At 47.3% G+C, this 105,295-nt stretch carries 72 protein-coding genes, 1 tRNA gene and 1 pseudogene; 38 read left to right on the top strand and 36 right to left on the bottom strand.

What is annotated here, in order from left to right; genetic code table 11:
* Positions 1 to 28 precede the first annotated feature (28 nt).
* The 6 genes from rseP to tsaB all read right to left on the bottom strand — a co-directional run bounded on the left by rseP (position 29) and on the right by tsaB (position 5,886).
* Positions 29 to 1,408 (bottom strand): RIP metalloprotease RseP, encoded by a 1,380-nt coding sequence (gene rseP, locus HPS54_RS06380; protein WP_172344636.1) that lies wholly within the window; start codon positions 1,406 to 1,408, stop codon positions 29 to 31.
* 39 nt (positions 1,409 to 1,447) lie between these two features.
* Positions 1,448 to 2,599 (bottom strand): 1-deoxy-D-xylulose-5-phosphate reductoisomerase, encoded by a 1,152-nt coding sequence (locus HPS54_RS06385; RefSeq protein WP_172344637.1) that lies wholly within the window; start codon positions 2,597 to 2,599, stop codon positions 1,448 to 1,450.
* A gap of 11 nt (positions 2,600 to 2,610) precedes the next feature.
* Positions 2,611 to 3,141, bottom strand: coding sequence for a ribosome maturation factor RimM (gene rimM / locus HPS54_RS06390; RefSeq protein ID WP_172344638.1), 531 nt, complete (start codon positions 3,139 to 3,141; stop codon positions 2,611 to 2,613).
* A gap of 49 nt (positions 3,142 to 3,190) precedes the next feature.
* On the bottom strand, positions 3,191 to 4,501 hold the full coding sequence (murA, locus tag HPS54_RS06395) for a UDP-N-acetylglucosamine 1-carboxyvinyltransferase (RefSeq protein WP_172344639.1): 1,311 nt from the start codon (positions 4,499 to 4,501) through the stop codon (positions 3,191 to 3,193).
* A gap of 19 nt (positions 4,502 to 4,520) precedes the next feature.
* Positions 4,521 to 5,117, bottom strand: coding sequence for a DUF4290 domain-containing protein (locus HPS54_RS06400; protein ID WP_172344640.1), 597 nt, complete (start codon positions 5,115 to 5,117; stop codon positions 4,521 to 4,523).
* A gap of 79 nt (positions 5,118 to 5,196) precedes the next feature.
* Positions 5,197 to 5,886, bottom strand: a complete 690-nt coding sequence (gene tsaB, locus HPS54_RS06405; protein WP_172344641.1) for a tRNA (adenosine(37)-N6)-threonylcarbamoyltransferase complex dimerization subunit type 1 TsaB — start codon at positions 5,884 to 5,886, stop codon at positions 5,197 to 5,199.
* Positions 5,887 to 5,977: 91 nt separating this feature from the next.
* On the opposite strand from tsaB, the gene HPS54_RS06410 reads away from it, so the two are divergent.
* From HPS54_RS06410 to nadD, 3 genes are all read left to right on the top strand, one after another.
* The gene (locus HPS54_RS06410) at positions 5,978 to 6,853 is read left to right on the top strand and encodes a YicC/YloC family endoribonuclease (protein ID WP_172344642.1); all 876 of its coding nucleotides are present in this window, start codon (positions 5,978 to 5,980) and stop codon (positions 6,851 to 6,853) included.
* Between the two features lie 91 nt (positions 6,854 to 6,944).
* Entirely contained in the window at positions 6,945 to 7,517 is a 573-nt protein-coding gene (gene gmk / locus HPS54_RS06415; protein WP_172344643.1) for a guanylate kinase, read from the top strand.
* 100 nt (positions 7,518 to 7,617) lie between these two features.
* On the top strand, positions 7,618 to 8,214 hold the full coding sequence (gene nadD, locus HPS54_RS06420; protein ID WP_172344644.1) for a nicotinate (nicotinamide) nucleotide adenylyltransferase: 597 nt from the start codon (positions 7,618 to 7,620) through the stop codon (positions 8,212 to 8,214).
* Positions 8,215 to 8,445: 231 nt separating this feature from the next.
* Here the strand turns inward: nadD and HPS54_RS06425 are convergent, their stop codons facing one another.
* The 12 genes from HPS54_RS06425 to HPS54_RS12910 all read right to left on the bottom strand — a co-directional run bounded on the left by HPS54_RS06425 (position 8,446) and on the right by HPS54_RS12910 (position 21,226).
* On the bottom strand, positions 8,446 to 8,853 hold the full coding sequence (locus tag HPS54_RS06425; protein ID WP_172344645.1) for a DUF4878 domain-containing protein: 408 nt from the start codon (positions 8,851 to 8,853) through the stop codon (positions 8,446 to 8,448).
* A gap of 55 nt (positions 8,854 to 8,908) precedes the next feature.
* Positions 8,909 to 9,535 carry a YiiX/YebB-like N1pC/P60 family cysteine hydrolase gene (locus HPS54_RS06430; protein ID WP_172344646.1) on the bottom strand — a complete coding sequence of 209 codons (627 nt, stop codon included), beginning with the start codon at positions 9,533 to 9,535 and terminating at the stop codon, positions 8,909 to 8,911.
* A gap of 119 nt (positions 9,536 to 9,654) precedes the next feature.
* Positions 9,655 to 10,986, bottom strand: coding sequence for a TolC family protein (locus tag HPS54_RS06435; protein WP_172344647.1), 1,332 nt, complete (start codon positions 10,984 to 10,986; stop codon positions 9,655 to 9,657).
* Positions 10,983 to 12,098 carry an efflux RND transporter periplasmic adaptor subunit gene (locus HPS54_RS06440; protein ID WP_172344648.1) on the bottom strand — a complete coding sequence of 372 codons (1,116 nt, stop codon included), beginning with the start codon at positions 12,096 to 12,098 and terminating at the stop codon, positions 10,983 to 10,985. Before HPS54_RS06440 ends, HPS54_RS06435 begins: the two co-directional genes overlap by 4 nt.
* 104 nt (positions 12,099 to 12,202) lie before the next feature.
* Positions 12,203 to 13,450: an ABC transporter permease gene (locus tag HPS54_RS06445; protein ID WP_172344649.1), complete on the bottom strand. Its 1,248-nt coding sequence runs from the start codon at positions 13,448 to 13,450 to the stop codon at positions 12,203 to 12,205.
* A gap of 20 nt (positions 13,451 to 13,470) precedes the next feature.
* Positions 13,471 to 14,730, bottom strand: coding sequence for an ABC transporter permease (locus HPS54_RS06450; protein WP_172344650.1), 1,260 nt, complete (start codon positions 14,728 to 14,730; stop codon positions 13,471 to 13,473).
* 7 nt (positions 14,731 to 14,737) lie between these two features.
* Positions 14,738 to 15,457, bottom strand: coding sequence for an ABC transporter ATP-binding protein (locus HPS54_RS06455; protein ID WP_172344651.1), 720 nt, complete (start codon positions 15,455 to 15,457; stop codon positions 14,738 to 14,740).
* Positions 15,458 to 15,468: 11 nt separating this feature from the next.
* Positions 15,469 to 15,852: a GntR family transcriptional regulator gene (locus HPS54_RS06460; protein WP_172344652.1), complete on the bottom strand. Its 384-nt coding sequence runs from the start codon at positions 15,850 to 15,852 to the stop codon at positions 15,469 to 15,471.
* Positions 15,849 to 16,649, bottom strand: a complete 801-nt coding sequence (locus tag HPS54_RS06465) for a hypothetical protein (RefSeq protein WP_172344653.1) — start codon at positions 16,647 to 16,649, stop codon at positions 15,849 to 15,851. The genes HPS54_RS06460 and HPS54_RS06465 overlap by 4 nt, the downstream gene beginning before the upstream one ends.
* A gap of 49 nt (positions 16,650 to 16,698) precedes the next feature.
* On the bottom strand, positions 16,699 to 17,520 hold the full coding sequence (locus HPS54_RS06470) for an ABC transporter ATP-binding protein (RefSeq protein WP_172344654.1): 822 nt from the start codon (positions 17,518 to 17,520) through the stop codon (positions 16,699 to 16,701).
* 453 nt (positions 17,521 to 17,973) lie between these two features.
* On the bottom strand, positions 17,974 to 20,853 hold the full coding sequence (locus HPS54_RS06475) for a pectate lyase family protein (protein WP_172344655.1): 2,880 nt from the start codon (positions 20,851 to 20,853) through the stop codon (positions 17,974 to 17,976).
* 10 nt (positions 20,854 to 20,863) lie between these two features.
* On the bottom strand, positions 20,864 to 21,226 hold the full coding sequence (locus HPS54_RS12910) for a subtilase (RefSeq protein ID WP_253951956.1): 363 nt from the start codon (positions 21,224 to 21,226) through the stop codon (positions 20,864 to 20,866).
* 1,119 nt (positions 21,227 to 22,345) lie between these two features.
* Between HPS54_RS12910 and HPS54_RS06485 the strand changes: the two genes are divergently transcribed.
* Entirely contained in the window at positions 22,346 to 24,361 is a 2,016-nt protein-coding gene (locus HPS54_RS06485) for an autotransporter outer membrane beta-barrel domain-containing protein (RefSeq protein WP_172344656.1), read from the top strand.
* A gap of 15 nt (positions 24,362 to 24,376) precedes the next feature.
* Positions 24,377 to 24,580: a hypothetical protein gene (locus HPS54_RS06490; protein WP_172344657.1), complete on the top strand. Its 204-nt coding sequence runs from the start codon at positions 24,377 to 24,379 to the stop codon at positions 24,578 to 24,580.
* 1,005 nt (positions 24,581 to 25,585) lie between these two features.
* On the opposite strand, the gene HPS54_RS06495 is transcribed toward HPS54_RS06490, so the two are convergent.
* Complete coding sequence (locus HPS54_RS06495) at positions 25,586 to 26,911, bottom strand: retropepsin-like aspartic protease (RefSeq protein WP_172344658.1); 1,326 nt, start codon at positions 26,909 to 26,911, stop codon at positions 25,586 to 25,588.
* Positions 26,912 to 27,210: 299 nt separating this feature from the next.
* Between HPS54_RS06495 and cysS the strand changes: the two genes are divergently transcribed.
* Together cysS and HPS54_RS06505 are read left to right on the top strand one after the other, a co-directional pair.
* The gene (gene cysS / locus HPS54_RS06500; protein WP_172344659.1) at positions 27,211 to 28,701 is read left to right on the top strand and encodes a cysteine--tRNA ligase; all 1,491 of its coding nucleotides are present in this window, start codon (positions 27,211 to 27,213) and stop codon (positions 28,699 to 28,701) included.
* Between the two features lie 81 nt (positions 28,702 to 28,782).
* Positions 28,783 to 29,409 (top strand): NanQ anomerase/TabA/YiaL family protein, encoded by a 627-nt coding sequence (locus tag HPS54_RS06505; protein ID WP_172344660.1) that lies wholly within the window; start codon positions 28,783 to 28,785, stop codon positions 29,407 to 29,409.
* Between the two features lie 12 nt (positions 29,410 to 29,421).
* Here HPS54_RS06505 and trhA read toward each other — a convergent pair whose 3' ends face one another.
* Both trhA and rnr read right to left on the bottom strand, forming a co-directional pair.
* The gene (gene trhA / locus HPS54_RS06510) at positions 29,422 to 30,072 is read right to left on the bottom strand and encodes a PAQR family membrane homeostasis protein TrhA (RefSeq protein WP_172344661.1); all 651 of its coding nucleotides are present in this window, start codon (positions 30,070 to 30,072) and stop codon (positions 29,422 to 29,424) included.
* Between the two features lie 23 nt (positions 30,073 to 30,095).
* Positions 30,096 to 32,297 (bottom strand): ribonuclease R, encoded by a 2,202-nt coding sequence (gene rnr, locus HPS54_RS06515; RefSeq protein ID WP_172344662.1) that lies wholly within the window; start codon positions 32,295 to 32,297, stop codon positions 30,096 to 30,098.
* A gap of 171 nt (positions 32,298 to 32,468) precedes the next feature.
* Between rnr and HPS54_RS06520 the strand changes: the two genes are divergently transcribed.
* From HPS54_RS06520 to HPS54_RS06560, 9 genes are all read left to right on the top strand, one after another.
* Positions 32,469 to 33,488, top strand: coding sequence for an NAD-dependent epimerase/dehydratase family protein (locus HPS54_RS06520; protein ID WP_172344663.1), 1,020 nt, complete (start codon positions 32,469 to 32,471; stop codon positions 33,486 to 33,488).
* A gap of 69 nt (positions 33,489 to 33,557) precedes the next feature.
* Positions 33,558 to 34,517, top strand: coding sequence for a phosphatase PAP2 family protein (locus HPS54_RS06525; RefSeq protein ID WP_172344664.1), 960 nt, complete (start codon positions 33,558 to 33,560; stop codon positions 34,515 to 34,517).
* A gap of 126 nt (positions 34,518 to 34,643) precedes the next feature.
* Entirely contained in the window at positions 34,644 to 36,509 is a 1,866-nt protein-coding gene (locus HPS54_RS06530; RefSeq protein ID WP_172344665.1) for a phosphoethanolamine transferase family protein, read from the top strand.
* Positions 36,506 to 37,567, top strand: a complete 1,062-nt coding sequence (locus tag HPS54_RS06535) for an acyltransferase family protein (RefSeq protein ID WP_172344666.1) — start codon at positions 36,506 to 36,508, stop codon at positions 37,565 to 37,567. Before HPS54_RS06530 ends, HPS54_RS06535 begins: the two co-directional genes overlap by 4 nt.
* Before the next feature lie 61 nt (positions 37,568 to 37,628).
* Entirely contained in the window at positions 37,629 to 38,669 is a 1,041-nt protein-coding gene (locus HPS54_RS06540) for an acyltransferase family protein (protein ID WP_172344667.1), read from the top strand.
* 40 nt (positions 38,670 to 38,709) lie between these two features.
* Positions 38,710 to 39,591: a decaprenyl-phosphate phosphoribosyltransferase gene (locus tag HPS54_RS06545; protein ID WP_172344668.1), complete on the top strand. Its 882-nt coding sequence runs from the start codon at positions 38,710 to 38,712 to the stop codon at positions 39,589 to 39,591.
* Positions 39,588 to 40,268, top strand: coding sequence for an HAD family hydrolase (locus HPS54_RS06550; protein ID WP_172344669.1), 681 nt, complete (start codon positions 39,588 to 39,590; stop codon positions 40,266 to 40,268). The genes HPS54_RS06545 and HPS54_RS06550 overlap by 4 nt, the downstream gene beginning before the upstream one ends.
* A 5-nt stretch (positions 40,269 to 40,273) precedes the next feature.
* Positions 40,274 to 41,710 carry a DUF6080 domain-containing protein gene (locus HPS54_RS06555; RefSeq protein ID WP_172344670.1) on the top strand — a complete coding sequence of 479 codons (1,437 nt, stop codon included), beginning with the start codon at positions 40,274 to 40,276 and terminating at the stop codon, positions 41,708 to 41,710.
* 227 nt (positions 41,711 to 41,937) lie between these two features.
* On the top strand, positions 41,938 to 42,942 hold the full coding sequence (locus tag HPS54_RS06560; RefSeq protein WP_172344671.1) for a glycosyltransferase family 2 protein: 1,005 nt from the start codon (positions 41,938 to 41,940) through the stop codon (positions 42,940 to 42,942).
* Here the strand turns inward: HPS54_RS06560 and HPS54_RS06565 are convergent.
* The gene (locus tag HPS54_RS06565) at positions 42,884 to 44,320 is read right to left on the bottom strand and encodes a lipopolysaccharide biosynthesis protein (protein WP_172344672.1); all 1,437 of its coding nucleotides are present in this window, start codon (positions 44,318 to 44,320) and stop codon (positions 42,884 to 42,886) included. The genes HPS54_RS06560 and HPS54_RS06565 overlap by 59 nt on opposite strands.
* A 105-nt stretch (positions 44,321 to 44,425) precedes the next feature.
* Between HPS54_RS06565 and HPS54_RS06570 the strand changes: the two genes are divergently transcribed.
* A complete protein-coding gene (locus HPS54_RS06570) occupies positions 44,426 to 45,520 on the top strand; it encodes a glycosyltransferase family 4 protein (RefSeq protein ID WP_172344673.1) in 1,095 nt (364 codons plus the stop codon).
* 346 nt (positions 45,521 to 45,866) lie between these two features.
* Here the strand turns inward: HPS54_RS06570 and xyl3A are convergent, their stop codons facing one another.
* The 6 genes from xyl3A to HPS54_RS06600 form a co-directional block, all read right to left on the bottom strand.
* Positions 45,867 to 48,458, bottom strand: coding sequence for a xylan 1,4-beta-xylosidase (gene xyl3A / locus HPS54_RS06575; protein ID WP_172344674.1), 2,592 nt, complete (start codon positions 48,456 to 48,458; stop codon positions 45,867 to 45,869).
* Positions 48,459 to 48,659: 201 nt separating this feature from the next.
* Positions 48,660 to 50,483: a pectate lyase family protein gene (locus HPS54_RS12915; protein WP_420907316.1), complete on the bottom strand. Its 1,824-nt coding sequence runs from the start codon at positions 50,481 to 50,483 to the stop codon at positions 48,660 to 48,662.
* A 211-nt stretch (positions 50,484 to 50,694) separates the two neighbouring features.
* Complete coding sequence (locus HPS54_RS06585; RefSeq protein ID WP_172344675.1) at positions 50,695 to 51,099, bottom strand: hypothetical protein; 405 nt, start codon at positions 51,097 to 51,099, stop codon at positions 50,695 to 50,697.
* Between the two features lie 330 nt (positions 51,100 to 51,429).
* On the bottom strand, positions 51,430 to 53,106 hold the full coding sequence (locus HPS54_RS06590; protein ID WP_172344676.1) for a DUF5123 domain-containing protein: 1,677 nt from the start codon (positions 53,104 to 53,106) through the stop codon (positions 51,430 to 51,432).
* An 18-nt stretch (positions 53,107 to 53,124) separates the two neighbouring features.
* The gene (locus HPS54_RS06595) at positions 53,125 to 55,353 is read right to left on the bottom strand and encodes a RagB/SusD family nutrient uptake outer membrane protein (RefSeq protein WP_172344677.1); all 2,229 of its coding nucleotides are present in this window, start codon (positions 55,351 to 55,353) and stop codon (positions 53,125 to 53,127) included.
* Between the two features lie 23 nt (positions 55,354 to 55,376).
* Positions 55,377 to 58,637, bottom strand: coding sequence for a SusC/RagA family TonB-linked outer membrane protein (locus HPS54_RS06600; RefSeq protein WP_216653051.1), 3,261 nt, complete (start codon positions 58,635 to 58,637; stop codon positions 55,377 to 55,379).
* 1,881 nt (positions 58,638 to 60,518) lie between these two features.
* On the opposite strand from HPS54_RS06600, the gene HPS54_RS06605 reads away from it, so the two are divergent.
* From HPS54_RS06605 to HPS54_RS06630, 6 genes are all read left to right on the top strand, one after another.
* Positions 60,519 to 63,746 (top strand): SusC/RagA family TonB-linked outer membrane protein, encoded by a 3,228-nt coding sequence (locus tag HPS54_RS06605; RefSeq protein WP_172344678.1) that lies wholly within the window; start codon positions 60,519 to 60,521, stop codon positions 63,744 to 63,746.
* A gap of 19 nt (positions 63,747 to 63,765) precedes the next feature.
* Positions 63,766 to 65,649 (top strand): RagB/SusD family nutrient uptake outer membrane protein, encoded by a 1,884-nt coding sequence (locus HPS54_RS06610; RefSeq protein WP_172344679.1) that lies wholly within the window; start codon positions 63,766 to 63,768, stop codon positions 65,647 to 65,649.
* Between the two features lie 25 nt (positions 65,650 to 65,674).
* A complete protein-coding gene (locus HPS54_RS06615; RefSeq protein WP_172344680.1) occupies positions 65,675 to 67,258 on the top strand; it encodes a fibronectin type III domain-containing protein in 1,584 nt (527 codons plus the stop codon).
* 120 nt (positions 67,259 to 67,378) lie between these two features.
* Positions 67,379 to 70,612 carry a SusC/RagA family TonB-linked outer membrane protein gene (locus tag HPS54_RS06620; protein ID WP_172344681.1) on the top strand — a complete coding sequence of 1,078 codons (3,234 nt, stop codon included), beginning with the start codon at positions 67,379 to 67,381 and terminating at the stop codon, positions 70,610 to 70,612.
* 23 nt (positions 70,613 to 70,635) lie between these two features.
* Positions 70,636 to 72,585, top strand: coding sequence for a RagB/SusD family nutrient uptake outer membrane protein (locus HPS54_RS06625; protein WP_172344682.1), 1,950 nt, complete (start codon positions 70,636 to 70,638; stop codon positions 72,583 to 72,585).
* Between the two features lie 18 nt (positions 72,586 to 72,603).
* Entirely contained in the window at positions 72,604 to 74,205 is a 1,602-nt protein-coding gene (locus HPS54_RS06630) for a DUF5123 domain-containing protein (protein WP_172344683.1), read from the top strand.
* 227 nt (positions 74,206 to 74,432) lie between these two features.
* On the opposite strand, the gene HPS54_RS06635 is transcribed toward HPS54_RS06630, so the two are convergent.
* Complete coding sequence (locus HPS54_RS06635; RefSeq protein WP_172344684.1) at positions 74,433 to 75,275, bottom strand: LicD family protein; 843 nt, start codon at positions 75,273 to 75,275, stop codon at positions 74,433 to 74,435.
* 649 nt (positions 75,276 to 75,924) lie between these two features.
* On the opposite strand from HPS54_RS06635, the gene rplM reads away from it, so the two are divergent.
* From rplM to tsf, 4 genes are all read left to right on the top strand, one after another.
* Positions 75,925 to 76,386: a 50S ribosomal protein L13 gene (gene rplM, locus HPS54_RS06640; RefSeq protein ID WP_172344685.1), complete on the top strand. Its 462-nt coding sequence runs from the start codon at positions 75,925 to 75,927 to the stop codon at positions 76,384 to 76,386.
* Between the two features lie 10 nt (positions 76,387 to 76,396).
* Positions 76,397 to 76,783: a 30S ribosomal protein S9 gene (rpsI, locus tag HPS54_RS06645; protein WP_172344686.1), complete on the top strand. Its 387-nt coding sequence runs from the start codon at positions 76,397 to 76,399 to the stop codon at positions 76,781 to 76,783.
* Between the two features lie 182 nt (positions 76,784 to 76,965).
* Positions 76,966 to 77,805, top strand: a complete 840-nt coding sequence (rpsB, locus tag HPS54_RS06650) for a 30S ribosomal protein S2 (RefSeq protein WP_172344687.1) — start codon at positions 76,966 to 76,968, stop codon at positions 77,803 to 77,805.
* Between the two features lie 37 nt (positions 77,806 to 77,842).
* On the top strand, positions 77,843 to 78,832 hold the full coding sequence (gene tsf, locus HPS54_RS06655) for a translation elongation factor Ts (RefSeq protein WP_172344688.1): 990 nt from the start codon (positions 77,843 to 77,845) through the stop codon (positions 78,830 to 78,832).
* 6 nt (positions 78,833 to 78,838) lie between these two features.
* On the opposite strand, the gene HPS54_RS06660 is transcribed toward tsf, so the two are convergent.
* Positions 78,839 to 79,096, bottom strand: coding sequence for a hypothetical protein (locus tag HPS54_RS06660; protein ID WP_172344689.1), 258 nt, complete (start codon positions 79,094 to 79,096; stop codon positions 78,839 to 78,841).
* A 998-nt stretch (positions 79,097 to 80,094) separates the two neighbouring features.
* Positions 80,095 to 80,169 (bottom strand) — tRNA-Pro (locus HPS54_RS06665).
* A gap of 268 nt (positions 80,170 to 80,437) precedes the next feature.
* Here HPS54_RS06665 and alaS point away from each other — a divergent pair.
* Together alaS and HPS54_RS06675 are read left to right on the top strand one after the other, a co-directional pair.
* On the top strand, positions 80,438 to 83,056 hold the full coding sequence (alaS, locus tag HPS54_RS06670; RefSeq protein ID WP_172344690.1) for an alanine--tRNA ligase: 2,619 nt from the start codon (positions 80,438 to 80,440) through the stop codon (positions 83,054 to 83,056).
* 264 nt (positions 83,057 to 83,320) lie between these two features.
* On the top strand, positions 83,321 to 84,403 hold the full coding sequence (locus HPS54_RS06675) for a linear amide C-N hydrolase (protein ID WP_172344691.1): 1,083 nt from the start codon (positions 83,321 to 83,323) through the stop codon (positions 84,401 to 84,403).
* A gap of 49 nt (positions 84,404 to 84,452) precedes the next feature.
* On the opposite strand, the gene HPS54_RS06680 is transcribed toward HPS54_RS06675, so the two are convergent.
* Both HPS54_RS06680 and HPS54_RS06685 read right to left on the bottom strand, forming a co-directional pair.
* On the bottom strand, positions 84,453 to 85,064 hold the full coding sequence (locus tag HPS54_RS06680) for a SprT-like domain-containing protein (RefSeq protein WP_172344692.1): 612 nt from the start codon (positions 85,062 to 85,064) through the stop codon (positions 84,453 to 84,455).
* Between the two features lie 326 nt (positions 85,065 to 85,390).
* Positions 85,391 to 86,029, bottom strand: coding sequence for a hypothetical protein (locus HPS54_RS06685; protein ID WP_172344693.1), 639 nt, complete (start codon positions 86,027 to 86,029; stop codon positions 85,391 to 85,393).
* 317 nt (positions 86,030 to 86,346) lie between these two features.
* On the opposite strand from HPS54_RS06685, the gene HPS54_RS06690 reads away from it, so the two are divergent.
* The 9 genes from HPS54_RS06690 to ispF all read left to right on the top strand — a co-directional run bounded on the left by HPS54_RS06690 (position 86,347) and on the right by ispF (position 102,858).
* The gene (locus tag HPS54_RS06690; protein ID WP_172344694.1) at positions 86,347 to 88,755 is read left to right on the top strand and encodes a two-component regulator propeller domain-containing protein; all 2,409 of its coding nucleotides are present in this window, start codon (positions 86,347 to 86,349) and stop codon (positions 88,753 to 88,755) included.
* Between the two features lie 422 nt (positions 88,756 to 89,177).
* Positions 89,178 to 91,064 (top strand): GDSL-type esterase/lipase family protein, encoded by a 1,887-nt coding sequence (locus HPS54_RS06695; protein ID WP_172344695.1) that lies wholly within the window; start codon positions 89,178 to 89,180, stop codon positions 91,062 to 91,064.
* A gap of 24 nt (positions 91,065 to 91,088) precedes the next feature.
* Entirely contained in the window at positions 91,089 to 94,913 is a 3,825-nt protein-coding gene (locus tag HPS54_RS06700; RefSeq protein ID WP_172344696.1) for a pectinesterase family protein, read from the top strand.
* Between the two features lie 357 nt (positions 94,914 to 95,270).
* Complete coding sequence (locus HPS54_RS06705; protein WP_172344697.1) at positions 95,271 to 95,555, top strand: LysO family transporter; 285 nt, start codon at positions 95,271 to 95,273, stop codon at positions 95,553 to 95,555.
* Positions 95,552 to 96,178 carry a LysO family transporter gene (locus HPS54_RS06710; RefSeq protein WP_172344698.1) on the top strand — a complete coding sequence of 209 codons (627 nt, stop codon included), beginning with the start codon at positions 95,552 to 95,554 and terminating at the stop codon, positions 96,176 to 96,178. The genes HPS54_RS06705 and HPS54_RS06710 overlap by 4 nt, the downstream gene beginning before the upstream one ends.
* A gap of 658 nt (positions 96,179 to 96,836) precedes the next feature.
* On the top strand, positions 96,837 to 97,454 hold the full coding sequence (locus HPS54_RS06715) for a fumarylacetoacetate hydrolase family protein (RefSeq protein ID WP_172344699.1): 618 nt from the start codon (positions 96,837 to 96,839) through the stop codon (positions 97,452 to 97,454).
* Entirely contained in the window at positions 97,454 to 101,023 is a 3,570-nt protein-coding gene (porU, locus tag HPS54_RS06720; protein WP_172344700.1) for a type IX secretion system sortase PorU, read from the top strand. Before HPS54_RS06715 ends, porU begins: the two co-directional genes overlap by 1 nt.
* Positions 101,024 to 101,095: 72 nt before the next feature.
* Positions 101,096 to 102,265: a type IX secretion system outer membrane channel protein PorV gene (gene porV / locus HPS54_RS06725; protein ID WP_172344701.1), complete on the top strand. Its 1,170-nt coding sequence runs from the start codon at positions 101,096 to 101,098 to the stop codon at positions 102,263 to 102,265.
* A gap of 113 nt (positions 102,266 to 102,378) precedes the next feature.
* A complete protein-coding gene (gene ispF, locus HPS54_RS06730; RefSeq protein ID WP_172344702.1) occupies positions 102,379 to 102,858 on the top strand; it encodes a 2-C-methyl-D-erythritol 2,4-cyclodiphosphate synthase in 480 nt (159 codons plus the stop codon).
* Between the two features lie 152 nt (positions 102,859 to 103,010).
* On the opposite strand, the gene buk is transcribed toward ispF, so the two are convergent.
* The 3 genes and pseudogenes from buk to HPS54_RS13080 form a co-directional block, all read right to left on the bottom strand.
* Positions 103,011 to 104,072 carry a butyrate kinase gene (gene buk, locus HPS54_RS06735; RefSeq protein ID WP_172344703.1) on the bottom strand — a complete coding sequence of 354 codons (1,062 nt, stop codon included), beginning with the start codon at positions 104,070 to 104,072 and terminating at the stop codon, positions 103,011 to 103,013.
* A gap of 18 nt (positions 104,073 to 104,090) precedes the next feature.
* On the bottom strand, positions 104,091 to 105,008 hold the full coding sequence (locus HPS54_RS06740) for a phosphate acyltransferase (RefSeq protein ID WP_172344704.1): 918 nt from the start codon (positions 105,006 to 105,008) through the stop codon (positions 104,091 to 104,093).
* A 167-nt stretch (positions 105,009 to 105,175) separates the two neighbouring features.
* Positions 105,176 to 105,295 (bottom strand): annotated as a pseudogene (locus HPS54_RS13080) (IS30 family transposase); the annotation flags it as partial.

Here is a 105,295-nt window from a genome sequence, read left to right on the forward strand (position 1 = left end):
GATACCTGCCACCTAAAAACCTGAAACCTTACATATATCCGAGCCACCTCAGAACATCGTTGAGGTTTGCCACCACGAGGAGAAGTATGAGGATTGCAAATCCTATATACTCTGCACGGAGCAGGAAGTTCTCGCTCGGCTTGCGTCCGGTGATTATCTCATAGAACAGGAACAGTATGTGTCCGCCGTCAAGGGCGGGTATCGGCAGGATGTTCATGAAGGCAAGCATGATGCTTATGAACGCCGTCATCTGCCAGAACAGCATCCAGTCCCAAGTCGGAGGAAACAGGTTGCCTATCGCACCGAAGCCTCCCAATGACTTCGCACCGTCGGCAGTGAACACATATTTCAAGTCGTCCACATATCCGCGGAGCACGCCAATACCATACTTGGCGCCTGCCGGAACGCTTTCAAGAAAACCGTATTCTATGGTCACCGGCTTGTAGAAATCGGCAAGCGAGGCTTTTCCCACATCGAGTGTAAGCTCCGGTGTAAGCGTAACCTTTACTGTGTCTATGTGTCCCGTGCCGCCGTGTCTGAAGGCGAATGTCGCCATTCTAACCTTCATGCTGTCCTTTGTCGTAGGTTTGGCGGCGGCGAGTCTGTCTTTCAATATGCCTATTTGCATGTCAAACTCGTTCCAGCTGCTAATCTCCGTGCCGTTTATTGCCACGATGTGGTCTCCTTTCGACATTCCGACCTGTGCTGCCGGCGTGTCCGGCATTACGCTGTCTATCTTTGACGGGATGTAGGGTCGTGCAAAGGCAGGCGTTTCCTTGACCATTGTAAGCAGGCTTATTTCTTCGGGCATGACTATTGTTTTCTTTTTGCCGTCGCGCATCACGTCTACCGTCTTGGCGTTGGACATCATGCGGTACATGTCTATGTCGAAGCGTTTCATCGGCTTTCCGTCTGCCGATAGGAGTATGTCGCCGTTCCTGAAGCCTGCCTGTTGTGCCGTTTCATTGAACACCATACCCATTTTCATGTCCTTGAGAGGGATGTACGACTGTCCCCATGTGAACAGAACCATTGAATAGATAAACAGTGCGAGGATGAAGTTGAACAGCACACCGCCTGCCATAATAAGAAGTCTTTGCCACGCCGGCTTGCTCCGGAACTCCCATGACTGCACCGGTTGCTTCATTTGTTCGGTGTCGAACGACTCGTCTATCATCCCTGAAATCTTGCAATAGCCTCCTAATGGTATCCATCCCATGCCGTAGGTGGTGTCACTGTTCTTCGGTTTGAACTGGAAAAGATGAAACCAGGGGTCGAAGAATATGAAGAATTTCTCCACCCTTACGCCGAAGAGCTTTGAGAAGAGGAAGTGTCCCCCCTCATGTACGAAAACCAGAATGGAGAGTGCAAGCGCCACTTGCAGTAACTTGATTAAAAATATTTCCATGTGTTTCTTATTCTTGTTTTATATGTTCCGTTTCTATTTTCATCCCATCAACTCTGCCGCAACCCGGCGTGCCTCGCTGTCGGTTGCCACATATGTGTCGTAGTCTGGCTTGCTGTCAAATGTCACGTGTTGCATTGTCGCTTCTATGATGTCGCTCATTTGCAGGAAGCCACACCGCCCGTCGAGAAATCCTTTGTTGACAATCTCGTTCGCGGCGTTTACAATGCAGGGCATGTTTCCGCCCTTCCTGATAGCCTCGAAAGCAAGTGCAAGGCACCGGAATTTGTCCATGTCCGGCTCGAAGAACTCTAATGGGTGTTTGAAAAGGTCAAGACGGTCGCCTCGGAGATGAATTCTGTCGGGGTAGGAAAATGCGTATTGTATCGGCAAACGCATGTCGGGGACTCCCAACTGTGCCTTTACGGCTCCGTCGCAGAACTGCACGGCGCTGTGTATAATCGACTGCGGATGTACGAGAACCTGTATCTTGTCAGGCTCGACGCCGAAGAGCCACTTGGCTTCGATAACCTCAAAGCCCTTGTTCATCATCGTTGCGCTGTCTATGGTGATTTTTGTCCCCATGTCCCAAGTGGGATGTTGCAGGGCGTCGGCTTGCGTCACGGTGGCAAGCCTGTCTTTGGTGAAGTTGCGGAACGGTCCTCCCGAAGCCGTGAGGAGTATCTTTTCAATGGCGTTGTCGCCTTCGCCTGCGATGCTTTGGAATATCGCCGAGTGTTCGCTGTCTACCGGAATGATCGGTGAGCGATATTCTGCAGCAAGTCTGCATATAAGTTCTCCGGCAACGACAAGCGTCTCCTTGTTTGCCAGGCAAATCTTTTTATGTGCCTTGATTGCATGTATCGTGGGGCTGAGACCTGCAAAGCCGACCATTGCGGTGAGCACCATGTCTATCGGTTCCGCCTCCACTATCTCGTCGATAGCTCGCATTCCGGCGTATACTTTCACGTCCGGCATGTCGTCAAGCATGTCTTTCAGCTCTTCATAATGGCTTTCGTTGGCAATCACCACGGCGGCAGGACGAAACTTACGTGCCTGCATTGCAAGTTCCTTGACGCGGTTGTTTGCAGTGAGACAATATACCTCGTATAAATCAGAATGTTCCTCTATTACCTCTAATGCCTGTGTTCCTATCGACCCGGTAGAGCCGAGTATGGCTATTTGCTTTTTCATATAAGTCGCTGTCAGTCGTCTAAGTCGAGCAGCCCTTCAGGCAGGCTGACCGTTATTATTTTCTTTTCGGTGTCCATGTTCTGTATGAACTCCTCTGCGGCGGGTATCAGTATGTTGTCGCCCAGAGGTGTTTTTACTTCAAACAAAACGTTTGCCGTCGAGTCATCGACAGACGTTATGGTACCTATTTCCTTGTTGTATATGTTGTTGTCGATGAGCATGAAACCTTTTATTTCATCCCATGTAATCTCGTTTTCGTCCCTGTTCGAAAGGCTTTTCGGGAAAAATACGGAGCAGCCCGTCAGTGCGGCGGCTTGTTCCTTGGTGTCTATGTCGCAGAATTTCACCAGTGCCGTGCTTCTGCCCTTGAACCTGTACTCTTCCATGAAGAAAGGTACCAGTATGCCGTCGATTGCCAATACAAGATAAGGAGCGTCCACTCTGTCAAATACATCATCGTCGAACATGAAGCTCAATTCGCCCTTCACGCCGTGCGGTTTGCCTGTTTCGCCTATCTTGTAAACATCTTCCTGTCGTATCATCGTCGGTATTCCATGCTTTTGTTTATGTCTTCCGTCATGCCGCCGGGCGTCAACTGTTTGTACGCTCTATCTTTGCTCCAAGACTGTTGAGACGTTTTTCAATGTCCTCATAGCCACGGTCTATCTGCGCAATGTTGTCTATGCGGCTTGTGCCGTTGGCGCTGAGCGCCGCTATGAGCAGTGCTATTCCGGCGCGGATGTCGGGACTTGTCATCCTGCCTGCACGCAGACGTATGTTGTGGTCGTGACCTATCACCACCGCGCGGTGCGGGTCGCACAGTATGATGTTTGCCCCCATGTCTATCAGTTTGTCCACAAAGAACAGACGGCTCTCGAACATCTTCTGGTGGAAAAGTACGCTTCCGCGTGCCTGGGTGGCTACAACCAGCAGCACGGACAGCAGATCAGGCGTAAGTCCGGGCCACGGGGCGTCAGCCAAAGTCATCATGGAATTGTCTATAAACGACTTTACCTCATAGTGTTCGAGCCGCGGAATGAACAGATCTTCGCCGTCGGTTATGACGTCAACGCCCAACTGTCGGAATGCGTCGGGTATTATTCCGAGGTTCTTCGGCAACACATTCTTTATCCTTATGCCGTCGCCTACCATTGCCGCCATGCCTATAAACGAGCCTACCTCAATCATGTCGGGCTGTATGGTGTGGCTTGTGCCGTGCAGACATTTCACTCCCACAATAGTAAGAAGATTGGATGCTATGCCGCTGATGTTTGCCCCCATTCTGTTGAGCATGTGGCATAATTGCTGTATATATGGTTCGCATGCCGCGTTGTATATGGTTGTGGTGCCATTTGCAAGCACCGATGCCATTATTATGTTTGCCGTTCCTGTCACCGATGCTTCGTCGAGCAGCATGTAACAGCCGTCAAGTCTGTCTGCGTGAATATTGAAAGTGCCACGTTCCTCATCGTGTTTGAAACTTGCGCCGAGGTTCTTGAAACCCATGAAATGCGTGTCGAGACGCCTGCGCCCTATCTTGTCGCCTCCCGGTTTGGCAACTGTCGCTTTGCCGTATCGCGCCAATAGCGGTCCTATCATCAGTACACTGCCGCGAAGTGATGAGCACTTTTGCACAAACTCCGGGCTTTCGAGATAGTCGAGGTTCAGTTCTGCCGCGCGAAACACATACTCGTTGCGGCTTGTCTGTCTTACTTCCACTCCTATATCCATGAGGAGGCGGATAAGGTTTTTCACGTCGAGAATGTCCGGAATGTTACCTATTCTCACCTCGTCTGCCGTGAGCAGCGATGCGCAAATAACCTCCAAGGCCTCGTTCTTGGCTCCTTGCGGAATGATTGTCCCGCTCAGCAGGTGCCCGCCTTCTATGATAAAAGATTCCATTTCAGGATATGGTTAAAGGTTATTTCTTCTTTCTTCTCTTGTCATTCAATGTCCTTTCGGAAAAAGGCTGGAACTTAAAACTGTTCAGATCCAGTTGTATAGCCCCGTCGGTGTAGTATGCAAGGTCATCGGCAATTTTCTTGTCGTTGTTAGAGCCATGTCCCCACTGCATAAGGTTTCGCTTCATCTGGTTCGCCGTTATGCGTGTAAGTTCGTCTCTGCCGGCACCCGGTGGCATGGACTTAAGTTTTTCGAAGATGTCGAAAATCATGCTTCCATAGTGTTTTACGGGTATTTTCTTCATGGGATATTCCATGGGTTGCGGCTTTGCCGTTATTTTGGCAGCATCGCTTATATCGCACGGATAGTCTATATCCAGTGCAAAACGGCTCATGATGGCAAGGTGATCCCACAGCTTCCGCTTGTAGTCTATATTCTCTCGGTTCTGCGGAAACATGCGTTCCATGATTTTTACGATTGTCTCGGCGCACCGGCGGCGTTCCGTCCTGTCCTTTATAGTCAGGGCATGATCCACCATTTTCTGTATCTCGCGCCCGTATTCGGGCAGTATGAGCTGCTCTCTACGGGTGTTATAGTCCAATCCTTCAATATTCATATTCTTTCCTTTTGTACATGTACGGACACGGAAGTCCTTGCCGCCGGCGGCTAAACCGCCCTCCTATACATATATTATATTATAACAGCTTTTTGGGTGTCTTGGCTACAAAGTCCTTAAGATAGAACGGTACGAAGTATGCCACGTCCTCGTACCTCTTTTCCGCCATTCTCTTTTCGGCGAGCGGAAACATGTTCTTTGCAAGCGGTTCTATTCCTTCGATGAAATGTGCGGCAGGGTGTGTTATGGTTCCCATGCACTTTCCCGCTCCGTTTCCGAAGAAGTATACCGGATGTCTGTCAAGATAATCCTTGTACGTATCGGCATCGACAATGTCCGCCCCTACGTTGCGAACTTTGTTGAGCGCGCGGTCGTATATGCCTGCATAAACTTCCATACGGCGTGCGTCGAGCATAGGGCATATCAAAGCATTGTCTTCCAGCTCATGACCGAGCAGCACCGGCACGGTAAGTAACTTAAGCGTGGGCACCGCTATCAGATGCAGATTGCGACCGTAGCAGATGCCTTTTGCCATTGATACGCCGATGCGCAGACCCGTATAAGAACCCGGTCCGCAGCTCACGGCAACGGCATCGAGGCTTATTCCGTTGCCGTCGGCAAACTTCACCGCTTCGTCCACATACACTCCAAGCTGCACGGCATGGTTGGAACCGCCGTGGTCTTCTCTGTTAAATATGCACTCTCCGTCTTTGCTCACGGCGACGGAGCACACGTTGGTGCTCGTCTCGATATTTAAGATGCACGACATAGCTATGTGTCTTAGTGTAAATAAAGTGCAAAAATACTCTTTTTTCCTAAGAATTGTGTACTTTTGCATAAATTTAACTACAATAAGAGGTATGATACAATCAATGACGGGCTACGGTAAATCTGTCGTAACCTACGGAGACAAGAAGATCAACGTTGAGGTGAAATCGCTCAACAGCAAGGCTCTCGACCTGTCCGCACGTATCGCTCCGCTTTACAGGGAGAAGGAAATGGAAATAAGGCAGATGGTTGCCGGTGCCCTGATAAGGGGCAAGGTGGACTTCTCCATTTGGGTAGAGAGAGAGGCACATGCCGACGCCACGCCGGTGAACAAGGTTCTTGTGGAGAACTACTACAGGCAGATAAAGGATATTTCTGCCGCCACCGGGATACCTGAGCCGCAAGACTGGTTCTCCACACTGATGCGCATGCCCGACGTACTGCTTAAGACGGATGTGGAGGAACTGTGCGACGAGGAGTGGAAAGTTGCCTCAAAAGCTGTGCAGAGCGCCCTTGAAAACCTTGTGGACTTCCGTCGTCAGGAAGGAGAGGCGCTGCAGAAGAAGTTTGAGGAGAAACTGGACAACATCGCATCGCTGCTTGCCGCCATCGAACCTTACGAGACATCGCGCGTGGAGAAGATACGCATGCGCCTTGTGGAGGGATTGAAAAAGATACCCGAAGCAGAGTACGACAAGAACCGTCTGGAGCAGGAACTGATTTATTATATAGAAAAACTCGACATAAACGAAGAGAAACAGCGTCTTGCCAATCATCTTAAATACTTCCGCGAGACCATGGCAGAGGGTGCCGGAGTGGGCAAGAAACTCGGTTTCATAGCACAGGAAATGGGGCGTGAGATAAATACCACGGGCAGCAAGAGCAATCAGGCAGAGATGCAGAACATTGTGGTGAAGATGAAAGACGAGCTGGAACAGATAAAGGAACAGGTGCTGAATGTTCTTTAAACATAAGATATAACAGGGTGTGTCACTGCGGACAGTCGTGCAGAAAGCATGGAACGAGCGCATGGCACACTCTTTTTTATACCATAAGATTATGAAAAAGGGAAAGGTTATAATATTTTCGGCTCCAAGCGGAAGCGGAAAGAGCACGATTATCGGTCGCCTGATGCAGCACGAGGATCTGCACATGGCATTCTCGGTGAGCTGTACCAGTCGTCCGCCGCGCGGTGCGGAGCGCCACGGAGTGGAGTATTTCTTCCTCACGCCGGAAGAGTTTCGCAGGCGTATCGACAACAATGAGTTTCTTGAATACGAAGAGGTGTATGCCGACCGCTATTACGGAACACTGAAAGAGCAGGTGGATCGCCAGCTTGAAAACGGTGAAAATGTTGTCCTTGACGTGGATGTCAAGGGTGGATGTAACATTAAGAACCATTATGGCGACAGGGCGTTGAGCGTCTTCATACAGCCTCCGTCGGTGGATGAACTGCGTAACCGCCTTGTGGGGCGCGGCACCGACGCCCCCGAAGTGATTGAAGACCGTATTGCCCGGGCGGAATATGAATTGACGTTTGCCGGACGTTTTGACCGCGTGGTGGTAAACAGCAATCTGGACAAGGCTGTAGACGAGGCTCTTGCCGTGGTAAGGGAGTTTATCGGGAGATAGCCTTTGGCGCTTTTAAGAGCGCCAAAGGCTATCCGAGGACTCGGAGATCTCGGAGGGCTCTGAGCTCTCGGAGAACTCCGAGAATTTAAAAATCACAACAATGAAAAAAACAATCACAGGCATATACGGCGGCTCTTTCAACCCCATACACAACGGTCACATAAGCCTCGCGCGCCGCTTTCTTGATGCGGCAGGGCTTGACGAGGTGTGGTTCATGGTGTCTCCGCAAAATCCGTTGAAGCGCCACAACAGTCTTCTCGACGACGATACACGCCTGCGTATGGTGTGTGCGGCGCTTGAAGACATGCCCGGGCTGACGGCGTGCGACTATGAGTTCCGACTGTCGCGCCCCTCATATACGTGGAACACATTGCAGGCAATGGGCAGTGAATATGCATGCCGCGAGTTTGTGTTGCTCATCGGTGGCGACAACTGGCAGCATTTTGACCGTTGGTATCGTCATGACGACATCCTCAGAAACTATCGCATCGTGATATATCCGCGTCCGGGCAGCAGTATAGACACGTCGTCTCTGCCGGAGAACGTGAGTGTTCTCGACACCGAACTGATAGACATCAGCAGCACGCAGGTGCGCGATATGATAGAAAGAGGGGAGGATATATCACATCTTGTACCTCCTCAGACGGCTGAAATGATATATCGCGAGGGACTTTATAAATTAAGAATTAAGGGTTGAAAATTAAGAATTAGGAGCGGGGTAATTAAGAGTTAAGGGGTAAGAATTAAGAGTTTACGCCCCTGTTTATAACAGATAAAAACTGCGTCTGTAACACGTTGAGTACCAAGATGATATCTCTTGATTTCTAAAAGGTGGCATTTTAGAGCCAGAAAGGTGCCCTTTTAGAACGCAATACGCCACCTTTTGGAGTGCAAAAGGTGGCGTATTGCATTTTTTTCGGTTGTATGTCTACTTTCCGGAAGATATTTTCCAGTCTCCCCTGTCGTCTTTTATCAGTTTTATCTTGTGGTCTTTGTCTTCATCGCCGTTGCCATATTTGATGCTTGCCTTTACGGTTGCGGTGGCTCCGTCTTCGGATATTTCTTCGGAGATGATGCCATACGATTTTATTCCGCTTTTCTTGTCGAGAGTTTCTCCGCCTTTTGCCTTGAGCAGTGCGGCAACCTGTTCTTTCTCCCGTTCGATGTCCTTGCCCTCTTTCTTCTCAAAATACATAAGCTTGACATACCCTTCCCAGTCTTCTTTTTGCATGCAGCTTAGACCTTTTTCTGCCACGCCTTGAGGTGAATTGTCACTGCAGCCGCACATTATGAATGCAGCGATGAACATTGTGATAAATACTGTCAGATTTTTCATGGTTTTCGTTTTTTTGTTTGTAATGATTTATTTAATACTCTCGTTTCTTTCTGTTTCATTGCTTCTTACCGTCTGTAAACACCATGTAACGGGACAGTTTGGGTGAGTTAAGTATGTCCGACGGCAGCATGCAGCGGTATGTTCCCATGCCCGGAAAGCTCAGACAGTGTTTCCGTCCGTCGGTCAGCGGCATGCCGGCATGTGTGTATGCCGCCTCCACAAGCTCGCAGCAGTACATCTTTGTGGTGTCGGTGTCGTCGTAGTCGTGGTCGAACAGTGTTCCGCGCCTATATACCTGTATTGCGTACATGGCTGCCCGCCGTGCCACTTCGGGGCTGCCTCTGAACCTGCACACTTCTCCGGCAGAGGCGTTTACGGAAGAAAAGAACTTCCGGGGAGTGTCCATCTTCACCCTGTCGGGATCGCCGTCGAAATCGGGTTCGCCGGGAACGGCATGTATAATCATGGGTATTCCTGCCGAGTCGGCTACTATCCCGACATGAGAGTACACACCTCCCTTGTCTGCAAAGACCACCGCACGACTAGTCATTCCTTCTCCTTTGCGGAACACCACATCGCCCGCCGACAGCCGGCAGTTGTCGGGAATGATTGCCGTTTCAGTGTTGTTGCGGCACCCGAAAAAGCCGGTAAGGATAATGAATGTGCATGCCAAGTGTCTCAATGCCAATCTGTTTGTCAACAAATATACACTAATAAAGGATAATTGACAAGTTTTCAGACAATTAATTGACATTCTGCCTACCGATTTAACATATTCCGGTCATTTCAGACAATGGCGCTTTAGAAATCCAGTTCATCGCCTTTGTAGAAACCGAGGAGGGCTTTTTGGTACATATATTCATATCTGGCTCGCGACAGGTCGCTTTCCGCCTTCATGTAATTGTTCTTCGCTTCGTTGAATTCTGTTATGTTAGCCTTTCCGTATTCGTATTTTGCCGACATCAACCTGAATGCCGCTTCGCTGCTTGTAAGAGCCTCGCTGCTGCTGCGATATCCCGTTTCTGCCGCCACGGCGTTGTAGTATGCCTGCTGTATCTCCTTGTACAGCGCTTTCTTTGTGTTGTCGAGCACGAGCTGCTGCTCCTGCCTGTTGAGGCGTGCGGTGCGTATGCTGTTGCGCGTGCTGAACCTGTTAAAGAGCGGGATGGACAGGTTGAGACCTATGTTCTGACTGAAGTTGTTTCTCATCTGACTGCCAAATCCGTCGGTGTCGAAGCCGCTTGCAGTATAGTAGTTTGTGCCTATTCCCGCGGTGAGAGACAGCTTGGGGTAGAGCGCGCTGCGTGCTATGAGTATGCTCTTTTCCATGCCCTTCACCCGGAGTTGTCCTGCCTGTATTTCCGGTTTTATGAGCATTGCCTCGCTGAATATCTCGTCGGGAAGCGGCAGTGGCGCCGACTGGGCGCGTGACATGCCGGCAGAGTCGGGACGGGCAATACTGAAACCTTCGGGTGACGGCAGTTCAAGAAGCTGCGACAGCGTAAGCAGCGACAGTCTGACGTCGTTGTTTGCCTGTGTTGCCGTGAGACGGCTTGCCGCCAGTGTGGCGTCCTGCTGTGCCACGTCCACGCCGCTCACCTTTCCGTTGGAATACATCTCGCGCAGTCTTGACGACTGCATAGAGTCGATTGCGGTCTGTCGTTGTGCCACGTCGAGCAGTTCCATGGCATACAACGCCTGTACGTATGCGGCGGCAACCTGCATGCGTATGTCGTTGCGCGCTTTCTCAAGGTCGGCAAGGGCAGCCTTAAGGTTCAGCCTGTTAAGCTCTATTGTGTTCGGAATGTTGAAGCCGGTGAACAGCGGAACGCTCGTGGCAAGGGTGAAGGAGGTGTTGCTCGTGTTGTTGTCCGAATAAGTGTTCTGGGCAGTGAGACCACGTCCGAACGAGAAATTCTGCCCTGCCGAGGCGTTGAGGTCGGGCAGACGACTGTTTCTTGCCGTGCTCAGTTCGGTCTCGCGCTTTTGTGTCTCGATGTCCATGCGCTTTATCTCTATGTTGTTTTCGAGTGCATGTGCCATACACTCGCGCAGTGTCCAGCGGTGCGGTGTCTGTGCCTGTGCCGCAACGGATATGACTGTTGCGGCTGCTATCAATATGTTTTTTATCATTTTCCCTCCGTTTCGTCTTTAATGATCTGCGGTCCTCTCACTTTGTCGCGTGTCGTTATGCCGCTCTTTATCTCGATGTTTATGCCGTCGCTCAGTCCGGTTGTGACTTTCCTCCGTTCGTATGTCTTGTCACCGTCTTTGTTCTTTATCACATAGACAAAGGCGTCGCTGCCGCTGAACTCTATTGCACTCTCGGGCACGGCAAGCACTTTTTTCACTCCTGCAAGCTCTATTTCGGCGTTGGCACTGTAGCCGGAGCGTATGCGGTTGCCGTCGGGCACGGTCACGGATGCCTTTATCTCGAACTGGTTGGCGCCGTTGTTCTCCACCGCTTTGGGCGATATGTACTCCAAAGAGGCGTCGAAGTGGAGGTTGTGCAGTGCCCCTATGGTTATTTTCATAGGCATTCCGGCATGCAGACTGCCCACTTCGGTCTCGTCGATGTTGCCTTTGAAGATCAGATTACCCATGTCGGCGACACTCGCGATGGTCGTTCCGTCGTTGAAAGTGTTGGCAAGTATCACCGAGTTTCCCACCTTTACGGGGATGTCGAGGATTATTCCGCTTATGGTGGAGCGTATCAGCGTGCTGCTTGCGCTGGCATTGCTCTTCGACACACCGTCGCGTACAACCTCGAGAGCGTCGGTTGCCGCCGCCTTCTCTTCCCTTGCACGGCTGAGCTCCTGACGTATCTTGTCGTATTCGTCAGCGCTTACAAGCTGCTTGTCGTACAGTTTCTTTTCTCTCTCGAAATCCACTTGCGCCTGTCTGAGGTTGATTTCGGCAAGGCGCACACGGCTCTCGGCGGAGCTTAGTTGCCCCATGTCGGGAATTACCTTGACGCGGGCTATCACCTCACCTGCCTGCACCACGTCGCCCGCCTGTTTCATTATCTCCGTGATGATGCCGCTTATCTGCGGCTTAACGTTGACCTCGTCTCGCGGCTCGATTTTGCCTGTGATTACCGTTGTCTTGCTTATGTCCGTCAGTGCCGGCGTGAACTCTTCATAGACTATGGGCTTTGGACGCGACTTCTGATAAAGGAATACGAATGTTCCGATGAAGACCAGAACCGCCATTCCCGCGATTATAAACTTAAAATACTTTTTCATTGTCATGTATTTGTTTTGTTATTGTTTGTTGTCTGTTGGGGCTATAGAATCTATAGAAACTATAGGCTCTATAGATTTTATAGTATCTATAATGATTATAGCCCTCATTCGTCTCTCATTGCATCCACCGGTTTTATGCCCATGGCACGCATGGCGGGCGCCAGTCCGGCAACGATACCGAGCATGCAGAGCATTGCCACGGCACCGGCAGCGGTGGATATGTCTATCTGGAAGTGTGCTGCGGTGATGCCGTCGGAAGTGCTTCCCAACTCAAGTATTTCGAGAATGAGCACGGCAAAGAGTATTCCGCTCATGCCGGCGACGGCTGTAAGGATGACACTTTCCGATATAATCTGCGACAGAATGTTCAGCGGCGTTGCGCCGATGGCGCGCCTTATGCCTATTTCCGTTGTCCTTTCGCGCACGGTAACCATCATAATGTTGCTTACTCCGACAGCTCCGGCGAGCAGAGTGCCCAGTCCTACGAGCCACACAAGAAAGTTTACGCCGCTGAAGAGATTGTCCACAAGTCCGAACATGACCTCCGTGTTGAACACGGTGATGCCTTTCTCGTCCGTAGGGTCTATCCTGTGCGCTTCCGCCACCACGGTTCTCATCTTTTCGGTGATGCTGCTCATCGTTATTCCCGGCTTGGCGGTGACACATATTATGTGTACGCTGTCGCCGAGATTATATGCCTGCTGCATCAGCGTGAGCGGAATGAGCACCGATGTTTCGGAGCGTCCGTTGAGGTTGATGTTGCCCGACGCATAGTCCACACCCACTATATTATAGTATATGTTGTCGATACAGATCTTGCTTCCGCACGGGTTGCCTCCGCCGGGAAAAAGCTCCTTGTACACTTTCTTGCCCAATACGCACACCTTGCGCCCCTGCTGTATGTCCATGTCGTTGAGGTAACGACCGTAGAACATCTTTGGTGTTTCTACCTTGATGTAGTCGGGCAGCAGACCTTTGACGGTGCATCCTGTCTTCTTGTCGTCGTGTATGGCGCTTCCGCCCCAGTGAGACAGCACCGGTGTTACGGTTTGTAGCTCTGGTATATGGCTCTTGAGGCGTTCCACATCTTTGTATACCATGCTCCATGTGCGCCCCTTGCGAAAACCGGAATAGGGCTTGGTGGTGGGTTGTGGGAAGATAAAGGCGGAGTTGGTGGCAAAGCCTTCGAAGTTGGTTTGCAGCAGTTCTTTAAGTCCGTTGCCGCCGCCGACAAGCGCTACGAGCATGAACACGCCCCAGAACACGCCGAAACCGGTGAGGAACGTCCTGCTTTTGTTACGTGAAAGTGTGTCGAGTATTTCGTGAAACCTGTCTATGTCAAATCTTGTCATACGCTTTTTTGCTGTTATTGTCATTCTGCTCTCAAAGCCTCTATCGGTCTTATACGTGCCGCCTTGCGTGCCGGTATCAGTCCGGCGAGTGTTCCGGCAAGAACGATCACCGCCATTGCCTCTATGCAGATGTCAAGTCCCACGGTGGGATTATAGAACATCGTAGCCTCGAACAGTCCGCTGTTGACCTTCGTATGTCCTATCGTGGCGTCCATATACATGTTTGACGCTATGCCCAGGACCATGCCTGTAAATCCGAATATTGTGGTGATGATGATGCTCTCGGCGATGATCAGCCTGAGTATCGACAACGGGCGGGCACCGATGGCCTTGCGTATGCCGAACTCTCGGGTGCGCTCTTTCACGGTGATAAGCATGATGTTGCTTACTCCCACTATGCCGCTGAGTAGTGTAAAAAGTCCTATTATCCACAACGCAGTCTGTATGATGCTTATGCCCTTGTTCATCTGCATGTTGCTGGTGAACCTGTTCCATATCCAGATGGCGCTTTCGTCGTCGGGCGCGGCACGGTGATTGTTATTTATGCGTGCACGGTACTGCGTCTCGAAGTCTTCGTTCTCTTTCTCGGTATTCAACCCGTGGAATGAGAACACAATGTTTTCGACCTTGTTGCCCTTGTTGTATATGGTGCTGAAGGTGGTGAACGGCATGTAAGAATACGACCACATGGAACTCTTGTCCTGCTTGTAGATACCCACTACGCGGAATGCAATGTTGTTGACGGCTACGTATCGTCCCACAAGAGCGGTTGTGTTGTGCGGCATAAGCTCGCGGGCGTTCTCGTCGGAGATGACAAGTGACTTTCGCTGTTGGCGTATGTCAGTGTCGTTGATAAACCTTCCGTGCAGCAGTTCCTTCTTGTTTATCTGTATGTCGTTGGGATAAACACCGGCAAGACTGCCGCTGAAGTAATTGTTTTCGAGGCTTACGGTCTGCCCTTCCTTGTCCGCCTGCGCGCCGACGTTGTCTATATGCTTGTTGAACGAGCGCGACGTTATTTCCATGTCTGTCGTGTTCAGACTAATATTACGTCCCTCTTTCAGTCCGTCGTAAGCCTTCGATGTCTGTCCGGAGCCTATTATCATGGAGTTGTCGAGAAATCTTTCGCTCGACAGTTTTTGGGCGTTTATAAGTCCGTTGCCGGCCCCGAGCAGAAAAATAATCATGAAGATGCCCCATGCCACGGCAAATCCCGTAAGCGCGGTGCGCAGCTTGTTCTTCCGTGTCGTTGCCCATATTTCTTTCAGTATGTCACGCATATCCTTGTTATTTAAATACTCCGCCGGTGCCGAACGGACTTGCGTGGTGGTCAAGGTTCTCCTCGATGCTTTCGATAAGCCCGTCTTTGATGTGTATTATCTTGTTTGTCTCGTTTGCCACGCCGCTCTCATGCGTCACGACGACAATGGTGATGCCTTCGTTGCGGTTGAGGTCTTTGAGTAGTTGCATTACCTCTACGCTTGTCTTTGAGTCGAGCGCGCCGGTCGGTTCGTCGGCAAGTATTATCTGAGGATGCGTTATCAGCGCCCTCGCTATTGCCACACGCTGCTTCTGTCCTCCCGACATCTCGTTGGGATAGTGGTTCGCCCAGCGTTCCAACCCCAATCTTTCAAGATACTCCATGGCGAGTCTTTTGCGTCTTTTGCGTGCCACGCCCTGATAGAAAAGCGGCAATTCGACGTTTTCCGCGGCGGTCTTGAAGCCGATGAGATTGAACGACTGGAAGATAAAGCCTATCATGCGGTTGCGGTATTCGGCGGCGCGGGTTTCCGAAAGATCTTTTATCAGTGTCCCGTTCAGCATGTATTCGCCTGTATCGTAGTTGTCGAGAATGCCCAATATGTTAAGGAGTGTGGACTTGCCCGAGCCGGATGCTCCCATAATAGAAACGAATTCGCCTTTGCCTATGTCGAGACTTATGCCTTTGAGAACGTGCAATGGCTGTCCGTTGTCGTATGTCTTGTGTATGTTTCTTAGAGTTATCATGATGCTGTCGTTTACTCCGTAGGATTTTCTTTCGTCATTTCCTGCTCCCGTCTGAACTTCTCGCTTACCTCGTCGATGTTTATTCCGAGCAGTCGCATATTGCGGAACAGTTCGGGAAGCTGATGTTCCATGAAGTCTTTCTTGCGTGTTTCGAGGATTGTCTCTCTTGCACCCGGTGTGACGAAGTATCCAAGTCCGCGCCTGTTGTATATTATTCCCTCTGTTGCGAGCAGGTCGTATGACTTCACGGCAGTGTTTATGTTCACTTCCAATAGCACTGCATATTCGCGTACACTCGGTATTCGGCAGTCTTCGGGATACTTTCCCGCCAGTATCTCGTCGCACAGCCTGTCGGCTATCTGCACATATATTGCCTTGCTGTTGTCGAAAATCATAGGTTAATCCATTTATTGTTTACAACCTGCATGCGCTTGAATATTCTGTACGACAGCCAGTATGCGGCTGCAGTGAGCACGGGCAGCAGGCACATTATGAAATATACGAAGCCTTTCAGCGACTCTGTACTTATGTTGAAGCTGTATGAACCGACAAACCACGATGCCACCCATGCCAGTAATATTGTGCCGAGTATCATCGTCATCGACGTGAGTACGAACTGGCGGCGGCGGAACAGCGTGCCTCCGAGAAGATACAGCGAATGTGTGAACATCAGCATTTCGACGGAAAATATGGCATCGGCGGTGTCGTTGACGTTGTTGAATGTCACGGTATTTGTCAGTGCGGTGAAGAAATAGGGGATGGTCGTGGTCTGCATACCGTGCCCTGTTATTAGAGAGAGCGACAGACGCAGGACATCGGCAATGCAGTATGCCACGATACAACCGACAATCCAGAATACTGTAACGTAGAGATATCTTGCCAGAAACTTCTCGGCGTCGGATGCCGGGAGCAGTTTGAACATCAGTCTTTGCTGCTTTGTCTTCATGTTGTTCAGCAGGTAGCAGCCTGAGATTGAGAATATAAACATGAGCAGACCTACGGCGGTATGGCTGAATGTTTCCATTCCGTCCATTATCACATCGTTGAGTCCCATAAGATTAAACCTCATGAAAAGTATTATGAAGAATATTACGGTGGCCATCGTCACGGTTGTGATGTATTCTTTTTTATATGTGTATACGGACCATTTGCTCAATTGCATGAAACGGTTTATGTCGAATGTTTTTGCCATAATATGTTGTTTTTACGGTTGTTGTTATGTTCTTTCTTTATAATGCCTTTTATTTCAGCAGGTTCTTTGTTGCGGCATTAAACAGCAGTTCGAGGTTTATCATCGTGTCTTCCTTTTCGCTGTTGCGGCGCGCAATGACGTTGTTGCCCTGCAGGGAAGGTTCCGCATATATCACATCGTCGCTATTCTCGCCCGGCATTCTGCACTCGAAAGAATATCTTTCACATATATCCTGTACCGAGGCGTTGAGCAGAATGCGTGAGCGGTCGAGCATTATTATATGGTCGAGAAGCTGCTCCACATCGTGCACCTGATGAGTTGATATTATCACGGTGCGGTTCTCACTCATGTTGCTTGCCACCACTTTGCGGAACTGACTCTTAGACGGTATGTCCATTCCGTTGGTAGGTTCGTCCATCAGAAGCATGCGGGTGTTTGCTGCCAAAGCAAAGCTCATGTACACTTTTTTCTTCTGTCCCATGGAAAGTTCTTTCAGATTAAGGTTGAGAGGAAGTTCGAAGTCGAGCAGACAGCGGTTGAGCACCTTGCGGTCGAAGTGCGGATAGAATGGACTGTTCAGGCGGACGTATGCGTCGAGTGTCATCGACGGAAGATCAAATTCTTCCGGAACGAAGAACAATTCGCGCAGAATGTCGGGGTTTCTCCTGCCTGCGTCTTCGCCGTCGATTTCAATCTTGCCGTATTTTAGGCGCAACATACCGCTTATGAGGTAAAGAAGTGTCGACTTTCCCGTTCCGTTCTTCCCAAGAAGTCCGTATATGGAGTTGCCCTTTATGTTGAGGCTGAAGTTGGTGAAAACCTCCTTCCTGCTACCGGGATAGCTGTAACCGATGTTTCTGATGTCTATCATTTTCTTGTGTTTTATAAGTTTATTTTATGTAATTTATAGTGTAATAGAATAATAGTACACCGCAAATGTATGATAAAGTATGATTGTTTGCAAGTTTTTCCGGTATTTTCTTTGTTTAAGCCTGTGCTTTTAACGTTTGTTATATGTTGGGAATAAGGAGATAAAGAAAGATAGGAGAAGATAAGAGGAGATAAAAGACGTATGTCTTGTTGATTGTTTCAAGGCTATTGTCCTTTATCTTCCGTGGCGCAAGCTACATATCTTCTCCTATCTTCCTCTATCTCCTTATTATGAAAGACCTTTCCGGATGTGTGGCAATGAGTGTGTTGTGTTGTTTGTAATAAACAGAACAAGCCCGCTTATTTGCATACCGTTGTGCACGGTTTCAAATAAGCGGGCTTTTGGTTTTAAAAATTATCCTGTTTCTTTTTCCTTATTATACCTTACCCTGTGTTACTCAGCAATGATTGCATATACGTTTATGGAGTCACCTTTTGTTATTGTATGGCTTCCGGCTGCAAGTTTCTGAGATACTATACCGTTTGCGTCTACCGTATAGTTAGTACCGTCAAACTTTATTCTCTTTCCTGAAGTACCGTCTGTGATAACTGTTATGGTAAGCTCTTCCGTTGTTGTGAAAGAGATGTTTGTCGCACTTTCCATCTTGAGAGCGGTTGTATATGTCACCCCGTTGTATGTTTTTGGTGATATACCACTCTTCAGGTTGCCTGTGATAGTGAAACCGTTGATGTTGCTTCCTGATGTGAAACCGTTGAATGTAACAGTGGCACCGGCAATAACTGTTTCAGAGGGTGTCGGGTCTGGATCCTCGCTACCTGTTCCACCGCCTGTACCACCACCGGTAGTTCCACCGCCTGTAACTTCACCAAGGTTGCCATATACTTTTACCAGCGAACTCTTGTAGTTGTCGATAAGTGCATCGAGCTGGGCATTGATATCATAGTTTGTATCTTCCGTGCTGTTGTTGAAAGTGAAAGTAACATCACCGTGCTGCATACGTCCTGCACCGAAGAAACCCTGTACCTGTGCCGGAACATTTGCCGGGTCGTCAACTGTGTACTGGTACATGTCCGAAGCCGTGTCAAAGTTACTGTATGTAGCTCCGCCTCCAAGTGCGCTTACACTTGATGGAACTTTCTCGTCACGGCTTGTTGCCATGTATGCGTCGAAGTGCTGCTTGGTGTCCATTACAGCTGCAACTTCCTTGCCCTTTTGTATGTATTTTGTTGCACCGTAAGGTATAAATGTGTATGTACCCTGCATGATATTGTTGTATACCTTTATTACGCCTCCTTCCTCGCCAGAGAATGTTCCCTTGCTGCCAAGTGTATTGCTGCCTCCATAGAGGTCGCTGCCTTGCAGTGACATAAGCACCGGGTACTTACAGTTACGGTAGTTGTTTGCCTCTACAAAAAGCGATGACCCCATTGTTGCACCCGAACCGTATTTTGAAACGCCGTCAAAATAGTTGTTGTAGACGTGTATGTGCTGTGACTTGCGCACACGCGGATGGCGTGAGTCCGAGTGGTCATACCAATTGTGGCGGTATGTAACGAAATCAACTTCGTCTCCGTTTGAGTTAAGGTGTGTCTTGCCTGTATCCCAGAAGTGGTTGTTTGATATCGTAGCGTGCATGGTGCCCTTTATGTCAAGTGAACCGTCGCCTTTTTTCTGGTCGCCGCCTTTGTTGGCTCCATAGAATATATCAAGATTATGCGCCCATACATTGTGATTGTTTGTGTCAAAGCTCAGACCGTCGTCCAGGCAGCGCATGATAGCCAGGTTACGTATCTCCACACTCTTGCTGTTTCTTATCAGCATTCCGAAACCATGTATAGTCGCGTCACGTCCCACACCTTCGATGGTAAGATTCATTTCCTGACTTTTTCCTTTTATCTGAAGACCTTCTGCCGAACTTCCCAGTGTAGGCATATCTCCGATTTTCAGAAGTCCTATTATGCGTACAGCTAAAGGTCGTGTCTCTGTTCCCTTCTCGTATGCCTGTAGAATATCCTGTATTCCGGTGCGTGTTTCCGTCTTGCCGCCGGCATCCATATCCATCTTTATTGTCTTGGCGTTACCGGCTGTAACATAAATCACACGTGCATTTGCCTTCAGCGTACCGTCGTTATTATACGCACCCACGCCCGATGTGATATTACTGTGTGCATATCCGTCACGGTTGAAGTTTATCACTTTCAATCCTGAAGCAGTGCTTGCCTTTGTAGCGTCCTCGTTTCCTCCGACAACCGGAGCAACTTTTACAATATAGTTGTCACCTGCTTTCAATCCAAGAGCATCGGCGCGCAGATATGAGCCGTAACCACGTACCAGTTGGTCGTCTATTTTTGTGAAGTCCGGATATTGCCCGCCCTTTACATATACATTATAAGAGTCTGCACCCGTGAACGGTTTCCATTCAACGAACAATGCCTCGTGCCATCCCTTTGCTTCGGTTATTTCTATGCCATTGTTTTCAATGTCACCGCTTGTTCCTTGGTCTATGGCTTTTGCGAAAGATATGTTGCTTACATTTTTTGTAAATACGTCTTCCCATTCACCCGAAGCCGGTCTTACGGTTATAGTTCCGGCAACATCATCTATGGTGATGTCGTTGAGTTCTTTTGTGTTGTAGTATTTGACATCATTACCTGTTGCCGTCAGCAGAGCCTGATTCATGTTTACGTTCATCGGAACCGAATGGTATGTAGTCGGGTCACTACCAGGCTCATCACCTCCTCCTTGTGTAGCGGATACGGAAATGCTGTATACATTAACACCTCCTACTTCTGTAGTAAGAGTTACATCTCCGTCAGCCACAACTGTTCCTTCGCATGTCTGTGCACCCGTTGCAGGAGTGAAGCCGCTTTTCACGTTGAGGTTGGTCTGTGCCAGTCCGCGTGCCTCTGCAGCCTTGGCTGTCTCGCATGATACAGTAACCACGTTGCCTGCTTTCAGTCCGGGAATTGTAATGACAATACCCTTACCGTTAAGTTCCAGACGGCTTTTGCCGTAGTTGAGGCGTATTTTACCGTTTGTGTTTGAAGAACCGGCTGCTGCTTTGAATTTAAGTCCTTTGGCATATTCCAGTTCCACGTTGTTTGCTGTTAGCGGACCGTCGATTGCCGTAAACATGTTGTAGCGTGTCTGTGCCGCGTCTTCATACCAGTTGGTGGCATCGGCTGTTATATTGGCTTTGTCAGTATCGCTTACGGTGCCGAATGTCCAACTTGTCTGTGCTCCTGCTTCTGTGGCAAAGAGCATTATCAAGCCTGCAATGAGGCTATATATAAAATGTGTATGTTTCTTCATGACCGTAGTTTTATCTGATTACCATTTTCTTGCCGTTCACGATATACAGTCCCTTTCGCAGACCTTCAGTGCTGTTGCCCATGTACTGTCCGTTAAGGTTGTAAACTCTCTTCACTGCGTCAACCTTGTCTGTTTCAGGTCCGCTGATGGCTGTTGACGGAGAATAAGAGAAGCTGATTGATACAAGCGACATGTCTGTTGTCTGCGATGTATTGTCCGCAAAAGTCATGACAACATCATCGCCGCTGAATGTCAGGCGTGTGACATTCTTGTTGACGGTAGTTCCGTCAACAACCACCGTCTGAGTGTTGTCGGCACCGGCAGACAAGCACATGGCAGCCATACCGATGATTAAAGCAATGGATTTGTTCATAAATTGTTTTAGATTAGTATTTATATTTGATGTCGCGAATTTAGTTGTTTTTTGTTATCATTCAAGTAAAAGGTAATGATAAATATAACGTAAACGTTTACGGAAATATGTTGTAAATCACACATTTATTAAATATACGTTAACATTAAGTGCTCTTGATTTTAACATCTGGTATCGTTGTTTCGCCGTATTCTTAAAAAATATTTGTCTTTGGGTTGAGAAATCGAGAATACAGGTATGTTTAAACCGGTTGGCGCCATGTATGACTTTATGGAAGGCATTTACTGTTTGTTGTGCGTAAATATCGTATATTAGTGCGTTGTGTTGTATTCTTTTGATGTAAAACAGTATTAATTGTCTTGTAACGGAATATTAATTATATTGTAAAACAATATCCGTTGCGAAGTAAGGAGGTATCTTATTCTAAAACGAATGGAAATATTGTTGAGAATAAAGTTTGTTGTATTAACAGATGAAATATATTTTAACGTATCATGGATTAAAACGCTAAGTGCAAAAATTAAAGTTGGTATAATACAGGATTATGTGTCGGCTATTAGGTGCTAAAAACATATTATGTTGTGCCGGATATTGAAAAGGCAAAGATTAAATATAAGCAGTTGCTGTTGATTCTGTGCACTTTATGGATAATTTGTTTGTAGAATTCGGAAAACTTTGTAACTTTGCCGCGATTTCCACACCGCGAACCGTCCTTTTAGGATTGGGGGAAGGTGGTGGGAGTTCTTTAATATACAAGAAAGGCGTTTACATGCGCTTTGTCTTTGGCTATCTGAAACTTCGCAAATTTCAATCACTGCCAAAATCAAAGCAACGGTAGATGTTCGCGGGATGTGACTAATAGTCACTCCATACCTTGTCGTAGCCACTCCTATAATACTTTTTAAGGAGTGTGTTGCGGCATTGTACGGGATTGGAGTGTACTGTTTATAGCACGGTGTGGGACTTCTGTGTTGCTCGTTCAGGCAGTGATGGGCAATGCGAAGGCCTCAGATAGCGGGACGGGTAACGGTAGGACTCCCCGCCTTTTTGTTTTTAAAGTCATCATCTATATATAATATTTAATGATTCGTTCGGGGGTGACGGATGTAATCTGAAAAAATGAAAAAGTTTTATTTTAAACGCATTGTGATGTGCCTTATTGTAGGTGCAAGTACTGTCGTGAATTCTTTTGCCGACAATGTGGCAAAGATTGGTGATGTGGAGTATGCCACATTGGGTGAGGCTATGGTAGCGGCAGCAGACGGTCAGACCGTTATACTGATGAGTGATGTGGAAGTGAGGGAAATGGTACCTGTGACAAAATCCATCACCCTTGATGTGAATGGAAAGACGGTGACTAATAATGTTACGAAAAGCCGCTTGTTCAGACTTTCGGATATTACATTTACCATAGATGGTAATGGCGGAAAAATAATAACACCGGTAGCAAATACTGAATCTTATGGTTTTGTGGATTTTCGTGATGTAAATAACATTGCCGGTGCAAATACAAGGTTAATTGCAAAGAATTTGTCTTTTGAAGGGGGGACAAATGACGGTAGCCTTTTTGCATTCCGTACTCATGGTCAGTCTTTAGAATTCAATAATGTAAATGCAACTCTAACAGAAAGCAATACTTGGAGCATTATTAACGGGTATGGACTAAAAGTTAACATATCAGTTACCGGTGGAAATTATATTTGCAGAAGTACTAAAACGGAGGTAGGAGTCTTTCAAGCAGGTTCAGGCAGTACTATTGAATTTACGGGCGTGAATGTTAATACAACCGTAGGTCCGATTTTTGAAGTAGTACAGTCTAATGCGACATTCACTAATTGCACGATGAAAAATACATCGACAAATGGGTTTTATGCTTCGTGCATAGCTTCGTCTTATGGCGGAAATGTTACCATAGACGGTGGCTCGTACAGTGCGGAGTATGCAGTGTATGTATATAATAGTGGTGGCTCGCTTACGATAAAAGGTGACGGAACGTTTGCAGGTAATACGGCTGCCGTTCAGGTAGATAGGGAAGAAAATGCTTCTTATTCTGCTGTTGCAACCCTAACGAGCGGAACATTTAACGGCAACGTTATAAGCAACGGATTTGGTTCGGACGTGCGTATCGACGGAGGTGAAATCACCGGAAAGACGATAGCACATGGTAAAAACTCGAGTGTTACTATTTCAGATGGAACATTGGCGGATGTGGTTGCAACAGGAGAAAATGCCAGTATAAATGTTTCCGGAGGAACGGTTAAGGGTGATGTTAATATAGGCAACAACTCAACTCTTGCCGTAACGGGCGGAACCTTTGACAAAGAAATTCCGGAAGGAACGTTTAATGTGGTTATGCAGAAGAAAAGCGGTGAAACATTAAATGTAAAATTGGGCGAAGGAGCCAATGTAAGCATTGCAGACGGTGATATAAATGGCATTGATGTAAAGGCTGATGTGAATAACGTCGGTATAGCCTACACCAGAAACTTCTCGGACAAATGGCAGGCAATGTTTGTACCGTTCCGAATGACTCTTGATGCTGAAATACTCGCAGATTTCGACTTTGCGGAGATATGGGATACCGAGCTTGTGGATAATGCACCTACAATAGAATATATAAAATTGTCGGAAGGGGATGTTATAGAGCCCAACGTGCCTTGCCTTGTCAGGGCGAAGGTTGCCGGCGAACAGACTTTGTCTGTTAAAAACACATTGCTGGCGCAGACAATGGTGCCGGATGTAAACTGTTCTACAATAAAGCAGAATTTCAACTTTGTCGGTGTTTACGGGAAAACAACACTGCTTGACAAGTATGGATATTATCTGAATGCAGAAGAGCAGGCATTCCGTCCGGTTGCCAATGAAACACAGACATTGCCTTCATGCAGGTTCTATATGACAGTGCAGAACAAAGCTGACGGCAGTTACGACTATTATACGCAAGGAGTGGCTAAGGCAGTGAAGATACGTGTGATAGGAGATGACATGCAGGGTACAACCGGTATGGACGGTATTAAGTATGATACAGATAACAGCAGGGTTTATACCATACAGGGTACTTATGTGGGAAACTCTGTTAATGGGTTGAAAGCAGGTGTTTATATCGTAGACAAAAGGAAAGTAGTTGTCAAATAATGGAGTATTTATATCATGATTAAGAAAAAGTATATATCTCCTTCTTGCGAGGTTATAGGGGTTTGCGGACTGTCCATACTGAGTGGAAGTGACAGCGGCAACATAACGATAAATAAAGAACCTTATGAAGGTGAACTTAATTCGAAGCAAGACAATTTCAACATTTGGGATGATGAGGAGAACAAAGGTGACAACGGGTCGCTTTGGGACGAGTATTGATGTAAAATGCCTGATGCAGGATTCTGCATTGGTATAACATGTCAATAGAATTTTTATGTATTTTGCAATATAAAAGTGCCGGTAATGACTTTAAGGCTCATTACCAATACTATAAAAGGGGAAAAGAGGGTGTGTCATAATAAAGAATCATCCGTATAGAGTTGGGACAAAAATTGAATTTTGACACACCCTCCTGTTTGCAATCTGTCGGCGATATTATGTTTTTACGTGACAAAATGTCAATAGAAAAAAGTCACTCTAAAGTCTCGTTCTATTAGAATTGAACGGGCTAAAAGAACCTTTAAGTCCCCGAAATGTTGCCTTTTTGTGACGAAATGGCGTACTTTGAGGTACAAAACATGTACCTTTAGGCTCCGAATATGCCTGCTTTGGGCTCCAAAGATGCCTGTTTCGGACCGTAATATGCCTACTTTCGTATAGAAATCAGGCAACTTTCCCTTTTCCTTCTGTGCACACTTTTGTTTTTTTTATGCGTAACACTTTGATACAAAAGGTGCTATCCTTGCACACGATTTTTGACGATATTCAGCCCCGTCGGTGTTTTTGTTCCAGAAAATCGCCGTATTTTGGGGTTATGAAAAATCAAATAGTAAGCGGGAGCGGCGTTTTGCTATAAATGTGTAAGACGCAGTTTGTCGGGCGTCAAGCTGCGATGATTTGTTGCCATGTAGGCATTTTCCGGTAAATGTCTGTTACTGACATCTTTTAAACCAACAACTTGTATCCCGGACATTTACAAGGACGTGTTGTTGAACTAAGTGAAAAAAATTATAACACGGATGATGCTTATTTTGACACACCCTTTTTTATATATGATTATCAGAAAAAAGAGTTGCCACGGAGGGTGACAAGTGGTTGTAATGGGTATACAATCCGCCATCCAGAATAAATCTGTTGACACCGCGATATTTTATTAACACTCATATTGAACAAATATGAGGGGGAGAAAAGGTGCGGATACAAACAGAATTTGCCGACGGCTGTTTATGGGCAGGCCGTCAGAGTAAAGTCAACCATGTTGAAACGCACTTTGCCGAATAGCATAAGCGATTTCAAACCAAAATTACATTCATGCTCCATTCCCGACGGATTGTCTTCGCAGCGCACATCAATCTGAGGAATAATGACGGTTCGGTTTCCTAATTGAGCCTTTAAATCAGGTACGCGGTAACACTTCGAGATATGAACGCCTCCGACTCCAGCCATTCTTATAGAATCCGGTTGAGAGTGTGCGATGATATATTCCTTGTTCTTTTCAAAAAATGTTTTATCTAAAGACCCGAATGAAGCATCTCCTGAGTCAATACACATAAGCATGGGATTGTTATGTATTTTTCCGCGTGCCAATAGATTCATGCTCGATGAGAAGCACATGTTTGACGTGGCGTTGCTCCTGGTCGGCGCGGTTGCAGGGATTGTAATTTGATGATTGACAAAGTCAATGGTCAAATCTTTTAATTGTAGCATCAATTCACTACCTACAACGATATCAAAGCAATTTATATATTTGTCGGCTTCTTCAGTATTTGTTGTCATGGAAATGACTGTAAACGGCACATCCGTGATGGTTATAGAACCGAGTTTCAATTCTTTTGCAATGACATGACGACCCGTCTGCACTCCTGTCAAATCGCCGACGTTTCCGGTGGCATCCAATGAAATCAGTCCTAATTTTTGCGCCAAAGAATCGGAAATAACATTAATGCCGGCACCGGTGTCAAAGGTTATATCGGCAGGAATGCCGTTTATGGCGCAATCATCAAGATGTATCAACAAAGAATTATGCTTTGTCGGATCGACAGGTACAAACCGAAATGGTACGGTTGCTTGGGGACTGTTTCCGAAAGTTATGGCATAGGGCTTGTATGCGGATAAGGCTTTATATTGGTTTATATGCTTCTGCATTCCGGAAATTGCTGTCGAATCCAGATGTTGTCTTGTCGCGTCCAATACGGAAGAAACGATGGTTGCCGCTTTCTCATTATCTCCGATACGGCTTAAATCCATTGCAAACATTAGCGATGAATTTAGTATATTGCCGAGGTCGAGATATTCTGACTGCGTGTTGAATAATTCTGTAAAAGCCGGAATGGATACGTCGGGACGATTGAAGCGGTTGCCAATGAGACAACGGGAATATACTTCAAGAAATTTGTGAATGGAGTCTTTTGGCGCTGATTGGTAGATTGAATCAAGAGCAAACCAATCTCCTTTATTCATGGCATTGCCGATTTTCTCGTCATAAGTCTGTGCAAATCCAAAAGAACAGGAGCAGATAAGGACAATAAAAGTATAAAGCAGTTTCTTCATAACAGAAAGCGTTTGATGTTTGATCTATGCAAAGTTATGAATTATCAGCGAGATAGAGTCATAATCATAGGAAATCTTCATGACCGTAGATATGGAAAATGCAGACGGTTTCGTGACGTTTTGCTTCTCTTTTGTGGTGGTGCAGGCACGTAGTCCTGTCTGTTAGGAGTGTCAGGCATACAGGCAAACAACTTGTCGGTTGAAACTACCGTTGATAAATGAGCAGTTAAAGTTTTTGTTTTTCCGATGAATTAATGTAATTTTGCAGACTATAATTATATACATTATTATATATGGCAATGGAACAGAAACTATTTATCTATAATACGCTGAGCCGCCGTAAGGAACTTTTTGAGCCGCTTCATGCTCCCAACGTCGGCATGTATGTGTGCGGTCCTACGGTATATGGCGACCCACATTTGGGTCATGCCCGTCCGGCGATAACGTTTGACATACTTTTCCGCTATTTGAAACATCTTGGATATAAGGTTCGCTATGTGCGTAACATCACCGATGTGGGGCATCTTGAGCACGATGCCGACGAGGGCGATGACAAGATTGCAAAGAAGGCAAGGCTTGAACAGCTTGAGCCGATGGAGATAGCGCAACACTATACCAACCGATATCATCAGGCAATGGAGGCTCTTAATGTACTTCCACCGAGCATAGAGCCGCATGCCACGGGGCATATCATAGAGCAGGAACAACTTGTACAGGAAATCATCGACAACGGATTTGCATACGAGAGTAACGGTTCGGTATATTTTGACATAGAGAAATATAACAAGGTTCACCGCTATGGAATACTTTCCGGACGCAATCTCGACGATGTGATAAATGCCAGTCGTGAGTTGGACGGAGTGGGAGAGAAGCGCAATCAGGTGGACTTCGCTATATGGAAGAAGGCACAGCCCGAGCATATCATGCGCTGGCTCAGTCCGTGGAGCGAAGGTTTCCCGGGTTGGCACTGCGAGTGCACGGCAATGGGACGTAAGTATCTCGGCAATCATTTCGATATACATGGCGGTGGAATGGATCTGGTTTTCCCGCATCACGAATGTGAGATAGCGCAGGCAGTGGCAAGTCAGGGCGACCAAATGGTGCGCTATTGGATGCACAACAACATGATAACAATCAACGGACAGAAGATGGGCAAGTCGCTCGGCAACTTCATTACGCTGGAACAGTTCTTCACCGGCGCGCATCCTTCGCTTGAAAAGGCGTACACTCCGATGACCATACGCTTCTTCATCCTGTCGGCACATTACCGCGGAACGGTAGACTTCTCGAACGAGGCTCTTGCCGCAAGCGAGAAAGGACTGGACAGACTGATGACCGGAATAAGCGGTATCGGGCGGATAGTGCCGTCGGCAGAAAGCGATGCCGACACGGCAAAGACCGTTGCCGAGTTGCGTGGCAAGTGCTATGACGCGATGAACGACGACATGCAGACACCTGTTGTTATAAGTCATCTGTTCGAAGCGTGCCGCTTGGTGAACATTCTTCTTGACCACAAGGCTGCAATAAACGAGGCAGACCTGAAAGAACTGTCGGACACAATGCACCTCTTTGCATTCGACATTCTCGGACTGCGTGAGGAAAAGGGCGGCGGAAGCGACGAGCGCGAAGAGGCTTACGGCAAGGTGATGGACATGATTCTTGACCTGCGTGCCAAGGCGCGTGCAAATAAAGACTGGGCTACGTGCGACCAGATACGCGATGCGCTTAAGGATGCCGGCTTTGAGGTTAAGGATACCAAAGACGGTTGTGTGTGGAGATTGAACAGATGACATTTTAGGAGTAAAGGAGTTAAGAAAATATATTTATTGCATTTGTCTTAACTCCTTTACTTTTTTACTACTAAGAAATTCATGAAAAAGACAGTATTCTTATTGGTATCGCTGATGTTCTCTGTGCTGATATATGCGCAGGGCACTTATACAAAGGTCTGTAATGATAAGTCGCTTGTCAGGAAATCGGCAAAGTGGGCAAGGAAAGGAGAGTGGCGAAACGGTTTCAAGGCGGCATCGCCTGATGCGAGCGTGAACCTTACGGAGTTTTATACACAGTATTCCAAAAACCGAGAGCAGTGGGATGCCATGTTCCGCTGGCTGGCAACAGCCGACCTTACGGGCATGCCTAAAGGTAAGTATCCCATAGAAGGAACAACGCTCGTGGCAAGTGTTGAGGACAGCCGCAACAGCGAACTGACAAAACGCCGCAGCGAGAGCCATTTTCATCATATAGACTTTCAGTATGTAGTTAAGGGTACGGAGCGTTTCGGTATAATAGAACATGAGACGAGCAAGCCCAACTGTGAGTACAAGCCTGATGTCATACATTATGACTATGATGTAGATAAGGTGCGTTTCTATGACTCGTCAAAGGATAAATTCTTTATTTTCTTTCCCTCCGACTGGCATATTGCAAAGGTCAAGACCGACCTTGAAGACCAGGAGATACGCGTCATTGTGGTAAAACTCGACTACGTGGAATAACTGCCTCAGACATTATTGCAGATAATCCATAAGCACATCCCACACGGCAATGATGTGACATACGGAACCGGCGAGTACGAAAAAATGGAAAACGCTGTGCATGAACCGCTTTTTATTAAGACTGTAAAAGGCGGCGCCGGTGATATAGCATATTCCCTCGGCTATTATCCATGCCACAGCTGTGGCACTGACATTGTCTATAAGAGGTTTGAAAGCAACAAGAACGGTAAGTCCCATTCCTACAAAGCAGAGCGTCTCGATGTTGCTGTGCTCTTTGAGTTTGGCGAAACTTATTGCCGTTCCTGCCAGCGCACATGTCCATATAAAGACGAACAGTCCCCAACCCCAGTATCCCTCGTTTCGTAGTGCAATGAGCGTAAGTGGCGAGTAGCTGCCTGCTATGTGCCAGTATATTGCGGCGTGATCCCATTTCCTTAGTCTTTCTTTCCACTTGCTTCGTCGCGGCAGGGCATGATATATCGTTGATGCGATGTATGAGCAAAGCATGCCGGCAAGATAAAGAACCACGCCGAGCGATGCCCATGGGTTGTCTGCGCCATGACATATTAGGGTGAACACCACGGCTGTTGCCACACCGAGAAATATCCCTCCGGCATGTGACCATGAGTTCCACAGCTCTTCTTTCCTTGTATATCGTATCATTGGATAATGTGTGGTGTAATCTGTCAGATATCTGATGACAGTACGAAATCAAGCTGTTTCTTATCTATGTTCGCCTTTGCCACCTTTATGCGGACACTGTCTCCAAGCTGGTAGCGGTGTCTGCGACGCCGTCCCACAAGACAGTAGTTGCGTTCGTCAAAGTCGTAATAGTCATCGTTAAGGTCGTGTATTGACACCATTCCCTCACAGTGGTTCTCGTCGATTTCGCAATATATTCCGTATGACGTTATACCGCTGATGTGCGCATCGTATTCGTTTCCGATCTTGTCTGCCATGAACTCCACCATTTTATACTTTATAGAGTCGCGCTCCGCGTTCTGTGCTATCTGCTCCATGTCGCTCGAGTGTTTGCAGAGTTCTTCGTAACGCTCCTTGTTGGCGCTGCGTCCTCCTGCCTGATAGCGTGTCAGCAGACGATGCACGAGTGTGTCGGGATAGCGGCGTATAGGACTGGTGAAATGTGTATAGTAGTCGAAAGCCAACCCGTAGTGCCCGATGTTGTGCACACTGTATTTGGCTTTCATCATCGCCCGTAGTGCCACACTTTCTATCAGTTTCTGCTCGTTGCTTCCGTTACAGTCGTCCATCAGTCGGTTAAGACTGCGTGAAACCTCGCCTTTGGTACCTCCGGTCTTCAGCTTATAGCCGAACCTTACGATAAATTCGCGCAACGTTTCCAGCTTCGTGGGATCCGGCATGTCGTGTATACGATATGGCAGTGTCTTTGCCTTCTCGCCCTTTTTCACCTTTCCGATGCTCTCCGCAACGGTTCTGTTGGCAAGCAACATGAACTCTTCAATCAACTTGTTGGCATCTTTTGCTTTCTTGAAATAACATCGTATGGGCTTTCCTTTCTCATCGGTTTCAAACCGCATCTCTTCACGGTCGAACTTCACGGCGCCGTTTTTGAACCTTGCCTTGCGTAGTTTCTTTGCCAGACGATCCAGCGTTATCAGTTCCAAAGCATATTCGCCCGTGTATCCGTCTTTTCCTGCATCGGGTGCAGGCTCTCCTGTTCCATCCTTTACTCCGTTCCGTTCAAGAATATCCTGTACCTCTTCGTATGCAAAGCGCCTGTCGCTCTTTATCACCGTGTGTACCAATCGCCAGCGTTTCACCTGCCCCTCGTTGTCCATGTCGAAGACAACGCTGTATGCCAGTTTCTCTTCATCGGGGCGTAGCGAGCAGATGAAGTTACACAGACGTTCTGGTAACATGGGTATTGTGCGATCTACGAGATACACGCTTGTGGCGCGTTTCACCGCTTCCTTGTCGATGACGGAGCCTTCGGTGACATAGTGCGACACGTCGGCGATGTGCACGCCTACCTCCCACAGTCCCTTGCCGAGTGGCTTAATGGACAGTGCGTCGTCAAAATCCTTGGCGTCTTTGGGGTCTATCGTGAATGTAGTCACGCTGCGGAAATCCTCCCTTTCCTTATAGTCCTGCTCCGTTATTTCACCACTTATCTTGTTGGCCGCCTCTTCCACGTTCTTGGGATATTTGTATGGCAGCCCGTACTGAGCCAGTATGGCATGCATCTCCACATCGTTGTCACCCATTTTTCCGAGCACGTCCACCACCTCTCCAATGATGCTTTTGTTCTCTGCCGACGGCCATTGCACTATTTTTACCACAGCCTTTTCTCCGGTTTTTCCGCCTTTCAGCTTCTTCTTTTGTATGATTATGTCCTGCATGAATGTACGGCTGTCCGGAACAAGCAGCGCGAAATCTCTCTCCACAATCAGTTTGCCCACAAACGAGTCGTGTGCCCGCTCGATAATCTTTGTCACCATAGCTTCTTTGATATGGTTCCTTCGCCTTGCCATCATGGCTACCTGTACACGGTCGCCGTTGAACGCGAACATCGAGTTGCGCTCTGCCACGAACACAGGTTTGCCGTTCTCGTCGGGTATAACGCTGTTCTTGCCGTTGGGTTTCCGCAAGAAGCGTCCCGTCAGCACCTGTCCTTTTGTATTAAGACGGAACGAGTTTTCGCTCACTTTGCTCAGATAGTCATCCCATGCCATGTCTTCCATAATATCCACAGCGAGCATCTTTGCCGGATGAGTATCCAGTCTGAGAGTCTTGAAAATCTGTTTTAAACTATATGTTTCTTCGGGATGATGCATGAAAAACTGCTGCAACATTTCCGACAATTGTTTCTTGCCTACACGTGTATGGCTGCCTTTGTTTTTTGCCATAATACAGAATTTTAATGATTAAAGCACATGTGCGAAGATACGAAATAAATCGTACAAATGTGCTGTTGTAATGAAAAAAACGGTTAATTCGGACTTTTCTTCTTATCTTTGCACGTGTTTGCCCGTGCCTGTTTCGGGCGTATATATATTAATAAGGTATATAAATAGTAGATGAGCAGTAGGATATTGATAACCGGAGCCACCGGCTTTATTGGAGGCTTTATTGTCGAAGAGGCTTTGCGCCGTGGCATGGAGGTATGGGTGGCAGTGCGTAAATCCAGTTCACGCCGGTTTCTAACCGATACGCGGATAAACTTCATAGAACTTAATCTCGGCAGTTCTGCCGACATAGAACGCAGCCTTGCCGGACTGTCGTTCGACTATGTGGTCCATGCCGCCGGCGTTACTAAATGTGTGGACAGTGCCGACTTCTACCGTGTCAACACTCTTGGCACTATCAATCTGGTGAAAGCCCTGCTGCATCTTGGCGGCAATATCAGGCGTTTTGTGTATATAAGCAGTCTGAGCAGCTATGGTCCGGTGCATGAGGACGAGCCGCTTCGTGAAATAAAACCGTCGGATCCGCAATGTCCCGACACTGCCTATGGACGCAGTAAGATGGAGAGCGAGCGCTGTCTCAACACTATTCTTGGAGACGACGGAAAAGGAAATACATTCCCATACGTGATATTGTGCCCCACGGGAGTGTACGGTCCGCGCGAGCGCGACTATTTCATGATGGCAAAGAGCATACGCAGTCATGTCGACTTTGCCGTTGGCTACAGGCCTCAACACCTTACATTTGTCTATGTCCTCGATGTTGTGCAGGCTGTGTTTCTTGCTCTTGAGAGAGGCAGAAACGGTGGGAGATACTTTCTCAGCGACGGCAATGTCTATTCGTCGCGCACGTTCAGCGACCTGCTGCACCGTGAATTGGGCGTTGGCTTGCTCCTGCGGATAAAGGCCCCGATATGTTTTCTGCGTGTCGTGACGTTTGTGGGTGAGCATGTCGGCAGGCTCACGGGCAAGGCTTCTGCATTGAACAACGACAAGTTTCATATAATGAAGCAGCGTAATTGGCGCTGCGACATTTCCGACACCATAAACGATTTGGGTTATGTGCCGCATTACGACCTCGGGCGCGGTGTGCCCCTTACCGTGAGTTGGTATAAGGAGCACGGCTGGTTGTAAAGGCATTTCTTCTTGCCGCCATATCAAATAAGATAAACAACAACGATTATCAGATAAAAAACAGAAACCATGATAAAGTTCTTGATAAATCTTTTTTCAATAGAAAAGAAACCTCGCAAGGGGCTTTTCGCCTTCGAGTGGGTGATGCTGGCATATCTCGTCTTCACCCTTCTGCTTATAATCCTCACCTATACAAAGGCGACCAATCCCGACGATATGATATGGGGACGCGTGCGCGTGGCAGCCATTACCCTCGCGTTATGGGGCGTCTACCGTATGCTTCCGTGCCGTTTCACGCGCTTTGTACGCATTGTTGTGCAGTTGGCGCTGCTCGGTTGGTGGTATCCCGACACTTACGAAATAAACCGTATGTTCCCTAACCTCGACCATGTCTTCGCATCTCTTGAACAGTCGGTGTTCGGATGTCAGCCCGCCCTGCTGTTCTCGCAGTATGTGCCGTGGCATTTTTTCAGCGAGATGATGGACATGGGCTATGCCTCTTACTATCCGATGATAGTCCTCGTCACGCTGTTCTACTTTTTCCGGCGCCCCAAAGAGTTTGAGCGTGCGGCATTTGTGATACTAACGTCGTTCTTCATCTACTATGTGATATTTGTCCTTGTTCCCGTCACCGGACCTACGTTCTATTATAAAGCCGTGGGCATTGAGAATATAGCCAATGGCGTTTTCCCGGCAGTGGGCGACTATTTCAACACCCATACCGACTGTCTTCCAAGTCCCGGAAAAGCCGACGGCTTTTTCTACGGGCTTGTCGAGAGTGCCAAAGAAGCCGGCGAGCGACCCACGGCGGCGTTCCCCAGCAGTCATGTCGGTATTACCACCGTGTTGGTTCTCCTTGCGTGGCATACTCGCAACCGTCGGCTGTTCTTTATTCTTCTGCCGTTTTATGCTCTTATGTGCTTTGCCACGGTATACATACAGGCTCATTATGCTATCGACTCCATTGCCGGACTGCTGAGCGGCACACTGCTCTATGCAATGCTCATGAGATGTTATAAGGTGAGATGACGGATGTTGCGCAGACGGTTGCATTATCTGCCCGTCGCGCAATTATCCTTTCGCAATAAATAAAACAATGCCCAAAACATCGCTGTTAAAGGAAAAAGATGTACATTTGCAGCAAATTGCAGTTTTATGAAGATATTACGCCATGCGGGACGGGTGCTCGGTACCCTCTTTACCCCCATAAAATGTAATGCATTCTTTTTCATTTTCATGTACATTCTCGGTCTGGTGTGTACATATACTGTCGTACCCGATAAGAAAGGGTACCACGCCTACAGCCTTGCTTGGGAAGAGCTTTTTCTCGACCTTTATATATTATGCCTGTTTCTCACCGTGCTGCCTGCTGTTGTGCGGCAGTGGGTGCGACGCTTGTTCTATTTCATTGCATACGGTATAGCCCTCGTCGATGTCTACTGCTATGTGGAGTTCGGCTCCACCATAACGCCCACCATGCTTCTTCTCGTAGGTGAGACCAACACCGATGAGGCAACCGAGTTCCTCTCTTCATACCTTGGTTTTGATGTTATCTTCAGCAAGGTGGGCTGGGTTGTGCTTGTCGGATTGATACATATTGCCTGTACCTACGTGGCGTCGCGTTTCCTTTATCGCCGCCGAAGGCTTATGCGCCGTCACCCGTGGATGATTGTTGTCGGAAGAGCGGCACGTGCCGTCGTTCCTGTCATGGGAACTGTGACTCTGGCACTGCTTGTATATACGGCATCGGAATGTATGGAGAACAAGAAAGCCATGGTACGCCTCATGTCGTGCAAGAACATCGGTAGCGTGGAACACGAGCTTACACGCAAGGACAAGGCTGTACTGTATCTTCCCCTGTACAGGCTCGTGTTCAGCGTATATGCCAACAGTCTCACGGCTCAACAGGTGGATAAACTTATCGGAGCTATAGACTCTGTGCGTGTGGACAGCTGTTCCTATCGCAGTGACAATATCGTATTGATAATCGGCGAGAGCTACAACCGCCACCATGCCCAGCTTTACGGATATGACAAACCTACCACCCCGAGACAGAAAGCGAGGGCGCGGCGCGGCGATCTCGTGCCTTTCAGCGATGTTGTTACACCGTGGAACCTCACTAGTTTTGTGTTCAAGCATCTTTTTTCATTATATACAGTGGGTGACAAGGGCGAGTGGTGCGACTATCCTCTTTTCCCGGAATTGTTCAGAAAGGCGGGTTATCATGTCACGTTTGTCACCAATCAGTTCCTTCCGCAGGCAAAAGAGGCTGTTTATGACTTCAGCGGCGGCTTCTTCCTGAACAACCCTGAACTAAGCAAGGCACAGTTCGATACGCGCAATACCCGGCTTTTCCGTTACGATGGCGGACTGCTCAACGATTACGACAAGCTGCGTCCTGAGGGCAAGGAGCATAATCTCATAATCTTTCACCTGAAGGGACAGCACGTGGATTATCAGACTCGCTATCCCAAGGACAGGACAAAGTGGGGCGTGAACGACTACGACCGCCCGAAGCTGAACGACCGCGAGCGTCACATTCTGGCAAGTTACGACAATGCCGTGTTGTACAACGATTCCGTGGTTGATGCAATAATAAGAAAATTCGAGAAGGAAGATGCCATTGTATTGTACGTTCCCGACCACGGAGAGGAGTGTTATGGCGACGACATACACTTCTACGGTCGTATGCACTCCACCGACATTACCGCGCGGCTGGCACGCGAGGAGTTCGACATACCTTTCTGGATATGGTGCTCGAAGAAGTATCGTAAGACCCATCCTGATGTATTTTCGCGTATAAAAGCGGCGCGCGACAAGCGGTATATGACGGACGCACTGTCGCACCTGTTGCTGTGGCTTGGAGGAATACACTGCCCCGAATACCGCGACGACCTGAATATACTAAGCACGGAATATAACGAAAACCGTCCGAGAATACTGAAAAATCAAGTTGATTACGACAAACTGGATGTTAGGGGTACCGCATCCGAAGCAACGGAAAACAATAAGAAGAGATGAAAAAGGATTTGTTGAGCCTCGATGGCTCCAAGGCACTGAGAGGCATTGCCATACTCGGTATCATATTGCACAACTACTGTCACTTTCTCGGCTTTGCCGTAAAGGAAAACGAATACACCTTTACAGCAGCAAAGCCGATGATGCTGTGGGACAGGATTATGGCTCTCGATCATAATCTTTTTGTACACATTCTCTCGTTCTTCGGGCATTATGGCGTGCCCGTATTCCTGTTCATAAGCGGTTTTGGGCTGGTGCGCAAGTACGAACAGAGTACTTCTTTTCCCGTGCGTACGCTTCCCTTCGTCGGCGTGCACTATTTAAAGCTGCTGCGACTGATGTTCCTCGGATATATAGGATTTGCCGTTGTGAGTTGGCTTCATCCGCACGGCTATCACGGATATACCTTCGGCAGGGTAGTGGCACAACTGCTTATGTATATAAACATGCTTCCCGATCCCGACCATATAATAAAACCCGGTCCTTACTGGTTCTTCGGTCTGATGCTACAGTTGTATGCAGTCTATCGCCTATTGATTTACCGTCGCAGTACATTTTGTGTTATAGCGCTTATCATTGTTTGCTGGGCGGCACAGGCAGTGTTTACTCCTGCAGTAGACAGCGGCGGCGAAATACTCAACCGTATACGTTATAACTTTGTCGGCGGAATGCTCCCATTCGGCATGGGTATTATCTATGCGCGCCACGGCAGAAGTCTGCCTGTATGGGGAAATGCCGTTGTTGCTGTTGTTTCGGCAGCTGCCGTTTTTGCCGGCAGTTTCCTCTTTCACACATGGTTGTGGGTGCCGTTGTTTGTTGTCACGGGTGCGGTGGCAACGATTAAACTGCTGCCTGCATCGGTGTTGAGACCATGTATCTGGGTCGGTGGCATATCGTCGGCGCTTTTTGTGGTACATCCTATATTGCGTGAGATAATAATAAAGATGTCGTATCGCGGTCAGGTGTATACCGGTATCATTTTGTATGTGGTGCTTTCGGTGGTGTGTGCATGGCTTTTCGCCCGCCTGCTGCGCTTCATACCGGTGCCTAAGAATAAATAAGGTTCTTAAAGACCTTAAGGTCCTTAAGGATTTTAAAGACCCTAATAAAAACCAAAGACAAATGAATATAAGACAAACCTGCTTCTCGGATCTCAGCCGCTATCGCAGCGAACTTATGGGACTGGCGATGATTTTCGTCATGCTTTTCCATGTGTGGCTGCCCAAGAGCAATCCGATGTACGGTCTGGTGCGGTGTGGCAACGTCGGTGTGGACATGTTTCTGTTCCTCAGCGGTATAGGACTTTGGTACTCGTGGACGGGCAACCGCTCCGTTGTGCGCTTTTTCCGCAAACGTTACATCCGCATATATCCGGCATGGCTCATCATGGCATGCCTGTTTTATATACCTAATTATATAAATACCGACGGTGGCGGATACAGTCCCAATCTGTTTCATCTGGTGGCAAATATAGCAGTGAACTGGAGCTTCTGGCGCATCGACGACCTCACGTTCTGGTTCATCCCGTCCATAATGATGATGTATACGTTCACCCCTGCCTATATGGAAGCCATTCGCCGTGCACCGTCGTGGCGATGGTTGCCGGTGGCATTTATGGTTCTCGCCGTCATGGTTTGCTACTATCCGCCTGTTCACGGAGCTGTCGGTCATGTGGAGATATTCTTCAGTCGCATACCGATTTTCCTGCTCGGCATAAATTGCGGAGAACTTGTACGCACGGGACAAAAGGCTGAACGCTCCTCATTGTGGCTGATAGTGTTAATCTTCATCATGAGTCTTGCCATGTGTGTTGAGTTTGAAGAGTCGTGGCGCGGACGCTTCCCGCTTTTTCTCGAGTGCATGGTATATATACCTCTTGCCGTTACCGCCATGTTGTTGCTTGTCCGCGTGCTGCGTCATACGCCGTCGTGGTTCAACCGTGCAATGGCGTTTGTCGGCGGAGTAAGCCTCGAGATATACCTTATACACGCCCAGTTCGTGCTTAAATACGTAAGAGAGTGGAATCTGGGATATTGCCTCACGGCAGTGACGATGATTGCCGTCTCGGTGCCGTTGGCATGGTTGCTTCATAAAGCTGTAGGTTTGTTGGCTACGCGGTTGGAGCATACGGGTAATGACAAGAACGTGAAGAAAATAGTGTGATATAACATGAGTATGTGTCAAATTACGGAGTTGGAAGAATATGAATAAAGATATAATAAAGATAATGCGCCCCAAACAGTGGCTGAAAAACGTCTTTGTGTTTGTTCCGGCGTTCTTTGCCGGTAGCATTACAGACGTGCACGACATTCTGGCGAGCGTTATTACATTTTTTGCTTTCAGTCTTGCCGCATCGTCGGTCTACTGTCTCAACGATATCATAGACGTGGAGGCTGACCGCCGCCACCCGGTAAAGTGTTCCCGTCCGATAGCCTCCGGTGCCGTTACCGTTTCCGCGGCGGCACGGCTCATGGGCATGCTGCTTGTTGTCTCGGCAATATTGGTGATGCTCCTTGGTCCGGAACGATGGGCTGTTGGTGGTGTGATATTGTTTTACGTGTTGCTTAACATTGCTTATTGCATCCGGCTTAAGCAGTTTGCCATTGTCGATGTGTGTATCATTGCCACAGGGTTCGTGCTGCGGCTTCTCGCCGGTGGTTTTGCTACCGATGTGGTTCTTAGCAAGTGGATAGTGCTCATGACATTTCTGCTCACCCTTTTCCTCTCGTTTGCCAAGCGGCGTGACGATGTCATAAGGATGAACGAGACAGGCGAGCCGCCACGGAAGAACACCGTAAGATACAATCTCACATTTATCAACCAGACTGTGACAATCACCGCCACGGTCACTCTCGTGTGCTATATCATGTACACCGTGTCGCCCGATGTAGGCGAACGGATACATACCCCGTATCTTTATCTCACCACGGTGTTCGTGATATTGGGTCTGTTGAGATATATACAGATAACCGTTGTAGACGAGAAGAGCGGCGAACCAACGAAAGTCATGCTGCATGACAGGTTCATGCAGACAGTTGTGCTGTTGTGGGCAATGTCATTCTTTGTCATAATTTATATGCTATGATACCTCATATTACCAATGATAACGTTTCCCCCGATGTCGTTTCCTCCGCCTCCGGCACTTCCGTGAAGCGGCAGACGGTGCATGCGTTCGACTTCGACGGGACGCTGACAAGCAAGGACACGTTTATCGAACTGATACGTTTTGCCAAAGGCGAAAAAGAACTTTGGCTCGCTCTTCTCAGACATGTGCATCTGCTGGTGGCGATGAAGCTGGGTCTGTACGACAACGGTAAAGCCAAGGAGGCAGTGTTCTCATATTGCTTTAAGGGTATGACGGAAGAGGCATTCGATGATATGTGCCGGCGTTTTGCCTCTGCTAACAGACGTCTGCTGCGTAGCAGCGGCATTGCCATGGTAGGCAGGTTGCAGGCAGAGTGGAACACGCGGGTACTCGTCGTAACGGCAAGTTTGGACAAGTGGGTAGCCCCGTTCTTCAACGACATGCCCGGAGTTACCGTTCTGGGCACTGGCATCGAGGTGAAGGACGGTGTGCTTACAGGACGTTTCAGTACAAATAACTGCCACGGCGAAGAGAAGGTGCGCCGTATATTACGCCTGCTCCCCGACCGCCGTACATATAACCTCGTGGCATATGGCGACAGCGGCGGCGACCGTGCCATGCTCGATTTTGCCAACGAGGGATATTACAGACCATTCAGAAAGAAAGATAACAGATAGATTTTATGAAAAAGATATTAAGACTGTTCAAAATCAGACGAGAGGAGATTGTTCCGTCTCTCATAGCGTTGGTTGTGTTTATCGGCATGCACTGGCTGCTCGTCAGCAAGTATTTCAATTTGTTCTCACAGACAGGCAAGGGACATTGGAACATATTTGTGAACAACTTCATGCTGTCCGGCTTCGACCCTATAACCTATTCCATGCTGACCTACTGGGAACCTAACTATAATGTGTACCGGCATCCGTTTCTCTCGTTCATGGTATGGCCTCTGTCCCGGCTCAACAAGCTTATCATGGATACGACGGGCTTCAATGCCGCACAGTTCATCGTGGTATTGCCGCTGCTGGTGTGTGCCTATTACACGTTCATATTCATGTTCCGCATTTTCCGTGACATTGTCCGTATAAAGAAGGCAGATGCCGTGATACTCTCGTTCATGCTGTTTTCGTTCGCATATATAATGCTTTCCATCATAGCTCCCGACCATTTCGGCATTTCCCTCTTCCTGCTTGTCTTCGCACTTTACGTATCGGGCGTCAAGATGCAGCAGGGAACGGTGCTTAAAACATGGCAGACTGTGGTGCTGTTTTTTGTGACTGCCGGCATAACACTCAGCAACGGAATAAAGATTGTCATAGATGCGCTGTTCGTTAACGGCAAGAAGTTCTTCCGCATAAAGTATCTCCTGCTCGGCGTGCTCCTGCCGTCGGCACTGATATGGGGCTTTGCCCGCTGGGAATACCGAACCTTTGTGTGGCCCAAGGAAATGGCGCGCAACGCCGCAAGAGATAAGGCTCAGGCGGAGAAAAAGCAGAAAATGTTCGAGGCTTTTGCCGATACTGCCGGTATAAAGGACAGCGTGCAGCTGCGGGCGGCGTTCGACAAGGAGATGAACCGCCGTATACAGGCGCGCTATAAGGCAGACCGCAAGAAGCCGTGGAACCGCAATACGGGCAAGCCTATTGCCAGAGGAGAGTTCATGAACTGGACCGACGCCACCACATCGAGGTGGGCGACGGCTGTGGAAAACCTCTTCGGCGAGTCCATACAGTTGCACCAGAAGTTCTTGCTTGGCGACACGCTGCGCAACCGCCCTGCCATTGTGAAGTACAACACGCGTTTCAACTATGCCGTGGAGGCTGTGATATTCATGCTGTTCATCAGCGGAATATGGTATGGCAGACGTTCCCGTTTCCTGTGGATGTGTCTCGCCGGATTTGCGTTCGACCTGTTCCTGCACATGGGACTGGGCTTCGGAATAAACGAGGTTTACATCATGGGAGCACACTGGTTGTTTGTAATACCGGTGGCAATGGCGTATCTTGTGAAGTGCTCCGAGGGCAAGGAACTGTGGGCTTTGCGCTCGTTGCTGGTGTTCCTCGCCGGTTGGCTGTGGGTGTATAACGGCTATATGCTTACGTGGTATCTCACCATTTGAGAGCCACCGGTTCTATATAAGGAAAAGGGTTGAAGATATATCAGAAGAAGATAAGAGGAGATAGAAGAAGATAAATGAAGATAAAAGACGTATGTCTTGTCGCTTCATGATGCTATTGTCCTTTATCTTCCGTGGCACAAGCCACATATCTTCTCCTATCTTCCCTTATCTCCTTTTACCACATCCACATATAAAAAATAATCGACCTTACATTTAAATTATAAGCTATGAAAGTCTCGTTATTGGTTCCTGTATATGGCGTAGAGAAGTATGTTGCCCGCTGTGCCGAGTCGCTTTTCGGTCAGACATACAATGATTTGGAGTATGTTTTTGTGGACGACTGCACCCCGGACAACAGCATCGGCGTGATAAAGAGCGTTCTTGAACGCTTTCCCGAGCGTCGCGACAGTGTTAAGATAATACGTCATGAGGTCAATAGGGGACTTGGTGCAGCCCGTGCCACGGCGCTTGCGGCTTCTACGGGCGACTGTGTCATGCATGTAGACAGTGACGACTATATGCCCCTTGGGGCGGTGGAGGCGCTGTGCCGCAGAATGGAAGAGACCGGTGCCGATGTGGTGGATGGCGCGTATGAACGCGTTGCCGACGGAAAGACTGTTGAGACGTGCATGCCGTATCACGGCAGGACAGACAGGTATGTGTGCATGTTGCTGTGCCAGAACATCTTTTCCAACCGTATATGGGGGCGTCTTTACAGACGTGAACGCTACAAACGGTGCGGTGTGGAACATATAGAGGGCATAGACTATGGCGAGGACTATTCCGTGGTGCCGGGGCTGCTTTACAAGTCGGACAGGGCATGGACGGACGAGGTGGTCTACTGCTACCGCGCGGACAATACGTCATCCTATACACACGCAATGTCCGACAAGAACTATAGTTCGTATGTCAATGCGGTGCATACCACTTATGATATGATATTGAACTACGATGATTACACGGGGCATTATCGCACCGCGGTAGAGATAGGTGTGATGAATCTTTGGCGCTATCTGAGGAGCAGCGGGCGTGGCTACAAGCTTATGGAAGAAGTCTTCAATTATGAACCTTACGGTGTGATGGCATGGATTTGTTATCATCTCATCCGCAGCCGGTGTCCTTTAAAGCTGGCGGATAAGACGTACAGAATGTGGCGCACCGTGTTTGTAAAGTTCATTTACGTTTACGGGAAAGAAAAGCCAGACACTCGTCAAACATCTCACACTTGGTGAGTTTCATTGTTCCGGCATAGAGCGCGACGGCAATGAAAATCCTTAAGGGGAGCACAACGGCGTAGCTCCCTATATTTTTTGTAATAAAGAAGGTGGCACCCATTGTCGCCGCCGCCGCTATCATGAAAGGCATGATGTCGCGCAGGGTGTCCGTAAAGCCCAATTTTATGAACTTGCGGGCGTATGCCTGCCATACGGCAAGCCACATTATGAAGAATGCGGTGTATACCACCACCATGGCGGTCATGCCGTATGGGTGGAACAGGAGTATCACGCCTATCTGCAATACTATCTGTACTATGTTCAGCCACATGTATATATCGGATCTTCCGCTGCTTATGGCAAGGTTCTGATACAGTGTGTAGAAGGGCATGAAAGCACCGCTGATGCAGAGTATGCGGAGCAGGACGACGCTGTCGAGCCACTTGTCGGATATGGTCAGAACGATGAACTCTTCTGCCACGAGGGCAAGCCCGAACATTACGGGAAAGGACAGGAACGCCGTGAAACGCATCATCTTGCGGAATACGCGCCTCTCTCTGTCGCCACTGTCGGCGGCGGAGACAAGAACTGTCTGCGACACCTGGCTCAGTGCGCCGCTGACAACCGAGTTTGCCATGGTGTCCCATTTGTATGCCTGTGTGAAGTTTCCCACGGCTTTCATAGGGAACAATCGTCCGAATACAAGCGTCAGTATGTTGTTGCCAATGGTGTTTATGATGTTGGTGGCGAGTATCTTCACGCTGAAGCCGAACATCTTCTTTACCGGTGTGAAGTCGATGTGCAGTGACGGACGCCAGTCCGAATAGAAATACCGTCCTGCGTTGAGCACGCTGATATATATAATCTGCTGCCATGCCAGGCTCCAGTATCTGTATCCGCTGAAGGCTATGGCTATACCTGCTGTGCCCGACACCGCGAGGGCGGCGAGCGACACCGTGGCAAGCCGGCGGTTCATCATCTTCTTGGTCATATATGCGTTTTGGGCAATGCCGAAAGCGGAGATTACGAAACCGAGGAATACGAAGCGCGACAGTTCCGTCAGCTCGGGACGGTGGAAAAACATGGCTATAAGCGGGGCGCAGAAAAAGAGAACGGCATATATCGTGAGGCTTGCGAGGATGTTGAACCAGAACACCGAGTTGTAGTCGTTGGGTTCAGGGTGTTTGAGGTTAATCAGACCCTGTGTGAAACCGCTGCTCTGCAGGTTGCCCGCGATGACGGTAAAGATTGTAAGTACGCCCACTATCCCGTAGTCTTCGGGCGACAGCAGACGGGCAAGGAATATTCCGATGACAAGGTTCAGAACCTGTGTCACACCGCTGTTTATGGCGCTCCAGAACAGTCCTTGTGCCGTTTTTTCTTTCAGATTGTCCATTCTTATATGTGAGTATACCGCACAAAAGTAATGCTTTTCTTTTGAACTTCAAACAAATAGTGCTATTTTTGCAATGACAGGTAACATGCTTTTCCACCGTATTATATGAAGCGCGTATTCCACATAATATCCCATTTCGACATGGGCGGAGCAGAAAGGGTGGCGGTGAACATCGCCAAGTCCGGCAATCCGGACATAGAGTATCACATCGTAGAGCTAATCCGTACACGCTCGGAGTTTACATCCGCCTTTATCAACGAGCTTAAGGCTGCGGGCATACGCTATCATCGTGCCGTGGTGCCCGACATCCGTTTCCACTATATTTTCGAGCGTTTGGCGGCAGTAACGTTTCCGCTGCGTTTCATCTTCCTTTATCTTAGATACCGTCCGGTTGCCGTCCATAGTCATACCGAAATGCCCGATCTGGCGGTGTTTGCAACATCCCGGCTCTTCCCACGGTTGCTGCGGCGGTGCAGGTTGGTGCGGACGATACACAACACATGTCTGTGGACGGGGCTTAAGAATACGGGCAGGCGTGTTGAACGCTTTTTCATAAGCCGTCGTGCCAATGTTGCCATATCGCAGTCGGTGCTTGACAACTACCGGCGTGAGTACGGAGAGCGTCCGCCTATGATATACAACGGGGTGGGGCAGGTGCCTCAAAAGCCGTATGAGGGCATCGTGCCGGGAAAGAAAAACATACTTTTTGCCGGGCGTTTCGAGCCTCAGAAGGGTATAGACACGCTTGTCGAGATTATCGCCGGGCGGCGCGACGACACGAGATACCATTTCCATGTTGCCGGCGACGGCTCCATGCGCGATGTCGTTATGAAGCGTCTTTCGGGATTGGACAACGTTACGGTGGTGCCTCCCGTCTACGGACTTTCGTCTTATTTGTCATCGTTCGACTATATGCTCATGCCTTCCGTGTTTGAGGGGCTGAGCATAATGTCTATAGAGGCGTCCATGGCTGCATTGCCTGTGATTATCAATAACTGTGCCGGACTTAAGGACACGCTGCCCGATACATGGCGGCTGAAGGTGGAGAACAACGACATCGCCGCATACGACAGGCTTTTCGACAGCGTGATACCGTCCGCCGATGCACATGCCTTTGGGCAGGAGGCACAACGCTTTGTCCTTGACAACTTCGGGATAGAGCGCATGCGGAGGGAGTATGAGAGGATTTATTTGGAGTGATGGACAGTGTGATACATCCTCTCCGCTGTATCGATACATTTTAAAACATGCCGTACTGCTTTCTATCGCATATGAGATACAAATCCATCGCATATGAGATACAAATCCATCGCATATGAGATACAAATCTATCGCATATGAGATACAAATCTATCGCATATGAGATATAAATCTATCGCACCTGTTTAAGGATGTTATGCAATGTCTTTACATATTGGATATAAGTCCGACGGTAATCTTTTAGCATGCAAGAGGTGCCCTTTCAGCCCCTGAAACATGGCATTTCAGACGGCGAAAGGGCACCTCTTGGAACACGGGAGATGATGTGTCGGCGACGATGATGTCTTTAAACCAACTCTTTTACCTCCACTGTTATTTTCTTCAGGTCGGCATCGCGGCTCGATGTTCCCACCATTATATCGTATAATCCCGGTACTACGCGCATGGTGTTGGTCTTCGCGTCCCAGCCCTCGAAGCTCTCGCGGTGGAAGTCTATAGTGACCGTGCGGCTCTCGCCGGCTTTCAGCGATACACGTGCGAAGCCTCGGAGCGTTTTGACGGGACCCTCGGCATCGGCGGTGTTGCGCATATATACTTGTATGATTTCCGTTCCGTCTCGTTTTCCCGTATTCTTCACCGTTACCGTTATCTTTCCGTGTGCGGCGTCATATTCAGGCTTGCCGGTGGTGAACGAAGTGTAGCTCAGTCCGTAGCCGAACGGATATAACGGGCTGTCTTTCATGTAGCGATAGGTTCTTCCCTCCATGCTGTAGTCGTCGAACGCCGGCAGCTGCGAGTCGTTGCGATAGAATGTCACGGGCAACTTGCCGCTCGGGTTGTAGTCGCCGAAGAGCACGTCGGCAACGGCATGCCCTCCCTGTTCGCCTGCATACCATGCCTGGAGTATGGCATCGCATGTTTCCGTCTCGGGTGCAAGCGCCACGGCACTGCCACTGCAGTTGACGAGCACCACCTTCTTGCCTGCCTCGTGAAGAGCCTTCAGTATGTCGCGCTGTGCCTGCGGCAGTTCTATGCTTGTGCGGTCGCCGTTGTCAAAGCCCGGCAGGTTTACTTTTGCCTCTTCACGCTCGAGGTTGGGCGAGATGCCGCCTACGAATATCACAACATCCGCATCTTTTGCCTTGGCGACAACGTCGGCGGCTGTTGTGGGACGGTTGCGGATGATGTCGAAACTCATCGACCCGTTTTCGTCGAACTGTGTGTAGTCTATCTGTATGTTGTAGGACTCTCCCGCCTTTACATTCAGTTCGTTCTTGTAGTAGCGTACATAGTCGTTACGCTTGCGGTTTGACAGTGTGTCGCCGTTGACGATGAAGCGCATGCCGTTGTTGTGGGCAAAGTCCAGGCGTATCGTTTCATCGCGTACGGCAGTGAATGTGCCTTTGAATTGAGCCGTGAAGTCCGACAGTTCGACGCCCGGGGCAAACACCGTATTGCCGCCGCTGTCGAATGCCAACGGTGCGGTATATGTCGCGGTGTATGCCGGTTTGCCGTCCATGTGTATGTTATTCCAGAACATTGCCGACATTCCGGGCTTGCCGTTTTCGTCTCTTAGAAGTCCGAAAAGGCTTTCCGTGTCGTTTATCGAGGTTATGTCGCATGCCTTGGCATATGGCACGGCTTTTCCAATCTTGTCGCGTATGCCTTCGAGCACCGTCACCGTGTGCGTGGGCTGACCGAAGTATATGCCCCACAACATGGTGGAGTCGGCGGCATTAGGTCCCATCACCATTATCCTTGATGCGTCTTTTTTCAGTGGCAGCGTGTTGTCGCGGTTCTGTAACAGCACCATCTGCTCGCGTGCCATGTCCAATGCCAGTGCTTTGTGCTCGGGACAAGCCACCACGCTCTCCGGTATGGAAGTCCATTCCACGAGCGAGTCGGGGTCGAAGTCGCCCAGTTCGAAGCGTGCCTCTAACAGGCGTTTGACGCTCACGTCTATCTGTTCCTCGCTTATCTTGCCTTCTTTTACAGCTTGTGGCAGGTTCTTGTACTCGCTTCCGCACTCTACGTCCGTGCCCGAAACGACACCCTTGGCTGCTGCCGCCGCCGGGCTTTCGGACACTTCGTGGCGTCCTTTGCGCCAGAAGTCGCTTATCGCGCCGCAGTCGCTCACCACTAATCCTCGGAAATTCCACTCGTCGCGCAGTATCTGTTGCAACAGACGGTTGCTGCCGCAGCACGGCTCGCCTTCGAAACGCTGGTATGCGCACATCACTTCTTTTACTCCGGCTTGTTGTACAAGCACTTTGAAAGCCGGCAGGTATGTTTCCCACAGGTCGCGCTGCGAGAGATTGTTTATGTCGAAGTAGTGACGCGTCTTCTCCGGTCCGCTGTGCACGGCAAAGTGCTTGGCGCAGGCATACAGTTTCATGTATTTGTGTCCGGCAGGTCCTTGCAGTCCTCTTACCACAGCCGAACCCATGCGCGCGTTCATGTACGGGTCTTCGCCATAGCTCTCCTGTCCCCGTCCCCAGCGTGGGTCGCGGAAGATGTTTACGGTAGGTGTCCAGAACGAGAGTCCTTGGTATTTACCTACTTTCCCGTGCTTGCGCTGTGCCGTATTCTTGGCTCTCGCCTCGTCGCTTATGGCTGTATAGATGCGCTCGAGCAGTGCGTCGTCAAACGATGCCGCCATTCCTATACATGAAGGAAAGAGCGTGCAGTATCCGTTGCGCCCCACGCCGTGCAGCGCTTCGCTCCACCATGCAAACTGAGGTATGCCCAATCGCGGGATTTCCGGCGAGCGGTCGAGCATGATGAGTGACTTTTCTTGCAGCGTAAGGCGGCTGCAAAGGTCCTCGGCACGTTCTTTCGCGCTAAGACGATGGTCCTGATAGGGGTATATTTGTGCGCTTGACGTAACACTGGTGGCAGTCAGCAATATAGCCAATAATGTTTTTCTGATATTTCCCATGTCGTTAGAATTTATTGTATATGTCTTTATAAAATGAAAAAAGTGGAATATTTATTACAGGCAATAGGCTGATGCTTCTGTGCATTTCGTTCCTTTCGTGCCTTCTGTTATAAATATTCCACTTCTTACGGTTATGTCTTTAAATCCTCGTCCGGTTGCCATTACAGGCGTATATGTCCGGCATGGGATTATTCAATGCCGTCATCTGTTTATGACGAACTTTTTGCCGTTGCGTATGTAAATGCCGCGTTTTGTAGGGTTCTGTACTTCGATGCCCTGAAGGTTGTATATCCTGTTGTCGTCCTTTTTGGTAACGGTTATGTCGTTGATGCCTGTCGGATCACCGAATATCTGCTGACCGTTAAGGAGCGTTCCGCCCTCGTTGCCGCCTTCCATGATGTGTGACACGAGGCTGTTCATATACCTTTCAAGGTTGGTATAACCGTCTTCGCCTATAATTTTTCCGTCGTTGGCATCATTCTTATTCAGTCCGTTTGCTTCCTCCCATGCGTCAGGAATGCCGTCGCGGTCGGTATCGACGGGTGCTGTCTCGCTGTTAAGTGTAGGCCATGCACTCCAGTTTGCGTCGGCATTTGCCGGTTTGTTGTCATCCTGGCTGTTTATTATACCGGGATAGTTCCCGCTTCCTGTGTATGTTGCCACGTTGTTGCGCGTGTCGCTTACCATAAGGTCATCAATCCAGTCGCGGTGCAGTGATGCGCCGGCATAAGTAAGAACACGCTCGTAAGCATCTTCTGCGGAGTGTGTGGTGACGTTGGTGTATTCGACAGGAGTTGTTATCTTTACCTCATTGTCACCGGGATATGTACCGTCGTTACCGGTTTTGTCAATCTGGTTTGACACGCCGTATTTGAAGTTGTCGGCATTCATTGCAGGAAAAGCGGGGTTGTAATTGCCCTCAACATAGAACTTGCCCCATGTGTGAAGCATTGGTTTCCACTCGTTCCATGTCACTGTAACTGTCTTGCCGTTTACATTTATGGTGTTGGTGGTCATGTCTATCTCATACTTCGTTCCGTTGAAAGCGATATAGTTCTTGCCGTTGCTGTGTGAACCGGAAACATGTTTGTCTGTAAACGATGTGCCGGCAGCGGAATTATATCTTGATACGGTAGTTTTCTTGTCAAGGCAATAATCAACAGTTCTTATGCCGGGAGCGGCAAGACGCTGCTGTATGCTTGAGTTTCTTTTTCTTGTTGCGGGTCCCGGTTTGTAGTAGTTGTTTACGATATTTACATTCATACCCTCACCGCCGTAGCATCCATTTCCTGCCCAGTTGTAGAATACATTGTTACGTAAGTCCATGCGTTCGTCTGTCTGTGTGCCGGGACGCGGACCAAGGCGCGGTACGCGTGATTCGTGGTGAGCCATCAGATTATGATGATAGCTTGCACCACTTCCTCCCCAGTTTCCGCCGTAGCCATGTGCTCCTTTGGAATGTCCGGCGTTTTTAAGACTTTGTGATACGATGCACCATTGTACGGTTATATCTTTGCTTCCATAAACAGACAGGCACTCATCTATGCTCCAGCTTACGGAACAGTGGTCTACTATGATGTTCTTTCTGTCCATTCCTCCGAGACCGTCGCCTTCGTGATTTGCAACGTTGGTATTGCCCAAACGGAAGCGGACAAAACGTATTATGACATTATCGGCGGCGATTGTAAAAGGATAGCCGGCGATGCAGATGCCGTCACCGGGTGCTGTCTGACCGGCAATTGTTACATTGCCTCGGTTCATTTTCAATTCAGACTTAAGTTGAATTGTTCCGGACACATCGAATACGATTGTACGCTTGTCGCTTCTTGTGCATGCATATCGGAATGAACCCGGGTTGCTGTTGTCTTCAAGCGTTGTTACATGGTAGACCGCTCCGCCGCGTCCTCCTGTTGTGTACATGCCGAATCCTTCAGCACCGGGGAATGCCGGTGTCTGTGCCATGACCATGTATGGCGTAATCATGCCCATAAACAGTATGACTGCTGTAATAAGTTTATTCTTCATTTTATGTATTTTGTTTATAGTTTGTTAGTAAATTCCAAAGAAATAAGCATGCGATTAAATGTTATTCTTAGTAACATATAATTCATGCAAATATACGGATTTTATCGTTTATACACAAAATGCGGTCTTGTTCTGTTCATCTTTCCATACCATTTTATACATTTGTATATGTATTTTGGATAAAATATACTGTTTTTGTGCATCAGCATCCTTATGTATTTGGCGGAGATAATATGTTTCTTATTTTTTTATGTCTCTCAAGCATTAAGCGCATTCTGCAGCCCGTTCCGTCACTTTTGTTGGAATATAGCAATGTTATACGACCGGTATCTGTTATCCATTCAGCAAGCATATTTGTTCCGTTCTCAAAATATAAGTCTGTATCATCTTCATCAAAGCCGCATACCTGATATTGTCCGGCTATTTCTGTTATCGCAGAAATCAGGGATGATATTTTCTCGTTATTCTTTTTCATCGTGTCATGTATCTTCCGTTTTTCTATTTGAGAATAGTCTGGAGCCTCACCGATGACAAATTCCGAGAAATCAATATGTATGCCATTAAGACGATTTTCAATATCGAACATGCCCGTTATTCCGTCTTGTTTCAGTTTCATCCCATCAACATATACAAATCCGTCACTTTTTATCCCTGCGTTGACAATATCAGTTGTAATTTTACTGAAACCGTCTTCCGGTATGTTCCAGGAAATGTTGCATATAAGTTTTAATGATTTGTTAACGTTGTCATTTCCTTCGGTGTTATTTATCTGGATACTATTTTTTCTTGTATTGTCGGTTTTAGTTTCCTGCCTTCTGTTATTGTTGCATCCTGTAGCAAAAAGACTAAAGGCTATCGTGTATATAATAAGGTGTCGCATATTTATCGGGTAATAAAAAGGGCAGGCTGTCATGCTGCCTGCCCTTTGTTGCTATAGTTTGTAATATTAATACCAACGTGGATCACCGGGATGTGAATCCTTAAGTTCTGCGATGTTTATTATTCTGAAGTCACCTGTTCCCGGATTGGCAAATGTGCCCTTGGTGTCAGTAGACAACGTAGTACCGTCAAACTGTGCTTCCGGAACTGGAGGCTCGGCAGCCGTCATCTTCCACTGTACATCATTCGTGAAATACAATCCGCTCACTTCCGGTGCGGTGTTGCAAACCCAACCTGCGAAAGCATCAGACAACTTTTCGGGAGTTTCTCCTGGAACTCCGAACAGACAGTTCTTCAGTTTTATTCCGTCTGACACGGACTTACCCTTGAAGTTGAACAGGTAGCGGCTTTTTGCCACGCTATATACAAAGGTACAGTTCTCAACTGTCACTGATTTGAAATCAGGACCCTTGGTTGCCACGAACACAAGCGCGCAATTTGACAGAGTAGAGTTCTTTACAACAATGTTATTAATCAGCGCATTGCCATTGTCCGCATTGGTTATACCGTATCCTCCGATAGAGTCAACAATACAATTGTCTATGCAGAATTCATCGATAGAAGCCGTTGTCTGTATACGGCATACACCGCGCTTATACTTTATTTCACTGTCCTTGATATTGATCTTTCCGCATGTCGCATTCGCCTGATTAAAGTTGAACAGGTATGTTCCGCCGTAGTTGCTGCTTGTTTTGGGCTTGCTCTCATCGTCAATAAAAGATATCTTATTGAATGCCAGCTCGTTTACGTTTGCGTTAGATGCCACTGCCATGCTGCCTGTTACACAGAACTCGGCATTTCCTGAGAGTGTAAGACCCGTTACAAACTTTATTTTACCTGTTGTAGATGGAATATTAACCGTAGGTACTCGATATTTTACTCCGCCTTGGAACACGATTGTTATATCTTGGTCAGGATAAGTCTTGACAAGTGAATCTATAGCATTTTCATATTCAGAAGTACTGCTCATAGAGAACCATTTGTAACTTTCCTCTTCTGTCATTGAGCGGAGGTCTATAACGGTTCCTTCGTAGTTCTCAGAAGCAGCTGTCGTAAAGCGCTTCTTTCCTTGGTATACATCATTCAGATAAGCTTCCACACGATATGCGGTGCTCGGCTCGAGATTACGTATGATAACATTCTGTGCTGTCAGGTCTTCCGGTGTTACCAGATGATATGCAGCCAGTTCGTTTGTAATCTCATTGACAACTGCAAGCGAGTCATATTCTGCGCCCTCACTCCATTTGACACGCACTTGGGTGTCTATGATGTTGCTTGTGGAAACGTTGGAAAGCAGTGTGGGGAGGTCAGGGGTGGTGGCAACCGTTGTATACTCTTTCGACTGTAACCCATTTTCGGTGTTCATTGAATATATATACACATTATAGTCTTGGTCGTATGCAAGGTCGTTGAATGTGCAAGTATTCTCTTCCGTCGTGATTTCTTTCACATCCGTACCATCTGTGCTTTCCACTCTTGCTATATACTGGTTTGCCGATGCATATTTGTCCCATTCCAGTGTCATGTAAGGTTTGTTTTCTGCATCAAGGCCTGTCACCACGTCTTTCAATATCGGACGGAACAGTCTGTCGAGTGTCGCGTCGTCGTCATCGCTGCATGCCGTCAAGGATAACCCTACGGACATTACCGCAATAAAAAACAATTTATTAAATATACTTTTCATAAAGCTTGTCACTTTTTATTATTTATATTCTGGATTAGATATCGTACCGAAAACAACCGGAACATCATCTCCCGTATATGTTGAAGAGAAACCGTAACCGTCATTGTTGAGAACAGAACTTGAGGTCAGCGTTGTTGTTCCGATAGGGAGAAGATAAGGAACCGCACCAGTGCCTTGTCCTGTACCACCGCCGGTATATCCGCGGAACATTCTCATAACTGCCTCGCTCTCACGGTATGTGCGTATACGTGTAATTCCGGGAAGCTCTGTAACCGCCACTTCTACAGTTGTTGTTTTGGGTTCCGCATTACCTCCGCTGAGTACATATTTAGCTGTTCCTTCTGCATTGTTGGTTGTTTTTTCACACTTGGTGTATATAACACCGTTATACTCGAATGTTGTTACGTTTGAAACAAGGTTGCTACCCCATTTCTTGTTCAGCTTGTAACCATTTTCAAGAGCCTCTTCCTCTGTAATTCTGTATTTGGGGTTCAGTCTCTTTATTGCAGCCTTTTCATTTGCCGTGCCGGAGTTTTCAATCTTATAATAAACCACATCAGCCCAGTTCATATACTTCTGAACATCGGGATTCTGTGCTATTATATTTTCAGCCTCGGGTTTCATTGATATTGTTCCGTCTTCCATTACATCCCAGAAGTCTGATGTAGATGCAATACCCCAGTCGTGCATTGCTTTCACGCATTCGTTGAGCTTTTGTCCGTACAAATTCCAGCGTATAAGGTCGAAACGACGCAGGCATTCTCCGCCGAACTCCCATGCACGTTCATCTACGATGGCATTGAAGAACTTTGCCTGGTCAGTTGATACATTCTCTACATACTCGGTAACGTCCTTGCTGTATTCTGGACTGTTTGCAAAGGCACGTGCACGTACTTTTGTAAGCATTTCCTTGGCAAGTGCTGTAGGTCCGTTAAGTTCGTTTTCTGCCTCGGCAAGCATCAGCAGAACGTCAGAGTAGCGCATCAGCGGCCAGTTAATACCTGTTCCCTTTGAAGACTCTGCGCCGAGTTCCTTTGTTGCAAGAGCACGGTCCCACTTACCGACGTTCAGTGAGTTTACGTTTGAAGCCATTGCAATTGTGTCGTTGTCATGACTCCACCACGCACATGTCACATCACGGCGTACATCATTCTCTGAAAATGACATATAGTATGTAGGTGTGAATCCAACCTGATTGGTAGTGGTTCCGTTGCCTTTCTTGCTGTTGGTATTCGTAACACCGATACACCAGCCCACATCGCCGCCTCGCGATTCCGTAAATGCCACTTCGTATAGAATTTCATCGTTATTTACAACTCTGTATTCGTTCTCATCCATGAAGATAGAAGCATAATCAGCGCGCAATTGGCGTGGCTTCATATTTACGAGTTTCTGTGCATAGTTCTTAGCCATTTGATAGTAATCCTTATATGTACGTGCTGTAACAGTGTTTCCACTCAAATCGGTGTAAGTAACAGCCAGTTCCTCGTTGCTTGTCACGTCAAGATATTCGTCGGCACGTTTCATCTGACCGTCTACGGTCTTGGCATATCCTGCACGGAACAGTGCGATTTTTGCAATGAGTCCTAAAGCATAGTCGCGGTTCATACGTTCAATACCGCCGGTGTTTACGTCAGAGAATTTCATGCTGTTTTCAACGTCAACAAGTTCCTGCAGCATCTTACTGTATATTATAAACTTGTCGGTACGTGGTTTGTCAAGTTCTTCACCGAACTTTGCCGTTACATCGAAATAAGGCACATCGCCCCAGAAATTACACAGCATGAGATAGCGTGTGGCCTTAAGGCATACAGCCTCACCCTTTATCTGTTTCATTTCCGAGTCTTCTGCCAATGCGCTTGCATTTGCTCCTTCTATCACCTGATTGGCACGGTCTACGGCAAGCAGGTTGTTGTTCCATGCTTTGTAGATATCTGCGAATGATGCATCTTCAGATGCCTGCAGTGCCCAAATGTCCGAACGGTGAGCTGTGTTGGGACGTCCTGCAGACGGACCGTATGCTTCCACATCGGTATTCTGCATCCATACGCATGACATACGCGATGTGAACGGGTCTTCTCCAAACAAAGCATACGCACCGTTCAGTACCTGTGTCGCATCATTTGTGTTGCTGAACACAAAGTCCGGATCCTGCTGCGACGGTGATTCCACATCGAGAAAATCGCTGCATGACGACAATCCCAGCATGCCGGCAAAAGCCAATGATATATATCTTAAATATTTCATTTCTATCTAAAGTCTTTAAGTTATTATAATGTAAGGTTTAAACCGAATGTAAATGCACGGCTCTTGGGATAAGAAGAGTAGTCTATACCCGGTGTCAGTCCTGAATAAGAGCTGTTTCTTGCATAAGAGCTTACTTCTGGGTCGTATCCTGTATAGCTTGTTATACAGAACAGGTTGGATGCAGTTACGTAGAAACGGCAACGCTGTACGCCGACCTTGCGTGTAAGAACCTGCGGAAGTGTATATCCGAGAGTTACGCTTTGCAGACGCAGGAAGGATGCGTCTTCGAGTGCCCAATCTGTAGGCAGTACAACAGCATCACCCATTGAGAACGGTGACCAATACTGTTTTGCACCCATTCCGTTTCCGCCTTCATTCCAGTATGCGAGATCTTCGAGTGTAGAAAGAAGTTCACCCGTTTCAGGATTCATGTAAGAGTAGCTGTTTGACTGGCGCATGAAGTCAAGCATGTTAGGATATGTACCGCTGCGGTATCTCTGAGATGAAGCAATCTTATTGGCATTGTAGATGTCATTTCCGACAGAGAATGTAAAGTTGGCAGCAAGGTCAAAGCCTTTGTAAGATGCAGACAAACCGAAACCACCTGTACATTTAGGATTGGTGTCACCTATTACGGTGCGGTCCTTGTCATCTACAACTCCGTTATTGTCTCTGTCGCGAAGTTTCAGTGTTCCGGGGCGAATGCCTATTGCTCCACCAAGTAATGATGTTGTAGGTACATCTTCTTTCAAAGTATATTTGTTTGTTGCCGGATCGTAAGATTCAAAATCGTCAGTTGTGTAGTAACCGTCTGTCTGCCAACCGTAAACAAGACCGATAGGATCACCTATACGTACAATGTAGTCTTCCTGGTTTTTGTTGTCTGTTCCAGCCCAGCCACTCTTGAACGGCATTTCGGTAAGTCCGTTTGCAAGTCCGTCTACCTTTGATTTGTTGAAGTTGATGTTGAAATATCCGTCAAGTGTAAAGTCAGACTTATTTATGAAGTTAACGTTCAATGTAACGTCAATACCCTTGTTTGATGTCTTGGCTGAGTTTTCGTATACTGTTTCATAACCTGGAGCTGTGATGTTGTGTTCGATAAGCAGATCCTTGGTGGAGTTCCAGTAATACTCTATGCTACCGTTTATCTTTTCGTTAAAAAGTCCGAAGTCAAGACCTATGTTACGTGTGATTGTTGTCTCCCACGTAAGGTTAGGATTGGCAAGAGCCTTACCTGTTGTAAGGTGGTTGTTCATTACCTCTCCTACACCGTAGAACTTGCTTCCGCTGTTTGCAGAATATACAACTTTATACAAACTGCTTGCAATGCGGTTGTTACCTGCCTCACCGTAAGATACACGCAACTTCAAATTGGAAAGCACTTTCTTTACATCCTGCATCCAAGGTTCTTCAATGATACGCCATGATGCAGCTGCAGCCGGGAAGAAACCCCATTGATTGCCTTTTGAGAATTTAGAACTTCCATCGCGTCTTGCTGTGAATGTGAAGAGATATCTGTCTTTGAAGTCGTAATTGATACGTCCGAAGAAAGATGCCAGGTTATTGTCAGGGTCTATTGTAGACTTGATTGTCGTTACGCCTGAACCGAGACCGAAGTTCGCAAATACTTGGTCAGCTGTCCAGTCCTTGCTGTAACGTGTGCCGTACATATAGCTGTCGTCAGACTGGTTGCTCTGCATTTCCTGAGCAATCATCGTATTGAAGTGATGAACTTTGTTCAGACGGAAGTCGTATGTAAGAGTCACCGCCTCGCGCATGCTGCGTGTGTTCTGTTTTGTCCATTCGGCAAGAGGCTGTCCGCCTACATAAGATGCATTTGTCGTTGTTGCACCCCACCAGTTCTTTGTCTCGTTAAAGCCATAGCCGTAACCGCCTTCAACGTGCAGTTTCAATCCCTTTATGATGGTCCAGTCAAGACCGGCATTAAACTGGAACCTGCGCTGTTCGCGCTTTCTCCAGTAACGTGCTGCCTGTTCCGACAACGTCATCTGGCTGTTGAGATATTCCTGATATTCCTCATCAGACATAGAGCTGAAGTCAGGCGTGATAAAATCCTGCAGACCCTTTGTCGCTACGGAGGTGATAGCCTGAGACGTACGTATCTTGTAGTTCCCGCCCTGAGTACCAGAACCGTTGACTTCCTGGTCGCTCACACGGGCATTAAATGTAAACTTAAGATTCTTGTTGATCTGATGGTTTAACTTAAGGAGGAATGAATAACGGCTGAAATCATTCTGCGGCATAAGACCACCGTTGTAGTCATACGTTCCGCTGAGTGCGAAGTTTGTTTTCTCATTACCACCGTTAAGGCTTACGTTGTGCTGCTGCGTCAGTACGTTTGCACCGAACATATCGTCCTGCCAGTCTATGGCTGCAACCTTCTTGTAAAGGTCAAGATCGTCATACACGCCGAAGTTCTTTTCAAAACTGTTTACAGCGCTTTCACCTCTAAGCAGTGCATACTCGTAGTTACTCATTACATAGTCGTATGTGTTCATCGCATCGAGACGCGTTGATACCCTCTTTGTCTGGAGGAATGCGTTGTACGATACGCGTGTCTTGCCAGCCTTGGCATTTTTTGTTGTAACGAGGATAACGCCGTTTGCACCGCGTGCACCATAGATAGCCGTAGAAGACGCATCCTTAAGTACCGTGATGTCCTCGATATCGTTAGACGAAATATCGTTCAGGTTGTCTGCAGGGAAGCCGTCGATGACATAAAGCGGTGAGTTGTCACCGGTAATAGAACCGCCACCACGCACACGGATAAGAATCTCAGCATCGGGAGAACCGTCGGTTGTCGTCACGTTCACACCGGACAGCTTACCTGTAAGGGCTTCTGCAATGTTAGGTGTAGGCACTTTGTTCAGCTCACCTCCCTTGACGGTTGCAACAGAACCGGTCAAGTCCTTTTTACGTACTGAACCGTAACCGATTACAACGACGTCGTTAAGACCAGTGGCCTCGTCTTCCATCGTCACGTTCACACTTGTCTTCCCTGCAACGTTTACAGTCTTCGTCTTCATACCGATGTATGAGATCTGAAGCTGCTTGCCCGAGGTAAGACCGATGGAGAAGTTTCCGTCGAGGTCTGTAGCCACGATGTTCTTCGTTCCCTTCTCCTGGACCGTGGCGCCTATTACAGGCTCGCCACTGCTGTCCTTCACGTTTCCCTTAACAGTCTGCGCCGACAGGCTCATGCCCATCAGGGCGAAGAGGCACACGAGCGCAACTCGTAAAGTTTTTAAATTACCAGACATAAATGTTATTAATTTAATTGATTAAAGATAAATTTCTAAAATGCAAATATATAATTTTAATATGTTTTAGCAGTTGCACGAATTGATTATAATATATGATATTTTATCAAAACATTGCTACTTAACTCTTTATGTTTCATTGCTCTATGGTTGTATTGTTTGTTTTTTAATTAAACTTATATAATATTTATCTCAAAAGTTTACCGCTTTTTTATGTTTTTCATTGTATAATGCAAAAATAACATAAATATTTTTTCTGCAAAAACTATATTGCCAATATTTCAAAGGGAAATTGTAAATCATATATTCGCCTGTCGTTCTTTTCTTTCGATACGAACGGCATTCGTATATCGATTTATTTTCTCTGTACATATCAAACATAAATATCACTTATCTATCAGATTGGTTATATATATAATAATGTGTCTTATTTACATTCTAAGTAAAAACACATGTTTGCCTTCTTGAAGATTTCTGTTAAAATTCGCTGTTTTAGCAATTAAATTAATACTGTTTTTCTATCGTTTGTCAAACTTATTTTAACAAACGACGTGCATATCTTTAACATTTAATCCTTTGATATTTTCTCTCCTTTCCAATAAAATTCTGTAAGGGATGAAAATGTCGCCTTGCTTTTGCCAAATCAAAAGTGCTTTTATCACCAATTTAAACAATTCGGTAATCATGCTTAAAAACATGAGAAAACAGACCGTTTTCTGTAATTAACGTAAATTCGATGAATTTTAATTGTCTGATAGTTTTGTGATTAGCGAAAATTGTTGTATTTTTATAGTGTTATTTTGAATTCATCGAATTCACTCTAAATTAGATTTTCGTGTCATTTTGTCATTTCAAAACCGTCATCTGAAAGTCTCGTTCTACGTTTTAAAAGTTGTTAAGAGCGGTCGTAATTGATGAAAAGGCGTGCGTCTTGTGATAAACGAACGTGCGTTTTTTGCTAAAAGCACGTCCAAAAGAGAATAAAGCACGTGCCTTTAGGGTCTGAAATGCCGCTTTTTGCATGGTAAAATGGCTGCTTTTGGAACGTAATTAGGCAACTTTCGCATAGTAATCAGGCAACTTTCTTATCCCGAATGATGCACATTTTCTCACTTTTACACGTAACCAATTGATATCAAATGCATTATGTCTGCACACGAATTTTTGCGTTATTTAGCACCAACAAGCTTCTTTTTTCTGAACATCGCAGTATTTCGGGGTTATGGGAAATCAAAAAGAAAGGAAAAAGCGCAAAATAATGAATAATTGACAATTTATAAATTAACGTGAATTCGTCGAACTCACGTAATATTAATATGCGAGGTTGGGATAACAAACAATAACTTTAGATATTTTTTCTTGCCACATAGGAAAGTTCTTTATTTCATCTACACGGATAAAAAGAACGAAGCAACAAGGTATTTGTATTGAAAACTTTAACTTCTGATACGAACGCCTCTTCGATGCGTGTGGACATTTACAAGATGTGTTGTTGAACGAAGTGAAAAAAGTCCATACCCGTGGGAAGACATATTAGGATGCACTTATCCCGAACTCGCTTAATAAAGGCTCTTGTTACAGTAAAAATGTACCAAAATATAGTAAAAATAGACATTTTTATTTTGTTGTTATATTTATTTATACTATTTTTGCAGCACAAACTACTATATGTTAATTAACTACTAAGCTGATAGATAAATGACAAATCATGAATTTAGTGTGGATTTTAAGTTGATTAAAAGCGTGTAAAACAGTAAAATCTGTACATAAAGATACTATAATCTGAATAAAAGTCATGGTTCGTTTGTAATAGGCTTTAAAAGATAATATGAAGACAAATCAAAAAAATAATATTTTGTTTAATTTAATTTAGTAACATTTATGTCTGGTAATTTAAAAACTTTTCGGATTGCGTTAGCAGTTCTCTTTACATTCATAGTAGGGAGCCTGTCGGCGCAGACGGTTAAAGGAAATGTAAAGGACAGCAGTGGCGAGCCGGTGATAGGTGCCACCGTCCAGGAGAAAGGAACAAAGAATGCCGTGGCAACAGACCTCGACGGAAACTTCTCCATCAGTCTTACCTCGGGCAAGCAGCTTCAGATTTCGTACATCGGTATGAAGACAAAGTCTGTTAACGTTGCCGGAAAGACAAGTATAAACGTAACGTTGGAAGACGAGGCTACCGGTCTTAACGACGTTGTGGTAATCGGTTACGGCTCGGTGAAGAAAAAAGACATCACCGGTTCTGTCGCCACAGTTGACAACAAAGCCCTTGTTGCCGTGCCCGTTGCTTCGGCTTCCGAGGCTCTTACCGGTAAGATGGCGGGTGTGCAGGTAACCACGACCGAAGGTTCTCCCGACGCAGAAGTTAAGATACGCGTGCGTGGCGGCGGTTCTATCACACAGAGTAATGACCCGCTTTATATCGTTGACGGATTCCCCGTTGAGACAATCAGCGACATCCCTGCTTCAGACATTGAGGATATTACCGTATTGAAAGACGCTTCTTCTACTGCAATTTATGGTAGCCGCGGTGCAAACGGCGTTATCCTTGTTACCACAAAGAGCGGCAAGAGCGGTAAGGTCAATGTTAGCTATAATGCATATTATAGTGTAAAGAAGATAGCAAAGACCATGGATGTGCTTACTCCGTACGACTATGCAAAGTGGCAGTATGAACTTGCTTTGCTGAAGAACAACGGAGACCTGACGAAGATGGAGTCATACACCGACTTCTTCGGAAACTACAATGACATGGATTTGTATAACAATATCGCTGCTAACGACTGGCAGGACATTGTCTATGGAAGAACAGGACATACATTCAACCAGAACCTGAACATCACGGGCGGTTCGGAAACTATCAAATACGCTTTCAGCTATGCCCACATGAACGACAAGGCAATACAGCTGGGTTCTAACTTCAAGCGCGACAACTTCAGCCTGAAACTGAATACCAAGCCTTCAAAGCGTACAACCCTCGATTTTCAGGCACGCTATTCGGAGACGGACATACGCGGCGGCGGTGCAAACGATGCCACAGGTGTGTACGATTCTGACAAGCGTCTGAAATATGCCGTTATATATACGCCCATACCTCTCAAAAACCTTAATGCCGAGGCTGGTTCTGACGACGACGATCTTGGTAACCTTTACAATCCTGTTACGGTGCAGAGCGACAACGACCGCAAGAAGGAGCGCAAGACGTTGAACATTGCAGGTTCATTCGGTTGGGAAGTATATAAGAATTTGAAACTGAAGACCGAATTCGGTTATGACGACTATAATCAGGAAGACCTGCGCTACTGGGGTACAACGACATACTATGTGAAGAATGTGCCGCAGGGTGACAACCAGAACAAGCCGGCAATAAGGATGACAACTACATCGCGTCACCGCTTCCGCAACACTAACACGGCAAGCTATGACTTCAAGGCTATCTTCGGCAAGACAAGCAAGCATCACCTGAATGCAATGCTCGGTCATGAGTATGTGATAACAAAGCAGAACGACGATGCCGACGAGGCACACGGTTTCCCCGTGGACTTCGATGCTGAGACGGCTTGGAAACTCTCGGCACAGGGCAAGGCATACTCCATAGACAAATTCTATAAGGCTGACGACAAGCTGCTCTCTTTCTTCGGACGTGTAAACTACGACTTCGACAGCAAGTATCTGTTCACTGCAACATTCCGTGCCGATGCCTCCTCTAAGTTCAGCGATGACAACCGTTGGGGTTATTTCCCCTCAATGGCTTTGGCATGGCGTATCAGTTCTGAAAACTTCATGAAGAGCACAAAGAGCTGGCTCGATGACTTAAAACTGCGCTTCAGCTACGGTACGGCAGGTAACAACAACATCCCGACCGGTCAGCTGGCACAGGAATATCTGTCAAAGACTACGGCATGGATAAACGGTTTTACTTCCTATTGGGCACCGTCCAAGACAATGGCTAATCCGGATCTTAAGTGGGAAACGACCGTAACACGCAACGTAGGTCTCGACTTCACTTTGTTTGGCGGCAAGTTCAGCGGTAGCCTTGAGGCTTATCTCAATACGACAAAAGACCTTCTTATCGAATTCCCTGTTGGCGGAACAGGATATGACACGCAGTACAGAAACATGGGTGAGACGGAGAACAAGGGTCTTGAACTGTCTTTCACATGGCATGCGATAGACAAGAAGAACTGGGGCATAGACATAAACGGAAACATCGGCTTCAACAAGAGCAAGATTAAAGACCTCGGTGCAATGAAAGACTTCGGTATGAACACGGCATGGGCTTCAACAGAAATCGGTCAGGACTACTGGATTGCCGTTGGCGGTCAGGTAGGAGAAATCCGCGGTTATCAGAATGCCGGACGCTATGAAGTAAGCGATTTCGAAGGTTATGACGCAGCCACAAACACATGGAAGCTGAAAGAAGGCGTTGCCGATGCTTCGGCAATAATCGGTGCCGTACGCCCCGGATCCCTGAAACTTGTGGACCAGCCTGATGCTGAAGGTAACAGAAACGGTGTCATCGGCGATGAGGACAACGTTATAATAGGTAATGTAAATCCTGACTTCACCGGAGGTTTCGGCATAAACGCACATGCTTACGGATTTGACCTGAGCGCAAACTTCAACTTCAGCGTAGGCAACCAGGTTTACAATGCCAACAAGATAGAGTATACATCAACGTCAAAATATCAGTATCGCAACATGATAGACATCATGGCAGACGGCAACCGCTGGACAAACCTCAATCCGGACGGAACGCTCTGCAATGACCCTGTCGCTCTTGCCGAGCTTAACAAGAACACAACGATGTGGAGCCCGTACATGAGCAAAATGGTGCTGACAGACTGGGCTGTAGAAGATGCGTCGTTCCTGCGCCTCAACACGCTCACACTCGGATATACACTGCCGAAGAGCGTGACAAACAAGATGCGCATAGGCAGCCTGCGTTTCTATGCCACATGCTACAATGTATTCACGATAACAGGTTATAGCGGCTTTGACCCTGAGTCAGACTGTATCAGGAAGAATGCCCTTACGCCATGTGTGGACTACTCGGGATATCCCCGCAGCCGCCAGTATGTTTTCGGACTTAACTTGAACTTCTAATAAAAAGGAAATATTTATCATGAACAAATATATAAAATTATCGATATTATCGGTTGCACTTGTAGGAGTGACAACAGCCTGCGACATGGACTCTCCGTCTATCTCGTCACTGGACGAGTCGTCGGTGTTCTCCGTATACTCGCTCGCAGAGGCAGAAGTAATGTCAATTCACCAGTCGTTTGGCGAGACAAACTCTTACCGCGGACGCTTCCTGCCGTATTACGGACTTAACAGCGACGTGGAAACAGGCGGACGGTCCACGCCTTCGCTTGCCTCAAAGACAGACGACAAGCAAAGCCTGTGGAACTATTCAACACTGCCAAACAACGGTCAGATGAATACCGACAACAATGCATACGCCAAGTTCTATGAGGGAATAGAGCGTGCAAACCTTGCCATAAAGGGTCTGCGCCAGTATGGCAACACGGCATCCAACCCCAATATGGCACAGCTTCTCGGTGAGGCACTCACGTTGCGTGCAGTGATATACACCGATCTTACAAAGGCATGGGGCGACGTTCCGGCACGTTTTAAACCGAACAACAGCGAGAACATGTATAAGCCGCGTACAAACCGCGACGTGATTTACAAGCAGCTCCTTGCCGACCTGAAAGAGGCAGAGGACTATTGTTACTGGCCCAACGAAAACTCTATCACATCTTCCACAGAACGCGTGAGCAAGAGCTTTGTAAAAGGTCTGCGTGCACGTATCGCCCTCTATGCAGGCGGATACGGACTGCGCGGCGACGGCTTCCGTAAGAGCAATGACCCTGAGCTGGAGACCAGCAAAATGTATCAGATTGTAAAGGAAGAGTGTATAGACATCATCAACAGCCGCCGCAATACTCTCGGAGAATTTGCCGACAACTTCAAGAAACTTTCGCAGGACAATGTTACGGCAGGCGGCGAAAGCCTTTGGGAGATACCGTTCTCTGACAGCCGCGGACGTGTGCTCTATACATGGGGTGTATACCACCAGGCAAAAGACCAGTATACACAGCAGGCACAGGGCGGTACAAACTCACCGATGCCTTACCTGTTCTACGACTATGACGTGAACGATGTACGCCGCGACATAACATGTGTACCTTACAAGTGGAGCAAGGAGCTTGTTGCCGGCAAGTCGTATCAGGAACTCAGCTCTATAGATAAGTGGTGCTTCGGAAAACTGCGCTATGAGTGGATGAAGCGCATCGTAACTTCAACGAACGACGACGGTATCAACTGGCAGTATATGCGTCTTGCCGATGTTTATCTCATGGCAGCAGAGGCAGTAAACCAGCTTGACGGTCCGGATGCTGCATGGCAGTATATGGAACCGGTGCTCAGCCGTGCGTTGCCCGCAGCCAAGGTTGCCGAACTGAAGGCAAAGTACACTGCAAGCAAAGAAGCCTTCCATAACGGAATAGTTGATCAGCGTGCACTGGAATTTGCAGGTGAGGCACTGCGTAAGGCAGACCTCGTGCGCTGGGGCATCATCGATGAGAAGATGGCTGAGTGTAAGGAGAAACTGACACGTCTGGCAAACCGTCAGGGTGAGTATGCAGACCTGCCTGTAAAGGTTTATACAAAGATATACAGTGAGGGCGATGCAGCACTGATAAACCAATATAATATGTATATGGGTGACTCGCCCAATCCCAACGGAGAGTCTATCATTATCTACGGTCTGAACCACGGCGATGACACAGAAGCTATAAGCACCGAACTGAAAGATGCCGGCTTTGCATCGAAAGACTGGTTTGAGGGCAAGGACGGTCTGAAACTTAAAGAGGACTATATCAACGGTATTTATGTTAACACCCCGAGCCTCAACTGTCTGTGGCCTATCTGGCAGACATTCGTAAACAGCAGTAACGGACTGATAAACAATGACGGAAACTACGGTCAGCTTTCAGACTAATTAATCAACAAACAAAAAAGTAACTATGAACAAGAAAATAATATTCGCATGTATGTTGGGGCTTGGCACTCTTGCCCTGACATCGTGCAGCGACCCGATGGATGAGATTGCAAACATTGTCTACGGACGTGTGTTCTCACCTGTTGACCTTGATGCAAAGAACGTTACGCAGAACAGTGCCAACCTGCAATGGATGGCATCCGAGGGTGCTTCGAAATATGTGGTGGAGGTTTTTGCCGATGACAACAGCATGGCGTTTGAAGGCACACCCGCACAGACGTATGAGACAACGGAGAACAGTTGCAGCGTGACAGGACTGATTTATGACACAGACTATTCTGTAAGGGTTATGGCTGTAGACGGTGAAGATGAGAGCCGTAACTCAAAATGGAGCACGGTTTCATTCCGCACAGCCGCGCAGCAGATACTCATTACTCCAAAAGAGACAGATATTGCAGACAGAAGCGTAACGATGTCATGGCCTGCGGGCGAGGAGGTTACACGTCTTGTTGCCCTTGACGAGAGCGAAGCCGAGGTTGCGTCAAAAGACCTTACAGCCGAGGAAATTGAGGCAGGACGCGCCAAAATCGAGGGACTGTCGCCCGAGACAAAGTATACAATAAAGCTGTATAACGGCAACAAGGAGCGTGGAAGCAAGAGCATTACCACCATTATAGACCTTGACGGCGCTACGACTGTTTCTCCGGATGACAATATCCAGTCCGTAATAGAGAATGCAACAGACGGACAAGTGTTTGCTCTTTATGGAGGCACTTATACCGTGGACGGAGGCGAGAACGCAACAGCCGGTTCGCTGAAAGTTTCTAAGAACATAACGATAAAGGGTATCTATCCCACAAATGTTCCTACGATAAACGGACGCATAGAGTTGCAGGACGGAGCTACACTGACAATCAATCAGGTTAATTTCGACGGAACAGGCACAAGTGGCGACCAGTTTATCAACGTAAAGGGTACATCGATAGGAAAGGTCTCTGTAAATAATGCGGAGATAAAGAATTATACGAAGGGCGTGATATATGTTAATGTCGCAGCTGCAATCCCCGAGGTTACTTTCAACAACTGTCTGATACATGATATAATATGCGAGGGCGGTGACATGTTCGACTGCCGCAAGGGTCGCATGGACGTGTTCAATCTTACAAACAGCACAATATATGCAAGTTGTGCGGCACGTGACTTTATCCGTATAGACGATGCATCGGGCGCGCTTGGCGGAAGTCCTGTTGTAAATGTGAACCAATGTACGATTGATGCCGCTTCAAATACAAGCGGTAAACGACTGCTGTATGTCCGCTATGTCGGATCATCTATAAACTGGACGAACAACATCGTTTCTAATACAGCGGCTACATGGAGTAACCAAAGCAAGACTGCTGTTCCTACTTTCAGAAACAACAATTATCATAATTGTGCAAAGTTGCAGGTTCTTGACGGTTCGGATGCAGGTAAGACAAATCTGTTTACAGACACTGCATCTCCTGCATCAATCGATCCGCAGTATAAGAACGCTGCCGCAGGCGATTTCACTTATGGTAACGAAGATATCGTTAAGGGCGGATATGGCGACAAACGCTGGAATCCTTAAGGAATAATTATTCTAAAACTCAATGCGGATGGCACTCTTGTGCCATCCGCATTTTTTATATAACCAATACCCGACAGCATGGCATAAAAGTGTTACTAATCAATTAAATTAATAACATTTATGTCTGGTAATTTAAAAACTTTACGAGTTGCGCTCGTATGCCTCTTCGCCCTGATGGGCATGAGCCTGTCGGCGCAGACTGTTAAGGGAAACGTGAAGGACAGCAGTGGCGAGCCTGTAATAGGCGCCACGGTCCAGGAGAAGGGAACGAAGAACATCGTGGCTACAGACCTCGACGGAAACTTCTCCATCGGTCTTACCTCGGGCAAGCAGCTTCAGATCTCATACATCGGTATGAAGACGAAGACTGTAAACGTTGCAGGAAAGACAAGTGTGAACGTGACGATGGAAGACGAGGCCACAGGCCTTAACGACGTCGTTGTAATCGGTTATGGTACCGTAAGGAAGAAAGACCTTACCGGGTCGGTGGCTTCGGTATCGGCAAAAGAACTTGCTAACATTCCGGTTTCTACAGCGGCAGAAGCCATGCAGGGTAAACTGGCAGGTGTGAACGTTATGTCTACTGAAGGTTCTCCCGATGCAGAGGTTACCATTCGTGTACGTGGTGGCGGTTCTATATCACAGGACAACTCTCCGCTGTTCATCGTTGACGGTTTTCCTGTATCAAGCATCAGCGACATCGCTCCGAGCGACATTGAGACAATCGACGTGCTTAAAGATGCTTCGTCTACGGCAATCTATGGTGCGCGTGGTGCAAACGGTGTTATCATCATTACTACAAAGGGAGGTAAGGAAGGTAAGGTGAATGTCAACTTCAACGCTTCGTTGGGTGTACGCAAGATTTCTAACGAGATAGAAGTGCTCGATCCTTATAACTTTGCCCTTTATCAGTATGAAATGGGCAACACAGGATATGGAGATTATGACGACCTTGAAATATGGAAATCTGTAAAAGGCAACGACTGGCAGGACAAGCTTTTCGGTCGCACAGGTATTCAGCAGATATACAACTTGTCTGTAAGCGGTGGTACAAAGGAGACAAAGTTCAATGTAAGCTACTCGCGTACTGATGACAAGAGCATCATGTTGGCTTCTGACTTTACGAAAGACAACATCAATGCAAAACTTAACACGCAAATCAACAAGTGGTTGTCACTCGACTTCAATGCACGTATGAGCTATCAGGTTGTAAACGGTCTTAGCTCGGGTGCGGACATTACAGACAACAACGTGTCAAACTCTTTGGTAAACAAGACTATAACATTCCGCCCGGTTGATCCGCTGACGGAAGATGTGGAAGAGGATGAAGACAAGACATCTTCTTCCGAGGGCAGCCCTTACGACCGTATGTTGGACACTTACAAGCAGCAGCGCCGTTTCCGTCAGAACTACAATGCCGGAATCAACTGGAAGCCTTTCAAGCATCTCACATTGCGCAGCGAGTTCGGATATTCATGGTATAACGCCAAGTCTTCAAACGCTTACGGCTGCGTAGCATCAAAGAACTCTCCGCTTGGATATTCAGGAAGACCGCAGTCTGAGATAGACCGCGACGAATCGCGTAACTGGCGTAATGCTAACACCATTACATACGATAACAAGAACATATTTACAAAAGACGACCGTCTGAATGTACTTGTCGGTCAGGAATGGTCAAGTTCGCAGACAGATGTTTACAGAACTTACTCAGTAAACTTCCCCACATCAATGACTCTCCCGGAAGTGTTGGCAAATCAGGGTGCAGGTTTGGCTTTGAACAACTACAGCAACTTCGGACGTAAAGACAATATGGTATCGTTTTTCGGACGTATCAACTATACATACGCAGACAAATATCTCTTTACTGCAACATTGCGTGCTGACGGAAGTTCAAAGTTCGCAAAGGGCAACCGTTGGGGCTACTTCCCATCAGCAGCTATCGCATGGCGCATCAGCGAAGAGGGATTCATGAAAGATATCAACTGGCTGTCTAACCTTAAAGCACGTTTGAGCTTCGGTACTGCCGGTAACAACCGTATCAAGAGCGGTTTGGTGGAAACAACATACGACCTTACCGATGCTAAAGCAAAGGCTCCTTACTTTAACGAGCTAGTTGCCGTTATGCTTTATCATAACACATTGGCAAACCCCGACTTGAAGTGGGAAACAACAATCACACGTAACTTCGGTATCGACTACGGCTTCTTGGGCGGACGTATCAACGGTACGTTGGATTTCTATTGGAACACAACCAAAGACCTGTTGATGCAGACACAGATACCTACGATATCAGGTTATCAGTATCAGTATCAGAATTTCGGACAGACTTCAAACAAGGGTGTCGAGCTTACTGTAAACGCGTCTATCGTGGAGAAGAAGAACTTTACCCTTAATTTCACCGGTAACATTTCATACAACCGCAACAAGATTGACAAACTGAATACCGACACCGAATTCCAGAACTTCAAGTGGGCAGGTTCAACATTCGATGACAACGAGAATTTCCGTATTGTAGAAGGCGGACGTATCGGCGAAGTATGGGGATACAAGACAAAGGGCTTCTATACCGCATACGATGCAAATACAAACCCTGACGGTGATTTGATATGGAACGGCAAGGCATGGACACTGCGCGAAGGTGTGCTGGACGAAGGTACAAAGGTTATTGGCGGACAGCTGAAGCCGGGTGCACTGAAGATTGAAGTTGATGAAAACGGAAAGGCTTTGAAGCAGCGTCTTGGCAATACCATAGCACCATGGCAGGGAGGTTTCGGTCTCAACGCCACATTCCATGGCTTTGACGCGTCTGTATTCTGCAACTTTTCTTTGGGTAACAAGCGCATAAACGGTGCGAAGATGATTTCAAGTTTCTACGGACAGTCTCGTAAGGGTTATAACATCAACGGTGACTTCACAAACAGATATACAGGTTTTGATATCGAAACAGGACTTAACCTCTATAACCCGTCGAATGCCGATGTTGTGGCTGCATACGGAAGTCCTGAAGCTGCCATTGCACGTCTTAACGAAATAAACAGCAATGCCTCTATTTATAACCCGGTTGTTGTAAACAAGATGTCTCTTATCAGTGACTATGTTGAAAGCGCTTCATTCCTGCGCGTGCAGAACGTGACTCTGGGTTATACTCTTCCGAAGTCTGTTGTCAACAAGCTGTTTCTCAGCAATGTCCGTTTCTACTTCACAGGTTACAACCTGCTGACCATCACCGGATATTCAGGATCAGACCCCGAGGCAGACACACAGAGCAAGAAGAACCCGATGTGTCCGGGTATCGATATTGCCACATATCCAAAGAGCCGTCTGTATGTATTCGGCGTGAACGTTTCATTCTAATCATATCATAAAGAAATATCATTATGAAAACAAATATAATAAAGACATTATTGTTGTGCGGTCTGGCTGTATCTGCAACATCTTGCAACGATTTTCTCGACCAGAGTTCTGATTCGGAACATACCCCTTCTAATGTATGGAACTCGCCGTATTATTCGAGCTTGGTTCTGAACAAGGCATACGGTGCGCTCACCGAGGACGGAACGTATGCGCAGGTGATGGCATTTACAACATCGCTGAACACCGACATCGAGCTTGTCGATGCAGGAGATGCTGCAAGCTATACGGCACAGGGCAGTGAGAGAAGTTATATGAATTATAATGCTGTTGCCGGCGGATGGAACAAAGCACAGACGGCATGGGACAATTTATATACTGCAATAGAATACTGCAACAACGTTATCGACGGACTTAACGGAAGCTCGCTGATAGAGGGCACTTCTGCAGAAAGCCGTCAGGTGCAAAGATATAAGGGTGAAGCGCTGACGCTTAGAGCAATGCTTTACTTCGACCTTATACGCAACTATGGCGACGTGCCATTGAAACTGGCTGAGACAAAGACAGACCTTAGCAATGTGTATCTTGAGAAGACCGACCGCGACGAGATAATGGATGCTCTTATCGGTACGCTCGAAGAAGCTGTGGAACTGTTGCCGTGGGCTGGCGAAAACAGCTATACAACAGAACATGTTACAAAGGGATATGCACACGCGCTGCTTGCACACATGGCGCTGCAACGTGCCGGATGGGCAATACGCGAGCATGCAAAGGACGGATATGAGACAGCTGCAGAAAACAGCGACCCCACATATCCTACACAGCGCCCCGGTGCAGCAGAACGTCAGAAGTATTATCAACTTGCGCTGTCGCATCTTAACGCTGTAATATCAAGTGGTGTTCATCAGCTTAATCCGAGCATCGCAGACCAGTGGTATCTTGTAAATCAGAGAGAGCTTGACAGCAAATATAATGAAAATATATTTGAAGTTCCGATGGGACTGAACAAGAGCGGTGAGTTTGGTTATACCGTGGGTGTGCGTATCAGCGGAGCATCTTCAAAGTATGGACCTAAAGGTAACTCATCAGGTAAGGTGAAACTTACTGCTCCTTTCTTCTGGTCGTTTGACAGAAAAGACCTTCGTCGTGACCTGACTTGTGCTACGTATGAGTTGAAAGAAGAGAACGGAGTATTGAAGGAAAACATGCAGAAAAACGTACCTTTCGGCATATATGTGGCAAAGTGGGACATCCGCAAGATGAACGAAGAGTGGCGTCAGGCTGCATTGGGAAGCACAGAGAAGGTGCCTACCGGTATAAATACCATAAAAATGCGCTATCCGCAGGTGCTGCTAATGTATGCAGAGGTTCTCAACGAACTTAACGGTAATCCTGATGATGCAACAGGCGGAGCAGGACTTACTGCACGTCAGGCATTGGAAATGGTACACACACGTGCATTTGCCGAGGCAGATAAAGCAGATGCAAAGGCATACGTAGATGCACTTCCTGCAGACAAAAACGCATTCTTTGAGGCTGTTGTACAGGAGAACGCCTGGGAGTTTGCCGGCGAAGGCGTGCGTAAGTTCGAGCTTGAGCGCTGGAACCTGTTGAGCAAGAAGATCGACGAGTTCAAGGAAACATTCAGATATCAGATGGAGAATGTTTATCCCAAAGAATTGTATTATAAGGTAATCAAAGAGGGAAATGAAGAGAAAATCGACATGTCGTCTGTATGCTGGTATGAAGAACCGGATGAGGATATTAAGGCAAACTATCAAAAGAATGGCTACTCAAAGGTGGCATGGTGGGGTACGCCTTCAACCGATACAAATCCGGGAAAGAACCCGATTGTTGCACTTGACTATATAAGCGCCGGATTGAACTCAACGGTTAAGAACCGTTATCTGATGCCTATATCGACAAGTACGATAGCCGATGCTCAGGGGAAAATTGCAAACTCTTATGGTTATTAAACGATAAAAAGAAAAAGTATGAATTTCAAATCTAAATATTCAATTGCGCTTGGTTCACTGTTGTTTCTGGGTGCAGCAGCATTTACATCGTGCTGCGATGACAACGATTGGGATGTGGACAGCAACTTCGACCGCATGTTCCACCCTACATCACTGACAGTAGATCCGCTTGATGATAAAGTTGCCGTGGTATTTGGCAAAATACCGGGTGCCAAAGGTTATCAGGTAGAGGTGAGCAGAGACTCATTGTATGACGAGATAGAACTGAATGCCAATGGCAACAGCCTGATTGTCGAGCTGACATCTTCTCCTGACACAATATATAACCTTGAAGGTTCTACAAAATACTTCCTCCGTATGCGTACACTTGGCGAAAACGACAAAGTGAGCAAATGGAAGTATCTTACAAAGTATTCTTTCAAGACAAAGAGCGAGCAGATAATAACCAATATCATCCCGAGCTCACACTCGGCTGTGGTATATTACAATGCTGAAAAGACTATCGACGCAGCGTATGTATATAAGGATGAAGACTCTACTCGAGTTGATGACTCTGCCATAGATTTTGAAAACGGTGTGGTAAATGTTACAGGTCTGAAAGACAACAGCACATACAGAATAAAACTGTGGAACGGCGATAATGTACGTGGCAACATGTCGTTTAAGACAACCGAGGATTTCCCGGAGGGACACGATATCATTAATCTTGCTGAAGGTGATGACCTCAATGCCATCCTTGAAAATTCTGCAAACGACAAGCTGGTTATCCTCATGCCGCAGGGACTTGACTATTACATGCCTGTAGGCGAGGACGGAAACTACAAGACACCGAAGATACCTGCCAACATCAAGAGTATATATTTCTGGGGTGCGGCAGGAGAAGGCAAACCTACATTCCATATACGTGGTGCCGGAATAGATGGCGACAAAGATATTGTGCGCTTCTATAATATTAATCTTGTAAACAATGGTCCGAGTGATAATTATGTTCTCAATATCAGCGGTGGTAACAATATAGGAAAACTTCAGGTTGAGAAATGTACCATAATGAATACACGCGGCGTAATACGTTTCCAGAACATAACAGGAGGACATGTCGGCGAGATTACGGTTAATAACTGTGAGATAAGTAACATCGGTTCATATGGTTTCTTCAACAGTAAAGACCAGAAGAACATGACAATCGGTTCGTTGAATTTGTCAAATACGACAATTTCCGGAGTTGCTGCAGGTGCGCTTATAAATGTTGCTCAGGAAGGCATTAATGTAAACATTGACCATTGTACGATATATAATTGCGTACAAGCCGGTAAGTCTCTGATAGATGTCAACAAACTGGGCATCACTCCGAATGTCAGCAACACTCTAATCGGTCCGTTCAATGGTTCTGACGGAGCCAAGACTATAAAGGGTTGTAGTATGAAGGGGCAGCAGACGGTAGAAAACACATTCTATACAAGTGACCAATTGTGGAACTCGGGTTATGAATTAGGTAACGAGCTACCTGCAAGTTCTAAAGATTTCTGGATTGATGCTGCAAACGGTAATTTCAAAGTCAACATAGCTTATCGCGATATGTACGGCAAGTATGGTGATCAACGTTGGAGCGATGACGAATAAGCACAATTTGTAATACTGTATTAATTAAAAGGTGGAATGAGAATGTTTCTCGTTTCACCTTTTTGATTTTCATATTCCCTATTATATTAATGTGAATTCGTCAAATTCATATTTCCTGTTATATTACATACGTCCCTATTGCTTCGGCTGCACCATGGTACAGCCCTACTTCGGCGCAGGCATACACACATCTCTCTCATTATAAATTATTCATTATGAATTATAAATTAAAACTTTAGTCTCATAGGGCGGTGTGTCACTTGTTCCTCTTCTGGAATTTCCTTTCGCAGATTGGGATAGTGGCGGCGGAGATATGTTTCTACGTTGTCGGGGACATACGCTTCCGCGTCTCCGAATCTTACAGTCTTTAGGTTTTCTATATCCTTGACGGCAATATGGTCGACCTTTGTCATCACTATATTATAATAGGTATGGCTGTCTCCATTGTTGAATGCATCCTGTATATGGCGCAGGATATTGTATATAGTGCGTTTGGGCAGTATGGATATCACGATTCTGTTGAGCAGGCAGTTTATGAAGCCGTGTTCGTTCGGAATGTCTATCTCGCATTTTCCGCAATATTTCCAAAGCCACACTTCTTTTGCCACGAGGCATTCGTTGAAGAAGTTTGCGACTTTTCTTTGTATGTGCTGCAATGTGGGATTGTCAGGAACCTTGTCTATCGGGAATATGTCCACGAATATTCCGTGGTGCATCTTGATGTTTTTCACGCTGTCTTCTATAAACAATGTGTTGTCTTTCCTTACTTTTGCAAAATAATAAGGTGTGTGCCGGTCTGTTCCTACCCATTGTAGGAAATATCCCGGGGATAGTTCTTTTGGTGCGATGTTTAGAAATCTTTCATAATTTTCGCGTGTCATACCAATGTCTATATCATCGTCAAAGGGTATGATGTCGTTGTAAAAGAACGCTCCTATGGCGGAACCGCCTATCATAAAGTAAGGAATGTCGTGCTTGTTGCATATTCTTATTACTTCTGCCAGTATTTCGTGCAGTGTCTTATGCAGCATTGCAAGCTCATCGTTCTTATATTTGTTGTTGTCTGCCATGTCTTTTATTATATCTGTTAATGCAAAGATAATGCAAGCCGAACGCAATCAAACTTGTTTGAAATTGCTGAGGCGCAGCTTATCTTCTACAAAGATAGTGAATTATATTAATTTATAATTGACAATTTATAATTTATAATGGAGGGGGATGACCATATGCTTGCACTGTGTAGGGCTGTACCATGGTGCAGCCGAAGCAACAAGGCGCGTATATAATTTATAATTGATAATGCGAGGAGAGGTGGATTTATGTGCCATGCGGTTTCGGATGTTCCAGGGAACATCCCTACCCGGCGCAAGCATATGGTCATCCCCCCTCTCCTCGCATTATGAATTATAAATTAACACACGTCTCCTTTTTAATCAATCGTTAAATAATCGTAAATAAATCAGTAAGTCCTAAATAATACATATTAAAATATAAGAAAAAGATATAACTTTGCAGTCCGATTATTTATTGAGGTGTACTTAGAGCCTCGCAGACAGAGTGTTAATAGTCGTGCTTTTGGCCGGGCACTACGGTTAGTGAATCGCTGTCTAACGATAAGACTGTAATGATTGTGATGGGAAAACCTGTTGCAGTCAGTATGGTTTTGACGGATAAAATAATTAGAAAAACGTTTTTTAGTAGTAAAATTAAATTAAAGAAATGAACACTTTAAGTTACAAGACTATTTCCGCAAACAAGGAGACTGTCAATAAAGAGTGGGTAGTTATCGATGCTACAGACCAGGTCGTTGGTCGTCTTTGCTCTAAAGTGGCTAAACTTCTCCGTGGAAAGTACAAACCCAATTTCACACCTCACGTGGATTGTGGAGACAACGTTATCATCATCAATGCCAAGAAAGTGGTATTTACCGGAAAGAAAGAAACTGACAAGGTATATACACGCTATACTGGTTATCCCGGCGGACAGCGCTTTAACACTCCTGCGCAGCTTCGTACAAGGGAAGACGGCGCAGACAGAATACTCCGTCATGCAGTGAAAGGTATGCTTCCGAAAGGTCCGTTGGGACGCAGCCTCTTGAAAAACCTCTATATCTTCAACGGTACGGAGCATGACAAGCAGGCACAGAAGCCAAAAGCAATTGATATTAACCAGTATAAATAATTAGACGATAATGGAAGTAATAAATGCGATAGGTCGCCGTAAGAGTGCAATTGCACGTGTTTACGTAAGCGAAGGTACAGGCAAAATTACCATAAACAAGAAGGATCTCACTGAGTATTTCCCTTCTGCAATACTTCAGTATGTTGTTAAGCAGCCTCTGCAGACTCTTGAGGTAGAGGGCAAATACGACATCAAGGCAAACCTTGACGGTGGTGGCTTTACAGGTCAGAGCCAGGCTCTGCGTCTTGCCATTGCACGTGCTTTGGTTAAGATCAATGCCGAAGACAAGAAAGCTCTGAAGGTTAAAGGTTTCCTTACACGCGACTCACGTGCTGTTGAGCGTAAGAAGCCGGGTCAGCCGAAGGCTCGTCGTCGCTTCCAGTTCAGTAAGCGTTAATATCGGCATGGCTTGCGGAGAATGGCATTGCGTGTGCCGTTGTGCCTGAAGCCGGTCGTAACTGGACACGTTTAGCATCTAAATCCGAGGGACTCTCTTTGAGTTTCCATTCAGATTACCTTCGGATTGGTTCTAACAAAACTAAAAAGAAAGTAAACAAAACAATTAAAAAACGAAAGAAAATGTCAAGAACTAATTTTGATATGCTGTTGCAGGCCGGATGTCATTTCGGTCACCTCAAGCGTAAGTGGAATCCCGCCATGGCTCCTTATATATTTATGGAGCGTAACGGCATTCACATTATAGACCTTCATAAGACTGTGGCTAAGATAGACGAGGCTGCAGATGCTTTGAAGCAGATTGCCAAGTCAGGAAAGAAAATCCTGTTCGTTGCTACTAAGAAACAGACAAAAGACATTGTTGCAGACAAGGCAGCTGCCGTAAACATGCCTTATGTAATCGAGCGTTGGCCGGGTGGTATGCTTACAAACTTCCCTACAATCCGCAAGGCTGTAAAGAAGATGGCGAACATCGACAAGCTGATGAACGACGGTACATATTCAAATCTTTCAAAGCGTGAAATTCTTCAGATCAGCCGTCAGCGTGCAAAGCTGGAGAAGAACCTCGGTTCTATTGCCGACCTTACACGTCTTCCGTCCGCACTTTTTGTTGTAGACGTAATGAAAGAAGCTATTGCCGTTAAAGAGGCTAATCGTCTGGGTATACCTGTTTTTGCTATCGTTGATACAAACTCCGATCCCAACAATGTAGATTTTATGATTCCTGCCAACGATGATGCAAAGGACAGCGTTGAGGTAATCCTGGATGCTTGCTGCGCTGCTATCGCTGAAGGTCTGGAAGAGCGTAAGGTTGAAAAGGCAGACGAGAAAGCTGCAAAGGAACAGGCTGAGGCTGATGCAGTGGAAGACAAACCCAAGCGTACACGCAAGGCACGTAAGGATGCCGCTCCTAAAGAGGAAGCTACAGTTGAGGCAGAGACAGAAGCTCCTGCAGCAGAGTAATTATTTTTAATGCTTACAATTTAATAAAGTAAAGATTATGGCTATTTCAATAGCAGATATACAGAAAATCCGTAAGATGACAGGTGCCGGTCTTGCAGACTGCAAGAAGGCTCTGACCGAGACTGACGGCGATTTCGACAAGGCTGTGGAGATTATCCGCGAGAAAGGTAAGGCTATCGCTGCAAAGCGTTCAGACCGCGAAACTTCGAATGGTTGTGTACTTGTAAAGAGCGCAGACGGCTTCTCTGCAATCATCGCCTTGAAGTGTGAAACCGATTTCGTAGCAAACGGCAAAGAGTTCATTGCTCTGACACAAGCTATCCTTGATGCAGCCGTAGCTGCTAAGGCTAAGACTATTGACGAGGTTAAGGCTCTTACAATAAACGGTGCAACAGTTGAGGCAGAGGTGATAAACCGTTCCGGTATCACCGGTGAGAAAGTTGAACTCGACGGCTATTCATACCTTGAGGGAGAGAACGTTTCTGTGTACAACCACATGAACAACAACACTCTCTGTACAATGGTTCAGACCAACAAACCGGCAGAAGAGCAGGCACATGCTATCGCCATGCAGGTTGCAGCTATGAATCCTGTTGCTCTTGATGAGGCTTCTGTTCCTCAGGAGGTGAAGGACAACGAATTGAAAGTTGCCATCCAGAAGACAAAAGAAGAGCAGGTACAGAAGGCTGTAGAGGCTGCTCTTAAGAAGGCTGGCTTCAATCTCTATATAGCAGAGAACGAAGAGCATCTTAACGAGGGTGTGATGAAAGGTAACATCACGGAGGCACAGGCTGAGGAAATACGCCAGTTGAAGGCTGCAACAGCAGAGCAGAAAGCTGCAAATCTTCCTGAGCAGATGATACAGAACATTGCAAAGGGACGTATGGCTAAGTTCTTCAAGGAGTCTTGCCTGCTCAATCAGGAGTTCATTCAGGACAGCAAGCAGACTGTTTCACAGTATCTGCAGGCTGCCGACAAGGAACTTACAGTTGTTGCTTTCAAGCGTTTCACACTGCGTGCCGAATAATTTTGGTTACGTTATCACGCCACGACCGGCATTTTCAGTCCGGTAGGGTGATGGGGCAAGCAATATTAAATGAGAGAGTGCAAACCTCATGCAGGTTTGTGCTCTCTCTTTATTTATTCCAAACCCACGTAAAGTATGCCACTTTGGCTTGTGATGTGCGTAACTTTGCGTTGCAAAGTGCGTAGGTTTACGCTGTGAAATGGCGTACTTTGCAGCCTTAAGTGGCGCACTTTCGGCTATAGATAATTTTTCTTTGCTGTTCATTTGCTTTTTATTTTGTTGACAGTGCAAAGATACAAAAGCATGAAACCTCGTTGGCGGGAATTGGCAGGAATTGGCAGAATTTAAGGTTATGAGGTTATGAGGTCGTGAGGTGACAATGGATATTATGGCAAGGTCACGGGGCTTCATGCGTCATGGGTATTATCACCTTATGACCTCCCACCTTACAACCTCATAACCTCATAATCACCTCATAACCTTGTGTGACACTTGTGACAGATGTATACACTTGTTTTATAACATTTCTGTATAATAAAAAAATACCCTTCCTTTAAAGGATAACTATTTTTTAATTCTCGCGTATTTTATAAAACAAGTGTACACATCTGTCACAACTGTCACAGGAAAGAGGACGGATATTTGTATAGAACGGTGCAGCCGATATAAGATGTGTAAGACGTAAACATCTGTTTATCTGCTGTTTACAATAACACTGTTTCATGCCGACAGACGATAATAGTGTGTAAAATGTCGTAAGCGTACAAGTGCCTGCCACAGGAAGAGATTCGGGATAAAATAAAAAATACAGACATGTATTCTATCCGTTTTACATTTTTCCGCACGAATATCATCCGGAAAGCTACATTTTTTTTGCACGATAATTGCCCGGCACTATACATTTTTCCGCACGAATACATAAAATACGCGAGTTTGAGAATAATACAAACCACCCCTGCCCCCTCCTTTGTATTAATTTATAATTGACAATTTATAATTTATAATGAACGGAATGTCTACGCCGGGTAGGGCTGTACCATGGTGCAGCCGATGTGATTATGAATAATAATTCGTTGTGATGATGAGTGATAATTCGCTGTGATTATGAATGATATAAGCCATGCGGTTTCGGATGCTCCATGGAGCATCCCTACTCGGTGTGTATATCCAAAACATCACTAAATGAGTGATAATTCATCGAATTTACATTAAATAACGCCAAAGAAAAAAGGAGCCGGGCATTATGCCTAACTCCTTTTCTGTCGGGGTGACTGGATTCGAACCAGCGACCACACGCCCCCCAGACGCGTACTCTAACCGGGCTGAGCTACACCCCGTAGCCACCTTTAATCGGTTTAGCGGATGCAAAAGTACATACTTATTGTGACATAAGCAAACTTTTGCAGACATTTTTTATTCTTCGTCTCAAACAAATGTTCTTATCAGTTCTGCATACATCTGATATACTGTAATATGATGTTATTCTAACATTCCAAACAATAATTTGGCATTTTATGGGATTTTTTATAATTTTGCTGCCTGATATATATGTCGGTATATATCTTCAATATTTTTGATTAATAAATAAAAAAAGCATACAAAGTTATGACAGCTAACGAAATCCGAGAATCTTTCAAAAAATATTTTGAGTCTAAAGGGCATCTCATCGTGCCGTCGGCTCCTATGGTTATAAAGGACGACCCCACGCTGATGTTCACCAATGCAGGTATGAACCAGTTTAAGGACATTATATTGGGAACACGCGAACCAAAATCCACACGTGCCACCGACTCGCAGAAGTGTCTGCGTGTGAGCGGAAAGCACAACGACCTGGAGGAAGTGGGACACGATACGTATCATCACACTATGTTCGAAATGCTCGGTAACTGGAGCTTTGGCGATTACTTTAAGGAGGATGCCATAAACTATGCGTGGGAATATCTTGTTGACGTACTCCATTTAGATCCCGCCAATCTGTATGCCACTGTGTTCGAGGGCTCGCCGGAAGAAGGGCTGCCGCGTGATGATGAGGCGGCTGCTTTCTGGATGAAACATCTTCCTGCCGACCATATCATCAACGGAAACAAGCACGACAACTTCTGGGAAATGGGCGAGACGGGTCCGTGCGGTCCGTGTTCGGAGATACATCTCGACTCGCGTACTCCGGAGGAGAAGGCAAAGGTGCCCGGCGCACAGCTCGTGAACAAGGACGACCCGCAGGTGATAGAGATATGGAACCTTGTCTTCATGCAGTATAACCGTAAGGCAGACGGTTCGCTCGAAGGATTGCCCAAGCATGTGATAGACACCGGTATGGGCTTTGAGCGTCTTGTGCGCGCAATGCAGGGAAAGACCTCTAACTACGATACGGATATATTCCAGCCGATAATAAAAGAGATAGCACGTCTCTCGGAGAAAGAATACGGTAAAGACGAAGAAACGGATGTGGCAATGCGCGTTGTTGCCGACCACCTGCGTGCCGTTGCTTTTTCTATTGCCGACGGGCAGTTGCCCGGCAATGCCAAAGCGGGATATGTCATTCGACGCATCCTTCGCCGTGCCGTGCGCTACGCATATACGTTCCTCGGACAGAAGGGTGCCTTCATGTTCAAGCTTGTGCCCACGCTGATACATGAAATGGGAGATGCTTATCCCGAACTGCCTGCACAGCGTGAACTTATCACAAAGGTTATAAAGGAAGAGGAAGAGTCGTTCCTCCGTACTTTGTCAAACGGTATCAACATGCTTACCGAGGCAATGGACAGTGTGAAGGAAGCGGGAAAGACCGAACTTGACGGTGTAAGGGCGTTCCGTCTTTTCGATACATACGGGTTCCCGCTTGACCTTACCCAGCTGATATGCCGCGAAAACGGGCTGACCGTGGATGAGAAGCAGTTTGACGAGGAGATGCAGAAGCAGAAAGCCCGTGCACGCAATGCGGCAGCTGTGGAAAGCAGCGACTGGACGGAACTGGCTCAGGGCGAGCAGAAGTTTGTAGGATACGACTATACGGAATATGAGTGCCGCATACTGAGATACCGTAAGGTGACGCAGAAGAAACTCACATATTATGAACTTGTTCTCGATTATACACCGTTCTATGGCGAAATGGGCGGACAGGTGGGAGATACCGGTGTGCTGGTAAGCGAGAACGAGACAGTTCAGATTGTCGATACAAAGCGCGAAAACGGTCAGTCTGTACACATCGTAAAATCTCTGCCAAAGGATCCTACGGCACAGTTCATGGCATGTGTAGACACTGAGAAGCGCGATGCTTGTGCCGCCAACCATACGGCTACACACTTGCTTGACTATGCCTTGAAGCAGGTTCTCGGCGAGCATGTAGAGCAGAAAGGTTCGTTTGTGTCTCCGGATACACTGCGTTTCGACTTCTCTCACTTCCAAAAGGTTACCGATGAAGAGATACGTACTGTAGAGCGCATGGTTAACGAGATGATACGTGAGGACATCCGTCTTGACGAACATCGCGACATCCCTCTTGAGGATGCGAAGAAACTTGGAGCCGTTGCCTTGTTCGGAGAGAAGTACGGAGATAAGGTCCGCGTGGTGCAGTTCGGTCCGAGTATAGAGTTCTGCGGCGGTATCCATGCCTTGTCAACAGGACGTATAGGTATGATAAAGATTGTGTCGGAGAGCAGTGTCGCTGCCGGAATACGCCGTATAGAGGCAAAGACCGGCAAAGAGTGCGAGCAGATGATGTATGATTTGGAAGACGGCATCAAGGCGATAAAGGAACTATTTAACAATGCCAAAGACCTGAAATCCACCATACAGAAATATATAGAGGAGCACGATGCCATGCGGAAGAGCATAGAGAAGTTCGATGCCGAAGTGGTGGAGCGTGCAAAGGACAAGCTGTTGGCTCAGATGAAGGTTGTCAACGGAGTGAAGATTGTTACTGCGGTATTGCCCATGAAAGCTGAGTCAGCCAAGGATCTGGTATTCAAAATCCGTGCTGCCGAGCCTGAACATATGCTCTGTGTGGTGGGAAGCCACTATGACAACAAGCCTACGCTTAGTGTTATCGTCAGCGAAGACCTTGTTGCCGACCACGGTGTGAACGCCGGAAAGATTATACGTGAGGCAGCCAGACTGATACAAGGAGGCGGTGGCGGACAACCCCATTTTGCCACAGCGGGCGGAAAGAACGTTGAAGGTCTGTCTGCTGCCGTAGACAAGGTGGTGGAATTGGCACAGCTTTAAGCAGAGACATACTTTGTCAGAAATAAATCAAGCCGTACACTGTTGCAGGTGTGCGGCTTGTTTCGTTTTGTATGTCAGGTGATGAGACTAATGTATGTCGGGGTATTTTAACATACTGTTGCCTTTATGAACATGATGTAACCAAATACAGTCTAACGTATCATAAACAATGAGAATATCTTTGATGATTATGTCGGGATATTCTAACTTTGAAGACGTGAAGCATCATGGATGCATGTCGTGACTAATAAAAAATCAACTGTTATGAGATCAAAGTTAATTGTTTTTGTGATGACGCTGTTTATGACGGCTCATGCAGAGAAAGCCGGTGCGTGTACGGGGATAACACTTAAGACACAGGCGGGTGAGACCATATTGGCGAGAACTATAGAATGGGCAGGCAGCAATCTGGGCAGCAGCTATGTAATAGTGCCGAGAGGTTACAGACAGAAATCGTATGTGCCGGGCGGAAAGAAAGACGGTATGGATTTTACTGCGCGTTACGGATATGTGGGTATGTCTGTGGAGACTGAAGAGTTTGTTTCCGAAGGACTCAATGAAGAAGGACTTTCAGTTGGTCTTTTCTATTTTCCGGGTTATGGAAAGTATGAGGATTATGTGCCGGAATATAGTAAATCCTGTATCAGCGACTTGCAACTTGTGTCGTGGCTTTTGGGCGAATGCAGGACAGTGGATGATGTCAAGAGAGCCATTGGCAGGGTGCATGTGGTATCTATATATCCCAATGCTTCGACCGTACATTGGAGAATAGCCGATGCATCGGGACGCCAGGTGGTATTGGAGATTGTGGACAAGAAGCCTATGTTTTATGAAAACCGTCTTGGTGTACTTACAAACTCGCCCGGATTTGAGTGGCATCTCACAAATTTAAACAACTATATAAACTTATTTCCGGGAAAGGCAGGCGATCGTGAGTTCGGAAATATAACACTATCGTCGATAGGCGGAGGCAGCGGCATGTTAGGACTTCCGGGCGATTTCACCCCTCCTTCGCGCTTCATAAGGGCTGCGTTCTTTCAGACAACGGCTCCGCGTATGGTTACGGCGGGGCAGGCTGTACGCCAGTGTTTCCAGATATTGAATAATTTCGACATTCCTGTCGGTGCCCAGTTTGTGGACGGACAGAATATGCCCGACATTCCGAGTGCCACACAATGGACAGCGGTTACGGATATACGTAACCGTAAAATATATTATCGTACAATGTATAATAGTATGATACGTTGTATAGAACTCAACAATATACGTTTTGATGAGGTGAAATACAGGGCGGCTCCATTGGATAAAGTTACTGAGCAGCCAATAGAACTTGTTACTATTGAATAATAGTTCTGTTATCCTTTAAAGTCAGTCCTGTTCATGGCGTCAGTCTTTTTCATAAAGACAGTCGGGGATACAATCCGTCCGCGGGGACTTCGTACTTTGGGAAACGATGAAAAAAACTGTCACATGATGTGTAGAAGGCATGCCACTTCACTTCCTGTGACAGTTTCATTATTCTCTCTATACGGCGCGCATAGGCAGGGTTAACCACTGACAGCAGATGCTTTCCGGCGTGTGTGACTGCCGCCAGAACAAGAAATGTTTCACCCTTTGTGCTGCTTTTGCCGGCAATGTTCCAGTTGCGAGTGTCCGTTCTCACGGTTATATTCCAGCCGCGGGCGTTCATCTCGTTCATGATGCGACGGAATACGATACCGTGTGAAGATGTATCCTTTATCCCTTTTATTACTATATAATAATGTATCATTTCGTGCAGCAGCACGTTCTTGAACTGTTTCTCGTCGGCATCATAGTAGTTGCTTATACGTATGGTATAGCCGTAATACTCCTTCCGTCCCATTACACTTTTCCACTTGTATGCCATTGCACCGAGCTGTGTCCGCGCATTTCCTATGACAAACTTTGGCACGGGTAGCGATGAACGGAAATATTCACGGTTAAATTCGTCAAACCAAGTCTTTAGAAGTATTGTTGATACTTTCATTATTATGTTTGTTTAAAAGGAGACGGGTGTTAATTTATAATTTAAAGGAGATAGGAGGAGATAAGGGAAGATAAAGGGAGATAAAAGACGAATGTCTTGTTGATGAGACCTGTAGTGATGTTCCATGGAACATCCGAAACCGCATGGATTGTTTCATTCGTAATCACATCGAATTATTATTCATTATCACATCGGCTGCACCATGGTACAGCCCTACACGGAGGATGGAAGTCGAATGTTTCAAGGCAATTGTCCTTTATCTTCTGTGTCGCAAGCCACATATCTCCTCCTATCTCCCCTTATCTCCTTTTATCCTAATCCCATTCTTACAATCCGAGCTTGTTCTTGATGTCGTTCACACCTTTGTCTATTGCCTCATTGGCTTTTTTCTTACCCTCTTCAGTACGTTTTGCAGCTTTGGCTTCAGCCTCTGCCTTGCCCTTTTCCATTGCCTCGTTTACTGCTTTTTTCGCTTCTTCGGGTGTGTTCTTTGCTGCTTCTACGGCTTCTGCCGCCTTTGATATTGCGTTGTTGCCCGTTTCAGCTGCTGTGCCTGCCTGCGACTTCAATGTCTCTATAATCTGTGCAGCCGGAACATTTGATATTGCAGCAGCTGCCGCAGCAGCCTTGTCTCCTGCGATGCTCTTTATCTGTTCGGAGTTTTTCTTCAGATATTCCTGCAACTGTTGCAGACACGCTTTTGCAGCTTCCGGATTTGTCTTGATAAGCTTTTGTATCTCCTCCTGTACTTCAGCCAATGTCGAGTTGAATTTTTTTGCATCCTTGGCATCAAGTTGCGCAGTCATGTTTTCTATTGCCGTTTTTATCTCACTGCCGGCTTCTTCGTTTGTTGTAGCCTCCACTTTTGTCGAGTCTGCGTCGTCAGTGTTTTGTTTCTGACCGTTTCCGCATCCTGTGAATGTCATTGCTGCGAACATGGCAGCAACAATGAAAATTTTCTTCATGATTTCTTTTTCGTTTTATGTTAATATATAAATGATTTATATGCGTTCTGTATAAGAACGTCGTAATAAAAATCAGTAGATATCACAACCCGTCTTGTAAGTTGTTGATATCCAACTACAAAATTACAAAATAATTGTGAAACCGCAGGCTCGGCACGTATTTACTTCGCACATACATGATAAATAAGTGCCGGATTAAGATGAAATGATGTCATTGTAAACTTATTTGATATCTGCCAAAGCTTATGTGTAACATATCATGATAGCTATTGTTATTAATCAAAAAATGATTAAATTTGCACCGATGGCTTAAAAGATTGATAATAGCGGCAATTGCCGTGATAACAAAGACAACCGTTATGTTTATGCCACTGATGCTGATTATACTTATGTCGCTGTTTTCTTCCGTAGTATATGGAATGACGGAAGAAGACTATGTGACGGACAATCTCGATGAGATATCCGACATCTCGCATCAGCATATCACCCAGATACTTCAGGACAAGAAAGGCTTTTTGTGGCTTTCGTCATGGAATGGGCTGTACCGTTTTGACGGTTATGACTTTGTTGCCTTTAAGGCAAAGCCGGGAGACGGGAACGATATGAACAGCGACCGTTTCCGTAATATAGTCCTCGACTACGATATTACGCCGGAGAAAGCTGTGGGTAATATCTATTGCCGCGTTGACGATGACGTCTTCCTTTTTGATGTAAGGACGTCGACGTTCCGACCTGTTACGGGAAAACCGAACGGAAAGGCGCGTGATGTTTTCAAGATAAATGGAAGCCGTATTGATGATTTTACAGACAGCAGGGGAATACATTGGAAAATTACTCAGGACGGTTTCTTTCGTAGTGTGCCTCGTATGCAGACGTGGAACCGTGTGAACGGTGTCAGTCCGTCCGTTACCCGTGTGATGTATCGCGACCGTAACGGCAGGTTGTGGATTGGTACCAAAGACGGCAGACTGGCGGCTTTTCGTCCGGATATGTCACTCATCGGATATATGGGAAAGGACGGTAAACTGCATTCCGGACTTACAGAGTTCTTCCCTGTATATTGTATGTGCGAGGACGATAAAGGCAATATATGGATAGGATGCAAGCCTTTTGGTTTGTTCCGGCTGCATGACGAAAGCATAGAGAGTGTGACGGGACTGAGTTCCGGCGATGTATACGACATGAAGAAAGACAGTAAAGGCAGGATTTGGGTTGCCACACATGTCGGCGGAATAAATGTTGTCAGTGTCGAAAACTCCAATTCACGGAAATCCACCGGTTACAGAATAAAACATATTGAGGGAACAAAAGGGTTGCGTGTCAGGAGGTTGCTTGTTCTTGAAGACGGCACCATGCTGGCTACAACCACAACCGGACTTCTTGTCGCAGATAATATTTATAAGCCTTTAGACAAGATACGTTGGCGCATGCACGTAAGGGAAGCTAATCGGAGAGAAAGTCTTTCGGACAACGCTACGATGAATGTTGTGAGAGACCGTAAGGGCAGACTCTTCGTCACTACGGAGAGTGGAGGGCTAAACCGGATACTTACGGAAAATCTTCATGCCGACAGATTTTCTTTCAGACATTACGGCATGGAAAACGGCATGGGGTCTGATGTTACTATGGCATGTATCGTGCTTTCGGACAATAAGCTTCTTATACAGTGCAACAACATGCTTTCGGTCCTTGATGTTGAGACCTCGCGGATAGAAAATTACGGCAGGTCGTTTTGGGGTGAAAGTCTCCAGTTCTCCGATGCAGAACCGTTGATGCTTGATGACGGGCGTTTGTTGGTGTCCTTGCAGACCGGTGCCCTTGTTTTTCCTGTCAAAGAACTTTCTGCCGTGAGCTATGTTCCGCGTATTGTCCTGACATCGCTCCGCATGGCAGACATGCCCGCAGACTATACCGTTGATTATAAGGACACTATAATAATATCACCCTCTCACCGAGATTTCACCTTGAGCTTCTCCGCCCTTGACTATATAGGCAATCGCTATATACGCTATGCCACGAAGCTCGATGCCGACAGTACGTGGAGCTATCCCACGGCGACAAACAGCATAGAGTTCCGCGACATTGATGCCGGTACGCATGTATTGAAAATACGTTCCACCAATGCTCTCGGGCAGTGGACGGACAATGTGCGTACTGTTACAATCGTTGTCGAGCCTACATTTTTCGAGGCGTGGTACGGGCAATTGCTTGTCATCCTCGTCATTGCCGGTTGCATCGTGGCTCTTACATATATAATAATGTATGTCCGCAACCTGGAAAAGCGCCGAAAAGAGACGCTCGAGGCATATTTGTTGTTGCTCGAACAGAAGAATGAAACCTCTTACGACAAACCGTCGCTGTCCGAACAGCATCCCGAACCTATCGTCATAGCTCCTCGCTTGTCTGCGGAAGACGAGGTTTTCATGAAGAAAATTGCCGATTTTGTGGAAAAGAACATCTCCGACAGTGACATCGGAATAAACGACATGGCAGCTGCTACAGCCGTGAGCCGTTCCGGACTTAACCGTAAGATGCGCCATTTGCTCGGTGTTACGCCTGCCGATTTCCTAAAGGAGGCAAGAATGAACAGAGCGGTCAAGATGCTCAAGGAAACCGGTATGCCCGTTTCGGAGATAGCATACGCCTGCGGTTTCTCGGATCCCAAATATTTTGCAAAGTGTGTAAAGGGCTCGACAGGCAAGACACCGAGGGAACTGAGAAATTAATTTATAATTTATAATTCATAATTTATAATGAGAGGGGATTACAGCATGCTTGTGCCGGGTAGGGCTGTGCCATGGTGCAGCCTAAGGAATGAGGCACGTAGATAATTTATAATAAGGGAGAGCCGGTTGACATATATGATAACGCCATGCGGTTTCGGATGTTCCATGGAACATCCCTACTCGGAGCAGACATCCGTCCATTATCAATTATCCCGGAGCAGTCATCACACTCATTATAAATTATAAATTGTTAATTATAAATTAACACACGTCTTCTTTATTCTTTTCTCCCTAAAACTTTCCAAATCCCCTGTTTTGGCGCGATTTTGCCCTTAAATGACAAAACTTTCCCCTTTTATTTCATGTTGCGGTAATAATTTTGCACCCGTCAAACTATTACTAATTTAAAGGGCAACATTGAAATGAAAACAAAAATTTATGCTTTTATTGCCATGGTATTGGTGTTCTGCTCGGTTGCAGTAAGCGCCAAGAAAGTGCACACTTTGGGCGACTCTACCATGGCTCCTTACAATGAATCCGCTACTGTCACACGCGGATGGGGTATGTATTTCGGACAATTCCTCACCAACGGATGGACGTCTGTCAATTATGCCAAGGGCGGACGCGACTCTTACGGCGGCTACCATGAGTTGTGGCAGACGGCAAAGAAGAATGTGGAAGCAGGCGATTACGTCATCATTACTTTCGGACATAACGACGAGAAGAACTCGGGTATGGACGGATATGCGTTGAAAGCATACTACGAGAGCATAGGCGATGCAACTGCAGCCGCAGCTGTAGACTTGCGTGGAACTGTGCCTTCTACCACCTACAAGCAGTGGATAGGCAAGATTGTAGACGAGGTTATCGCGTTAGGTGCTACACCTGTTATCTGTTCACCCGTATGCCGCAGCTACTTTGAAGGCTCTACCATTAGGCGTAACGGGCGTCACGACTTGGGCGACAATTATAAGATTTTGACCGAAAACGGTCCGCAACAGGGTCCTAAACTGGCTGCCGACGACCATACAATGGACTATGCCTATCATTCCGAGCAATTGGCAAAGGAAAAGGGAGTAGCGTTCATCGACATGACGAATGCCACAAAAACGCTGTATGAAAGTTATGGCACCGAAGCTAAATGTCAGGCTGCACTGTTTGACGGAGAAGGTGCAACCCATTTCAACACAACCGGGGCTCTGCTCGTGGCTCGCGAGTGTGCCCGTCTGATGAAGAATCAGGGCATTATGGTGGACAACATCGTATTGCCCACCGATCTTAGCGTGTCTCCCGCAACGGGCGATTTCGGCGAAGCATATAAGGGACAGACATTGCAGAAAGAGTTCACTATCAACGGTTTCGGACTGTCTCCCGAAGAAGGAAAAGTCACCGTCAGCGCCACCGACGGCATACAGCTCTCACTGAACAAGACCGACTGGAACACATCGCTTGCCGTCGATTACACTTCGGCAACCCTTATCAAGACTTTCTATGCACAGGTGGTGCTGTCAAAGGACGGTACGTTTGAAGGCACCATTACCGTAAAGCAAGGTTCAAAGACAATAGAGATACCGGTCTCCGCTACAGCTATTGTTCTCGAAGGCGGTGCCGACGTGAATGTCTATTGGCGTCTGGAGAAGAACGACGAATATACACTCGACGGTCCGGCAGTGGTTGTCCCGCAGACGTTCACCGCCATGTACGTACAGCGTTACGCCAATCCTAATGCCAATACCGTATGGCCCGAATGGACCGGTTATGATGCGTCGCGCAAGATGCAACGCAACCTGCTGACAGGCGACGCATGGCCCGACGGTGAAATAGACGACAACCCGGATCGTTACATACAGTGGGGTGTAAAACCGACAGAAGGCATGGAACTTAAGATAGACCTTATCTCGTTGTTTGCCTCTGGTTGTGGAGGCAACGGTATGTGCTGCCATGTTTACTACTCGGTGGATAACTTTGAAACCCGCACCGCTATCTTTGAAATGAAGAAAATGCCTGCAAACAAACCGCAGTACATCGAGTCAAAACCGGTGCTCACCGTAAAGGAAGGACAAGAACTGCTTGTCCGCGTTTATCCGTGGTACGACGGTGCTGCCACAGGAAAGACCATCTGTCTCAGCGACCTTACAATTCACGGCGTGGCTGTTGACGCCGCTTCCACCGGCATACACAATGTAAATACCGTCAATGAGAAACCTACGGCTGTCTTTACTGTCGACGGATGCAGGCTGCCGGCAGTTCGTCGCGGTCTGAATATTGTCCGTATGAGCGATGGAACAGTGAAGAAGATAATGTATTAATAACACTACTAACAATTATTTTTTATGCAAAACAAGTATTTTTTCATCAGACTGCTGTCTGCGTTGCTTGCCATCATGCCGATTGCTGCATCTGCCCAGACAGAGAAACTGGCTGAGTGGAACATGGAAAGCAGCGCTGATATCGCTGTTACATGGTTTGCTCAGGGCGGTGCACCATCTATCTCGCCGGATGAATGTGTCGGCGACAACAAGGACTATGTGCTGACAGCCTGGTCCGAGAACCGCTACTGGCAGCTCACTACCGGTTACAACAACAAGGTGCTGCGTATTGAGAATGCAACAGGGAATGCCATTACTGACTATACCGACGGCTCGAAGCACAATGTCTATTACGAGGTGCAGTTTCCTACGAAAGGCTACCGCAACATCACTGTAGACTTTGCATGTGCCTATGGCGGTAATGCCGAAGCATCACTGGAAGCCGTTGTTTCTGTCGATGGTGGACAGACATGGTTTGATGCCGGAGCATATACAACAATGCCTAACTGGTGGCTCTACAAAGACAACACTGTACAGTTGTCGGCCAACAATAAGGACAAGGTCATCCTGCGACTTGTAGCCGGCAATGGCTTCGTGTCCAACTGGAACCTCGATTACGTACGGGTGAACGGTGAGAAAATGGAAGAGACAAAACCCGTGGACGAGAAAGATTTCACTCTTTCATGGTCCCTTGGCAAGGGTACGGACGATGTCACTGCAGCGGTGGTGAAGACTCCCGGACTGTTCAGCGTGGCTGAGTTCGACCATGGCAAGATGAACATATCTAAATCGCGCAATGCCGGCACATCCATGCAGACGCTTTATTTCCCGTCTAACAACAATGCTGCCGTTAATAATGATGACGTTTTGTCATTCAATATAAAGTGCAAGAAAGGACTTAAGTTTGCACCTAAATCATTCTCATTCGAAGCAAGCCGATGGGGAACCAGCGGCGGAAAGATAGACGTAGTGGCTGTTGCGGACGGAACAGAAACGGTGCTTGCAAGCGGTGTTAATCCACCTTCGGGCAACAACGGTCTGTTTGAAACATACAACTATGACCTCTCCGCTATCTCTACCGAGGGCACAGACCTTGTGTTGAAGATAAAGGTTTACAATCTTGCCAGTGCAAAGGAATACGGTTTCGGCAATGTAGTTGTTACCGGCGATGTTACCGGTATACTCGAACCGGTTCCTGTATACACCATGAGCGTGGCACTGGGAACCGAAGGTGCAGGTACAGTGTCATGCAATCCCGCAGGCTCTGAGTTTGACGAAGGTACCTTGTTGACAGTCAGCGCGACGGAGAATTTCGGCTATCACTTTGCCGGATGGACAGATGCCGACGGTAACATAGTGTCTACGGATAATCCTTACAGCTTCGAGATTATGCAGAACACCTCGTTGACGGCTACATACAGCAAGACAAATGTATATGCCCTGAATCTGAAACTGGAAGGCGGCGCCAATCCTAATCTCGTGCAGTTCGTTCCGGCGGGCAACGTGGTTGACGGCGTGCACTACTATGAAGAGGGTACGGATGTGAAGCTCACGGCGCAGAACAACCGCATACTTACTTTCACCGGTTGGGAAGACAACACCACCAACATGGTGCGTGACGTGAAGATGGACGGCGAGAAATCGCTGACAGCAACATTCTCTGCAACCGACTTCATTGTAGGTTGGGACTTATACGAGGACAATCCGAAGAGTGAGCGTGCCGCAGACTACAAGTACGACACCGAGAATGCAGGTCTGCTGTCGTTGCGTCAGGCAGACGGCACAACCACAAGCTGGCTGGCAAACGGCGTGTCGGCAGGTATGATGAACGGCAAGTACGGCGCACGCGTATGGCGCCCGTTGACAGGCAACTGGTACTTTGAAATCAGTTTCTCTTCAAAGAACTTCCGTAACCTTAAGCTATCTGCATCGGTGGGCGATGACTATAATGCACACAGCATAATCTTTGCGCAGTACAGTATCGACGGCGGCAAGACATTCAATACATTCGGCACATACAACCTGCCCAACCGTGGATGGGACTCGCAGGAGTTCGACCTGCCGGAGGATGCAGCCGACAAGGACCGCGTGTTCATCCGCTTCATGCCTGACTACAACTCACCGATGACAGGTGTGGAAAGTGCTAACGACGGTACTGCCGTTGCCGAGATATTTGTGCTTGCCGATGCCATAGGTGCTGCCGACGAAGAGGCTACACTCGTGTCAAGCAATCCTGCACAGAACGGAACAGGCGTATCTGCCAGCGGCAGCATAATCCTTACTTTCGACAACAAGGTTAAGGCAGGCAGCGGCGTGGCTACACTTGACGGTGAGCAGATTGCTCCCATCGTCAGCGGAAAGACGGCTGTCTTCAAGTACAGCGGTCTGAAATATGCAACACAATACACATTCTCAATGCCCGAAGGCGTGCTCCTGAGCCGTAGCGGCAAACCTGTTGCTGCTGCACAGATAGATTTCACGACCATGGAACGTGTACAGCCGGAGGCTCGTGTGTATGACGCTGTCGTGGCTGCCGACGGTTCGGGCGACCACACCACCGTACAGGCTGCCGTAGACGCTGCCCCTGCCGGACGTGCAAAACCATGGCTTATATTCATCAAGAACGGTCAGTATAAGGAACATGTGGACATTCCCGAGGCTAAGACCAACCTGCACTTTATCGGTCAGGACCGCGACCTTACCGTCATCAAGGACGATAAACTCTGCGGCGGACCGGGTGCATTGCATGTAAGTGTAGGTGCAACCGTGGTTGTCAAGGCAAGCAACATCTTCTTTGAGAACCTTACGATGGAGAACATCTACGGTCACGAGAAACAGGACGGACCGCAGGCTCTTGCCCTCAATACCATGGGCGACCGCATCGCAATGAACAACGTTGCCTTGCTGTCTTATCAGGATACATGGATTACTTCTTCAAATCAGAAGAACCGTCATTACATCAAGAACTCTGTCATAGAGGGTGCCGTAGACTTTATCTACAACGGCGGCGATGTGTATCTGGACGGCGACACCATCGAGATAAACCGCCCGTCGGGAGGCTATATAGTCGCTCCGTCGCACACCGCAGATACCAAATGGGGATATGTGTTCCAGAATAATATCATCCGTGCACGCAAGGGTGTCGATGTGAAAGACGTGTGGCTCGGCAGACCCTGGCACGGAACTCCGAAGACAGTGTTCATCAACACGCAGACATTTGTCAACATTCCGGCAAAGGGTTGGTACAATACCATGGGCGGACTGCCTGCAATCTGGGCTGAGTATAACACTGTTGACAAGGACGGCAACCCCGTTGACCTGAGCCAGCGCGAAAGTTATTACTACTATTGGGCTGACGCTGACAAGACCGAAAAGGTTGAGGTGTTTGACGTCAAGAACAAGCTGACAGCCGAAGAGGCGGCACAATACACGCTGAAGAACGTCTGCGGAGGTGATGACAACTGGCAGCCCGACCTGATGTGCGAGGCTTGCGATGCTCCCAATGCAGAGATTGCAGGTACTTCCATCACATGGGACGCCGTGCCTTACGCCATCTGCTACGTTATAACAAAGGGCAAGGACGTTGTCGAGTTCACGACAGACACTAAGTATAACGGTGCCGACGCCGATGCCCAATATTACGTTCAGGCTGTCAACGAGAATGGCGGATTGAGCAAAAAGGCAAAAGTCGGTATTAGTACAGCCATTAATGACAACATCTCCGGGACACTAAATTCTTATCCCGAGGCGATATTCACGGCAGACGGTCGTCGTGTGCAGAGTGTGCAGCGCGGTCTGAACATCATCAAGATGAACGACGGAAGGATTGTCAAAGTCATGAAAAAATAATAAGGAACAGACGGTTCGATATCTCTGTTCGTCTACATAGGGCTATATGAAATAGAGGTCTCCGGCTGTTAATTGCCGGGTTTATGCAAGAGGTGTGCCATGTTTCTACATTCGTTTGATTGTAGATTGCCGGCACACCTCGTTTGTATTTGTTGACATTCAAACATAAGACTAAAAGATATTTGCGGAAACCGCAGACCCGACACGCATTTTCAAAATAAACATTTTGTACATTATGTACGAATGGTTTATTATTACTACCTTTGCATAAGATAAGCTTCGCCTCAGCAATTTCAAGCGGGCTTGATTGCGTTCGGCTTGCGTTACCTTTGCCAAAGATAAGCATTTAAGATAAAAATGATAATAATACTCTCTTTGTTACTCGGCGGAATGGCGTTGGGTTTACTATCCTCGAGATGCCGATACACCTTGTCTGTCGACAGGGTCATATCCCTTATAGTCCTTTTATTGCTCTTTACTTTCGGTCTGTCCATAGGCGAAGACCGCCATGTACTTTCCGAACTGCCGGGCTTGGGACTGTCGGCAGTGTTCATATCGTCTGCAACTATATTGGGCAGTCTGCTGGTTTCGTTGCTTATCTCCCGACTTCCCGGTAGGAAAAAAGAAAGGAGGCAGCGATGAAGTGGAGCCTTATTGTCGTGGCGGTATTTGTCTTTGGCATTTTATTGACATGGAGCGGTGTCGTGCCCAAAGGACTGCTGTCGGCAGACACATCCACCTATCTCCTCTATGCCCTTGTGGCTTTGGTGGGTTTCGAGATAGGTTCTTCCGGTCGTCTGTCCGTTATTTTCAAGGAAGTAGACTACAGATCCTTTCTCCTGCCGTTGGGAGTTGCCGTAAGTTCCGTATGTTTTGCCGGACTTGCATGCCTCTTCATCGGGTGGCTTTCATGGGCAGACGGCATGGCACTCGGCAGCGGCATGGGTTACTACTCGTTGTCGTCAATGATTATAACCGGGCTTAAGACGCCTGAGGTGGGTGTCCGTATGGCATCCAAGTTGGGCACCCTCGCCCTGCTTGTCAACATCTTCAGAGAATTTGCCACACTGTGTCTTGCCCCGTTGCTCAGACGCTATTTCGATCCGTACGGGCTTGTTGCCTCTGCCGGAGTTACCTCCATGGACGTCCTTTTGCCGTCCATCATAAAGTATGGCGGCAAAGAGATAATGCCCGTAGCGATAATAAACGGCGTTATGCTCGAGATGATGGTGCCGTTTCTCGTTACCTTTTTCTGTATGTTCTGATAGAAAAAAATGACATTGAAACCCGTATAAAGCTGTTTGCATGGCATTTATCCGGGTCTTATACAGTGTGCTTACGGCAACGTAAAAGGTGTGGCAGACACTATGACGCGACCGTTTCGGCAGGCATTTTTATGGCTCTTTTTATACTGTTTGTAACATCTTGATAATCAAGATGATACCTCTTAGCTTCCAAAAGGTGCCCTTTTAGAGCCTGAAAGATGGCATATTGGAGCCTTAAAGGGCACCTTTTGGAAGCTAAGAGGTATCATCCTGATTTTTAACGGGTCGTTACCTGCAAATCAAAGGCTTGCTTTATTTTGTGTTGTCAGATATAATACGTATATTTGTACGTGAGTTCGGGATAAGAAACAATAGCTTCAGTCGTGTCCTCCTCATGTAGGGACATATTCTTGTATTTGTCCGCACGCCTCATTGAGGCGTTCTTTATAACGTTCACACAGATAAAAGTGACAAAGCACAAGGCATTTGTATTGAAGACATTAACTTCTTATCTGAATGCCTCTATGAGGCGTGCGGACAAATACAAGAATATGTCCTTACCATGAGGAGGATATGTTCGGATGTCTGTTATCCCCGAACTCGCGTATTTGTCGTGGCGTTCTAATATAGATATACGTTTAATTTTTAACATCTGTTTATGAAGATTTTTGCGATAGGAATGAACTACATCCGGCACAATAAAGAGCTGGACGGAACGTTATATAAACCGGAGGAACCTGTTATCTTTACCAAAGCCGACTCTGCATTGCTTAAGGACGGCAAGCCGTTTTTCCTTCCGGACGACATGGGGCGTGTGGACTACGAGACCGAACTCGTGGTGCGCATCTGCCGTTTGGGTAAGAGTATTCCGCAGAGGTTTGCCCACCGGTATTACGATGCCGTGACCGTGGGCATAGACTTCACGGCGCGCGACTTGCAGAACAAGCTCCGTGCCGAGGGCAAGCCGTGGGAACTGTGTAAGGGCTTTGACGGCTCGGCTGTGATTGGCAGCTGGGTTGAGACGGAGAAGTTCCGCGACATTCAGGCGATACATTTTCATCTCGATGTCAACGGAACCGCCGTTCAGGAGGGCTGTACGAGCGATATGCTTTTCAAGGTGGACGAGATAATAGCCTACGTAAGCCGCTTTTTCACATTGAAGACAGGCGACCTTCTGTATACCGGAACTCCCGTGGGCGTGGGTCCGGTGAATATAGGCGACCATCTTGAAGGCTATCTCGAAGATAGGAAAGTGTTGGATTTTAACGTTAGATAATGCGAAAATATATATTGTGTATCATGCTTCTGGTGTCCTGTTCGGTATTTGCAACGGGTCAGAAGTTCTTTAATCTTACTGCAAATGAGGTGAAGATAGACAGCATGTTGCCTGTCTTTACACACTCCGTGCCCCTCGGTGCGGAATATGCCGACTCCGTATATACGGTCAATATAGAATATGCCGAGTTTATAGACATGAGCCGCGAAGACATAGAGCGGTATATGAGAATATCCGGCAAACCGCTGAAAGACATGCCCGAGGTGACGCAGCATGTTGTGGTGGAGCGTAAGAAAGGACGGCTCGAAATATCGTTTGTTCCGCTGGTATACCGCAAAGGAAAATACCGTAAGCTGGTGAGTTTCATGCTCGACGTCAAGGCTAAGTCCGTAAAGAAGTCGCAACGGCGTGCCCGTGCCGCAGTGCCGTCAGAGCGCTATGCCGCACACTCCGTGCTGGCAACGGGACGGTGGGCAAAGATACGCGTGCCCGAGACTGGCGTATATCAGCTTACCGATGCCGTGATACGCCGCGCCGGGTTCTCCAATCTTTCAAAGGTGAAGATCTACGGTTATGGCGGAGCGTTGCAGAACGAGAAGATATTGGAAGAGGATATCATAAAATACGACGACCTTAAGGAGGTGCCTACATGCACGCTCAACGGTCGCCGGCTTTTCCATGCGCAGGGTCCCGTGACGTGGAAGAGCAGGACGGCGGCGGAGCGTACGCGCAATCCGTACTCCGATTACGGATATTATCTTATAACACAGGGCGATGACGAGCCGCTGAGTGTTGACAGCGCCGCCTTTGTGGACTCGTTCTATCCTTCGAACAACGACTACCATACACTGCGTGAAGTTGACAACTTCGCATGGTTTCAGGGCGGGCGCAATCTTTTTGAGGATGCTCCCATACAGTTTGGAGACTCTGCCGCTTACGTTATAGTGGTGCCGACGGACGGCGAAGAGACCACCCGAGGCACAATATCCGTGGCGTTGACGGCAGGTAAGGGAAGTTCTGTGACAACGGCGGAAGTGTGGCTGGGCGACAGACTTCTCGGCACACAGCGAATAAGCGGGTTGTCGAAATACGATGAAGGCGGCATCTCCAAAGCCACATACAGCATTGAACGGATGCCGGCAAAGGATACGGTGACGATAAAAACGATTATGGGGGGACCGGTGAGACTTGACTATATTTCCGTGTATCATGAAACTCCCCGACCGCTTCCGGACATCGCGCGCGAGTCTTTTCCCACACCGGAGTATGTCTATAACATCACCAATCAGGACCTCCATGGCGACGGGGCGTATGACATGGTGATAATAGTTCCGGCTTCGGGCAAGTTGAACGAGCAGGCAAAACGCCTTAAGGACTATCACGAGAAGCACGACGGTTTGAGGGTACGCATGGTGCCTGCCGATGAGATTTACAACGAGTTTTCGAGCGGAACACCTGATGCCAACGCCTATCGCCGTTATATGAAGATGCTTTATGACAGGGCAACCACAGAAGCGGACATGCCTCGTTATCTGCTGCTCTTCGGCGACTGCGTATGGGACAACAGGATGAAAACGGCGGCAATGCGCGGTGTCAATCCCGATGATTACCTGCTTTGTTTTGAGAGCGAGAACTCGTTCAGCTACGTAGACTGTTATGTAGACGACGGCTTCTTCTGTCTTCTTGACGACGGAGAGGGTACGGATTTGATGAGTTCGGACAAGCATGACATTGGTGTGGGGCGTTTCCCCGTAAGCAACGAGCACGATGCAAAGATACTTGTCGACAAGACCATAGCATACATGGAGAACAAGAATGCCGGCGCATGGCAGAATGTGGTGATGTTTATGGGCGATGACGGAAACGAGAATATACACATGAAGGGTGCCGACAATGCCGCCCGTGTGGTGGAAGAGCTCAATCCCGGACTGCATGTTAAGCGTGTTATGTGGGACTCTTATGCGCGCGTCTCGTCTTCAACGGGCAATTCTTATCCCGATGTCATGGAACTGGTAAAGGCGCAGCAGGCTGCCGGAGCGCTTGTAATGGACTATTGCGGGCATGGTCGTCCTGACCAGATATCGCATGAGAGGGTGCTCACTGTCAACGACTTTGCCAACTTCAACAATACAAACTATCCGTTGTGGATAACCGCTTCGTGCGACATTATGCCGTTCGACGGTACCGTGCAGAACATTGGTGAGACGGCTTTGCTCAATGCCCATGGCGGTACTATGGCTTTCTTCGGTACCACGCGCACCGTATATACAGACAGAAACGAACGTATAAACAAGGCTTTCCTTCGCGCATTGTTCACCAAGGTCGACGGAAAGTATGTCTCGATAGGCGATGCGCAGCGCATTGCCAAGAACTCTCTTATCACTGCCGGGATAGAGTCGGAGAGGGATCACACGGTGAACAAATTGCAATATTCGTTGCTGGGAGACCCGGCGCTTGTGCTCAACATTCCTGAACTGAGAGTTGTTGTGGACCGAATCAACGGCGTTTCGGTCGATGATGCCGATGCTGAGATTCTGCTTAGTGCAGGCGGACAGGTGACCGTGAGCGGTCACATAGAGCGTGGAGGAGATGTGTGTACGGATTTTAACGGAACGCTGACGGCTAACGTAAGAGACTCGGAAGAGCAGATAGAGTGCCGCCTGAACGATACTACGACAGACGGAGCATCGACAAAATTAGTGTATTCCGACAGGACGAAGTCGCTCTTCAACGGTCGTGACAGCGTGCGTGCCGGACTTTTTGACTTCTCGTTCTCCGTCCCAATGGATATCAACTATTCAGATCGGAGCGGGCTTATAAATCTGTTTGCTGTGAACAACGACAACACTTTGTCTGCAAACGGATATTGCGACAGCTTCACGGTGGGAGGCACGGAGAACGCCAAGACAGACTCGATAGGTCCGTCCATATACTGTTACCTTAACTCTCCGTCGTTTTCAAACGGCGGCAACGTGAACACAACGCCTTATTTCGTGGCGCAGATAAGAGACAAGGACGGCATAAACACCACAGGCAACGGGGTGGGGCATGACCTGCAGCTGACGATAGACGGCGACATGTCGAAGACATACATACTGAATGAAAACTTTACGTATGACTTCGGAAGCTATACTTCCGGAACGACATTCTACAGCATTCCCGAGCTAACGCCTGGGCGTCATAAACTGCGTTTCCGCGCATGGGACATCATGAACAACTCTTCCACGGCAGAACTTACGTTCAATGTGGTTAGCGGACTGACGCCCGGACTGTTCAGCATAGGTTGTACGGACAATCCCGCCCGAACATCGACAACGTTCATCGTAAACCATGATCGCTACGGCAGTAATATGGATGTGGAGATAGAGGTGTTCGATATCAGCGGTCGTCCGTTGTGGAGACATAAGGAGAACGGGGTGTCGCCGATAGGGGCGTATACCGTGGATTGGAATCTTGTAAAGGACGACGGCGGTCGTCTTCATACCGGTGTTTATCTCTACAGGGTGCAGATAAGCTGTGACGGCAGCAGCAAGGCATCGAAAGCTCACAAGCTGATTGTCATAGAATAATGTCCCTCGGGCAATAAATCGGCGCATAATCAGTTATGTATTAAAATAAGTTATTAAAAGGTATTATATTAGATGAAGAATTTCATGAGACTTTTCACGGCTGTTGTCCTCGTATTGTTTGCGACAACTGCCGGTGCGCAGGATAAAACAGATATATTCAATCCGGTAAATACATCGGTGACCTCTCAGATGATTGCTCCCGATGCACGTGCCGCCGGTATGGGTGACGTGGGTGTTGCCACAGATCCTGATGTCAACTCGCAATACTGGAATCCGGCAAAATATCCGTTCTGTATAAGTCGCGCAGGAGTGTCCCTGAACTACACTCCGTGGCTTCGTCAGTTGGTCAGCGACATGTCGGTGGCATATCTTTCGGGCTACTACCGCATAGGCGACTACAGCGCCGTGTCTGCCTCTTTGCGTTATTTCTCGCTCGGAGAGGTCTTCACCGACGAGTCTGAAAACGCAATGACAATCAACCCGTATGAAATGTCTGTCGACGTGGCATACTCGCTTATGCTCAGCGAGAAGTTCTCTCTTGCAGCGGCGGTGAGGTGGATTTACTCCGATCTTACTTACAATTTTTCCGACGACACGTCACCCGGTAGTGCCTTTGCTGCCGACATAGCATGTTACTATAACGACTATATCAACATCGGCGAGCGCGAGTGTCAGTTGGGTATAGGTCTTAATATAAGCAATATAGGTAGCAAGATCACGTTTGGAGGAAGCAATGACAGCGAGTTCATCCCTACCAACATGCGTCTCGGCGCATCGCTGATGATACCTGTGGACGAGTACAGTCGCTTTACCATCGCTGCCGATGCAAACAAGTTGCTTGTGCCTACCTACCCGCTTCAGGAAGAAGGTGAGCTTGAGGAAGATTATAAACGGCGTGTCCAGAAAGAGTATTATGACGTTTCGAGTATAGCCGGTATCTTCAAGAGTTTTGGCGATGCACCCGGCGGTTTCAAGGAAGAGCTGCAGGAAGTGAACTGGAGTGTGGGTGCCGAATATGTCTATAACGACAAGTTCTCGGTGCGTGCCGGATATCATCATGAGTCGGAGAACAAGGGAAACCGTAAGTACTTTACCGTTGGAGCGGGCTTCCGCATGAGCGCGTTCACGCTCGACTGCGGTTATGTCATTGCTACGGCAAAGAGCAATCCGCTCGACCAGACAATGCGTTTCACCCTCGGTTTCGACATGGATGGTATCAAGGATCTGTTCCGCAGGCGGTAGACAAAGGGCTTGACTGTGATATTATAGGTTCTATGGGGCTTACGTTATAGGTTCTATAAGGCTTATAGGTCTTATGGGACTTATATTTTATTTAATCAAAAAACATAATTGAAATGAACATACGTGTTGGCTTTGGCTTCGATGTGCATAAGCTCGTTGAGGGTCGGGAACTTTGGCTTGGCGGAATAAAGATAGACCATATGCTCGGGCTTCTTGGGCATAGCGATGCCGATGTTCTTATCCATGCCGTCTGTGACGCCCTGCTCGGAGCTGCCAATATGCGTGATATAGGCTGGCATTTTCCCGACACTTCGCCAGAGACGCTTAATGTTGACAGTAAGATTTTGTTGCGCAAGACAATGCAGTTGATAGCGTCTAAAGGTTATAAATTGGGCAATATGGATGCCACGATATGTGCGGAGCGCCCCAAGATAAATCCCCACGTGCCTGCAATGAAGGCTTGTCTGGCTGATGTGATGGATACCGATGAGGACAACATATCCATAAAGGCGACCACAACAGAGCGTCTCGGATTTACCGGAAGGGAAGAGGGGATAAGCGCGTATGCCACGGTGCTGATTGTAAAAGAATGATTTTTGACAGATAATAAAAAGCCGGCGTTGTGCCGGCTTTTTGTTTATCGGAGAGTGTGAAGGTGTTCAAAAGGAGATAAATGAAGATAAGAGAAGATATAGGAAGATAAAAGACAAATTACCCTTATCTTCTTTCGCATTGCCCTCAGCGGTCATACATACTCCTTTATCTCCAGTTCGCCGTTCAATGCTCCGAGCGCATTGAACGCCAAAGACTCCATTTCGCCCTCGCCCGGCATGACAACCACAGGAGCCATATACGATGTGCGGCGTGTCAGCGTGTCGATGCAGTACTTGCTGTGAGATATTCCTCCGGTGTATATAATGGCGTCTACCTGCCCGTCTAATGCCACGTACATAGCACCCACCTGTTTCGCCACACTGTATAGCATGGCATCAAGCACAGTGCGGTAAGGTTCGTTCCCCTCCTCTGCCTCGCGCGACACGGTTATCATGTCGTTGGTTCCGAGATGCGCAACGATGCCGCCCTGACCCGTTATCATCTTCATAATCTGTTTCTGGCTGTACTTTCCGCTGAAACAGAGGTCGACAAGCTGGTTCATCGGTAGCGTTCCGGAACGTTCCGGCGAGAATGGTCCGTCACCGTTGAGGGCGTTGTTCACGTCTATGACTTTTCCCTTGCAGTGTGCTCCCACGGATATTCCGCCGCCGAGATGAACCACTATAACGTTTATGTCCTCGTATTTCCTGCCGATAGACTTGGCGTATTTACGCGACACCGCCTTGCTGTTCAGCGCGTGGAAAATAGTTCTTTTCTTCATGAAAGACAGACCGGTTATGCGCGCCAAAGGCTGCAACTCGTCCACCACTCCAGGGTCTGCCATGAACGCCGGGCAACCACATTCGTGTGCAATCTCGTATGCTATGATTGCTCCGAGGTTGCATGCATGCTGATCTTTGGCGTGTTGCAGATCGTAAACCATTTTCTCGTTTACCGTATATACGCCGCCTTGCAGAGGCTTTGTAAGTCCGCCCCGACCTATCACTGCATCGAATTTTAACGGTATACCCGACTTCTTCAGACCGTTGAGTATAAACTCCTTGCGGTATTCGTATTGCTCGTTGATGTTGTGAAAGGCGGCAGTTTCCGACGCAGGATGATGACCTCCCGACATCCATACCGCCTTGTCGTCCTCAAAGACAGCAGTCTTTGTGGATGTCGACCCCGGGTTTATGACGAATATTCTTTTCATGTATTATGATCTATAATGTTATTTCTTGTCCGCTGTGGCACATGCCAGAATGAGGCTGCTGAACTTTGATTCTGACGAATCTGCTCTCGATGCCACCACTACCGGTGCCGTGGTGCCGCATAACATGCCTGCCGTCAGTGCGTTGCCGAACACGGTTATCGTTTTGTAGAATACGTTTCCGGCCTCGATGTTTGGGAATATCAGTATGTCGGCATTCCCCGCCACGGGTGATGAGATGCCCTTTATTTTTCCGCTTTCGGCGTCACATGCGGTTTTTACATCCATAGGACCGCCCACAGAAATGTTGCCGTAGGCGTTCTCACCGGCACGCTTCATTATCTCGGCATAGCTTATGGTGTGAGTAAACTTTTCGCTTGTTTTCTCCGTGCAGTGTATCAGTGCCACGTTGGGTATGCCGTTGCTGATTTTCCGGAACACATCTGTGGTATATCGTATTATCGCCTCAAACTGTTCCGTCGTTGGTCGCGGTATCACCGCCGCGTCTGAAAAAAGAAGCAGTTTCTTATATGCTGGAATTTCCGCCGCTGTGATATGGCTCAGCACGCTTCCCTTTTCCATTATTCCGTTTTCCTTGTCCAGTACGGCGCGCAACAGCACATCTGTGTTCAGCGTGCCTTTCATCAACACGTCTGCATCGCCGCTTTTTACCAGCGACACTGCTTTGCGCGCTGTTGCCACATCGTCTTTCTCGTAAAAAACAGTTACGTGTCGGGGGCTGATGTTCATTATCCCGTCTGCCGCTTCACGGCTTTGTTCGTCGGCAACGAGTAGAAAATCAGCCAGTCCCTCTTGCAGACTGCGCATTATCACTTCTTTTGTGTGTTCGTCGCCCGGTCTTGCCACGGCAACCCGTCTCCGTGTTCCGGCGGTTTTAAGCTGTTCCGCCAAGGTCTGAAAGTCAATCGTCGTGTACATAAGTATTAGATTTTTAATGAGGCAGTTGACGCCTCCGTAATGTCTGTCAAGCCCTACATGTCGGGGCTTACACTATCTCCGGACAAAGATAATATATTTATTTTTAATTATACATGCAGGATGTCGGCTTTTAACAAAAATATTATACATTATATATATGGGTAGTTTCAACTGGCAAGTGCAAAATTAATGATTTGTTTGAAGAATTCTTCTTTCGGGGTTGAGAAATTTAGTTTCTTTCTCGGTCTGAGGTTCAATTTCTTTCCCACTTTCTTGATATAGTTGTC

The organism is Xylanibacter caecicola (genome assembly GCF_013166515.1).
GTDB lineage: Bacteria > Bacteroidota > Bacteroidia > Bacteroidales > Bacteroidaceae > Prevotella > Prevotella caecicola.

What these genes read in the sequence shown, in the direction of transcription:
- rseP (WP_172344636.1), bottom strand. Translation starts at nt 1,408, where the DNA reads ATGGAAATATTTTTAATCAAGTTACTGCAAGTGGCGCTTGCACTCTCC.
- HPS54_RS06385 (WP_172344637.1), bottom strand. Translation starts at nt 2,599, where the DNA reads ATGAAAAAGCAAATAGCCATACTCGGCTCTACCGGGTCGATAGGAACA.
- rimM (WP_172344638.1), bottom strand. Translation starts at nt 3,141, where the DNA reads ATGATACGACAGGAAGATGTTTACAAGATAGGCGAAACAGGCAAACCG.
- murA (WP_172344639.1), bottom strand. Translation starts at nt 4,501, where the DNA reads ATGGAATCTTTTATCATAGAAGGCGGGCACCTGCTGAGCGGGACAATC.
- HPS54_RS06400 (WP_172344640.1), bottom strand. Translation starts at nt 5,117, where the DNA reads ATGAATATTGAAGGATTGGACTATAACACCCGTAGAGAGCAGCTCATA.
- tsaB (WP_172344641.1), bottom strand. Translation starts at nt 5,886, where the DNA reads ATGTCGTGCATCTTAAATATCGAGACGAGCACCAACGTGTGCTCCGTC.
- HPS54_RS06410 (WP_172344642.1), top strand. Translation starts at nt 5,978, where the DNA reads ATGATACAATCAATGACGGGCTACGGTAAATCTGTCGTAACCTACGGA.
- gmk (WP_172344643.1), top strand. Translation starts at nt 6,945, where the DNA reads ATGAAAAAGGGAAAGGTTATAATATTTTCGGCTCCAAGCGGAAGCGGA.
- nadD (WP_172344644.1), top strand. Translation starts at nt 7,618, where the DNA reads ATGAAAAAAACAATCACAGGCATATACGGCGGCTCTTTCAACCCCATA.
- HPS54_RS06425 (WP_172344645.1), bottom strand. Translation starts at nt 8,853, where the DNA reads ATGAAAAATCTGACAGTATTTATCACAATGTTCATCGCTGCATTCATA.
- HPS54_RS06435 (WP_172344647.1), bottom strand. Translation starts at nt 10,986, where the DNA reads ATGATAAAAAACATATTGATAGCAGCCGCAACAGTCATATCCGTTGCG.
- HPS54_RS06440 (WP_172344648.1), bottom strand. Translation starts at nt 12,098, where the DNA reads ATGAAAAAGTATTTTAAGTTTATAATCGCGGGAATGGCGGTTCTGGTC.
- HPS54_RS06445 (WP_172344649.1), bottom strand. Translation starts at nt 13,450, where the DNA reads ATGACAAGATTTGACATAGACAGGTTTCACGAAATACTCGACACACTT.
- HPS54_RS06450 (WP_172344650.1), bottom strand. Translation starts at nt 14,730, where the DNA reads ATGCGTGACATACTGAAAGAAATATGGGCAACGACACGGAAGAACAAG.
- HPS54_RS06455 (WP_172344651.1), bottom strand. Translation starts at nt 15,457, where the DNA reads ATGATAACTCTAAGAAACATACACAAGACATACGACAACGGACAGCCA.
- HPS54_RS06460 (WP_172344652.1), bottom strand. Translation starts at nt 15,852, where the DNA reads ATGATTTTCGACAACAGCAAGGCAATATATGTGCAGATAGCCGACAGG.
- HPS54_RS06465 (WP_172344653.1), bottom strand. Translation starts at nt 16,649, where the DNA reads ATGGCAAAAACATTCGACATAAACCGTTTCATGCAATTGAGCAAATGG.
- HPS54_RS06470 (WP_172344654.1), bottom strand. Translation starts at nt 17,520, where the DNA reads ATGATAGACATCAGAAACATCGGTTACAGCTATCCCGGTAGCAGGAAG.
- HPS54_RS06475 (WP_172344655.1), bottom strand. Translation starts at nt 20,853, where the DNA reads ATGAAGAAACATACACATTTTATATATAGCCTCATTGCAGGCTTGATA.
- HPS54_RS12910 (WP_253951956.1), bottom strand. Translation starts at nt 21,226, where the DNA reads ATGAACAAATCCATTGCTTTAATCATCGGTATGGCTGCCATGTGCTTG.
- HPS54_RS06485 (WP_172344656.1), top strand. Translation starts at nt 22,346, where the DNA reads ATGAAAAAGTTTTATTTTAAACGCATTGTGATGTGCCTTATTGTAGGT.
- HPS54_RS06490 (WP_172344657.1), top strand. Translation starts at nt 24,377, where the DNA reads ATGATTAAGAAAAAGTATATATCTCCTTCTTGCGAGGTTATAGGGGTT.
- HPS54_RS06495 (WP_172344658.1), bottom strand. Translation starts at nt 26,911, where the DNA reads ATGAAGAAACTGCTTTATACTTTTATTGTCCTTATCTGCTCCTGTTCT.
- cysS (WP_172344659.1), top strand. Translation starts at nt 27,211, where the DNA reads ATGGAACAGAAACTATTTATCTATAATACGCTGAGCCGCCGTAAGGAA.
- HPS54_RS06505 (WP_172344660.1), top strand. Translation starts at nt 28,783, where the DNA reads ATGAAAAAGACAGTATTCTTATTGGTATCGCTGATGTTCTCTGTGCTG.
- trhA (WP_172344661.1), bottom strand. Translation starts at nt 30,072, where the DNA reads ATGATACGATATACAAGGAAAGAAGAGCTGTGGAACTCATGGTCACAT.
- rnr (WP_172344662.1), bottom strand. Translation starts at nt 32,297, where the DNA reads ATGGCAAAAAACAAAGGCAGCCATACACGTGTAGGCAAGAAACAATTG.
- HPS54_RS06520 (WP_172344663.1), top strand. Translation starts at nt 32,469, where the DNA reads ATGAGCAGTAGGATATTGATAACCGGAGCCACCGGCTTTATTGGAGGC.
- HPS54_RS06525 (WP_172344664.1), top strand. Translation starts at nt 33,558, where the DNA reads ATGATAAAGTTCTTGATAAATCTTTTTTCAATAGAAAAGAAACCTCGC.
- HPS54_RS06530 (WP_172344665.1), top strand. Translation starts at nt 34,644, where the DNA reads ATGAAGATATTACGCCATGCGGGACGGGTGCTCGGTACCCTCTTTACC.
- HPS54_RS06535 (WP_172344666.1), top strand. Translation starts at nt 36,506, where the DNA reads ATGAAAAAGGATTTGTTGAGCCTCGATGGCTCCAAGGCACTGAGAGGC.
- HPS54_RS06540 (WP_172344667.1), top strand. Translation starts at nt 37,629, where the DNA reads ATGAATATAAGACAAACCTGCTTCTCGGATCTCAGCCGCTATCGCAGC.
- HPS54_RS06545 (WP_172344668.1), top strand. Translation starts at nt 38,710, where the DNA reads ATGAATAAAGATATAATAAAGATAATGCGCCCCAAACAGTGGCTGAAA.
- HPS54_RS06550 (WP_172344669.1), top strand. Translation starts at nt 39,588, where the DNA reads ATGATACCTCATATTACCAATGATAACGTTTCCCCCGATGTCGTTTCC.
- HPS54_RS06555 (WP_172344670.1), top strand. Translation starts at nt 40,274, where the DNA reads ATGAAAAAGATATTAAGACTGTTCAAAATCAGACGAGAGGAGATTGTT.
- HPS54_RS06560 (WP_172344671.1), top strand. Translation starts at nt 41,938, where the DNA reads ATGAAAGTCTCGTTATTGGTTCCTGTATATGGCGTAGAGAAGTATGTT.
- HPS54_RS06565 (WP_172344672.1), bottom strand. Translation starts at nt 44,320, where the DNA reads ATGGACAATCTGAAAGAAAAAACGGCACAAGGACTGTTCTGGAGCGCC.
- HPS54_RS06570 (WP_172344673.1), top strand. Translation starts at nt 44,426, where the DNA reads ATGAAGCGCGTATTCCACATAATATCCCATTTCGACATGGGCGGAGCA.
- xyl3A (WP_172344674.1), bottom strand. Translation starts at nt 48,458, where the DNA reads ATGGGAAATATCAGAAAAACATTATTGGCTATATTGCTGACTGCCACC.
- HPS54_RS12915 (WP_420907316.1), bottom strand. Translation starts at nt 50,483, where the DNA reads ATGAAGAATAAACTTATTACAGCAGTCATACTGTTTATGGGCATGATT.
- HPS54_RS06585 (WP_172344675.1), bottom strand. Translation starts at nt 51,099, where the DNA reads ATGAAACTGAAACAAGACGGAATAACGGGCATGTTCGATATTGAAAAT.
- HPS54_RS06590 (WP_172344676.1), bottom strand. Translation starts at nt 53,106, where the DNA reads ATGAAAAGTATATTTAATAAATTGTTTTTTATTGCGGTAATGTCCGTA.
- HPS54_RS06595 (WP_172344677.1), bottom strand. Translation starts at nt 55,353, where the DNA reads ATGAAATATTTAAGATATATATCATTGGCTTTTGCCGGCATGCTGGGA.
- HPS54_RS06600 (WP_216653051.1), bottom strand. Translation starts at nt 58,637, where the DNA reads ATGTCTGGTAATTTAAAAACTTTACGAGTTGCGCTCGTGTGCCTCTTC.
- HPS54_RS06605 (WP_172344678.1), top strand. Translation starts at nt 60,519, where the DNA reads ATGTCTGGTAATTTAAAAACTTTTCGGATTGCGTTAGCAGTTCTCTTT.
- HPS54_RS06610 (WP_172344679.1), top strand. Translation starts at nt 63,766, where the DNA reads ATGAACAAATATATAAAATTATCGATATTATCGGTTGCACTTGTAGGA.
- HPS54_RS06615 (WP_172344680.1), top strand. Translation starts at nt 65,675, where the DNA reads ATGAACAAGAAAATAATATTCGCATGTATGTTGGGGCTTGGCACTCTT.
- HPS54_RS06620 (WP_172344681.1), top strand. Translation starts at nt 67,379, where the DNA reads ATGTCTGGTAATTTAAAAACTTTACGAGTTGCGCTCGTATGCCTCTTC.
- HPS54_RS06625 (WP_172344682.1), top strand. Translation starts at nt 70,636, where the DNA reads ATGAAAACAAATATAATAAAGACATTATTGTTGTGCGGTCTGGCTGTA.
- HPS54_RS06630 (WP_172344683.1), top strand. Translation starts at nt 72,604, where the DNA reads ATGAATTTCAAATCTAAATATTCAATTGCGCTTGGTTCACTGTTGTTT.
- HPS54_RS06635 (WP_172344684.1), bottom strand. Translation starts at nt 75,275, where the DNA reads ATGGCAGACAACAACAAATATAAGAACGATGAGCTTGCAATGCTGCAT.
- rplM (WP_172344685.1), top strand. Translation starts at nt 75,925, where the DNA reads ATGAACACTTTAAGTTACAAGACTATTTCCGCAAACAAGGAGACTGTC.
- rpsI (WP_172344686.1), top strand. Translation starts at nt 76,397, where the DNA reads ATGGAAGTAATAAATGCGATAGGTCGCCGTAAGAGTGCAATTGCACGT.
- rpsB (WP_172344687.1), top strand. Translation starts at nt 76,966, where the DNA reads ATGTCAAGAACTAATTTTGATATGCTGTTGCAGGCCGGATGTCATTTC.
- tsf (WP_172344688.1), top strand. Translation starts at nt 77,843, where the DNA reads ATGGCTATTTCAATAGCAGATATACAGAAAATCCGTAAGATGACAGGT.
- HPS54_RS06660 (WP_172344689.1), bottom strand. Translation starts at nt 79,096, where the DNA reads ATGAACAGCAAAGAAAAATTATCTATAGCCGAAAGTGCGCCACTTAAG.
- alaS (WP_172344690.1), top strand. Translation starts at nt 80,438, where the DNA reads ATGACAGCTAACGAAATCCGAGAATCTTTCAAAAAATATTTTGAGTCT.
- HPS54_RS06675 (WP_172344691.1), top strand. Translation starts at nt 83,321, where the DNA reads ATGAGATCAAAGTTAATTGTTTTTGTGATGACGCTGTTTATGACGGCT.
- HPS54_RS06680 (WP_172344692.1), bottom strand. Translation starts at nt 85,064, where the DNA reads ATGAAAGTATCAACAATACTTCTAAAGACTTGGTTTGACGAATTTAAC.
- HPS54_RS06685 (WP_172344693.1), bottom strand. Translation starts at nt 86,029, where the DNA reads ATGAAGAAAATTTTCATTGTTGCTGCCATGTTCGCAGCAATGACATTC.
- HPS54_RS06695 (WP_172344695.1), top strand. Translation starts at nt 89,178, where the DNA reads ATGAAAACAAAAATTTATGCTTTTATTGCCATGGTATTGGTGTTCTGC.
- HPS54_RS06700 (WP_172344696.1), top strand. Translation starts at nt 91,089, where the DNA reads ATGCAAAACAAGTATTTTTTCATCAGACTGCTGTCTGCGTTGCTTGCC.
- HPS54_RS06705 (WP_172344697.1), top strand. Translation starts at nt 95,271, where the DNA reads ATGATAATAATACTCTCTTTGTTACTCGGCGGAATGGCGTTGGGTTTA.
- HPS54_RS06710 (WP_172344698.1), top strand. Translation starts at nt 95,552, where the DNA reads ATGAAGTGGAGCCTTATTGTCGTGGCGGTATTTGTCTTTGGCATTTTA.
- HPS54_RS06715 (WP_172344699.1), top strand. Translation starts at nt 96,837, where the DNA reads ATGAAGATTTTTGCGATAGGAATGAACTACATCCGGCACAATAAAGAG.
- porU (WP_172344700.1), top strand. Translation starts at nt 97,454, where the DNA reads ATGCGAAAATATATATTGTGTATCATGCTTCTGGTGTCCTGTTCGGTA.
- porV (WP_172344701.1), top strand. Translation starts at nt 101,096, where the DNA reads ATGAAGAATTTCATGAGACTTTTCACGGCTGTTGTCCTCGTATTGTTT.
- ispF (WP_172344702.1), top strand. Translation starts at nt 102,379, where the DNA reads ATGAACATACGTGTTGGCTTTGGCTTCGATGTGCATAAGCTCGTTGAG.
- buk (WP_172344703.1), bottom strand. Translation starts at nt 104,072, where the DNA reads ATGAAAAGAATATTCGTCATAAACCCGGGGTCGACATCCACAAAGACT.
- HPS54_RS06740 (WP_172344704.1), bottom strand. Translation starts at nt 105,008, where the DNA reads ATGTACACGACGATTGACTTTCAGACCTTGGCGGAACAGCTTAAAACC.